The organism is Crenobacter oryzisoli (genome assembly GCF_030385785.1).
Taxonomy (GTDB): domain Bacteria; phylum Pseudomonadota; class Gammaproteobacteria; order Burkholderiales; family Chromobacteriaceae; genus Crenobacter_A; species Crenobacter_A oryzisoli.
Genome location: NZ_JAUEDK010000008.1, coordinates 1 through 114,650 on the forward strand (window position 1 = coordinate 1; position 114,650 = coordinate 114,650).

The window sequence follows — 114,650 nt, forward strand, 5'->3', positions numbered from 1 at the left end:
AATGCGGGATGACACGAGTACAGTTAACTAGTCTGCTCTTATTTTTGGCTAACCTGGCCGCCTGCCAAGGTTTTGGCCAACCACAAACTGTCGGTGCGGGTGCCAGTGTAGTGAATACGGTGCCCAATACCACCATTGTCAGTGTTTACTACAACGGTCAAGGCGTAAGCAGCGGGGGCGGTGAAGGTTGCTGCGTAAGCCTGCCTGCCAAATGGAAACCGGGCATGACTGCGACCGTTGAATGGGTAAAAGACCCTAGCCCTGGAACAAACCCAGGAGGAATCAAGGCGCCGCGGTGGAATGCAGATGGAACAACGCCTCCTGAGTGGAACAGGTGGATGAAGATTCATGAAGCAAATTACACTCGCCATTCAGTGACCATCTCCGTGCCGAGCTATGGAGAAACATGCGGTCTGGCCCTGGTTTTTTTGCCGTGCGGAGAAGTCCGTCCCGTGATTGACTGCAAGGAGCACAGTAGGGTCTTTGGTGGCAATGCTATGAAGCCGGAAATAATGCGGCGCCTGGGGGGAAAGAATACATGTCCGAAGTCATGATGATACCCACATTGCCATCGAAAGCCACTTGCCAACAAGGTGGCCCGCTTTGGTCTTATACAGAACTTATCACCATTTTGCCGCCGCAAGGAAATGCGGGATGACACGAGTACAGTTAACTAGTCTGCTCTTATTTTTGGCTAACCTGGCCGCCTGCCAAGGTTTTGGCCAACCACAAACTGTCGGTGCGGGTGCCAGTGTAGTGAATACGGTGCCCAATACCACCATTGTCAGTGTTTACTACAACGGTCAAGGCGTAAGCAGCGGGGGCGGTGAAGGTTGCTGCGTAAGCCTGCCTGCCAAATGGAAACCGGGCATGACTGCGACCGTTGAATGGGTAAAAGACCCTAGTCCGGGAGTAAATCCTGGCGGAGTGAAACCTCCAGCCAGAAATACAAACGGTTCCTCGACTCCAGAATGGGAAAAGTGGATGGATATTCACGAAGCCAATTACACTCGCCATTCAGTGACTATCCCCGTCCCTAAATATGAAAAAATCTCATCATTAGTACTAGTTTTCCTGCCATGCAATGAAGTCTACCCATTGATTGACTCGAAAGAGCACAGCAGAGTCTTTGGCGGAAATGCCATGAAACCGGAAATTATGCGACGCCTAGGAGGAAAGAATATATGTCCGAAGCCTTGATCGCTCCGCCGTTTCCGGAGAAAGGTTATTTGCCTACAAACCTGTCTGAGGTGATGGCCCAGCGCAAGCGGCAACAAGCCGAGGTCGCTGAAGAGTGCATGGCAGCCCGGGCGAAAGGCCAACCGGCCCCTTGCGCTCAAGTTCTGAATATCAGCCTGTTCTTCGATGGCACCAATAACCATGAAGAATCGGACAAAGCGGCCAGCCCGGTTTCGACCAGTAATATTGCGCGTCTTTATCATGCCACGATTCAGGACGATGCTCGCCCGAGCGGTTACTACACCTAGTATATTCAGGGGGTTGGCACCGTATTTAAAGAAATTGGAGAGCCCGAACCCGACCCCGGCGGCCTGAAATTCGCTAGCGGTGGCGAACGCCGTATCCTGTGGGGACTCACTCGGATCGTCGATGCTCTGCGTCGGGCTATCAGCGGTCAAGGCGACAAGTTAGATCTTGGCGAAGCTATGGGGCTGATCAAAAGCATGGAGTATGTGCGTTACAAGGATGAACACGACCGAGAAAAGGTTGCCCCTGCTTTAAAGGCCGATCGCAAGGCGGCCATGGCCAAAGCCATGAACAGCATTACCGCCAAGCTACCGACCTATAAACCAAAGATTCTGCGCATCAAACTGTTTGTTTATGGTTTCTCGCGTGGCGCGGCCGAGGCCCGTGCTTTCGTTGGTCGTCTGCTGGAGCTATGCGAGGAGACCCCGGGAGAATTCTATGGGGTACCAATCAGCATCGAGTTTCTGGGCCTATTCGACACCGTTGCCTCTGTAGGCCTGACCGAGCTGGCACCGGGGGCTGAGGGTCATATGGGCTGGGCCGACGGCACGATGGCTCTGCCTGCGGATCAGACTCTGCTCAAGTGCTGTGCTCACTTGGTCAGCTCGCATGAGCAAAGACTGTGCTTCCCCCTGGATTCCACGCGTCTAAAGAATGGCAACTACCCAGCCAGCAGCATCGGCGAATGGGCCTATCCCGGTGTACACAGCGATGTCGGGGGCGGCTATCCGCCGGGAGATCAAGGCAAGGCTCGTGATGGACAGGGCATGCTGCTGTCGCAATTACCATTGCTTCACATGTACAGGCTCGCGTTCGATGCAGGTGCGCCATTACGCGTTGACGCTTCTTTACTGAAGGAGACAGACCCGGAACAGTTGGCGACTCTACAGAAGAATGAGCCGTGGCGCTTCATGGATGACTCTACCCAACGTGAGTTTGGCTTCTCTCCTACCTTGCTGGAGCGATTCGAAGCTTGGCGAAAACAAGCCGGTGGCAGTGCCCCTTTGGAAGACATCATGCAAAGGCAAACCGCGCAGATTACTGCTTGGCGCATCGCCCGCTACGCAGGGGGCTTGCAAGGGAAGGGAGGCCCAGGCCAAGAGGAAGCCGAGTACTTCAAACACGCCAAGGACACGCCGGAATGGCAGATCAAACAGGAAGAGGCCGCCTGGAAACGGCAGCCGCGCGATGAGGCAAGCAAGCGCAAGCCAGTGGAACTGAAGAACCCAGACCCCAAACCAGGGGATCCAGAGAGCGTCTCGTACACGCCGAACACCGACAAGGCCTATGAGCCGACCCGTGACCAGACGCAGCTGAAGGAGGCAGCCAAGGACTTCAGCGACGATTACCTAGGGCGGACCACACTAGATGGGGGCTTTACAGGCAATCTCGTGTCCTTCTTCACCGCCTTTTCCCGTCCGTTCAGCGATGATTGCGGCATGGAGCTGCAGATGCTGCGCGAGGATGGCGAGCAATGGTATGACCAGGTATCCAACGATCCGCAATTGATGGCCTTCTACGATGAGCATGTCCATGATTCTCGCGCCTGGTTCATGCATTCGGCCCTCGGCAAACGCGAGCCCCATGGCACTTACCTGCGTTACCGCACCGTGTTCTTCACCGACGGCAACAGCAACAAGCCGCAAATCTGCAAATCGCCGCGCGCCACGTCTATTCAACGCACTTGGCAAGAAAAACACCACCAGAACCAGCCAGACTGGGCTCTTCAACGCCACTGAGAAGCTGATGGCGGCCTCTCCCATACTGGTCCAGTTTGGGATGGCGTCTTTTGCCCAAGTCCATCGCCTGCTCGGGTTTTGCGACGGCATGCCCATGGCCAGCGTGTGGCGTACCTCGGAAAGCCTGTCTGAGTTCGTGCAGCGCCTATTGCCATGGTGCGTGGTGAAGGCTGACGACCAGTACTTCAACCTGCGTTTCCCTGATACGCGCCGCTTGCTGGACATTGTCGGCGTGCTCAGCGATGAACAGCGCGCGCAATTTTTCGGGCCAGCCTCGCTATGCCTGCTGCCGCTGCGCGAAGGGGGGTGGAGCTGTCTGCCGGTTCCCGTCAGCGCAGAGCCCCCCACCGACAAGGTGGAGCTGGATCAAGCCCAAACACGGGCATTGATCCGCGCCGGAGAGGCGGACGAAACCCTGTATCAACTGCACTTTCACAGCCATATCGCACCCGCGGTGCTGGCAGATTGCTATCCGGTGGCAAAACGCGCCTTGCAGCAAGCCGATCGCGAGGGCGTGGATGCGCCAGCCGAGCGTTACATGCGCTGCATGGCCGCCTTGGGTGCGGCTGTTTGAATTCAACTAGAAGAAAAACCATGTCAAGCAAATTTCTTCAACGCGGCGCGCTGCTGCTGACCTTGCTCTGCCCTTTGCTCGCCAAGGCCGACGACTGGCTGGGGCAGTACGCGCTGGTGCCCAACGAGCGCATGCAGCAGATGTATGACGAGAACGGCGAACCGGCCGCGATGCTGACCGTGGTCAAGCTCGCCGATGGTTATGGGCTGGTCTCCAAGAATTTGGGCTGGTCCGAACCGAAGCCGGCCCAGCTGGAAAAAGATGGCCAAGCGCTGCGCGACTGGCTAGGCAGCGACGCCAAAGGTGTGAAATCCCAAGCGCTGGTCGCCCCGGGCATGGCCTTGATCCGCGTAGCCAAGGGCAGCACGCTAGAAGCGCGCAATGGCCGCAGCCACCAGATGCGCAGCGATTATCTGTTTGTGGTGCAGGCACTGGGCGTGGATCTTGAGCTGGAAAAAAATCGTCGAAACCATGATTGTCGGTTGGTACATCCGGAGGTCCCCTTTTCTGGAGATGACTCTCGGGTTGTTGCCGGTCGCTTTCTGACCTGCACCAGCTGGAATTTTACGAAGATAAATTCAAACACATTTGATTTCCCACACAAGAAGGCCGCGTATGAAGCGTCGATTTTTTATTTTGCTATTGAGCATACTACCTCTTACGGGTTGTTTTTTCCTTCCAATCGGAGGGGTATACCGAGCCAGTAATGAACCCATTCACACAAACCCTACGGAAAACTCTAAGTTGTCCTGAAACCCTTAATGCAAGTATCTAGGCAGGAAGCCTTAGCATGAAACGATCATTTCTCATTTTGCTTTTGAGCCTGCTGATGCTAAGTGCCTGCGCAGTGGTGGGCCAGAGCAATATCGGCGTGTCGCTGACTGCGGTCAACTACACCGACGAGGACTACGACGTGGTGGGGATCGCCCGCGCAGACGATCCTACGCAGTTGCAAGCAATGGACCGAGTGGCGGCCTACTCTGCCAGTGGCATCATGTGCTGCGTGTCTCTGCCGGATGTTTGGAAACCAGGGCTAAAGGTGGTTGTACTAACCCGCGCCGGTACCAAGGCCAAGACGCTGGAGGAATGGGATAAAGAAAAAATTCCTTTGATTCCGCATGAGCTGGAAGTGCCGCGTTACACGGAACCAGCCACGTTGTGGGTACAGATTCTGGATGGCGGCAAATTGGCAGTGGCGGTCAGCCGCTATGATCCGTCCAATGCGAATTGGCCGGGCGTGGTCAAGGGCTGGCCGAAGCCATCACTTTCGTTTAAGAAAAAAATCTGGCAAAGAGATTACAATATTTTAGTTGGAGATTTACACTCTCTTGAGAAAGGTATAAAAATGATCCTAGCAAAGAAATAGAATTCAGAGAAAATATTAAATACTTAAAAAATAGAATTAAAAAAATGGAGCAAAGTAAGCCATGACCAAGATGTGCAGTCCGGCACCTGCCTCATACTCCAATCCGTGTGACCGTGACAATTTCTTTTCTGCAAGCGATAAGAATAAATTAATCGACTGGGAGAAGCGAGAGCTTCGACCAATATGTAATCCCAATGCCAGCTGTGATTTCAACTTGTTTTTCGGCTTCTTTTTCGACGGGACGCGTAACAACTACAACCTGATTCAGAGCGATGAGGGTTTTACTAATGTAGCCCGGCTATATGACTGCTATCCCGGCCTTGGAGTCGATGGCGTCATCGCCAATGAACCCAAGTGGGAGAATGTAAAAAACGACTATCCTCATTTCTTCAAGGTCTACGTGCCAGGCGTGGGTACGCCGTTCAAGCAAGTGGAGGACACTGGCAAAGGCATGGACGCCACCTTTGGTGCTGGCATGGCCTTGTATGGTCACGAGCGCATCGTCTGGGGGCTGATGCAGGCGGTCAACAATCTGCACCGCTATTTCCTCGGCAGCGCCCTGGTGCCGGATGCGGAAGTGCTGCAGTTGAGCAAGCAACTGGTGATAACCGGCTGGAGCCTGAAAAATGGCGGCTGGCTCAGCGAGCGCGAGATGAGAGCGGGTCGGGAAAGCACGTTCGACGTGTTGCGCAAGGTATTGAAGAAGCTGCACGGAGCGATCAAGGATTTTCTTCCTGGTCCCGATGGAAAGCCCGCCAATATGAGCAAAGGCAAGGTCGGACACATACACCTGTCGGTTTTCGGCTTCTCGCGCGGCGCGACCAAGGCGCGCTCTTTCAGCAACTGGATGCAGCGCCTGTGCGAACTGGATGCTGAATTGACCGAGAATTACGGCCAGAAAACGCTGGGGGGCTTCCCGGTGTCGTTTGACTTTTTGGGCATCTTCGACACGGTAGCGTCAGTTGGCCTGGCTTCCTCCACCCTGTTGTTCGACGGCCATGCCGAGTGGGCGGACGCGGAGCAGTCTCTGCGGGTGCCGATGGGCATGCCCTGCCTACACTTGGTGGCTGGCCATGAAATCCGACGCAGCTTCCCGCTGGATTCCATCGAAGCACAGGGTGTCCTGCCGGCAAACAGCGAGGAGATCCTGTTTCCGGGCGTCCATTCCGATGTGGGCGGCGGATATTGCCCCAAGGATCAAGGTCGCGGCGCGACGGAAAAGGGTCATGACATGCTGTCCCGCATCCCGCTGGCGGTGATGTACCGCAAGGCTCGCCTGTCCGGCGTGCCGCTCAAGGCGGAGAAGATGCCGACGGCGGTGCAGTACCGCATGCAAGTAGACCCAAAGCTAATCGAGGACTTCAATGCCTACCTTGCCACGGTGCAGCGCAAGGAGGGCAAGTACAAATATCTACTGCGCGATCTGTACTGGCCGTATATCGCCTGGCGACTGACCTGGGTGGACAAGCTGGACAACGCTTCCTTGAAACAGCATTTCGACAATTTGCAGGGCGCAAAAAACGCGGACGTGAACGAACTGCTGGGCGCCAACAAGCGCCTCGCCGAGCACCTGAGCTATTTCCGGAGCTGGATGCGGCAGGAAAAAGTGTCGATAGGTCGATTGACGCGAGACTATTACCCGCCCCCCCCTGGACCCGAAGGTGGTGAAGGACTGGAGCGAATTCAAGCCGATCTGGAGTGACCTGGAGAAGGGCGAGGCGGGGCCATACCTGTCCCAGGCCGCCAGCCGCTTGTTCCAGTACTACGTTCACGACTCGCTTGCCGGCTTCCGGCCTACCGGCAAGGATGCCGCCGACGCCCTCAAGGAGATGAAGGCGCTGGCCGCCCGCAAGGAAGGGCTGACGGACGAACAGAAGGGCTGGGTCAAGCTATATGAGGACTCCAAAGGCACCCAGTTGCCGGAGGGTGATGTGGACGGCTACGAACCCTTCCAGCTTGGAGCGAGCTATCTGCGTTACCGCAAGGTATATGCCGGCGCGGACAATGTGCTGTTGACGCAGCTGCGTGGCGCGCAGCTGCCCGACGTCGTGCTGGCCTGATGCCGCAACTTGCCTGGCTATTCCATGAATTCCGTGTGTGACTGAATGCTTTTGAGTCTTTACTGCCTTATTACAAACGCGAACTCGGCTATCTGCGTGAGCTGTCCAGCAAATTCGCCCGGCGCTACCCGAAGATCGCCGGACGCCTCCAGTTGGAAGGCGACCTGTGCGAGGTCCCGCATACCGAGCGGCTGATCGAGTCGTTCGCGTTGCTCGCCGCACGCATCCACAAGAAACAGGACGGCGAGTGCCCGGAGATTGCCGGCAGCTTTCTCGACGTGCTGTACCCGTACTACCAGCGGCCGACAATTGCCAAGCGTTATCGCATCGACCGTGGCAGGCAGTGCATACCCAGCCGATGTAGACGAAAGGGAAAGGGAAAGCGAAAGGGAACAGATTTATTCTGGCTCTGCTCGCGTTTGTTTGCTTAGCCCATGGTATGGGGGAGCAAGGCTTCCGGGTGAGTCCCTTGTCGAGGCGTTCCATCGGCGGCGCCTGGCCGCTTGGCAGGCGCGAGGGAAGCCAAAGGCCAGCGCGGTGGGGGTCGCCTTTCTTTGCCTACATTCTTTGACGAAGCGAGACAAGAAAAGGAACTCGCCCATCGAGCGAGGCCAACAAAGCCACAGGTCTCACCAACGTTGGCCGACAAAACACCGAGCAGGCCCAGCAAAACAAAAACCCCGCCAAAGCGGGGCCCCTCCTATTCGGCCTACCGGCTCTTCAACCCAACGTCACCACACTATTCAGCAACACCCGCACCAGCGTGGTCTGGCGGGTCACGCCGGTCTTGGAGAAGATCGAGCGCAGGTGCGCCCGCGCGGTGTTGCGGCGGATGCCCATCTCGTCGGATGCCTCATCCAGCGTCATACCGTCAGCGAGCAGCGTCGCCAGCGCCGCCTCGGACGGGGTCAGGTCGAACAGGCGCATCACGATCTCGTGCGAAGGCTGGCTGCGCGATTCGGGGTCGCGCAGGAAGATCACCACCGCCGGTCGCTCGGCGCTGTCGTTCCACTCGTCCTCGGGCGCCGCGCGTACCAGTACGCCGATCTTGCCATTACCAGACGGCCGGGTCAGCGAGATCGCCTCGACCACGCTCGGGCCACCACTGCCGCGGCCGCCATTGCGCTGCTGCAGTGCCTGCTTGATCAGTCGCTGCAGCTCGCGGTGCTCCTGGCCGTATTCCGCCTGCAGATGGCCCTTCACCAGTTTCAGCCCGTCGGCTTCGGCGAGGATGTCCTGACCGTGGCGGTTGATCTTGATGATGTCGCCGCGCTCGTTGAGCACGATGGTGCCGATCAGCATGCGGTCGACCGCGCCAGCGTACATCTGCCGCTCCACTTCGAGCTGACCCAGGGTGCTGTGCATCTTCACCGCGCGCTTCAGGTGCGACAGCAGCTGCCAGCACACCGCCTTGTCGTAGGGACTGAACGGCACATCGTCGGCGCCACGGCACAACCGTAACCGGCACTCGATGCCGCCTGCCACCTTCAGGTCGGCACCGAGGATGTGCAGGATGCCGTGTGGTTCGACGAATTCGCGGTAGAAGGCATTGTCGCGCCAGGCCTGCTCGCCGAGCAGTTCGGCAGCGGTCACCACCTGGTTTTCGGGCAGGCCGATGAAGGGGTCGAGCGCGAAGAAGTGGGTGTTGTACGATGCAAGCCCTTCGGTGCTGACATGGCCGGCATTGATCATCACGCCACTCCAATTCTGCGCCGGCGGGCGCAGGATCAGCGTGGCGTGCGAGCAGTCGAGTTGCTCGCGCAGCAGCTCAAGAAAGCTGCGCCACGGCGGGTTTTCGGTGGCGCCTTCATACAGACTGTCGAGCAGAGCACTCAGTTCGGCCGGGTGAATCGTTGGGACATTGGGTATGTCAGCGGAAACGACGCAGGGTATCTCCTCCCGCGTGTGCACGGGGCGCAGCAAGGCTTGGGCCATCGGTTTTCTCCTCTGTTTCCTTTGATGGTCATGCTCTTATGGCCGTGTGTGTCCACGGCTGGTCCGGCTGTGTCGCCGGTTTGGCACTACTCCCTCCCAAGCCGGTACGGCTGCCGACCCAAGAACCTATTCACGCCCTGCTGCACTCGGGTGATCCTGCGTTGAAATGTCGCTCAACATGCTTATGGACTCCATGTCCATTCCGCTGTTTCGCGCCCTTTCGTCTTGGCTGACCATTCGTTCGCTAGATCGTGAACAGGCTCTTAACGCGGCAATCCTGTCCGGCTTGGTGAGGCGCGGGGGAAAGCCGCCGAGGCGCCGGCGGCAATCGTCCCTAGTGAAATCTGAATCAAATCTTGCTGAAAAGCCAACGACTTAATCAAAGTGGTAGAGCGACGGTTTTTTGTCGATACCCAGATCGATCTCGAACTCGCGGCGCTCGCACATATCGACCTCAATCTGCGACTTATCGACATAGAACTGCTGATACCAGCGCCGCGCTTGGTAGATCGGCCCGTCGCTTTCACACAACACCGGGTTGTCGATGCGCACCTTGTTGTCCCAGATTGCCACATCCTCCAGCAGCGCGTCCTGCGCCTGCTTCACATACTGTTCGGTGATCGCCCTGTTCTGTTCGTCGGAGAGGCCGGGGATGTGCTCCACCAGCACGCCGTAGTGCAGGCGGAAGCTGTGCTTGTCGATCGGGGTGTTGCAGGTGATCAGCATCGAACGGATGGCCAGCCCGTCGAAGGCGCCGTCCATTTCGACGAACAGGCAGCCTGGGCCGTGGTAGGTGGCGCGGCTGGTCAGGCGGCTCTCGCCGGACAGCCGGGCCGAGCTGCCGATCATCAGCTGGGTGGCCTTGTGTCCCTCGAACAGGTTGGCGAAGTACACCGGCGGGGCGCCGTGCACGAAGTCGAAGTGCGCCATGTCGGCGATGTTGTCGACCAGCTCGCGGCTATTGATATTGACCACCCACGAGGTCATCGCGATCTCGGACCAGTTGTCGGAGAAGCAGGCGCGGTAGCGCGGGATGGCCGCTTCCGGGTCGGGCGGGTTGCCCTCCGGGTCGTGCCAGACGAACAGCAGGCGGTTCTCCTCCAGCGCGTGCCAGCGGCGCACCTTGGCCTTGGGCGGCACGCGCTTGCAATACGGAATCTCGGCAGCCTTGCCGTCTGCACCGTAGCGCCAACCGTGGAACGGACAGGCCACCGTGTTGCCGTGCACCGTGCCCTGGCTCAGATCGCCACCCATATGCGGACACCAGGCGTCGAGCACCGTGAGTGCGCCATCCTCGCCCTGGAACGCCACCAGCCGGGTACCGAAGGCATCGATGCGGTGCGTCTGCCCGTCCTTGAAGTCGGCGGCCAGCCCCACACAGTGCCAGCCCCGCGCAAAGCGCTCGTCGATCGGCTTTGCTTCGATTTGGTGTGCCATCCGCAGTCTCCTTTGTTCTTATCGTAGAAATCCGATTCTTGGACGCACGCCGCGCAGCCTTCATCGTCCTATCGGACGATATCGTCAGCCTCGCAACCGTTCCGCCATGGGAAACAGCAGACCGCATATCACGACAAGCCGCCTAGTCCATGCGGACGATGTTCGGCCAGCCCCCTCCGCACAGCATCACCACAGACAACCTCACTCCCATTCCCGCAGCCACAGGCAGAGCACCATGTCCCATTCTCTCCCCACCCTCGCCGTGATCACCGGCGCCGCCCGCGGCCTCGGTCGGGCACTGGCCATCGAGCTGTCCCGCCGCGGCTACCGGCTGCTGCTGGCCGACCGAGACGCAGCGGTGCACGAGGTCGCCGAAGCGCTAAACGCCGACTCCCTGCAATGCGATGTCACCCGCGAGGCCGACCTGCTCGCGTTGCGCGATCGGGCCTTCGCCACCGGCCTGCCGGTGCTGCTGATCAACAATGCCGGCATCTTGCTGTCCGGCAACGCCTGGGACATCCCCGCCGCCGACTGGCGCCGCGTGCTCGATCTCAACCTGGTCGCCACCGTTGAAGCCTGCCGGTTGTTCGTGCCGGCGATGCAGGCGGCGGGCGGTGGCCAGATCGTCAACGTCGCCTCGATGGCCGGCCTGGCGGTCGGGCCGTGGCTGGCGCCGTACACCGTGTCGAAGTTCGGCGTGTTGGCGCTTTCCGAGTCGCTGTATCTGGAATGCCAGGCCGGCGGCCTGCCGATCGCGGTGTCGGTGGTCTGCCCCGGCCCGGTCAGCACCGAGATCGCCAACAGCCTGTCGGCCGACCCGGCCTCGCCGGCCGGGCAGATGGCGCTCGGTCTGCAGCAGCACATCGCCGCCGGTCTCACCCCGGCCGAGGCGGCGCAGCGCATCGCCGACGGCATCGCGGCACGCCGCTTCTGGATCTTCACCCACGAAGAGGTTCGCCAGGCCGCGCGCGCGCGCCTCGACCGCCTGCTGGCCGACCAGCCGCCGGCCCTGCCCCTTGCCCAGGAGTAAGCCCATGCCCCTCGACGCCCACGCCCAAGCGGTACTCGCCGCCTTCGCCGACCTGCCGCCGCTGGATGTATCCACGGTGACCATCGATCACTACCGCGCCTTTCTCGCCGCCGGTATGGCGCCGGCCGAGCCCGAAGCACTGACCGCGGTAAGCGACGTGGTCGCCGCCGGCGCGGCCGGGCCTATCGCCGCCCGCGTCTACCATCCGGACGGCGACGGGCCGCTGCCGGTGGTGGCGTTCTTCCACGGCGGCGGCTTCGTCTCGCTCGGTCTCGACTCGCACGACGCGCTATGCCGCCGGCTGGCCCGGCTGTCCGGCGCGCTCGTCGTGTCGTTCGACTACCGGCTCGCCCCCGAGCATCCGTTCCCGGCGGCCGCCCATGATGCGGTCGCCGCGCTGCGCTGGCTCCGCACCCACGCCGCCGAACTGGGGGGTGATGCGGCCCGCATCGCGGTGGCCGGCGACAGCGCCGGCGGCAATCTCGCCGCGGTGGCGAGCCAGCAGTTGCGCGGCGACGCCGCCGAGCCTTGCCATCAGCTGCTGTTCTATCCGGTGATCGACGGTGCCGCCGAGGCGGCCTCGTATCGCGAACACGTCAGCGTCGGCTTCCTGCCGGCGGAACTGATGCGCTGGTTCTGGCAGCAGTATCTCGCCGGCGCCGACGCGCATCACGCACTCGCCAGCCCGATCCGCTCGGCCAACCTCGCGGGCCTCGCCCCGGCCACCGTGTTCACCGCCGAATGCGACCCGCTGCGCGACGAGGGCGAGGCCTATGCCCGCGCGCTAGCCGCCGCCGGCAACACTGTGGAGCTGAAGCGCTGGGACGGCCAGTTCCACGGCTTCGCCAGCCTGCTCGGTGTGCTGCCCGCCGCCGACGCGGCCGTGGCAGAGGGCGCCGCCGCCTTGCGCCGCGCGTTCGCGACGGTGGCGGCATGAACGCCCCCCAGGCTTGCGCCGCGCTGCCGGTACTGGCGCTGATCGACGCGTTCCGCCGCGGCGAGCCGGTGCTGCTGCTCGACGACGATGGCCCCGAGTCCGAAGGCAGGCTGATCCAGGCCGCCTGCGCGGTCGACGAACGCTCGGTGACGCTGATGGCCAGCGAGGCGCGCGGCCTGGTCTGCCTGGCGCTCGGCGACGAACAACGGCGTCGGCTGAAGCTGCCGCTACTGGGTGAGCCCACCCGCCACGGCGAGCGCTTCGCGGTATCGATCGAGGCGGCCGAAGGTGTCACCACCGGCATCTCGGCCGCTGACCGGGCACTGACGATGCGGCTGGCCGCCGACCCGACCACCCTCCCGGAGCAACTGGTGCAGCCCGGCCATGTATTTCCGCTGATCGCCCATCCGGACGGCGTGTTGAGCGTCGCCGGCTTCGCCGAGGGCGCCTGCGACCTGGCGCGCCTCGCCGGGCTGGCGCCGGCCGCGGCACTGGTCGCGGTGCTCGACGAGGCCGGCGACGTCGCCCGAGGTGCCGAGCTGACCCGCTTCGCCACCCGCTTCGGCTTCGCCCGCGGCACCCTGGCCGAACTGATCCACTACCGCTTGCTGACCGGGGGCACGCTGTGCCGCGAGCTGGAACGCGAGGTGCCCACCCGCCACGGCCGCTTCCAGCTGATCGCCTATCGAGACGCGGCGGCCGACGCGCTGCACCTAGCGCTGGTGCTGGGCAAGCCGACGCCAGCCACCCCGACCCTGGTACGGGTTCAGGCGGCCGAGAAGCTGCGCGATGTACTGCAGCTGAGTGACGACGGCGCATCGGGCTGGAACGCCGATCGGGCCTTGGCCGCTATCGCCGCGGCCGGCGCCGGCGTACTGGTGCTGCTCGACCGGCACGAGGCGCCTGGCGACGTGCACGATGAGATCGAGCGAGTATCGAGCGGGGAACCCGCCCACGCCCCCCGTTTTGCCCATCGCATGGTTGGCGTCGGCGCACGCATCCTGCGCGACCTGAACGTTGGCCGGATGCGCTTGATGAGCCAGCCACTCGCCTACCGGGTGATCGCTGGCTTCGATCTGGACGTGAGCGAATTCGTCCCCTACCAGCCGGGCAACAACCCTGCACGATAACGACTGAGGAAATAAAGATGCCAGAACTGACAGGCAAGGTAGCACTGATCACCGGTGGCTCGACCGGCATTGGCCTGGCAACCGCCGAGCGCTTCGCTCGCGAGGGCGCCGCAGTGGTGATCGCCGACGTCAACGACCAGGCCGGCGAGGCGGCGCTCGACAAGCTGCGCGTGCTCGGTTCCGAGGCGCGCTACGTGCACACCGACGTGTCCAAGCCGGAAGACTGCGAGCGCATGGTCGCTGAGACCGTAGCCGCCCTCGGCCGGCTCGACTTCGCCTTCAACAACGCAGGCATCTCCGGCAGCGACCAACCGCTGCCCACCGCCGACTACGGCCTCGACCTGTGGCACAAGGTCATCAGCATCAACCTGTCCGGCGTCTACTACTGCCTGCGCGCGCAGATCCCCGCGATGTTGAAGAACGGCAGCGGCGCGATCGTCAATACCTCGTCGGTAGCCGGCCAGATCGCCTTCCCCGGCACCGTTGGCTACACCGCGGCCAAGCACGGCGTGGTCGGGCTGACCAAGGTGGTCGCCGCCGAGTACAGCGCGCAGGGCATCCGCTGCAACGCGATCGGCCCGGGCTTCATCGAGACGCCGATGTCGCAGAACGTGTTAGCCAGCGAACAGGCGCAGCAGTGGGTGCAGGCGATCTGCCCGGCGGCGCGCACCGGCCAGCCGGAGGAGATCGCCAATGTGGTGTACTGGCTGTGCCACCCCGGCTCATCCTACCTCACCGGCGCCTACCTGCCGGTGGACGGCGGCCTGCTCGCCAAGCGCTGAGTCGACTGTCCTGCCGCCCAAAGCCCGATGTCCACATCGGGCTTTGTCGTTTCAGCCAACGACGTTGACCGGCCCCCAAGCATCGCCGACGTACTCGCAGACAGGTATCGCGGCTTTATGCGTCGGCCACACTCCCCTACCATTGGGCACTGCCCGGACCCACCGGGCCATCAACAACAACATTCGCCAGCCGAGAAAACCCGATGAACAAACTGCTCCTGATCTCCGCCGCCGTGCTGAGCTTGGCCGGCTGCGCCGCCGCGAACAAACCGGCTGCTCCCACCCCGGCTCCGATTCCGGGCCCCGCTCCGGATACGATCGCCGGCAACGCCTGCAAGGCGGATGGCTTGGCCGACAAGACACTGGTCGGCAAGACCGAGCAGGAAGCCGGCGCGCTGCTTAACGGCTGCGCCTGGCGCCTACTCGAGCGCGACGGCCAGCGCCTGCCCGCGACGATGGACTACCGCCTGGATCGCCGCAACCTCGGCATAGCGAATGGCAGGGTGATCTGGGTGACCCGCGGCTAAGCGCCGCCCACCGCCGTTTCGCCACGGCCGGTTCACCAAGCAAAAAGCCCGACGAAACCGTCGGGCTTTTTATTCGGCCAAGCTCGGACCGTTCAGATCGACAACACCAGCCGCGTCGCGAATGCCACCAGGATCAACCCCATGAAGCGCTCGAACCAATGGCCCAGGCGGACGAAGCCGGCGCGCACCTTCGGGCTGGAGAACAGCGCGCTCACCAGCATGAACCAGCCGGCATTCACGCAGCACATCCACACGCCGTACAGCGCCTGCACCTTCAGCGGCGTGCGCGGGCTGACGATGGTGGTGAAGATGGCGAGGAAGAACAGCGTCGCCTTCGGGTTGGTGGCATTGGTCAGGAAACCGGTGCGGAACGCCTTGGACGCGGTCTGCCCGGCGCCGGCATCCTGCTCCGTCGGAGCCTGACGGCCCGGCTTGGCGCGCAAGAGCTGCACGCCCAGATACAGCACATAGGCGCCGCCGACCACCTTGGCCACTTCCACGAGCCACGGCGCGGCGTGCATCAGCGCGCCCACCCCGAGCAGCGTGTAGAGCACATGTACCGAGATGCCGGCGCCGATGCCCAGCGCGGTAAACATCCCGATGCGGCGACCATGACGCACGCTCTGGCTCACCGTCACCGCGAAATCGGGTCCCGGCGAGATCACCGCCAGCAGGTGCAAGGTGGCCAAGGCCACGAATTCGCCGAAATAAGCAGACAACATCACAACTCCAATTCAGAAAAGCGCAGGCAGGACGCACCCTGCCCGCCCCCAGGCTCAGCCGGGGTAGCAATCGAAGAAATTCAACGGGGATTTAAAGGAAGCTAGTCGCCGACGTCGTAGCTCACCGTCAACAGCCCCTTCTTCTCCCTGACGGCGCCGATGCGCACCGTGCCGATGGCCGACAGCCGAGCTACATGGGTGCCGCCGCAGGGAAAGGCCGGCAGTTGGCCGAAACCGATAGTGGGCATGGCGTCGCTAAGCGTGACGACGCGCGGCAAGTCGGTGCCGATCAGCTCGGCCAGTGCCGCCTCCAGCCAGGCCGCGTCGAACGGCGCCGCCCCAGGCTCGAGCAGGAAGGTCACCTTGCTCTCACCGGGCCGGTGATGGGCCTGCACCGGGCGATGGCCCATCGTCTGGCCCAAGTAGCCGATCAGGTGGCCGGCCGAATGCAGTCGGGTATGCAACTGCCGACGGTCGGCATCGATGCGGATCTCCGCGCTACCCGTTGCTACCGGTGCATCAATCTGGTGGCGAATCTCGTCGCCGTCCTGCAGCGTTTTCAGCACCCGGCTTGCGCCGATCCAGCCGCTGTCGCCCGGCTGGCCGCCGCCTTGCGGATGGAACAGCGTGCGGTCCAGGATGGCGAACCACTGGCCGTTTTCCTCGGCACAGCGGGTAACACAGGCTATCGCCTCGGTGTCGTCGCTGCTGAAGTAAAGGCGTTCGGTCATGGCGTTCACCACCGTGGCGTGGAAGGATGAGGCTCATTATGCCCAGCGCCGATCCGTGTGATAATCCCACTTCACCACACAATACTTGTGCATCATGGGAACAAATAACTCGCTCGCGCTGTTAACCGAAATGGCCACCTTCGTGCGCGTGGTCGAAACCGGCAGCTTCTCGGCTGCGGCGCGTCAGCTGGGCCTGACTCCGTCGGCGGTGAGCCGCCAGGTGGCGCGGCTGGAGCAGGCACTGTCCACCCGGCTGTTGGAGCGCACCACCCGCAAGCTGCGCCTGAGCGAAAGCGGCACCGAGGCGTTCAAACGCTGCCAGGAGATGGTGCAGGCGGCGCGTTCGGTGATGGACATGAGCGGCAGCTTCGGCGGCGAGGCCGAGGGGCTGGTACGGGTCAGCGTGGCCAAGGCGGTCGGCCGCTTCGTGCTGCACCCCCACATGCCGGAGTTCCTGCGCCGCTATCCCAAGGTGGACGTGCAGCTGATCCTAGAGGACCGCTACCTCGACCTGATCGACGACCAGGTCGACCTGGCGATCCGCATCACCGACCAGCCGCCACCGGGCCTGGCCGGCCGGCCGCTGATCCCGATCGAGCACCTGATCTGCGCCACTCGCGACTATCTGGAGCAGCGCGGCTGGCCTCAGCACCCGCACGACCTCGCCGAGCACAGCTGCATCTATCTGGGCGAGAACGCCAACGACCGGCGCTGGAAATTCCGCAAGGGCGCGGAAACGGTCACGGTAACGGTGCACGGCCGCTATATCGCCAACCACACCGAGGTGCGGCTGGAGGGCGTGCTGCAGCACCTTGGCATCGGCAGCCTGCCCTACTTCACCGCGCGCCGCGCGCTGGAGGCCGACCAGATCGTGCAGGTGCTGCCCGACTGGGACTTCATCGCCTCCTACTACGGCACTGCCTGGATTCTTTACTCGCCGACCCGTTACCTGTCGCCGAAGCTGCGCGTGTTCATCGACTATCTGGTCGAGTGCCTGGCCGACGAACCGAGGTTGCCGCGGCCCTGACATTCGTTCGGCCAACGTTGGCCGAACGTTTAGGGGCGTGTGCCTTAGAGCCTGTTTATGATCTCGCGAACGAAGGGTCAGCCAAGACGAAAGGGCGCGAAACAGCGGAATGTACATAGAGTACATGAGCATGTTGAGCGTCATTTCAACGCAGGATCACCCGAGTGCTGCAGATCGTAGGCTCTTAGGAACTGTTTCTGTGAATGGTGGCTTTGTCGGTCTCGCCCGACTGGCGAGTTCCTTTCTTTTGCTTCGCCAAAAGAAAGGAACCAAAGAAAAGGCGACCCCACGACGCCGGCCCGCTGACGCGGGCTGCCCTGCGGGCGCCACGGCCAACGGGCGGCTGCGCAACTCGCGCCGACTACGTCGGCACTCGAACAGTGCTCGCCGACTTCCCCCGTTGGCCGCGTCGTCCTCGGCGGCGTCGAAGGGGAAGAAGTGACCGTAGGCGACATCGGCGATATTTCACGGTAGTAAAACTGCAGGCAGTTCGGCTCAGCGACCGACTACTGGCTACCAACTTTTTAACCGTCCGAATCCACCTCCGCTGCAATCATCCTGCTTATCCCCTTTGCGCTGCCGAGCGATCGTCAAGCGGCCAGGTCTTAAGCCGCCGCATGTTCGAGTGGGCGGACGCTAGCCGCCCGCGAGTTCGGCGGCGCCTGGCCGCTTGGCAGGCGCGAGGGAAGCCGAAGGCCAGCGCATCGGGGGTCGCCTTTCTTTGCCTACTTTCTTTGGCGAAGCAAAGAAAGTAGGCCGCCCCGCCGGGCGGGACCGGCGCTGCTACATCCCCCACCAACGTTGGCTGAACAACATGCATCGCCAGCCCTTCGTCCAAAGAACCAAAAAAAAAGCCGGCCCACAAGGGCCGGCATCAAAGGGTTCTCATACAAGTACACAGGGAGAGAGGAGAAACGTACCGGCCGGCCTCCCAGACCGCCCGGCACCACACACCGGTTGATGCCGGTCATCCCGGCATCGCCCTCCCGGCCAGACGACCGGAAGCGCTTGCATTCATTGCTTATAGCAGGTGGCCCACCATCGGTGCGGCCAGCACGGTGGCCAGACCACCGAACATCATCGTCAGGCTGGCAACCACGCCTTCCTCGGCACCGATCTCGTTGGCCTTGGCAGTACCCGCCCCGTGTGCGGCGGCGCCGAACAGCGCACCCTTGGCCAACCGCGAGCGCAGCGGCAGCAGCGAAATCATCAACTCACCGATCAACATGCCGCACACACCGGTAATCACCACGAACACCGCAGTCAGGTTGGCCTCGGCGCCGAAGCTCGGCGCGGCGGCCAGCGCAAACGGGGTGCTGATCGAACGCGGCGCCAGGCTCTTCTGCAGCATGTCCGACAGGCCGAGCAGGCGGGCCAGCCACACCGAGCTGAGCATCGCCACCGGCATACCGACCGCAACGCCGGCCAGCAGCGGAAACCAGTGCTTGCGGATCAGCGCGCGCTGCTCGTAGATCGGCACCGCGAAGGCCACGGTGGCCGGACCCAGCAGCCAGCTGAGCCAGCGGGTCTCGCTGAAATAGGTGCTGTACGACACGTGCGTCGCCAGCACGCCGGCCACCAGAATCACCGGCACCGCGAACAGCGGCGACAGCCACCACACGTGGAAGCGCTTGTAGAGGCGCTTCACCACGAAATACAGCGCGACGGTAACGACAAAGCAAATAATGGCAATCAGGGTTTCCATGACTCACGCCTCACTATGCAGGTGGCGAAAACGGCGACGCACCGCGATTTCCAGCTTGTAGCAAGCATCGACCGCCAGCGAAGTCACCGTCATCACCAGCGCGGTCGACAGCACGATCACGATCATGATCTTCCAGCCCGCGTCGAGCATCAGGTCGGAATAATTGACCACCGCCACCACCGCCGGGATAAAGAACAGCAGCATTTCGGCCAGCAGCCAGCGCGCGCCGCGGCGGCACCAGTCGAGCGGCAGCCAGCCCATCGCCAGCGCGCCCAGCGTCAATACCATGCCGATCACACCGGCCGGCACGGCAGGAATCAGTTTCTGTGAAACATGACTGGCAGCCAGCCACACCACGCATAGCAGTGCAACCTGCGAAGGCATCACCAACCATTGTTTTATTGCGGGGGAACTGGCCGTCGTCATGATTTTTCACACACAACACAAGAGAGAGTGAGCAGAGTATAGCGAGCTCCAATTCATTCAATAAATGAATTAAAATTATCGAAATCATTCCAAAAAGGCATTCACCATGGACGTCCGCGCGCTGCGCTATTTCATCGAAGTGGTCCGCCAGCAAAGCTTCACCCGCGCCGCCGATGCGCTGTTCGTCACCCAGCCCACCATCAGCAAGATGGTGCGCCAGCTCGAGGACGAGCTGGGCAGCCCGCTAATCCTGCGCGAGGGGCGCTCGTTCCGGCTCACCGACGCCGGCCGTGTCACCCACGAGCGCGGTCTCGATGTGCTCGCGGCGATGAACCGGCTCAAGACCGAGCTCGCCGACCTGTCGGCGCTGGTGCAGGGCGAGCTGGTGGTGGGGGTGCCGCCGATGGCCGGTGGCGCCTTCTTCGCCCCGGTGGTGAACGCCTTCCGCCAGCGCTACCCCAAGGTCGAACTACAGCTGGTCGAGGACGGCGCGCAGGCGATCGAGAGCCGGGTACGCACCAGCCAGCTGGAGATCGGCGTCGCGGTGCTGCCGGTCGACCCGGCGGCGTTCTCGTCGATCAGCTGCATCCGCGACCGCCTCTGCCTGGTGGCACCGGCCGGCTCGCGCTGGCAGGGCCGATCCGGCGTGCGACTGAAAGAATTCGCCGACCAGCCGATGATCCTCTACCCCGAGGACTTCACCCTGTCGCACCGGGTGGCCGATGCCTACCGCAAGCTGGGCAAGCCGGTGAAGATCGCCGGCCGCAGCGCGCACTGGGACCTGATCGTCGCACTGGTCGCGGCCGGGCTGGGCCTGGCGCTGCTGCCCGAGCGAGTGATCCGCAGCGTCGATCGCAACCTGTTCGACATCGTGCCGCTCGATGACGAATCGCTGGTCTGGCACCTTGGCCTGATCTGGAAACAAGACACCTATCTGTCCCACGCCGCGCGCGCGTGGCTGGAGCTGACCCGCGAACTGCTGGGCGCCGGCCGCCCCGCCCCCCAACCTGGAGACCCCGCATGAAACGCCTACTCGCCCTTGCCGCCCTGCTCCTCGTCACTGGCTGCGCCAGCCTGTCGCTGCAGAAGCCGCAGGTCAGCGTGATCGACATCGAGCCCCAACAGGCCACGCTGCTCGAACAGAGCTTCAAGCTGACGCTGCGCCTGCAGAACCCGAACGACAGGCCGCTATCGGCCGACGGCATCGCGTTCCAGATTCGCCTGGCCGACAGCGACTTCGGCAACGGCGTCAGCAACGGCCCGATCTCGGTGCCGGCCTACGGTGATACCACCGTCGACGTGACACTGCACACCACGCTCGCCGCCTGGCTGCGCCAGGCCGGGCGCTTCCTCGACGGCCAGCACCAAAGCATGCCCTACGAGATCAGCGGCCACCTCAACGGCCTGAACGGCTGGGGCACGGTGCCGTTCAAGACCCAAGGAGAGCTGAAACTGCCCAAGGTGCTGTCCGCTCCGCAATGAACGCCCCCGACGGCATAAAAAAAGCGCCCCACGGGGCTAATGCCGTTCACTTAAGGAAAAAGCACCGCCCACCAAGGTGGAAAAACGGTGCTTTTTTGTTACTTCCAAGCGTTCTTCGAAGCTAAAACCCGGACTGAACGGCTTAAGTGAACGGCATTACCCCACGGGGCGCTTTTTCTTTGACTCTATCAGGCTCACAGCTTGAAGCGACTGAACGCAGTCTGCATGCTCTTGGCGGTGCGGTTCAGCACGTCCAGCATCTGCATCGCCGACTGCAGCGCCGCGTCCGAATCGACGATCTGGCCGTTGATCGACTCGGTGCTCTGCGCCATCGCGGAGGTGGCATTGTGCTGCTCGCCGGTCGACAGCGCGATCGCGCTAATCTTGTCGATCACCTGCTGCATGGTCACGCCGATCTGCGCCATGCGCTCGCGCGCCGACTCGGTCAGGTTGGCGCTGGTATCCACCGCGCCGACCGTGCCCTGCATATTGCTGACCGCACGGCCAGTCTCGGCGAGGATGCTCTCCACCGTGCCGCTGATTTCCACCGTCGCCTGGCCGGTGCGTTCGGCCAGCTTGCGCACCTCGTCGGCCACCACCGCAAAGCCGCGGCCCTGTTCGCCGGCGCGTGCCGCCTCGATCGCGGCGTTCAGCGCCAGCAGGTTGGTCTGGTCGGCGATGTCGCGGATCACATTGGTAATCTTGGTGATGTCCTGCGAACGCTGCTCCAGCGACTTCAGCAGCGAAGCCAGGTTGCCCACCGTCTGGCTGGTGCGCGACATTTCCTCGCTGATGCGCTGCATGTCGCCGGCGCTGGCGGTCGAGGCCTGGCCGGTTTCCTTGATCAGCTGGTCGGTCATCTGGGCGGTATCGGCGATGTGCGAGATGCTTACCGTCACCTCCTCGATCGCCGCGGCGTTCGAGCTGGAGATGTCTGCCAGACGGTGCGAATCGTGCGCCACGCGCTGCACGGTGCCGCTCACCTCGATCACACCGTTGGCCAGACTGACCGCCTCCTCGCGCAGTTCGCGGAACATGCCGTTCAGGCGCTGCACGAAGCTGTTGAACGCCTCGGCGGTCTCGGCCACCTCGTCGTTGCCGCTCACCTCGATGCGGCGGGTCAGATCACCCTCGCCCTGCGAGATCTCCTGCATCGCATCGCGCACCCGCAGCAGGCCCGCCAGCTGACGGCGCAGATACGCGCTACTCGCCACCAGCACCACGGCCAGCACCACGGCAGCCGCCAGCACGATCACCAGAATCAGATGATTGAGCGGTGCATCCACCTCGGCCTTGTCGACCGCCACGCCCAGGATCCAGTCCGCCCCCTCGATCGGGCTCAGACGCACCAGGAAGTCGTTGCCGTCATACGAAACCGTCTTCACCTCACCACTGTCGGCCAGACCCTTCACGCTGGCCGGGTCCAGCGCCGGGATCAGTTCGCTGACCGGCTTCAGGCCGAAGCCCGGCTTCGGGTGCACGATCACCTTGCCGTCGCGGGTCAGCAGGAAGGCATGGCCCTGACCGGCCAGCTTCACGCTCAGCACCGACTTTTCCAGCGCATCCAGGTAGATGTCACCACCGGCCACCTTCTCCTGGCCCGGCACCTTGCGGGCGATGGTCACCACCAACTGCCCCTTGTGTGTTTCCTGGGCATCCGGGTACGGCTCGGTCACCACCGCGTCCTGGCTGCCCTTGGCCTGGATGTACCACGGACGCGCCGCCGGGTTGTATCCAGCGTTCGGCTTGGTCATGCCCGTCACCGAGTACACCATCGATTGGTCGCTGCCATCGCCGATATAGGTGATGCTGAAACCACCTGCTTCGGCCAGCTGCGCAAGATACGCACTAGCCTGAGCAGGCTGCTCGTTGGTGTGGTGCAGCGCGGCATTCACCGCCTGCTTGCGGCTGGCGAGCCAGTTGGCGATAAAGCGGGACTCGCCCGACGCCACCTGCTCGATCTCCAGGCCGGCCTGGTGGTAGGCGTTCTGCCGCACATTGATGCAGGCAATCAGGGTGATACAGACCGTGGCAACCAGCATAGCCAGTGCCGTCAGCAGAGTGAGTTTGCTTCGTATGGATCGCATGACGAATCGGCTTTTTCTAGAGGTGGATTTGAAAGCCGATTATCACAGACTGCTTGGTTCTTTCTAAATAAATGATGACAAACGAGCATATAAATTCGACTGTATGCGGAACTTTTGCAACACCTCACGACCCGTTCCCCCGCTAAGCCCACACTAGCTCTATGCAAAACAAAAACGCCACCCGAAGGTGGCGTTTTCTCGACACGGCCAAGCTGAAGCCTGGCCGAAAACACGCTTACAGCATGCCTTTGGACTTGAGCAGTTCGACCATGGTCGAACCCAGCTCGGCCGGGCTGCGGGTGTAGGCGATGCCGGCCTTCTCGAAGGCGGCGAACTTCTCTTCGGCCGTACCCTTGCCGCCGGAGATGATCGCACCGGCGTGGCCCATGCGCTTGCCCTTCGGCGCGGTCACGCCGGCGATGTAGCCGACGATCGGCTTGGTCACATGCGCCTTGGCGTATTCGGCCGCTTCTTCCTCGGCAGTGCCGCCGATCTCGCCGATCATGATGATCGCTTCGGTCTGCGGGTCGTTCTGGAACAGTTCCAGCGCGTCGATGTGGCTGGTGCCCGGGATCGGGTCGCCGCCGATGCCGATGCAGGTCGACTGACCCAGGCCGAGCTTGGTGGTCTGCGCCACGGCTTCGTAGGTCAGGGTGCCGGAACGCGACACGATACCGATCTTGCCCGGACGGTGGATGTGGCCCGGCATGATGCCGATCTTGCACTCACCCGGGGTGATGATGCCCGGGCAGTTCGGGCCGATCAGGCGCACGCCGCCGGTGTTCTCGATGTAGCGCTTCGCCTTCAGCATGTCGAGGGTCGGCACGCCTTCGGTGATCACCACGATCAGGCCCACACCTGAATCCACGGCTTCGACGATCGAATCGAGCACGAACGGAGCCGGCACGTAGATCACCGACGCGTCGGCGCCGGTTTCACGCACGGCTTCCTTCATGGTGTTGAACACCGGCAGGCCCAGGTGCTGGCTGCCACCCTTGCCCGGGGTCACGCCGCCGACTACCTTGGTGCCGTAGGCCAGTGCCTGTTCCGAGTGGAAAGTACCGTTTTTGCCGGTGAAACCCTGCACCAGCACTTTGGTGTCTTTGTTTACCAATACGCTCATTCTTAAGACTCCTGTTCCGCTTTCCCCGCGCCCGCCCCGTTGCGCCGATGGCGCCCAGGCAGCTTGCGCGCTGAATCCGGAATCAAATAGTGGGTGGCAGGTTAGGCTTTAACAGCGGCAACGATTTTCTGCGCCGCATCAGCCAGGCCGTCGGCCGAGGTCAGTTTCAGACCCGACTCGTTCAGCAGCTTGGCACCCAGTTCGGCGTTGTTGCCTTCCAGGCGTACCACCACCGGCACGGTCACGTTCACTTCCTTCACTGCGGCGATGATCGCTTCGGCGATCATGTCGCAACGCACGATGCCGCCGAAGATGTTGATCAGCACGCCCTGCACCGACGGGTCGGCCAGGATCAGCTTGAACGCTTCGATCACGCGCTCTTTGGTCGCGCCACCGCCCACGTCCAGGAAGTTGGCCGGCTGGCCGCCGTACAGCTTGATGATGTCCATGGTGGCCATCGCCAGGCCGGCACCGTTCACCATGCAGCCGATGTTGCCTTCCAGCGCCACATAGTTCAGTTCGAACTCGGAGGCCTTCAGTTCACGCTCGTTCTCCTGCGACTTGTCGCGCTGGGCGGACAGGTCAGCGTGACGGTACAGTGCGTTGGAGTCGATACCGATCTTGGCATCGACGCAGGCCAGTTGGCCGTTCTCGCGCACGGCGAGCGGGTTGATTTCGAACAGGGCGAAATCGTTCTCGACGAAGGCGTCGTAGGCGCCCAGCATCAGGCTGGTGAACTGCTTGAGCTGCTCGCCCTTCAGGCCCAGCGCAAAGGCCACTTCGCGGGCTTGGCACGGCTGCATGCCGACCAGCGGGTCCACGGTCACTTTCAGGATCTTTTCCGGGGACTCGTGGGCAACCTGTTCGATTTCCACGCCGCCTTCGGTCGAGGCCATGAAGGTCACGCGGCGGGTGCCGCGGTCCACTACAGCGCCCAGGTACAGCTCGCGCTCTACCGGGTACATGTCTTCACACACCAGCACGCTGTTGACCGGCTGGCCGTTGGCGTCGGTCTGGTAGGTCACCAGGTTGGTGCCGATCAGGCTCTTGGCGACTTCAGCGGCTTCTTCGCGGCTCTTCACCACTTTCACGCCACCGGCCTTGCCACGGCCACCGGCGTGTACCTGGGCCTTGACGACGGCAAACTTGCCGCCCAGTTTGTCGTACGCAGCAGCGGCTTCTTCCGGCGTGGTGGCGAGAACGCCCAGTTGCACCGGCAGGCCGTACTTGGCCAGAAGCTCTTTTGCTTGGTATTCGTGCAGGTTCATCTAAATGGTTCCTCTCGGTGGAAACGATGGTCGGCTTTCGGCCAACATTTCTATTCCGTCACGGCCCCGTGGGGCCGACTGTATCGGGCAGGCCGACCGAATGGCTGGCCTGCCCGTTTCCCCACGGCGCCAAGGTTCGACCCTACTGGCGCACGCGGGGGATCTTGTCTATCAGCCGTGCAGCGCGCGCTTGTCGGCAGCCAGTGCTGCTTCGTGCACCACTTCGGACAACGACGGGTGAGCGTGGATGATGCGGCCGATGTCTTCGCTCGACGCCTTGAACTCCATCGCCACCACGCCTTCGGACACCAGTTCCGACACCATCGGGCCGATCATGTGCAGGCCGAGGATGCGGTCGGTCTTGGCGTCGGCCAGCACCTTCACGGTGCCTTGGGCATGGCCCAGGCCCAGCGCGCGACCGTTGGCGACGAAGCTCGACGTACCCTTCTTGTACTCGACGCCTTCAGCCTTCAGCTGCTCTTCGGTCTTGCCGACCCAAGCGATTTCCGGGCTGGTGTAGATCACCCACGGCACGGTGTTGAAGTCGACGTGCGGCTTCTGGCCGGCGATGCGCTCGGCCACGGCCACGCCCTCTTCCGACGCCTTGTGCGCCAGCATCGGGCCGCGCACCACATCACCGATCGCCCAGACGTTCGGCAGGTTGGCGTGGCAGTGGTCGTCGACCACCACGAAACCGCGCTCGTCCAGCTGCAGGCCCACCGCTTCGGCGCCGAGGCCAGCGGTGTTCGGCACGCGGCCGATCGACACGATCAGCTTGTCGACGACCAGCGTTTGGTTAGCGCCATCCTTTTCATAGGCCACGCTGATCTCGTCGCCAACCGTGATGTTGCCGATCTTCACGCCCATCTGGATGTCGAGACCGGTGTCCTTGGTCAGCGTCTTGAACGCTTCCTTGGCGATCTGCTGGTCGGCGGCGCCGAGGAAGGTCGGCGCGGCTTCGAGCAGGGTCACTTCGGCGCCCAGGCGCTTCCACACCGAGCCCATTTCCAGGCCGATCACGCCGGCACCGATCACGCCCAGGCGCTTCGGCACTTCGGTCATCGCCAGCGCGCCTTCGTTGTCGAGCACCTTGACGTTGTCGACGGTCACGCCCGGCAGCGGACGCGGGCTGGAGCCGGTCGCCACGATCACGTGGGTGGCTTCCAGGGTATCGACCACGGCGCCGTTGTCGGTGACTTCGATCACCCACTTCTCGCCCTGGCGGCCCTTCAGCGAGCCCAGGCCATGGATATTGGCAACCTTGTTCTTCTTGAACAGGAAGCCGATACCGTTGGCGTTCTTGCTGATGATGCCTTCCTTGCGCTTGATCATCGTGTCGATGTCAATCTTCGCATTGTCGACGGTGATGCCGTGCTTAGCGAAATCGTGCTGAACGGCGTGGAAGTTTTCCGACGATTGCAGCAGCGCCTTGGACGGGATGCAGCCGACGTTCAGGCAGGTACCGCCGAGAGACGGCTGGCCTTCCGGGTTCTTGTAGGCGTCGACGCAGGCAGTGTTGAAGCCGAGTTGTGCGGCGCGGATGGCGGCAACGTAGCCGCCGGGGCCGCCGCCGATCACGACGACGTCAAACTGTTGGCTCATGGTATTCCCCTATTTGGGCATGCCGCCCGTTTTGTAGAGCAGCACGCCGAAAGCGATCATGAACACGGCGAAGATGACCCTGCCAAACAATACATAGCTGCTGTCCTTCTTGCCTTTGGCGGCTTTGAGCGCGGTAAACGCGATCAGCACCACCCCGGCCAGAATGAACAGCGGAGCGTAGAGGGCGTCTGGAATCATCAACTCACCGGTTCAGAGAAAAGGACCGGGGGCATCGCCCCCGGCGCGGCATTACAGGTCGAGGATCAGGCGAGCCGGGTCTTCCAGCAGGTCCTTGATGGTGACCAGGGTCAGCACGGCTTCGCGGCCGTCGATGATGCGGTGGTCGTAGGACAGCGCCAGGTACATCATCGGGCGCACCACCACCTGGCCGTTTTCGACCACGGCACGGTCCTTGGTGGCGTGCATGCCAAGGATCGCCGACTGCGGCGGGTTGATGATCGGGGTCGACATCATCGAACCGAAGGTGCCGCCGTTGGTGATCGAGAAGGTACCACCGGTCAGGTCTTCCAGCGCCAGCTTGCCGTCACGGGCCTTCACGGCGAACTCGGCGATCTGCTTTTCGATCTCGGCGATCGACATCTGGTCGGCGTTGCGCAGGATCGGTACCACCAGGCCGCGCGGGCTGCCCACGGCGATGCCGATGTCGAAGAAGCCGTGGTAAACGATGTCGTTACCGTCCACCGAAGCGTTCACCACCGGGAATTTCTTCAGCGCGGCGACGGCGGCTTTGACGAAGAACGACATGAAGCCCAGCTTCACGCCGTGCTCCTTCTCGAACTTCTCCTTGTACTTGGCGCGTAGGTCCATCACCGGCTTCATGTTCACTTCGTTGAAGGTGGTGAGGATGGCGTTTTCCTGCTGCGACTGCAGCAGACGCTCGGCAACGCGCTGACGCAGACGGCTCATCGGCACGCGCTGCTCCGGACGATCGCCCTGGATCTGGCCAACGTTGACGGCCGCCGGGGTCGACTTCAGGGCGGCAGCGGTGCTCACCGGGCCGGCTTGAGCCGGTGCAGCAGCCGGCTTGGCAGCGGCAGCTTGCACGTCTTCCTTCAGCACGCGACCGTCGCGGCCCGAACCGGCCACAGTGCCGAGGTTCACGCCGGTTTCGGCGGCGAGCTTAGCGGCAGCCGGCATCGCCAGGGTTTCGCCTTCCGGACGCGCAGCAACGGCGGTGCCGAAGCCGATGGCGTTGGCCGGTACACCGACTTCAGCCGCAGCAGCCTGGACGCCCGAGTTGGCGGCCGGGGCGGCGTCACCTGCCTTGGCGGCGGTGTCGATGCGAGCGATCAGCTGGCCCGAGGTCACGGTGGTGCCGTCGGCTTCGACGATCTCGGTGATCACACCGGCTTGCGGGGCCGGCAGTTCCAGCACCACCTTGTCGGTTTCCAGGTCGATCAGGTTTTCGTCGCGGTTGACGAATTCGCCGACCTTCTTGTGCCAGCTCATCAGGGTGGCTTCGGATACCGATTCCGGCAGTTGCGGGACTTTAACTTCGATCAGCATGTTCTTCTCCGTGGGTTGGGCGGCTTACGCCGCCCTCCTCTCTTGTTGGGTCTTGGTAGGCGTGTGTTATTTGGTAAAGGTCATGGCTTCTTCGAGGAAGGCCTTCAGCTGAGCAACGTGCTTGCTCATGTAGCCGACGGCCGGCGAAGCCGACGACGGACGACCAGCGAACGCCAGCGTCTGCTTGGCCGACAGCAGGCCTTCCAGGCGGTGACGGATCTGGTACCAGGCGCCTTGGTTCTTCGGCTCTTCCTGAACCCACATCACTTCCTTGAGGTTGCTGTAGCGGGCCAGTTCAGCGGCCACCTGCTCGGTCGGGAACGGGTAGAGCTGTTCGATACGCACGATCGCGATCTCTTCGTCCATGCTGCGCTCCTTGCGGGCGTTGGCGAGGTCGTAGTAGACCTGGCCGGCGCACAGCACGACGCGCTTCACCTTCTTCGGATCGGCCACGGTGGTGTCGCCAATCACCGGGCGGAAACCGCCGTTGGTGAAGTCCTCGATCGGGCTCATCGAGTCCTTGTAGCGCAGCAGGCGCTTGGACATGAATACGATCAGCGGCTTGCGGTACGGGCGCACCAGCTGGCGGCGCAGCACGTGGAACATCTGCGAGGCCTGCGACGGCATGATCACCTGGATGTTGTGCTCGGCGCACAGCTGCAACCAGCGCTCCAGACGGGCGGACGAGTGCTCCGGACCCTGGCCGTCGTAGCCGTGCGGCATCAGGACGGTCATGCCGTTCAGGCGGCCCCACTTGGTTTCGCCGGAGGTGATGAATTGGTCGATCGCCACCTGCGCGCCGTTGGCGAAGTCGCCGAACTGGGCTTCCCAGATCACCAGCTGATCCGGGGCCGAGCAGGCGTAGCCGTATTCGTAGGCCAGCACCGCTTCTTCGTTCAGGATCGAGTCGATCACCAGGAAGTCGCCCTGGTTGTCGGCCATATTGCGCAGCGGCACGTAGGAACCCTGGTCCCAGCGCTCGCGGTTCTGGTCGTGCAGCACGGCGTGACGGTGGCTGAAGGTGCCGCGGCCGGAGTCTTCACCGGAGATGCGCACGCCGTAGCCGTTGGTCACCAGGGACGCGTAGGCCAGCGTCTCGGCCATGCCCCAGTCGACGTTCTGCTCGCCGGCAGCCATCGCCTGGCGGGCGGTCAGCACCTTCTGCACGGTCGGGTGCGGCTTGAAGCCTTCCGGCACAGCGGTGAACTTCTCGGTCAGGCGCTGGATGTCGGCCAGCGGCAGCGTGGTGTCGACCGGATGCGCCCAGTGGGTGCCCAGGAACGGGGTCCAGTCCACCGCAAACTCGCGGCGGTAGTTGGTCAGCACGGTCTGCTCGACGTGCTCGCCCTTGTCCAGCGCGTCGCGGTAAGCGCGGATCAGCCCGTCGGCCTCTTCGGCAGTCAGGATGTTCTCGGCCACCAGGCGCTCGGCGTACATCGCGCGCACGCCGGCGTGCTTGGCGATCTTCTTGTACATCATCGGCTGGGTGAGGAACGGATCGTCGCCCTCGTTGTGGCCGAGTTTGCGATAGCAGACCAGATCGATGACCACGTCCTTCTTGAAGGTCATGCGGTAGTCGAGTGCTGCCTGCATCACATAGCACACCGCTTCCGGATCGTCGCCGTTGACGTGGAAGATCGGAGCTTCGACCATCTTCGCCACGTCGGTACAGTACAGCGTCGAGCGCATGTCGCGGTTGTCCGAGGTGGTGAAGCCGACCTGGTTGTTGATCACCAGGTGGATGGTGCCGCCCGTGCCGTAGCCACGGGTCTGCGACAGGTTGAAGGTGCCCTGGTTGACACCCAGACCGGCGAAGGCCGAGTCACCGTGGATCAGCACCGGCACGACGGTCTTGCGCTCGGCGTCCTTGCGGCGCTCTTGGCGGGCGCGGACCGAGCCTTCCACCACCGGGTTAACGATCTCGAGGTGGGACGGGTTGAACGCCAGCGACACGTGAACCGGACCGTTGGCGGTCGGGATGTCGGACGAGAAGCCCATGTGGTACTTCACGTCGCCCGACGGCAGCTCGACGGTCGGCTTGCCTTCGAATTCGGCAAACAGGTCACGCGGCAGCTTGCCCAGCGTGTTCACCAGCACGTTCAGACGGCCGCGGTGGGCCATGCCGATGATCAGTTCCTGCACGCCCTGGCCGCTCGACTCCTGGATCAGCGTGTCGAGTGCGGCGATCGCCGACTCGCCACCTTCCAGCGAGAAGCGCTTCTGGCCGACGTATTTGGTATGCAGATAGCGTTCCAGCGTCTCGGCGGCGGTGATCTGCTTGAGGATGCGGCGCTTGGTCTCGGCGTTGTAGCGCGGGGTGGACAGGTCTCCCTCAAAGCGCTGCTGCACCCAGCGCTTTTCGTCGCTGCTGGTGATGTGCATGTATTCGAGGCCGATGTTGCCACCGTAGGTCTGCTTCAGGCGCGCCAGAATCTCGGACAACGGCAGCTTCTGCGGGCCGACCAGCGAACCCACATTGAACTGCACCGCCATGTCGGCGTCGGTCAGGCCGTTCTGCGCCGGGTCGAGCTCGGCGACGATGGTCTGATCCATGCGCTTGAGCGGATCGAGGTTGGCCTGGCGGGAGCCGAGCACGCGCCAGGAGGCGATCAGCTTGAGCACGGACACCTGCTTCTGCATCGATTCCCAGTCGGTGGCGGTGCTGACACGCTGGCCGTTGATCGGCTTTTTCACCAGCTGGATGAACGACTCCTGAATCGGCTGGTGTGGCACGTCGCGCTCAGCGGCGCCCGGTGCCTGGGCCAGCTTTTCGAAGTAGTCACGCCATTCACCCTCGACCGACGTCGGATCGGTCAGGAACTGTTCGTACAGCTCCTCAATGAACGGAGCATTCCCACCGAACAGGTAGGAATGGCTGACCTTGTTTTGCATCATCGTTTCGACCCTTTTGTTTCTGTACTGTCTCTGCTGCATTGCTGAACGACTTGGGCGTGGCACGGCTGTTGTACTGGCGCCGGGCGGCTAGACCCTTGGCGCGGGACGCTCCAGGCGTCGGGTTGGCATGTGTGCACGCGAAAGCGAAAAAGGTTGGCCGAAACCGCTTTCGGCCAACCTGTCTGGCGCTAGATCAGCGCTGGTCCATCCCCACGTAGTCGCGGCGTTGTTCGCCGGTGTACAGCTGACGCGGACGGCCGATCTTCTGTTGCGGATCGGAGATCATTTCGTTCCAGTGGCTGATCCAGCCCACGGTACGGGCGAGCGCGAAGATCACGGTGAACATCGATACCGGGATGCCCAGTGCCTTGAGCACGATGCCCGAGTAGAAGTCGACGTTCGGGTACAGCTTGCGCTCGACGAAGTACTGGTCTTCCAGCGCGATCTTTTCCAGACGCATCGCCAGCTTGAGCTTCGGATCGTTCTCGAGGCCCAGTTCCTTCAGCACTTCGTAGCAGGTCTCGCGCATGATGGAGGCGCGCGGGTCCAGGTTCTTGTACACGCGGTGGCCGAAGCCCATCAGGCGGTAGCGCTTGTCCTTCACACCCTGGATAAACTCTTCGATGTTCGACTCGTCGCCGATCTCGTCGAGCATCTTCAGCACGGCCTCGTTGGCACCACCGTGAGCCGGGCCCCACAGGCAGGCGATGCCGGCGGCGATACATGCGAACGGGTTGGCACCCGACGAACCGGCCAGACGCACGGTCGAGGTCGAGGCGTTCTGCTCGTGATCAGCGTGCAGGATCAGGATGCGGTCGAGGGCGCGCACCAGGATCGGGTTCGGCTCGTAGTCTTCGCACGGGGTCGCGAACATCATGTGCATGAAGTTGGCGCTGTACGACAGATTGTTCTTCGGATACATGAACGGCGCGCCGATCGAGTAGCGGAAGCACATGGCGGCGATGGTCGGGATCTTCGAGATCAGACGGTACATCGCCACCTTGCGGTGCTCCGGATTGGCGATGTCGAGGCTGTCCTGGTAGAACGCCGACAGGGCGCCAACCACGCCGACCATCATCGCCATCGGGTGCGCATCACGGCGGAAGCCGTTGAAGAAACGGGTGATCTGATCATGCACCATGGTGTGGCGCGTGATCGTGGTTTCGAATTCTTTGCGCTGCTCGGTGTTCGGCAGTTCGCCGTACATCAGCAGGTAGCAGGTTTCCAGGTAGTCGCTCTTCTCGGCGAGCTGCTCGATCGGGTAGCCGCGGTAGTACAGCTGACCGGCGTCGCCGTCGATGAAGGTGATCTTCGACTCGCAGCTGGCGGTGGCCAGGAAGCCCGGGTCGAAGGTGAACATGCCGGTCTTGGAGAAAGAACGGATGTCGACTACATCAGGACCGAGGTTGCCCCCGAGAATCGGCAGATCGATGCTTTCCTGTCCGTCCTGATAGCTGAGTGTGACTTTGCGATTAGTTTCCACAGCAATGCTCCCATCAGTATGTAATGGTGTTGTAATTGGGTGTGCGGCGTTAGCCCCTGCGCACGTTTCTACAGTGCCCGAAGTCGCTCGATCATCGTCATCAGCTCGGCATCGTCGATGTCGGCCTTGCCGTTGACCAGATCGAGGAAATCGTTGTCCGGCAGATCGAGCAGCCGCCGATAGACGGCCAGCTCGTGCTGCGAGAGTCCATCGAATTCCTGAGCCAGGAACCGAGTCAACACCAGATCCAGTTCAAGCAGACCGCGGCGCGAGCGCCAGCGGATCCGCTTGAGTTCGATCGCGTCGATGTCGCTCATACCGCGCGCTTGACCATGATTTCTTTGATCTTGCCGATCGCGCGGGTCGGATTCAGGTGTTTCGGGCACACGTCCACGCAGTTCATGATGGTGTGGCAACGGAACAGGCGGTACGGATCTTCCAGGTTATCGAGACGCTCGCTGGTGATCGTGTCGCGGGTGTCGGCGATGAAGCGATAGGCCGCCAACAGGCCGGCCGGGCCGACGAACTTGTCCGGGTTCCACCAGAACGACGGGCAGGACGTCGAACAGCAGGCGCACAGGATGCACTCGTACAGGCCGTCCAGTTCCTTGCGGTCTTCCGGCGACTGCAGGCGTTCCTTCTCCGGCGGCGCCTCGTCGTTGACCACGTACGGCTTGATCGAGTGGTACTGCTTGAAGAACTGGGTCATGTCCACGATCAGGTCGCGGATCACCGGCAGGCCCGGCAGCGGGCGCAGCATGATCGGCTGCTTCAGGCTGCGGATGTCGGTGATGCAGGCCAGACCGTTCTTGCCGTTGATGTTCATCGCGTCCGAACCGCAGATGCCTTCGCGGCAGGAGCGGCGGAACGAGATGCCGTCATCCTTGGACTTCAGCTTGACCAGTGCGTCGAGCAGTTTGACGTCGGTCGGCTCGATCTCGAGCTCGTAGTCCTGCATGTACGGCTTGGCATCGACGTCCGGGTTGTAGCGGTAGATCGAAAAGCGGACTTTTTCCATGATCGCTGCGGCTCCTTAGTACACGCGCTTCTGCGGCTTGATGTAGTCGACGGACAGCGGCTGGTTGTGTACCGGCTTGTAGGTCAGGCGGTTGGCCTCGCTGTAGAACAGGGTGTGCTTCATCCACTCGTCGTCGTGACGGTCCGGGTAGTCGTCGCGAGCGTGCGCGCCGCGCGATTCCTTACGCGCCTCGGCCGACACCAGGGTCGCCTTGGCCACTTCGATCAGGTTGTCGAGTTCCAGCGCTTCGATGCGCGCAGTGTTCCAGACCTTGCTCTTGTCCTTGATCGTGGTGCGGCCGACCTTCTTGGCCACTTCCAGGATCTGGGTCACGCCCTCGGCCAGCACGTCCTGGGTGCGGAATACGCCGGCGTGGCGCTGCACCACCTGCTGGATTTCGCGACGCACGTCATCGACCGATTCGCCATCCACTTGGTTCTCGAGACGCGCCAGGCGGGCCATCGAGAAGTCGGCGGCATTGGCCGGCAGCGGCTTCAGTTCCGGGTTCTGCTTGATGAACTCGATCATGCTGTCGCCGGCCGACTTGCCGAACACCACCAGGTCGAGCAGCGAGTTGGTGCCGAGACGGTTGGCACCGTGCACCGAGGCGCAAGCGCATTCGCCCGCCGCGTAGAAGCCTTCTACCTTGGCTTCAACGTCGTCACCCTTCGGTGCGATGACTTCGCCTTTGTAGTTGGTCGGAATGCCGCCCATCATGTAGTGGCAGGTCGGCACCACCGGGATCGGATCCTTGATCGGGTCGACGCCGGCGAACTTGATCGCGATCTCGCGGATGCCCGGCAGCTTGTCGTTGATCTTGTCCGGACCCAGGTGGTCCAGTTTCAGCAGCACGTGGTCCTTGTTCTTACCGCAACCACGACCTTCGAAGATTTCCACCGCCATCGCGCGCGATACCACGTCGCGGGACGCCAGGTCCTTGGCGGTCGGCGCGTAACGCTCCATGAAGCGCTCGCCGTTGCAGTTCAGCAGGATACCGCCCTCGCCGCGCACACCTTCGGTGATCAGCACGCCGGCACCGGCCACGCCGGTCGGGTGGAACTGCCAGAATTCCATGTCTTCCAGCGGCAGGCCAGCACGGGCCACCATGCCCAGGCCGTCACCGGTGTTGATGAAGGCGTTGGTCGACGCGGCGAAGATGCGGCCGGCACCGCCGGTGGCGAACAGCACCGCCTTGGCGTGCAGGATGAACACGTCGCCGGTTTCCATTTCCAGCGCGGTCACACCGATCACGTCGCCGTCTTCGTTGCGGATCAGGTCCAGAGCCATCCACTCGACGAAGAACTGGGTGTTGGCGCGCACGTTGCGCTGGTACAGGGTGTGCAGCATCGCGTGGCCGGTACGGTCAGCCACCGCGCAGGCACGCTGCACCGGGGTCTTGCCGAAGTCGGCCATGTGGCCGCCGAACGGACGCTGGTAGATCTTGCCGTTTTCCAGACGGTCAAACGGCATGCCGAAGTGCTCAAGCTCGATCACGGCTTCAGGCGCCTTGCGGCACATGAATTCGATGGCGTCCTGGTCACCCAGCCAGTCCGACCCCTTCACGGTGTCGTACATGTGCCAGTCCCAACGGTCCTCCTGCACGTTGCCCAGCGAAGCGGAAATGCCGCCTTGCGCCGCGACGGTGTGCGAACGGGTCGGGAACACTTTGGACAAAACAGCGGTATTCAGGCCCGCCTCGGACAGTTGCAGGGCAGCACGCAGACCGGCACCACCGCCACCAACGATGACAGCATCAAAACGACGAACAGGTACGGTCATTACAGCCCCCAAACCACTTTAACGGAGTAGACGAAACAGGACACCAGCCACAGGATGGTGAACACGTGCAGTACCAGGCGAACGCTCACCGGCTTCACATAGTCCATCCACAGGTCGCGGATACCCACCCAGGCGTGAATCAGCACCGCCAGCAGCGTGGTCTGGGTCAGCACCTGCACCCAGGTCTGATGGAAGAAGCCCTGCCAGTTCTCGTAGGAGGACGGCATGGCCAGGAGGAACAGCACGAGGGCGATGGTGTAGATCGCCATGATGACAGCGGTGGCGCGCTGCGCGATCCAGTCACGCAGGCCGTAGTGCGCCCCGACAACGACGCGATTTACCATAGAGCTACCCCCAGAATGACGGTCAGCGCGAGGCTTACGGCCAGCACGATCTTTGCCGTGGCGCGCGCGGTTTGCAGTTCGAGACCCTTGTGCATGTCAAGGAACAGGAAACGGAGCCCGGCACAGAAGTGATGCAGATACGCCCAGAGCAAGCCGATCAGGATCAGCTTGATCAGCGGGTTCGCGATCACTGCACGGTAGGCATCGAAGGTTTCGGCGGAACTGAGCGACCCGTGAAGCAGGTAGATCAGCAGGGGGAGGGAAAAGAACATCGCGACACCGCTGATCCGGTGAAGGATCGAGACGATGCCCGGCACGGGCAACCTGATCTTGGCCAGGTCTAAGTGCTTCGGTCGTTGCTTCTGCATTTGCATATGGCTTCCTTGGAGAATTAAACCAAGTTGGTAGTACCCAGGCCTTTCGTACCAAGGCCGCTCGCGTCGCACCCACCTGGGTACTTCGCAAAACCAGCCGCGACGACGGAATCGTCGCGGCGCGGGAATTCTTCCTTCATGACAGCCAAACTGCTCCCGACCCCAAGGTCAGGCACGACAGACGGTATAGGCGAGTTGTTCGGTCAGGCAGTAGCGCTGACGCCACTCGATCGGCTCCCCCTCGATCGAGGAAGAGAGCCGCAACACCGATAGCACGGGAACATCAATCGAGGTGTTCAAGAGCTGCGCCTCTTCGCGCGACAGCGTCACTGCGCGCATCTGCTCGGTCTGCAGCCGAGGCCGCACTCCGAAACGCCGCTGCAAGGCAGCGTAGACACCGCCGCACTCGCGCACCCAGCGCGCATCGAGTCCCTCGAAGCGCTCGGCCGGCAATAGCGCATCATCGAGCGCCACCGTCTGGCCGCGCAGCCGCCACACCTGGCGTACCCGCAGCAACGGCGCCGCACGGCGGATGCCGAAGCGCTGCGCGATCTCCTCGGCGGCATTCATCCGCGAACACCCCAACAATTCGCACGCGATAACGTCCGGACGCTCGTCCGGCAGCCCTGGCGTGACCAGCGAACAGTCTCCCCAGTCGCTGGCGATATCGGACACAAACGTGCCCCGCCCCTGTTGTCTGTACAGCAGTCCCTCGCCGACCAGTTCGGTCAGTGCCTTACGCACCGTTCCCTGGCTGACCGCGAGTTCACCGGCGAGCTCCCACTCGCTCGGCAGCACTTCGTTGGCCTGCCACTCACCCTCGGCGATACGTCGCATCAGCAGCGACTTGATTTGCTCGTAGAGCGGCTGGCGTCGAAGTTTATTGCTCGTCATGGCGCTCTTTTTATCATCAAATAAATCAAGCGTAAAGACGAGTCTTATATAAGACATAATTTTTATGGGGGTCATCAGCCCTTCTGATGCACGTCTGTCGACAGAAGCACTGTGCAGCCCCACTCAGCGTGATACACTCGAAGCGCTTTTATTGCAGAGCAATACACTCTAAGCAAGACCCTGCTCATCCCAAGAAATACACCCAAAGACTGAAGGAGAGTACCTGATGAAAGCCCCCGTACGCGTTGCCGTTACCGGTGCTGCCGGCCAGATCGGCTACAGCCTGCTGTTCCGTATCGCCAGCGGCGAAATGCTCGGCAAAGACCAGCCGGTGATCCTGCAACTGCTGGACCTGCCGCAGGCGCAAAACGCCGTTAAAGGCGTGATGATGGAACTGGAAGATTGTGCCTTCCCGCTGCTGGCGGGCATGATCGCGTCCGACGACCCGAAGGTGGCTTTCAAGGATGTTCAGGTCGCCCTTCTGGTCGGCGCCCGTCCGCGCAGCAAAGGCATGGAGCGTAAGGATCTGCTGACCGCCAACGCCGAGATCTTCACCGTGCAGGGCAAGGCGCTGAACGAAGTGGCCGACCGCAACGTGAAGGTGCTGGTGGTAGGCAACCCGGCCAACACCAACGCCTACATTGCGATGAAGAGCGCTCCGGACCTGGATCCGAAAAACTTCACCGCCATGTTGCGTCTTGACCACAACCGCGCCCTGTCGCAACTGGCCGCCAAGTCGGGCAAGCAAGTCTCCGACATCGAGCACATGCTGGTCTGGGGCAACCACTCGCCGACCATGTACGCCGACTACCGCTTCGCCACCGTAAACGGCGAATCGCTGAAGACCCTGATCAACGACGAAGCCTGGAACCGCGACGAGTTCCTGCCGACCGTCGGCAAGCGCGGCGCCGCCATCATCGAAGCGCGCGGCCTGTCCTCGGCTGCCTCGGCTGCCAACGCCGCCATCGACCACATCCGCGACTGGGTACTGGGCACCAATGGCAAGTGGGTGACCATGGGCATCCCGTCGGACGGCAGCTACGGCATCCCGGAAGGCGTGGTGTACGGCTACCCGGTGGTGTGCGAAAATGGCAAATATCAGATTGTGCAAGGCTTGGAAATCGACGAGTTCAGCCGCGAGCGGATGAACTTCACGCTGGCCGAACTGGAAGAAGAGCGCGCTGGCGTCGCTCACCTGCTCGGCTAATCCCCGCAGCCTTCCCGGCAAAAGCGCACCGCAAGGTGCGCTTTTTGTGTTTCATCGAACCGGCCTTGCCCGCAATAATCAATTACTTACGTTTTGGAGTGTGCACCATGATCGAAGCCGAAATCCTCAACCAGATCGAGGCCAAACTGGCGGACCTGGCGTCGCGTGGCGCCGACATTCGGGGGTATCTTTGACTACGACGGCAAAAAAGACCGTCTTGAAGAAGTCTCCCGCCTGACCGAAGACCCGGACGTCTGGAACGAGCCGAAAAAGGCGCAGGAACTGGGCCGCGAGCGCAAGCAGCTCGAGGACGTGGTACTGGTGCTCGACAGCATCGGCGCCGGCCTTGCCGACGGCAAGGACCTGCTGGAAATGGCGATCGCCGAGGAAGACGACGACACCATCCACGCCGTACAGGCCGACCTCGAAGAGATCGAGGCCAAGCTCGCCCAGCTCGAGTTCCGCCGCATGTTCAACCACCCGATGGACCCGAACCACTGCTTCCTGGACATCCAGGCCGGCGCCGGTGGCACCGAGGCGCAGGACTGGGCCGGTATGCTGTTGCGCATGTACGTGCGCTATGCCGAGCGCAAAGGGTTCAAGGTCGACGTGCTGGAAGAGTCCGACGGCGAAGTGGCCGGCATCTCCAGCGCCACTATCAAGATTGAAGGCGAATACGCGTTCGGCCTGCTGCGCACCGAAACCGGTGTGCACCGCCTGGTACGCGTGTCGCCGTACGACTCGAACGCGCGTCGCCACACCTCGTTCGCGTCGGTGTTCGTCTACCCGGAAGTGGACGACTCATTCGAGATCGACATCAACCCGGCCGACCTGCGCGTCGACACCTACCGTGCGTCGGGCGCCGGCGGCCAGCACATCAACAAGACCGACTCGGCGGTGCGGATCACCCACAACCCGACCGGCATCGTGGTGCAGTGTCAGAACGACCGTTCGCAGCACCGCAACCGCGACGAAGCAATGAACATGCTGCGCGCCAAGCTGTTCGAGCTCGAAATGAAGAAGCGCAGCGAAGCCAAGCAGGCACTGGAAGACACCAAGACCGACGTGGGCTGGGGCCACCAGATCCGCTCGTACGTGTTCGACCAGTCGCGTATCAAGGACCTGCGCACCAGCTATGAGGTCGGCAACATCAAGTCGGTGATGGACGGCGATCTCGACGGCTTCATCGAAGCCAGCCTCAAGCAAGGCGTTTAATACATTGGCCGAATCGACTGCCCGCTGCCGCCCCTGCGGCAGCGGGCTTATCAGTAGCTATTGGAGTTGAATATGTCTGAGCACGAAACCGCATCACAGCATCTGGATGAAAACCAGATCATGGCCGAGCGCCGTGCCAAGCTGAGCGCCCTGCGCGAAGCCGGCGTGGCCTACCCTAACGACTTCCGCCGCAAGGACATGGCCGGCGACCTGGCCCGCTTGCACGGTGAGAAGGACAAAGAAACGCTGGAAGCCGAACAGCGCGAAGTCGTCGTGGCCGGCCGGATGATGCTCAAACGTGTGATGGGCAAGGCCAGCTTCGCCACGCTGCAGGACGCCAGCGGCCGCATCCAGCTGTACATCAACGACCAGGGCATCGGTGCCGAAGCGCACGCCGCATTCAAGCACTGGGACCTGGGCGACATCCTCGGCGCCAAGGGCACGCTGTTCCGCACCAACAAGGGCGAACTGTCGGTGAACGTCACCGAACTGCGCCTGTTGTCGAAGTCGCTGCGTCCGCTGCCTGACAAGTTCCACGGCCTGGCCGACCAGGAACAGAAATACCGCCAGCGCTACGTCGACCTGATCATGAACGACGACAGCCGCGCCACCTTCGTGAAGCGTTCCAAGATCGTGCAGAAGATCCGCGACGTGATGGTCGGCGAGCACTACCTCGAAGTCGAAACGCCGATGATGCACCCGATTCCGGGTGGTGCTACCGCCAAGCCGTTCGTCACCCACCACAACGCGCTCGACATGCCGCTGTACCTGCGTGTCGCACCGGAGCTGTACCTGAAGCGCCTGGTGGTCGGCGGTCTGGAGCGCGTGTTCGAGATCAACCGCAACTTCCGCAACGAGGGGATGAGCACCCGCCACAACCCCGAGTTCACAATGATCGAGTTCTACGAGGCGTATGCCGACTACGAACGGATGATGGAGTTGACCGAGCAGATCATCCGCGCCTGCGCGATCGAGGCCCAGGGCAGCACCACCGTCAGCTACAACGGTAAGGAAGTCGATCTGGGCAAGCCGTTCGAGCGCCTGACCATCGTCGATGCGATCAAGAAACACAACCCACAGTACAGCGACGCACAGCTGAACGACGCCGCCTGGCTGAAGGAAGAAATCGTGCGTCTGGGCGGCAAGCCGGTTGCGAGCGACGCCATCGGCGGCCTGCAGCTGTCGCTGTTCGAAGAGTGCGCCGAAACCAAGCTGTGGAACCCGACCTTCATCGTTGACTACCCGGTGGAAGTGTCGCCGCTGGCGCGTGGCTCTGACAGCAAGCCCGGTATCACCGAGCGCTTCGAACTGTTCATCGTCGGCCGCGAACACGCCAACGGCTACTCCGAGTTGAACGACCCGGAAGACCAGGCCGCCCGCTTCCAAGCCCAGGTGGCACAGAAGGATGCCGGTGACGACGAGGCGATGCACTACGACGCCGACTACATCCGCGCGATGGAATACGGCCTGCCGCCGACCGGCGGTTGCGGCATCGGCATCGACCGCCTGGTGATGCTGCTGACCGATGCCCCGTCGATCCGCGACGTCATCCTGTTCCCGCAGATGCGTCCGGAGTAAGCTCCGACAAAATCCAAAATGTTTGTAGGTTTGCAGTGTTGGTGACTAATTTGAGCATCTAAATGAAAATTCAAACAGTCGCTTGAATCAAGAAGCCCCGACAAAGTGTCGGGGCTTTTTTCTTTTTAGCTAGGCAGTGTCGTCACGAGTCGTACCGTTGAGGCAGCCCACGTTACACATGCAAGCATGAACGACCTTGCCACGCTCACAATCATGACCCATCACCGACATGACCTCTCCGACACGGCGTGGAACCACACCTCCTCCGCCGACAAGGCTGCTGGGGAGGTGTCGCGCTCGACAACCGCCGCCTCCTCAACGCCGTGTTCTGGATTTTGCGCACCGGTGCGCCCTGGCATGACCTGCCGCCAGATGACGGCGACTGGAAAAGCACCCACCGGCGCTTTTGCCGTTGGAGTCGAGAAACGTGGTCTTCCCATGCCATGCTGATGAGTTTCCGGAATGAGGTCAGCAGAATGCATCGCTTGAGGGACCAGAAAGGAAGGCCGAGACTGGGCTTCGGGTTCACGCGATCACGACATCCCCCCGGCGGGCGCAGGCTGACCCCGGCCACACAACGCCGCACCAGGATCGCGCTTCTTTTGAAGATTGGAGAGAGTTGCCATGCAAGACACCAAGGTGCCGCGTAACGGTGGACGGATTCTGGTCGATTCACTGGTCAAGAACGGCGTTGAGGCCGTGTATTGCGTACCCGGTGAGAGCTATCTGCCGGTACTTGACGCGCTGCGTGATGAATCAGGTGTGCGCACCGTCGTAACCCGCCACGAAGGGGCGGCATCGTACATGGCCGACGCCTACGGCAAGTTGACCGGCCGTCCAGGTATCTGCTTCGTCACGCGCGGGCCGGGCGCGACCCACGCCAGCAACGGCGTGCACACCGCGATGCAGGACTCGACCCCAATGATCCTATTCATCGGCCAGGTCGAGCGCTCTTTTCTTGGTCGTGAAGCCTTCCAGGAAGTGGATTACCTCAAGATGTTCGGTGGTCTGGCCAAGTGGGTGACGCAGATCGACAGTGCCGATCGTATCCCCGAGGTAGTGGCACGCGCCTTCCACGTGGCCATGTCCGGCCGGCCTGGCCCGGTGGTGGTGGCCTTGCCGGACGACCTCCTGTTCAACCAGGCCGTGGTCGGAGCAGCCGTGCAAGCAAGGCCGGTGCAGGCATCGCCCAATCCGGCCGATCTGATCGAACTGCGCAGGCTTTTAGCCATGGCCCAGCGCCCGTTGCTGATCGTCGGTGGCAGCGGCTGGAACGCCGACGCCAGTCAGGCGCTGCGCTGCTTTGCGACGACCAACGCGCTGCCGGTGGCCACTGCCTTCCGCCGCCAGGACCTGTTCGACAACACGGACCCACACTACGCCGGCCATCTCGGCTTCGGTTTGTCACCGCACCTGGCCCAACGGGTACGCGAGGCCGATCTGATCCTGGCCGTTGGCACCCGCCTGGGCGAGATCACCAGCAACGGCTACAGCCTGCTTGAGTGCCCTTTGCCGCAACAGACACTGATCCATGTCCACGCCGATCCCGAAGAACTCGGGCGCGTTTACCACGCGTGTTTACCGATCAACGCCGGCGTGCAGGCCTTCGCCAAAGCGCTTGCCGCACTGGAACCCGTCGAGAGCACAGCATGGCATGAGTGGACGCGCGATGCTCACGCCGAGTATCTCGCCTTCAGCACACCGCCGGAGACGCTGCCCGAACTGTCCGGTGTCGATTTGGGCAAGGTAATGACCTACCTGCGGGAAGCCTTGCCGAAGGACGCCATCGTCAGCAACGGCGCCGGCAACTACGCAGTCTGGGTGCACCGTTTCTACCGCTACCGCCAGCCCGCCACCGAACTCGCACCGACCAACGGTGCGATGGGCTATGGCCTACCGGCTGCGATCGCCGCCAAGCTTCAGCACCCCGAACGCCAAGTCATCTGCTTCGCCGGCGACGGCTGCTTCATGATGTACCCACAGGAACTCGCCACCGCATTGCAATTCAATGCGGCGGTGGTGGTCATCGTCGTCAACAACGGCATGTACGGCACCATCCGCATGCATCAGGAACGCGAATACCCTGCGCGAGTCTTCGCCACCGAACTCATGAACCCCGACTTCGTCGCGCTGGCGCAAGCCTGCGGCGCCCATGCCGAGGCGGTGGAACGTAGCGAGGACTTCCCGGCAGCATTTGTGCGCGCCACCCAGGCTGGTCGCCCGGCGCTGATCGAATTGAAGGTGGACCCGCTCCAGCTCACCCCGCAGATGCGGCTGAGCTGAGCCGCCTACCTGACGGAAGGTCGCAATGCACAAAGCCCCAGCTCGGAAAGCTGGGGCTAGTTGTGTGTGGGGCTGACGGTGACCTACTTTCAGCTACACCATCATCGGTGCGGAGCGTTTCACAGCCGTGTTCGGGAGGGAAGGCCTGGCCCCACCTCGCTCTAGCCATAATCAGGAACGGTTCTGTCGCGTAAGGCAGTAAAGACGCGAGAACCCCGAAGACACCACTGGCTTATGCCGCTAGCAACTAGCATTGCTCTGCTGCGGATGGTTTGCTCCCAACGAGGCACTGCAACCTGGCCCTTTGCAATCATGAGCATGAACTCGATGCCGCCCAAGTCACGCTGATCATGCAGGGGTAGATGCTGTAACACACATTAACAAACTCCGAGTGAAAGCCGGTAGGCTCAATGCATGAGTGGGGCGTTACCCCTTGAGAGGACTTCCAATGTGCGGCACAGATACCGGATCAGGCTCCACGCAACGTCGTTACGCTGCGGCAGACGAAAACCGCTTGGCAAGCTCGCTCAGGCCATCTTCGTAGATGCCCTGACTGGAGTTGGCCCTGTTCGAGCACACCCAGCAACGCATTCGACTGACGCGGGACGGGCGTACCTTCCTGAGCGAGGCACGCGCCTTCCTGAGGCACGCCAGCCGGCTGGAATCGCTGGCGCGGCGGCTGGGCAAGGGCGATGAAGGGGGCTATGTATCGGCTATCTGGAAACCGCGATGCACTCAGGCGTATTGCCTCGTGCACTGAAGGCCCTGCGGGGGGGGGGGAGCGCTCTGCCGTGCACATTGCGTTGTACAGCTATCATTCCGCGGCGCAGCTGGAAGGCTTGCGCGAACGCAGCCTCGACGTGGCGCTGGTCAGCGAGCCGCCAACGACACGGATCTGGATTCGGCGCTGGTGTTGAACGACCCGATGCTGCTTGCCGTGCCCGAAGGCCACCCGCTTGCCGGGCAGCGGGATGTCACGGCCGACGACCTTGCGGCACAGCATTGGATCGACGTGGCGCAGAAGGAAAGCGCGTTGCGTCATGGCACCTTCGTTGCCGCATGCGCGAAGGCGGGCTTTGCTCCGGAAATTACCGTGGAGGCGACCGAGCCGCTTGCCGCATTGGGACTTGTCGCTGCCGGACTCGGCGTGACGATGATTCAGCAGAGCCTGCGACACCAGGTGCCGGAAGGCGTCGTGCTACGCGAACTCCCGTGGTTCTGCTATCGAACGCCCCTTTGGGTCGCCTGGCATAAGGTCAATCTCCGGCCATTGGTCGGCATCTTCCGCAAAATTCTAACCAGTGCGAACTCCGTCGCGTTATCGGACGAATGAGGCCTGCATAGGCGTGATGCAATCCGCTGAATAGGCATGTTGAGCGTCATTTCAACACAGGATCACCCGAGTGCAGCAGATCGTGAACAGGTTCTGAGAACTCGCCCTGCCAACGGCCCATGCATATGTCGGAATAGGATTTACTCCGCTGCCACTACCGAGCGCAGGCAGTTCGCCAGCGCCTTCACCGCCGGCCCCGTATGTTCCGAGTCGGCATACACCAGAGATAGAGCCTCCTTCCGCGACTGCCCGCATTTGAGCGGTAGTTTCTGCAACCGCCCTTCGGCCAAGCCCACCGCAACCCACTCGATCGGCAGCCAGGCGAAGCCCAGCCCCGCCTCCACCACTTCGAGCATGGTCTGGGGGTTGCCGAACGTCCAGCGCCGCTCGGCGCCAAGCCAGCCATCGTCGCGCGGATGGCGCTCTCCGGAGTCGCGCAGCAGGACCTGATTGTGCATCACCAGATCGGACAGGTTCAGCTCCCGGCTCAACTGAAACAACGGATGTTCCGCCGCGGCCACCGCCACCAGTTCCACGTCCATCAGCCAGTCGCCGATGAAGCCCTGCGGCACCCGCCGCACCACCGCCAGCTCGACCTTGCCTCCATACAGCGCCTCATCGGCGCCGGACCTCACCACCTCGTGCACCTGCACCCGGGTCTGCGTGCAGGTACCGGCGAATTCGCTCAATGTTTTCAGCAGCAGTCGGGTAGGAAACAATGCGTCGACCGCCAGTGTGACCTCCGGCTCCCAGCCCTGGTCGAGCGCCCGCGCCCGCCCTTCCAGCCGTAGTGCCGCGTCGATCAGCGGCCGCGCGTCGCGCAGCAGCGCCTCGCCCACCGCCGTCAGCTTCATGCGCCGTCCCTCGGGTTCAAGCAGCGTCACGCCGAGCGACTCCTGCAGCCGAGCCACCGCATAGCTGACCGACGACTGGCTGCGATGCATCGCCTCGGCCGCCTGCGCATAGCCGCCGTGCTCGACGATGGCCATCAACACCCGCCACTGCTCGAGTGACGAGCGGGGAAAGAGTTCGTTCATATCGAAAAATCAGATTAATTTGACCGGAAATTTACGCTTTTTCTATCACATTTTCCAGGTGTACAGTCCACTCCATCGTAGTGCGATACATAAAGACCGACCCCATTCGGCCAACCTACGCGCTGCGGCAAACCGCAAACTGACCGAAGGAGATCATGATGAAAACCGCAACCCTGATCGCTGCTTCCCTGCTGACCCTCGCCACCGGCTTGGCCTACGCCGACCACGGCGAAGAACGCATCCAGGCGCTGAACGGCCGCCAACTGCAAACGCAAGTTCAACTGCAAAAAACCGATGCCGAGCGCCAGGCCGCCAACGATTACGCCGCCAAAGCGATCGCCGCCAACCCCGACAACTACCGCAACCACTAAGCGGCTCGACGCACCGCCGACTCGACCGCGACGGGCTGCCCCATGGGTAGCCCGTTTTGTTTGTTCACCCCCGCAAACGGCCTCCTGAAAACATTCAATTATCAGCAGATTGTTTACTGGCTTTTTTTGCGCTTTTTTATCGATAAATCTGTACCAATAATGGCTTCACAGCCGAACGCCCTGCTGGCTACCGAATCGACACGAAGCCCACTCAGGACAGACTGATCGCCATCGTTTCCCGCATTCTGATGGCCCAGATATTCGTCATCTCAGGCTTTGGCAAGCTCGGCGCAGGTTTTGCCGCCCCAGGTGTCCACGGCACACATGGGCGTGACGGAAACCACATCAGCGACCTGACCGTCAGCCACCAGCCCGAGCGGCACCGTTCGTGATTCTCGACGCGGACAAGCAGGCCGCCGCGAGCGCAAATTCACTATCAACTTGCAGTTCGTCCATCTTTGTCTCTGCTGCTCACGAGATCGTGAACCGGCTCTGAGCTCAAACGTTCGAACGTCTACTTTCCAAAAGCATGAATGTCGGCTCAGGGTCGCAAGTGAGCATTTCTCGAATTAGAAAGCCAACGTTCGGCGCCGGGACAGGAAACTGCCCAGTTAAGTGGTCTTGAGGGGACGCTCAGGGTAGAAGGGGTGGCGGTCCATTTAGGACGAGGAGCGGTCACTTGGAGGACTGTGATGTCGCCTGCAAGAGAGTGATGGGAGCGCCCACGGTCCTAAGCATACCTCTGGTCCGGACCGGCTTTCGGAGACGGAATAGCCGCGCCCAGTGACTTGCTTGACGGCCTCTTGTTTGAATTCGGGCGTAAAACGCTGTGTGCTCTCGGCCCCCTCCTCTGCTCAAATCATAGGGCAGGAATGTCTACTGGAGCCGGGACAGTCCGCCACCTTAAGTTAGTGTCTGCGGAGAACGAGACAGACCATTGCAACAACGCCTTACTCCATCTCGAAGGGGAAGCCGTTGTGACCTTACACACGCCCACGTGCGATGAGGAAAGCACCCACGACGAGCAGTCCGGCCCCAAGAAAAGAAAGGGCGCTGGTCCGTGCATAGGCCGCATCTGCTTTGCAGGCATCGACGAGCAGTCCCGCGATGAGCTGGCTTGCCACGAGGACGGCAATGGTCGCGGCGGCGCCGACCTTCTGGTAGCCAATGATCCCGGCAAAGACGAAGAATGATCCCAGTACCCCCGGCAAGATGCTCCAAGGACGGAGTGCGCCGACTGCTTCGGTGACGCCGCTGAGGCCGTTGCGCAGCAACAGCACGGTGAGGAGCAGCACCAAGCCCATGCTGGAATTGATCAGCAGGGTAATGACCACCGTCGATACGCTCTCTGTGATACGCACCATTAAGAGGTTCTGCACGACGAGCGCCACACCGGCTGCGGCCAGGAGGGCAATGGTGAGATACGAGTTCATTGGGGGGATTCATGACGGAGCTGCGCCTCATCCTGTCACGTGAGCGGGTCAGAGCAAGCCCGCGTTCACGGCCTCGGCGCTCGCCGGATTAGCCATCGACCGGATGGGCAGGCGTATCCAACAGCAGCTGGTAGAAAGCCAAATCAAGCCAACGGCCAAATTTGAAGCCGACCTCAGGCAGCGTACCGACATGCTTGAAGCCAAGTTGCTCATGCAGGGCGATGCTCCCGGCGTTCGTCGCATCGATGCCGCCCATCATCGCGTGCACGTCGTTCTGTCGGGCTGCCGCGATCAGCTCCCGCATCACCGTCCGACCGAGTCCGTGGCCGCGATGGTCCTTGTGCACATACACAGAGTGTTCCACGGTGTACTTGTAAGCGGGCCATGCCCGAAACGTGCCATAGCTTCCGAACGCCAGCAGCACTCCATCGCTGTCCTCGACACCGATGACCGGAAAGCCGCCGGCTCGCTTGGCATCGAACCATCCCACCATGCTCTGCGGCGCCCGAGGCTGGTAGTCGTATAGCGCTGTTGAATTCACGATTGCGTCGTTGAAGATCTCCAAGATCGCGTCCGCATGCCGCTCGAAGGTGCAATGCACGATAGTGTGTTCGCTCATCACGGTCTCCTTGAGATAAATGAAGGGGTTGTCAGCGCCACTGCATAGCGCGCCTGGTTGCGCGTGGGGTTGCGAAAGACGATGTGCTGACCAAGCTCCATGGCAAGGCAATCCCCCGATTGGAGGTGCCATGTCTGTTCCCCCGCGGTGATTTCCATTTCACCTTCGAGCATCCATACCTGCTGGTACGTCACCACATTGCGCAACGCGTTCTCGAAGGCGACGCTCTGGCCCGGCGGGAACGTCACCTCAACCAGTTCTATCGGCGATGCATATCCGCTCGGTGACACATGTCGTCGCACATAGCCGGAAGCGGGGTCCTTCCAGACCTGTTGCTCCGAAAGGCGCGCGAGCTGTTGTTCCGGCACGCTTCGGGACTCATCCGAAAACAACGAGGCCAATGTGACGCCCAGCGCATCAGCCAGCTTGTTGAGCACAGCGGCCGTCGGACTGGTCTCTTCACGTTCGATCAGTGAAATCATTGAGCGGCTAACTCCGCTCAATTCAGCGAGTTTGTCCAGCGCGTAGCCGCGACTCTTGCGTAGCTCACGGACGCGTTTGGCAAGAAGGGTATCGACATCCATATTTCCACTATACTGGATCTTTACATCCAGTAAACAGGATTTCTAAGCGCTAGTACTGCCGGAAGGGGGACTGGCTAAGTGCTCGATCATAGGGACAGCCGTACAACTTGGCGTGAGGCAGGAGGTGGCCTATGCGCTGGTACGTGCAGGGCTCCTGCCGTCGTGATGGAGCCGCAGGACAACATACCGCGCATAGGTGATTCGCTTGGAAAAAGCCCTAATGAGGGAGGCTGACGGCGTCGAGTCGGGCGGCCAACTCCGGTAGTAGCTGGTCGCACCAGGGATAGAGAATGCGCTCTTCCTTGTGGTTGTGCTGAGCCAGCATCTCGGTGACATCGGCGAGCAACGCGAGCGCAGCAGGTGCGTCGCGTTGTTGCAGCAGCTCCGGAATGCGAGTGAGCCGGCTCTGCATCCCCTCGTGCTCGCGGCGCATCACTGCGGTGGGGCCCTGTGTCTGGCCGGTGGCCTGTTCGAAGGCTGGGAACAGCTGCTGTTCTTCCAGCGCGATGTGGGTGATCAGGTCCTGGTGCAGTTGACCGAAAGCGCTCTCGGCAGCTGGCCAGTTGCCGTCTTGCAGCGCTAGCCGGCAACGTTCGAACAGCAGGTCGCAATCGCGGTGCTGCTGACTGAGTAGGCTATGGATGGTCATAGGGAGTCCTTGTCGTTGATAGGGAAGTGGTTAACCGGGGCGGCCATCGGCGCGCGGGCGCCAGTAGCTCGATAACAGGCCACGGCCCCAAGCGGCCAAAACGAGCAACCAGCCGATGGCGACCAGCAAATAGAGCGGCGGATGCCAGACGGCAGGGATAAGGCCGGTCGCCACCCGCAATGCGGCCAGGACTTGGGTGGTCAGGTAGAGGCGCCACAGCAGCGGCGACACCACCAGTGGCCGGCCTGAATGGCCAAGCGACACGCGTGAGACGAAGGCAATCAGCATGGTCAAGAAGAAGCCGACAGTGATCGCGTGCAGCGGGGCGTAACCGAACGTGTCGATGCCTTGACCTGCCAGCAGCCCCTGCAGCGTATAGAGCGCAAAGGCAATGGGTAACCAAGCGAAGGCCAAGTGCAGCATCGCCAGCAGTTTCACGTTCAGGCTGGCAACGAGCCGCCAGCGCCAGCTGGTATAGCCCAGCAGCAGCGCAAGTGCCGCATCGATGGGCCAGAGCGGGATTTGCAGCTGGCTGGCGATGCCGTGCGCCAGCGAGCCGCCGAGCATCGCGTAGAGCAGTGTCCACGGCCGCCAGGGGCGGTAACCGGCGATGACGTTGGCCGAAAAGAACGGCAACATCCTGTGGCAGATGGTCAGGAACACCGGCAGCAGGAAACCCCACAGCGCCAGGTCGCGCATCAGCGTCCACGCGCGATAGTCGTTGTCGAGCAGCCAGATCCAGGCGGCGCCCAGCCCCGCCAGCCCCAAGAGGAAGGCGGCGGCGACCACGAATGCGTGACGGCGTTCGGCCGCCTGGCTCGACAGCAGGCAGCGGACAAAGCTAGCGATCAGCCCGGTGAAGCCGATGCTGTACAAGGCCAGCCCGCACCGTAACCAGAGCGGACCTAAAGACAGTCCAACCGTCCAGACCAGCAGCCCGCCCAACATCGCCACAGGCACGCCCAGATAGGCCCAGGGTGGTGGCGGGGCGGCATCGAGCCACTTTGGCCCGGCGGTGAAGAGGAAGCCGCACATGAAGAGCGGGAAGATGCCGTACAGCATCAGGAAGCCATGGGCGAACAGCGAGGGGATGGCCGGCGTCAGCGTGGTACCGGTGTGGCGGGCAATCAATTCGGCCGACCAACCGGCCATCAGCATCAGCGCCGCGACGAGGCCAGCCAGGAAAGCGATGCGATGTGGCGCGCGCAATAGTGCGAATGGGTGGGTGGCGTATTCCATGGCGAAGCCCCGATAATTGGACATGCCCCAGTATCCCGACGGCGTCGCCCTGTCGGGAATGATCGAAATCAAGAAATTCCGGATCGAAGCCATGGACCTTTCCGCGCTGGATTTCCTGCGTCATATACCGCTGTTTGCCCATTGTACCGACGAGGAGCGAGTCGAGCTGGCCGCCGCCGCGCGCGAACTGCGCGTAGCCAAGGGCACGCCGCTGTTTCGACGCGGCGACCCCTGCGAGGGCATGCACGTGCTGGTGTACGGGCGGGTGAGCATCGTGGTGGCGTCAAAGAACGGCACCGAGAAGGTGGTGGAGCTGATCCAGCCAGGCCAGAGCTTTGGTGAGGCGATCATGTTCCTCGGTGGGGAGCGCTATCCGGTCGGTGCGCAGACGGTCGAGGATGCGCTGGTGCTGTTCTTGCCGGCCAACGCCATCTTTGCCGTGCTCGATCGCGACCCGCGCTTCGCCCGGCGCATGCTCGCCGGGCTATCGATGCGACTGCACGGCCTGCTGCGTGACGTCGAGAGCTATACGCTCGAATCGGCCAGCGACCGAGTGGTCACCTATCTGCTACAGCAACTGGGCGAGACCACATCCGGCACGGTGACATTGCCGGTCAACAAGCAGCTGATCGCTTCGCGGCTCAACCTGACGCCAGAGACGTTCTCGCGGGTGCTGCAACGGATTGTTGAACAGTGTGACGTGGTGGTCAGTGGCCGGGAAATCTGTATTTCCGACAGGTCACGATTGGCAGAGTTATTGAAATCCGCCTGAAAGCCGGTGGGTTTCACTGGCGCGCCGTTGATTCGCTTAAGCAGTGCCGACCTTGCCTCGGCACCCACTGCATCGGTCTTTTGCTGCAGTGAAGAAATACCATGCTTCCAATGAGCACCCTCCCCCTCCTCCCCTCTTACTGATTAAGCCCCCTAGGCCATTCGGACTAGTGGGCCTAACGCCAATGACTTTCGCCAGCTAACCATCCGACCAATGGGCGGTCTGTCTGCGGCGGCGTAACGTTGGCTCTAATGCTCACAAGAATTAGGGTTGCATCATGGCGTCGCCCGCGTTCAAGTCCTATTCGGTGCTGGCGGTCAGCACCTTCTCCTTCACCGTCTGTTTCATGATCTGGATGATGTTTGCCGTGCTCGGCATTCCCATCCAGCGGCACCTCGGCCTGTCCGAGACCGAGTTCGGCATTCTCGCCGCCACGCCGGTACTGTCCGGCTCGCTAGTGCGCGTGCCACTCGGCATCTGGACCGACCGCTTCGGCGGCCGCATCGTGTTCTTCTTGCTGATGCTCGCCTGCGTGGTGCCGATCTACCTGATGCAGTTCGCCACCGAGTACTGGCAGTTCCTGGTGATCGGCCTGTTCGTCGGTCTTGCCGGTGGCTCGTTCTCGGTCGGCACGCCCTACGTGGCGCGCTGGTTCCAGAAGGACCGCCAGGGCCTGGCGATGGGCGTGTTCGGCGCCGGCAACGCCGGCTCTGCGCTGACCAAGCTGCTGGCGCCGGCGGTAATCACCGCCTGTGGCTGGCAGAGGGTGCCGACGGTGTACGCGGCAATCATGCTCGGCACCGCCGTGCTGTTCTGGCTGTTCAGCTATCACGACCCGCGCCACGTGGTGTCGAGCAAGGCCGGCATCGCCGAACAGCTGCGCCTGATGAAGAACCCGGCGGTGCTGCGCTACTGCCAGTGCTACTCGGTGGTGTTCGGCGGCTACGTGGCGCTGGCGCTGTGGATGATCCACTACTACGTCGGCGAGTACGGTTTCGACATCACTCACGCCGCCTTCCTCGCCGCCTGCTTCTCGCTACCGGGCGGAGTGCTGCGTGCGCTGGGCGGCTGGCTGTCCGACCGCTTCGGCGCCTACAAGGTGACCTGGTACGTGATGTGGGTGTGCTGGGTGGTGTTCTTCCTGCTCTCCTACCCGCAGACCCAGATGGTGATCGCCACCGTCGGCGGCCCGCTGTCGCTCGACATCGGTCTGAACCCGTGGGGGTTCACCGTGCTGTTGTTCGTCGCCGGCGTGGCGATGGCGGTCGGCAAGGCCTCGGTGTTCAAGTTCATTTCCGACGAATTCCCCGACAACATCGGCGCGGTGTCCGGCGTGGTGGGCCTGGCCGGCGGCCTAGGCGGCTTCCTGCTGCCTATCCTGTTCGGCGTGCTGCTCGACGCCACCGGCATCCGCTCCAGCGCTTTCATGCTGCTGTATGGCACGGTGTGCGTGTCGCTGATCTGGATGCATTTCTCGTTCAAACCGCTGGCCGAACGGCGCGTGCTCGACACGGCGGCGCGGTCCGCTTAACCCCCCGGGCCCGCCAGGGGGCGGGTCCTGCTACGTCGGCGGCGCGGCCGCCAGGAGGATGATCATATGGCTGCAGAACTGAAACGCTGGGAGCCGGAAGTCGCGAGCTTCTGGCAGAGCGAGGGCCGCGCGGTGGCGCGGCGCAACCTGTGGATTTCGATCCCGGCGCTATTGCTGGCGTTCGCGATCTGGCAGGTGTGGAGCGTGGCGGTGGTGAACCTGCCCAACATCGGCTTCAACTATTCGGCCAACCAGCTGTTCTGGCTGGCCGCGCTACCGGCCCTGTCCGGCGCGACGCTGCGCATTTTCTACTCGTTCGCGGTGCCGATCTTTGGCGGACGGCGATGGACCGCGCTGTCGACCGCCAGCCTGCTGATCCCGGCGCTGGGCCTCGGTTTCGCGGTACAGGACCCGACCACCAGCTACGGCACGATGATGCTGTTGGCGCTCTTGTGCGGCTTTGGCGGCGCCAACTTCAGCTCGTCGATGGCCAACATCAGCTTCTTCTATCCGAAGTCGGAAAAGGGCACCGCGCTCGGCCTCAACGCCGGCCTCGGTAACCTCGGCGTGTCGGTGGTGCAGTTCGTGGTGCCGCTGGTGATCACCGCCGGCGTATTCGGCGCCTTCGGCGGCGACGCGCAGACTTGGGCGAAGGGCAACGAGACCCGGCAGCTGTGGCTGCAGAACGCCGGCTTCGTCTGGGTGCCGTTCATCGCACTGTCGGCGCTGGCGGCCTGGTTCGGCATGAACGACATCGCCTCGATGCGCGCCTCGTTCTCCGAGCAGGCGGTGATCTTCAAGCGCAAGCACAACTGGCTGATGTGCTGGCTGTACATCGGCACCTTCGGCTCGTTCATCGGCTTTTCGGCCGGCTTCCCGCTCTTGATGAAGGGGCAGTTCCCCAGCGTCGATCCGACCCGCTACGCCTTCCTCGGCCCCCTGGTCGGTGCGCTGGCGCGCCCGCTCGGCGGCTGGATCGCCGACAAGGTCGGCGGCGCCCGCGTCACCCACTGGTCGTTCCTGTTGATGATCGTGGCGGTGCTCGGTGTGCTGCACTTCCTGCCGGAGCACAGCATCGGCGGCAGCTTCACCGGCTTCTTCGCGTGCTTCCTGGCGCTGTTCGCGCTGACCGGCCTCGGCAACGGCTCGACCTTCATGCAGGTGCCGATCATCTTCGCCAAGCTACACCAGCGCTGGGCGGCCGGCCAGGGCGCGGCGGCGCAGCAGGCCGCGGCGGTCGAGGCGACCCGCGAGGCGGCGGCGGTGCTCGGTTTCATCGGCGCGATCGGCGCCTACGGCGGCTTCTTCATCCCGAAGAGCTATGGCACCTCAATCGCGCTGACCGGCGGGGTGGCGGCAGCACTGATCACCTTCATCGCCTACTACGCGAGCTGCCTGCTGCTGAACTGGTGGTACTACGCCCGCAAGGGCGCAGAGGTGCGCTGCTAGGCACCGCGGCGCCCTGCCCGCCCGTTCCGGCCCCCGCTTACGGGGGCCGTTTGTTCCCCCCACCCCGTCCAGCGACTGTTGCGCTTTTGCTCCGCCGCCACCCGGCTTGGCCGCCTCACCATGGCCTCCGGTTGAGGCAGATCAAGCAAGTTTGAAAATATATAAAAAATACATTTTTAACACCACCGACCGCGCTACAGTGTGCTGCGCGACCGAAACCAACTACGAGCCAAGGAGTAATCGATGTACTGCATCCAATGCGAACAGACCATGCAGACCCCGACCAGCAAGGGCTGTAGCCAAAGCCAGGGCATGTGCGGCAAGACCGCGGAAACCTCCGACCAGCAGGATCTGCTGATCGCCGTACTGCAGGGCCTGTCGGCCTGGGCGGTACGGGCACGCGAGCTGGGCATCGTCGATGCGGCCATCGACGCCTTCGTGCCCAAAGCGTTCTTCGCCACGCTGACCAACGTCAACTTCGACACCCAGCGCATCGTCAACTATGCGCGTGAGGCTGCCGCAATGCGCGACGAGCTTGCCCAGCGCTGCCGCCGCATCGATCCCAACGCCGACGTGGCGCTGCCGCAGGCCGCGCTAGTGCTGGCCGACTCCGCCCAGGGCCTGCACGCGCAGGCGCTCGCCTGGGCGCTGAACCGCGACCGGAACGAAGTCGGCGACGAAGTGCACGGGCTGCGCCTTCTTGGCCTGTATGGTCTGAAAGGTGCCGCAGCCTATATGGAGCACGCGCACGTACTGGGCCAGCAGGACGCCGACATCGCCGCCGAATTCCACCGCAAGATGGCCTGGTTCGGCAGCCAGCCGCGTGACCTCGAGACCCTGCTCGAGGAATCGATGAACATCGGCCGGCTCAACTACAGCATCATGGCGATGCTGGACCACGGTGAGACCAGCCTGTATGGCAACCCGGTGCCGAGCCAAGTCAACGTCAACCCGGTGGCGGGCAAGGCCATTCTGATCTCCGGCCACGACCTGAAGGACCTCAAGCAGCTGCTCGAGCAAACCGAGGGTACCGGTATCAACGTCTACACCCACGGCGAGATGCTGCCTGCGCACGGCTACCCGGAACTGAAGCGCTACCCCCACCTGGTCGGCAACTACGGCAGCGCCTGGCAGAACCAGCAGAAGGAATTCGCCGCCTTCCCCGGGCCGGTGATCATGACCTCCAACTGCATCATCAACCCGAACGTGGGCCGCTACACCGATCGCATCTACACCCGCAGCATCGTCGGCTGGCCGGGGGTGAAGCACCTGACCGGCGACGACTTCTCCGCGGTGATCGCCCACGCCCAGGCGCTGCCGGGCTTCACCGAGAGCGCCGAGCCGCACTACATCACCGTCGGCTTCGGCCGCGAGACTCTGCTCGGTGCCGCTGACACGGTGATCGAGATGGTGGCCGCCAAACAGCTTCGCCATGTGTTCCTGGTCGGCGGCTGCGACGGCAGCCGCAACGAGCGCAGCTATTACACCGACTTCGCCCAGCAGGTGCCGGAGGACTGCGCGGTGATGACGCTCGCCTGCGGCAAGTTCCGCTTCAACAAGCACGACTTCGGCCAGATCGGCGCACTGCCACGGCTGCTCGATGTCGGCCAGTGCAACGACTCGTACTCAGCGATCCAGCTGGCGCTGAAACTGGCTGAAAAGCTCGGCTGCGGCGTCAACGACCTCCCGCTGACGCTGGTGGTGTCCTGGTTCGAGCAGAAGGCGATCGTGGTGCTCTTGACGCTGCTCTCGCTCGGCGTGCGCGGCATCTATACCGGCCCGACCGCGCCGGCCTTCCTCAACGAGCAGCTGATGGGCATCCTGCAGCAGCGCTTCGGCCTGCGCCAGATCGGCACGGTGGAAGCGGACATGGCCGCGATGCTGGCCGCCTGATCTTGCCTATTCGGCCCGCCCTGCCCGGCGGGCCTTTTCATTTTCGAGGTCCCTATGGTCGAACTTGCCACCCTCTGCCCGCACCCGATGCCGGTTCGGGCCATCCGCCGGGAGACCCCGGACGTCTGGACGCTGGAGCTGTCTCCCCCGCCCGATTACCGCTACCTGCCCGGCCAGTACGCGCTGGTCGGCATCGACGGCGGCCGCGCGCTGCGCGCCTACACGCTGTCGTCCTCGCCGGCGCTCAACGACTTCCTGAGCATCACCGTGCGCCGTCTGTCCGGCGGGCTCGGCTCCGGCTGGCTGACCGGCGAAGTGCAGGTCGGCGACACACTGTGGCTGTCCACGGCGCAAGGCAATTTCACCCCCGAGCACGCGCCGGACAGCGACTACCTGTTCCTCGCCGGCGGCTGCGGCGTCACCCCGGTGATGGCGATCACCCGCTGGCTGCTGGCGCACCGTCCCGACGCCACGCTGGTGGTGCTCTACCACGCGCAGACGCCGGCCGACCTGATCTTCGCCGCCGAATGGACCCGGCTGGAACAGCGCTATCCGAAGCGGCTGCGCCTCCACCGGCTGGTGGACCGCGCCCCCGACGCTGCCTGCCGCCAGGCGCCGCTGAGCCGCGAACTGTTGGCCGAGCTGGTGCCGGACATCGCGCGGCGCACCGTGATGTGCTGCGGCCCAGCCGGCTACATGGCGCTGGCCGCCGAACTGGCCGAAAGCCTGGGCGTGCCGGCCGAGCGCTTCCACCACGAGGCGTTCCAGGCCGCCGCGGTGGCAGCGCTCGACGAGGCTGCCGACGACGGCGTGCGTCACCGCGTGCTGCTGCAGCCATGGGGCGACGAGGCCGAGGTCGCCCACGGTGGCAACCTGCTCGCCGCGCTAGAGGCGCAGCAGATCCCGGTGACGGCGGCCTGCCGCAGCGGGCAGTGCGGCAGCTGCAAGGTCAAGGTGCTGGAGGGCGACTTCGAGCTGGGCGAGCAGAGCGCGCTGTCCGAGGCGGAGCTGGCCGATGGCTATGCGCTGGCCTGCTGCTGCTCGGTGCACGGCGACCTGGTGATCGAGGGGGCGTGAGCGACCGGCCGCGGGGGGGGGGGGGGGGGGGGGGGGGGGGGCCGGGCGCGCGCCCACAGCGCGCCCCCCCGCCACACCGCCCCCCCGCCGCGGGGGCCGGGCGACGTGGTGCTCGGGGGGGGGTGTGCCCCCGGCCGGGGGTCGGCCACCCTGGGCCGCCGCGCGCCTACTACCAAAGTACTAGCCGACCTAGTCCCATCGCGCCGCCCTGGCTCGTCTTCCGGCGAATTTTGCCAGCCCACCGCGCGGCGTAGCCTTGGCTACATGACAATAGGTCCACCGTGGCATGCCCGGCGGACCACCGTTTGGAGGCAAGATGAGCCACTTTCTGGACCGCCTGAACTTCCTCAGCAATGTGAAGAGCACCTTCGCCGACGGCCATGGCGCTGTCGTCAACGAAGACCGCCGCTGGGAAAACAGCTACAGGCAGCGCTGGCAACACGACAAGATCGTCCGTTCCACTCACGGGGTGAACTGCACCGGCTCCTGTAGCTGGAAGGTGTATGTGAAGAACGGCCTGATCACCTGGGAAACCCAGCAGACCGACTACCCGCGCACCCGTCCCGACCTGCCCAACCACGAGCCGCGCGGCTGCCCGCGCGGCGCCTCATACAGCTGGTACGTGTATTCGGCGCAGCGGGTCAAATACCCGATGCTGCGTGGCCGCCTGGCCCGGCTGTGGCGCGAGGCGCGCCAGACGCTCGGCCCGATCGAGGCCTGGGAAAAGATCAGCCAGAACCCCGACACCGCCAAGGAATACAAGCAGCAGCGCGGCCTGGGCGGCTTTGTGCGCTCCACCTGGGAAGAAAGCAACGAGATCATCGCCGCCGCCAACGCCTACACGGTGAAGCGCTTCGGCCCGGACCGGGTGATCGGCTTCTCGCCGATCCCGGCGATGTCGATGGTGTCGTACGCGGCCGGCAGCCGCTACCTGAGCCTGCTCGGCGGCGTGCCGCTGTCATTCTACGACTGGTACTGCGACCTGCCGCCGGCCAGCCCGCAGGTCTGGGGCGAACAGACCGACGTGGCCGAATCGGCCGACTGGTACAACTCCACCTACCTGATGGTGTGGGGTTCCAACGTACCGATGACCCGCACCCCGGATGCCCACTTCTACACCGAGGTGCGCTACAAGGGCACCAAGACGGTGGCGGTGTCGAGCGACTTCGGCGAGATGGCCAAGTTCGGCGACATCTGGCTCGCGCCCAAGCAGGGCACCGACGCCGCGCTGGCGATGGCGATGGGCCACGTGATCCTGAAGGAATTCCACCTCAACAACCCGTCCGCCTATTTCACCGACTACTGCCGCCAGTACACCGACATGCCGATGCTGGTGACGCTGAAGCCGCAGGGCGACACCCTGGTGCCGGACTACTTCCTGCGCGCCAGCCACCTGTCGGCCAACCTCGGCGAAACCAACAACCCGGACTGGAAGACCCTGGTGATCGACGAGGCCAGCGGCGAGATCGTCGCACCGAACGGCTCGATCGGTTTCCGCTGGGGCCAGCCCGACGGCCAGACCGGCAAATGGAACCTGGAAGAGAAAGACGCCGCCAGCGGCCATGAGGTCAAGGCGCGACTCAGCCTGATCGAGCAGCGCGACGACGTGGTCGGCGTCGGCTTCCCCTACTTCGGCAGCGAACATGAAGAGCTGTTGACCCGCAACGTGCCGGCCAAGCGCATCACCCTGGCCGACGGCAGTGAAGCCTGGGTCGCTACCGTGTTCGACCTGCTCGTCGCCAACTACGGCATCGACCGAGGCCTCGGTGGCGGCAATGTCGCCGCCGACTATCTGGACGACGTGCCCTACACCCCGGCCTGGCAGCAGAAGCACACCGGCGTGAAGCCGGAGATGGTGATCCAGGTGGCGCGCGAGTTCGCGCAGAACGCCGACCAGACCCGCGGCAAGTCGATGGTGATCGTCGGCGCGGCGCTGAACCACTGGTACCACATGGACATGACCTACCGCGGCATCATCAATATGCTGATGATGACCGGCTGCATCGGTCAGAGCGGTGGCGGCTGGTGTCACTACGTGGGCCAGGAAAAGCTGCGTCCGCAGACCGGCTGGGCGCCGCTGGCGTTCGCCGCCGACTGGGTGCGCCCATCGCGCCAGATGAACGGCACCTCGTTCTTCTACGCCCATACCAGCCAGTGGCGCCACGAGAAGCTCGGCGTCGACGAGATCCTCGCCCCCACCGCCGACGGCGACATGGGCAAGCTCGCGCTGATCGACTACAACGCCAAGGCCGAACGGATGGGCTGGCTGCCATCGGCGCCGCAGCTGTCGGCCAACCCGCTCGACGTCACCGACGCGGCCGCTGCCGCAGGGCAGGACCCGGTCGCCTACGCGGTCGAGCGCCTCAAGGCCGGCAGTCTCGACATGGCCTGCAACGACCCGGACAACCCGCAGAACTTCCCACGGAACATGTTCGTGTGGCGCTCGAATATTCTCGGCAGTTCCGGCAAGGGCCACGAGTACTTCCTGAAGTACCTGCTCGGCACCCAGAACGCGGTGATGAACACCGAGGACGACTGCATCAAGCCGTCCGAGATCACCGTGCGCCCAGCCGCCGAGGGCAAGCTCGACCTCTTGGTGGTGCTGGACTTCCGCATGTCGACCACCTGTCTCTACGCCGACATCGTGCTGCCGACCGCCACCTGGTACGAGAAGGACGACCTCAACACTTCGGACATGCACCCGTTCATCCACCCGTTGTCCGAAGCGGTGCAGCCGCTATGGCAGAGCCGCACCGACTGGGAGATCTACAAGGGCATCGCCAAGAAGTTCTCGGAGCTGGCCGGCGACTACCTCGGCACCCGCCGCGACCTGGTGCTGACCCCGCTGATGCACGATACCCCGCAGGAGCTCGGCCAGGCCTTCGACCCGAAAGACTGGAAGAAGGGCGAATGCGAGCCGATTCCGGGCAAGACCATGCCGGCAATGACGGTGGTGGAGCGCGACTACGGCGCGCTGTATGACAAGTTCACCGCAATCGGCCCGCTGCTCGAGAAGGTCGGCAACGGCGGCAAGGGCATCGCCTGGCAAACCGGCCACGAGGTCGACACGCTGCGCGGCCTGAACAAGACCGTCGCCCACGGCGTGGCCCAGGGCCAGCCGAAGCTCGACACCGCGATCGACGCGGCCGAGATGATACTGACGCTGGCGCCGGAAACCAACGGCCACGTGGCGGTGAAGGCCTGGGACGCGCTGTCCAGGATCACCGGCCGCGACCACACCCATCTGGCCAAGCCACGCGAGCATGACAGCATCCGCTTCCGCGATGTGCAGGCGCAGCCGCGCAAGATCATCTCGTCACCGACCTGGTCGGGGCTGGAATCGGAAGAGGTCAGCTACAACGCCGGTTACACCAATGTGCACGAGTACATCCCGTGGCGCACCCTGACCGGCCGCCAGCAGTTCTACCAGGATCACCAGTGGATGCGCGCCTTCGGCGAAGGCCTGTGCGTGTACAAGCCGGCGGTCGACCTGAAGACCACCGCGGCGGTGCTCGGCGCCAAGCCCAACGGCAACAAGGAAGTGGTGCTTAACTTCATCACCCCGCACCAGAAATGGGGCATCCATAGCACCTATTCGGACAACCTGCGCCTGTTGACGCTATCGCGTGGCGGCCCGCACGTGTGGTTGTCGGAGATCGACGCCAAGAAGGCCGGCATCGAGGACAACGACTGGATCGAGGCCTTCAACGTCAACGGCACGCTGACCGCCCGCGCGGTGGTGTCGCAGCGGGTGCCGGAAGGCATGACGCTGATGTACCACGCCCAGGAAAAGATCGTGAACGTGCCTGGCGCCGAAATGAGCGGCAAGCGCGGCGGCATCCACAACTCGGTGACCCGCGCGGTGACCAAGCCCACCCACATGATCGGCGGCTACGCGCAGCTGGCCTGGGGCTTCAACTACTACGGCACCGTCGGCGCCAACCGCGACGAATTCGTGATCGTGCGCAAGATGAACAAGGTGGACTGGCTGGAACAGCCGGCGTCGAACCAAGGAGCAAAGCAATGAAGATCCGTGCGCAAATCGGCATGGTGCTGAATCTCGACAAGTGCATCGGCTGCCATACCTGTTCGGTCACCTGCAAGAACGTCTGGACCAGCCGCGACGGCGTCGAATACGCCTGGTTCAACAACGTCGAGACCAAGCCCGGCATCGGCTTCCCGAAGGACTGGGAAAACCAGGACAAGTGGCAGGGCGGATGGGTGCGCAAGCCCGACGGCAAGCTCGAACCGCGCCAGGGCGGCAAGCTCAAGATCCTGGCCAACATCTTCGCCAACCCCAATCTGCCGGCGATCGACGACTACTACGAGCCGTTCACCTACGACTACGAGCGACTGCAGAACGCGCCCGAGGTGGCGACCCCACCCACCGCGCGGCCGGTGTCGGTGCTGACCGGCCAGAAGATGGACAAGATCGAGTGGGGCCCGAACTGGGAGGACGACCTGGGCGGCGAGTTCGCCAAGCGCGCCAAAGATGCGCTGTTCGAAGGCATCCAAAAGGAGATGTACTCGGCGTTCGAGAACACCTTCATGATGTATCTGCCGCGTCTGTGCGAACACTGCCTGAACCCGGCCTGCGTGGCGTCCTGCCCATCCGGCTCGATCTACAAGCGCGAAGACGACGGCATCGTGCTGATCGACCAGGACAAGTGCCGCGGCTGGCGGATGTGCGTGTCCGGCTGTCCGTACAAGAAGATCTATTACAACTGGCAGAGCGGCAAGGCCGAGAAGTGCATCTTCTGCTACCCGCGCATCGAAGCCGGCCAGCCGACCGTGTGCTCGGAAACCTGCGTGGGCCGCATCCGCTATCTGGGCGTGCTGCTGTACGACGCCGACAAGATCGCCGAGGCCGCCGCAGTGGAAGACGAGCAGAGCCTGTATGAGGCACAGCTGGGCTGCTTCCTCGACCCGAACTCGGCAGACGTGATCGCCGAAGCGCGTCGCCAGGGCATTCCGGAATCGTGGCTGACCGCCGCGAAGGCGTCGCCGGTGTACAAGATGGCGATGGAGTGGAAGGTGGCGTTCCCGCTGCACCCGGAATACCGCACCCTGCCGATGGTCTGGTACATCCCGCCGCTGTCGCCGATCCAGTCGGCGCTGGAAAACGGCCTGATCGGCGAGAACGGCATCATCCCCGACGTGAAGGACCTGCGCATCCCGATCCGCTACCTCGCCAACCTACTCACCGCCGGCCGCGAAGAACCGATCGTCAAGGCGCTGGAAACCATGGTGGCGATGCGCCGCTACATGCGCAGCAAGAGCGTAGCGGGCGTCGTCGATCCGGCCACGCTGGCCAGCACCCACCTGTCCGCCGCCGAGGTGGAACGGATGTATCAGGTGATGGCGATCGCCAACTACGAGGACCGCTTCGTGGTGCCGTCGAGCCACAAGGAAATGGTCGAGGAGGCCTTCGAGGACAAGGCCGGTTGCGGCTTCTCGTTCGGCAACGGCTGCTCGGGCGGCGTATCCGAGGGCAGCCTGTTCGGCAAGAAGCAGGCGCCGATCGTGTTCCACGACCTGCGTCGCGACCGCGCCGCCAACCGCCGCCAGTAAAGGAGCGCCCGATGAGATCGAGTTACAAGGCCCTGTCCGCGCTGCTCTGCTACCCCGAAGCCGAGCTGATCGCCGCGCTGCCGGAGCTGCGCGCCGCCCTGGTCGAATGGCCGTCGCTGGCGGCCCGGGTGGCGCCGCTGATCGACCACCTGGTCGCGCACGACCTGATCGCGCTGCAGGAAGGCTATGTCGCCACCTTCGACCGCACCCCGGCGCACGCGCTGCACCTGTTCGAGCACATCCACGGCGAGGACCGCGACCGAGGCCAGGCGATGGTCGACCTGATCGAGGAATTCCGCCGCCACGGCCTGGAGCCGGTGGCCAACGAGCTGCCCGACTACCTGCCACTGTTCCTGGAGTTCCTGGCGGCGATCGAGCCGGACGAGGCGGCGCGGCTGCTCAGCGACGCGGTACACGTGATCGGCCATGTCGGCGGCCGGCTGGCTGCCGCCGGCTCGCCCTACGCCGGCGTGTTCGCGGCGCTCGAGGCGCTGTCGCCGGTGCCGGCCGAACCGCTGACTGCACCGCCGGTGCGCGACATGGACGAGGCGCTAGAGACCTTCGGCCCGGGCGTGGACGGCGTCGAGCCGCTGCTGCGCCGCCCGAGCGTCGCGCCGGTCAATTTCTACCCCAGCCGGCCGCAGGCCTGAGCCGGCACTGGCCGCCCGGCCCCGCGCCGGGCGGCGGAGGACCACAGAGATGAATACCCTGCATCAATTCGTATTCGGGATCTACCCGTACATCGCGCTGGCGATCTTCCTGTTCGGCAGCCTGGCGCGCTTCGAGCGCGAGCAGTACGGCTGGAAATCCGATTCCAGCCAGCTCTTGCACCGCGGCAACCTGCGCACCGCCAACATCCTGTTCCACGTCGGCGTGCTCGGGGTGTTCTTCGGCCACCTGGTCGGCCTGCTCACCCCGGTGGCGGTGTGGGACGCGCTCGGCGTCTCCCACAGCTTCAAGCAGATGCTGGCGATGGTCGCCGGCGGCCTCTTCGGCGGCATCGGCTTGATCGGCCTCGTGATGCTGATCGCGCGCCGCTTCGGCAACGCCCGGCTGGCGGCCAACTCGAGCTGGCGCGACAAGCTGCTGCTGATCTGGCTCCTGATCACGCTGGCGCTCGGCCTGTCGACCATCCTCGTGTCGGCCCACCACACCGATGGCCACCAGATGATCAAGCTAATGACCTGGGCGCAGCACATCGTCACCCTCCGGGGCGATGCGGCCGGCTACATCGCCAATGCGGCGCCGATCTTCAAGGCGCACATCTTCATGGGCATGACCTTCTTCCTGATCTTCCCGTTCACCCGGATGGTGCACGTGTGGAGCGGCTTCGCCTCGGTCGGCTACGTCGGCCGCACCTGGCAGCTGGTGCGGGCGCGCCGCTGAGCCGGTGAATGGGTAGACAGGTGGATGGATAGAGGAGAAAGGGATAAACGGCATTTGGCTGGTTGCCATTTTGCACCAGGACTCACCCAGACCCCGTTCGGTCAACGTTGGATAGGCCGAACGGAGCCTGGGGGTTCGGGCAATGCCGTCAAAGCAGCAGTTCAACCTTACGTTATCTCGACACCATGAAAAAGTTTCCCATCCTTCCCAGCCACCCCGAGCGAATCTGTTGGGGCTGCGATCAGTACTGTGCCGCCAATGCCCTGCGCTGCGGCAATGGCTCGGAGCGCACCCCGCACCCAGCCGAGCTATTCGGAGACGACTGGTTCGACTGGCAGAACGGGGGGCCGGCCGACACAACACCGGGCCAACCCACGACCGGGGCCGATACGGGGCAAGACGACTAAGAACCGCTCCCTCTTGGCGTTATTGTGCTGCCTTGCCGTACTACTTGTATTGCCTGCGGCAGCACGCCTAGCCAAGGCCAGCTACGCCGGGTTTTAGCTTCGCAGCAACTTCGTTGTGTGAGCGACTCTTACCCCCTGACCTACCGACACAGCGCGTCAGTATGCCCCCTCTTCACCCGCGGCGACGGCTACGCGCCAGACTGGCTCTCACCGCCATCTAGTACTTTCGACCTATCCCCTCTGCTACCTCTGCCCGACTGTGCGTTGGCGGCACTCGCGCTACCATCGTCGCTGACCCAAAATCCCCGGAGGATCAGCATGCTGCAGGACCGCTTTGGCCGAACCATCGACTATCTGCGCCTGTCGGTGACCGATCGCTGCGACCTGCGTTGCAGCTATTGCCTGCCCAAGGGTTTCAAGGGCTTCGAGGAGCCGACCAACTGGCTGAGCTTCGACGAGATCGAGCGGCTGATCAGCGCCTTCGTGCACCTGGGCGTGCGGCGGGTGCGACTGACCGGCGGCGAGCCGCTGCTGCGGCGCGGCCTGCCCGAACTGTGCGCGCGGCTGACCGCGCTCGACCCGGCGCTTGACCTGTCACTGACCACCAACGGCACCCAGCTGGAGCGCCATGCCGAGGCGCTGGCGGCCGCCGGGGTGCGCCGGCTCAACGTCAGCCTCGACTCGCTGCGCCGCGACTGCCTGCGCGCGATTACCGGCAGTGACAGCCTGCCGAAGATCATGGCCGGGCTGCGCGCCGCCAAGGCGGCCGGCTTCGCGCCGATCAAGCTGAATATGGTGCCGCTCGCCGGCGTCAATGACGGCGACATCGAGTCGATGGTGGCATTCTGTATCGAGCAGGGCTTCGTGCTGCGGCTGATCGAGGCGATGCCAATGGGCGCCACCGGACAGGCAGCCCGGCCGCTGCCACTGGCGCCGGTGCTGGCCAGGCTGGCCGAACGCTTCGCGCTCAGCCCGCTGACGGTACCGCTGGGTGGTGGGCCGGCCAGCTACTGGGGCAGCGCCGACGGCCGTTTCACCCTGGGGCTGATCACGCCGATCTCGCAGCACTTCTGCGCCAGCTGCAACCGGGTGCGGGTAGCGGTGGACGGCACCCTACATCTCTGTCTCGGTGACGAGGCCAGCGTGCCGCTCAGGCCGCTATTGCGCGCCGGCGTCGGCGAGGCCGAGTTGGCCGAACGGCTGCGCGCGGCGATCGAGCTCAAGCCCGAGCGTCACCATTTCAACGAGGCGCCACAGCGGGTGATACGCTTCATGTCGATGACCGGGGGCTGAGCGATGCGTCACGACCTCCTGTGGGGGTATGATCCGACACAACGCCGTTTCATCCCGATGGTCTGTCCACTCGAGAACTGAATATGTCTGGATACCGCTGGGCCGTCCCGGACGGCCCCCTGGGCTTGAAACTGTCGACCAAGATCGTCGGGGCCCTACTCGGCTTTCTGCTGCTGGCACTACTGGCGATCGGCTCGACGCTGCTGCTGTCCTGGCAACTGGAAGGCACCGGCGCCGCGATCAACGACGCCGGCAGCCTGCGCATGCGTACAACCCAGGTCGCGCTGGATTTGACCCACCACGTCGACGGCCAGTTGCAAGCGGCAACGGTGCAGACCGATCTGCGCAACTACGACACCATCCTGGCGCGCTTGCGCCACGGCGACCCGGCCCGGCCACTGTCGCTGCCGGAGCAGCGCCAGGTGTATGCCGCGCTGTCGGCCGTCGAACAGGGCTGGCAGTTGCGCTTGAAGCCACAGGCCGATGCGCTGCTGGTAGCCCCCTCTTCTGAGCAGCCGCTACTCCTGTCGCGCTACCAGGTCGACGCATCCGCCTTCCTGCCCACCATCGACCATTTCGTACAGCTGCTCGAAGAAAACAACGCCCACAAGACCGAATACCTGCGCATCTGCCAGGTGCTGCTGGCCACGATGGCGATCCTTGGCACTGTGGCGCTGATCTACCTGATGGTGCTGATCGTGCTGCGGCCGCTTGACCACATCCACCAAGCGATCCGCCGCCTCGCCGCCGGCGACTACAGTGCCACCGTGCCGGTGGAGACCAACGACGAGTTCGGCCAGGTCGGCGCCGGCTTCAACCAGATGGCCAAAAGGTTGGCCGAAGTGCACGCCACGCTGGAGGAGCGGGTGCAGGAAAAGACCGCCTCGCTCGAACAGAAGAACCGCGAACTGGCGCTGCTGCTGGAGATCGCCACCTTCCTCAACCAAGCGCAGACGCTTGAGGAGCTGTGCCGCGGCTTCCTGACCCGGGTGGTCGACAACCTCGGTGCGGCTGGCGGCGCGGTGCGGCTGCTCGACGGCGAGCACGAGCTGGTCTACCTGGTGGCCGACGCCGGCCTGCCCGAGACGCTCCTGGGCGGCGAGCAGTGCCTGAGCTACGGCGACTGCTTCTGCAGCCTGAACCCCGAATCGCTGCACGGCAGGCAGATGACGCTGCCGGACGACTCGGCGCTGCCGTGCAAGTGGGAGGGTTTCAAGGTGGTGTCGTCGTTCCCGATCGCGCTGCAGCAGCGCTCCATCGGCCTGTTCAACCTGCATTTTCGCGAAGCCACCGTGTTCACCCCACAGAAGACCCGGCTGATGGAAACGCTCGGCCAGCACTTGGCCAGCGCCATCGAGAACCAGCGGCTGGTAGACAAGGAGCGCGAGCTGGCCATCCTGGAAGAACGCAACCTGATGGCGCAGGGCCTGCACGACAGCATCGCCCAGGGCCTGTCGTTCCTGAACCTACAGGTGCAGGTGCTCGAGCAGGCGGTCGCCGCCGACGACGGCCTGCTGCGCGACGATACCATCGCCCTGTTGCGCACCGGGGTGCAGGAGAGCTACGACGATGTGCGCGAGTTGCTCAACAACTTCCGCTCGCGGCTGTCGGCGCGGCTGCCGCAGGCGGTGGAAACGGTGCTCGACAAGTTCCGCCGCCAGACCGGACTGAAGGTCGAACTGCAGAGCGAGGGGCTAAGCCGGCCGCTCTTGCCCGAGCAACAGTTGCAGCTCTTGTTCATCCTACAGGAGGCGCTGTCGAACGTGCGCAAGCACGCCCAGGCAAGCCAGGTGCTGGTGCGGTTGGACGACAGCGGCGAGGCGCTGACGCTGACTATAATGGACGACGGCATCGGCTTCGATGCCGAGCGGATGTGCGAGCGCGACGACACCCACTACGGCCTGGCGATCATGGCCGAGCGCGCCACGCGCGCCGGGGTGACGATGCGCATCGACAGCGAGCCGGGCGAAGGCTGTTGCATCCGCTTGTCCATTGCACGCGCGCAGCGTCAGGCGGCTTAGCCCCCTGCTTCATGACCGCGCCGAACGGTTCGGCCAACCTGGTGGCCCGTCGGCAAGAGCCCGAGCCCATCGTCCGAGTCACTACCGCGACGGTGCCGCCGAACAAGGAATACATACTGCGAATGAGCGAGCAACCCACCATGAGCGAAATCGTCAACGTGCTGCTGGTCGACGACCACACCCTGTTCCGCAGCGGCATCAAGGCACTACTGGCGCGTCAGCAGGCGATCCAGGTGATTGGCGAGGCCGCCGACGGCGCCGAGGGCGTCAAACTCGCCGCCCAGCTCAAACCCGACGTGGTACTGCTCGACCTGAACATGCCGGGCATCTCCGGCGTCGAGGCACTGACCCTGATGCTACAGGACAAGCCTTCTCTCGCGGTCGTGATGTTGACGGTATCTGAAGATGCCGACGACCTGGGAGCAGCGCTGCGAGCCGGGGCCTGCGGCTACCTGAACAAAAACATCGATGCCGATTTCTTGACCCAGTCCATTCTAAAGGCCGCCCATGGCGAATCGGTAATCAGTGAAGGCATGACCGCCAAGTTAGTCGCTCAACTGCGCAGTCCCGCCCCCCAGCCTGCCAGCGTTGACACTTTTGACAAGTTGACAGGGCGCGAGCAGGAAATACTGCAATTGGTCGCACGTGGCATGAGCAACAAGGAGATCGGCCGAGAATTGGACTTGGCCGAGAGCACGGTGAAAATCCATGTGCAGAACATTCTTCGTAAGCTTGGCTGCAGCAGCCGGGTGCAGGCAGCCGTACTGACCGTTGAGAAAAAGTTTGGCTAAAACACGACCATGCTCTGCCAGTTTGACTGATCTGTTTCGATAATTCTGAATCGTGAAGCTCGGTGGTCTGTCTACCGCTGCCAGGATAGTCCACCTGCCGCTGTAGTTGGTGGGGGGCAATCACGGTCGGACGCCCCTTGTAATGACCTGGGTGCCGCCGCTAGCCCGTCTGCAAGCGCAGACCTTCCTGCTTCATCCGTCGCGCCACGCCTTGTTTACCACATGTCTCCCCTGTGCCTTCAGCTCGTCATGCATCCTGCGATAGCCGCCCTACTATGAACAACAAGTTCACTAATATTGGACAATGCGCTACCGACTCGACGATATCGAAGCCTTCCTGCTGGTGATGGAGACTGGAAGCTTTACGGCAGCCGCCTTACGCCTCGACCTCTCCAAGTCGGCTATCAGCAAACGGATCAATGACCTGGAACAGGCGCTAGGTACTCAGCTGCTACACCGATCCACCCGAGGAGTGGTCGCCACCGACCGTGGGCAAGTTTTCTATCAGAAGGCACGGGAGCTGGTACTGCAGCTCGACGATGCGGCCACGGCGACGATCGAGGAGGAGGGAAATCTGTGTGGCCAGGTTCGTATCGCCGCGCCGATGACCTTTGGTCGGAAATACCTGGGGCCGATGCTGTTCGAGCTGATGCAGCAGCACCCCAACCTGGACTTGATCATCGACCTCGATGACCGCATGGTGGATGTGGACGGGGGCGGCTATGATTTGGCGATCCGGATTACCCAGCCGCTCAAGGACATGTCGCTGATCGCGCGCAAACTGGCCGTCAGTCGCCGCATCGTCTGCTGTAGCCCGGACTATGCGATGCGCCATGGCTTGCCCAAGTCACTCGACGACTTGGCGGCCCATCGCTGCATCGGCTACGCCTACGTCCATTCCGGGCAACTGTGGCAATTCGAGCCGGCCGGGCAGGATAGCCGCATACGAACGGCAGTGGTGAAGTCGACCTTGGTATTCAACAACGGCGAAGTGATGTGCGATGCCGCCATCGCCGGCCTTGGCATCTGCTTGCTTCCGCTGTTCATCGCCGCCGAGGCGCTGCGCGACGGGCGCCTAATCGAGGCGCTGCCCGACACCCCCATTCCTGACACCATCTACGCGCTCTACCCCAGCCGCCGGTTCCAGAGCCACAAGGTCCGTGCCGTGCTCGACTACCTGCGCAACCAATTTTCCCGGCCGTTACCTTGGGAAATCATGCCTTAGAACCGCTAACAAAACTCAGCGAAGCGGCCTTGGCTAGGCGTGCGGCCGCAGACAGTACAAGTAGTACGGGCAAGGCCGCATAACAACGCCAAGGGGTTTTTGTTAGCAGCGCTTAGTCACATGACACACGGTGTTCTGTTTCACTGAACACCGTGTGCAGTGATCGGTACCTTCTGCTTCTTGAGTGGATTCCTACACTGTGGGCAGTGCTTCAACGCACTTACCCCAGTCAACTCAGGTTGGAGGAGAAACTCGATGGCTAGTGAAGTTATCCGTGATCCAAAAAGTGATCATCTACTCACCCCTCAGAATGCAGCTTTCATCATCATCGATTATCAGCCGGTGCAGGTGAACTCTATCGCCTCGATGGATCGGCAACTCTTGATCAACAACATCGTAGGCTCCTCCAAGGCCGCTGTCGTTTACGGGCTACCCATCATCCACTCCACAGTCAATGTGAAGACCGGCTTGAATAAGCCTCCAATTCCACAACTCCAAAAAGTGCTCGGTCATTTGCCCACCTACGATCGCACGTCGATCAACTCCTGGGAGGATGTGGAGTTCAAGCAAGCGGTCGAGTCGACGGGGCGAAAGAAACTGATCATGACCGCCCTGTGGACCGAGGCATGCCTGACCTTTCCGGCACTGGACGCCCTCAACGAGGGCTATGAGGTGTATGTCGTGACTGATGCGGTGGGAGGCACCTCCGTAACCGCCCACGAGGCCGCGCTGCGTCGCATTGAGCAGGCCGGTGGCAAGATGATCAGTGTGGCGCAGCTGTTCTGCGAGCTGCAGCGCGACTGGGCCCGCAGCGAGACCGTGCCGTCCTTCATCAACTTGTTTATCGAAACGGGCGGGACGGCAGGCATCCAGTTCTCTTACGACAGGACGTAGCAGCCACCAATCTTCCAAGGGGCGATTTGAATCGCCCCTCTAATCAGGGGAGTTCTCCCATCCACGTTTCAAATCAACACTAATAGCTCAAACTCTTAGAGCCTGTTCACGATCTCGCGAACGAAGGGGCAGCCAAGACGAAATGACACGAAAAAGCGGAATGTACATGGAGTACATGAGCGTGTTGAGCGTCATTTCAATGCAGGATCGCCCGAGTGCAGCAGATCGTGAACAGGTTCTAAGACCCGTTTTCTCACCGAGGTTGGCCGATATTCGACCACCCTCGCGGGAACGAGGGTGCCAATCCATATCGAAAAGGCACAGACCAAAGCCGATGGATTCGCTCACTGCCTTCCGGCGCTCCGGCCCGGTTTGAGACACCATGAAACAAAGCCGGCCCAAAGGCCGTAATGCCGTTCACTTAAGGAAAAAGCACCGCCCACCAAGGTGGAAAAACGGTGCTTTTTTGTTACTTCCAAGCGTTCTTCGAAGCTAAAATCCGGACTGAACGGCTTAAGTGAACTGCATTAGCCCAAAGGCCGGCTTTGTTGTCCGATGAGAATGCTGCTTCAAGCCGCAATATGAACCAGGCCTTGAATGCCCATGACCGCCCCTACCACCATCATCAGCACGCTGGACAGGTAAGGCATCTTGCGGGCGAGGTTGCCCAGATTACCGAAGCGCTGACTAACATGGCGCGTGCCCCACGCAGCGATGACACCAACACTGACCAGCGAGATCGCCAAACCGATACTGAACGAGGCCACCATGGCAGCGCCGAGCGTAAAACGCTTCAAGTGCAAGCAGATCATCAGGATGGTGACCGAGGCGGGACACGGCATCAGGCCACCGGTCAGGCCGAACATCGCGATCTGCGGAGTAGTTACCTTCCGTCCAGCAAAACGGCGCTGAATATCCTCGGCGTGGGCCCGCTCGTGGGCATCCTGATACTCGCCGCTCGACTCGAATGCGTGCGAATGATCATGACCATGATGATGGCCGTGATCATGGTCATGATCGTGATGATGGAGACCGTGACCATGATGTCCATGGCCATGGCCGTCTTCGCTGAAGGTCACCTCAAAGCGGTGAGCATGGTCGCCATGGCCAATGCTGAGCAGCACCTCGAACTCATGAGGTTCCGGAATGACCTCCCGCGACTCCAGATACTCCCCCCTGGCATCCAGGGTGAAAGCCTGCCGCGTGCCGTCCGCACGGATCGTTTCCAGCTCGATCGTGTCATGTGACTTGAACGGCGTGGGGTGCATGTGATGGTCGTAACCGTAGAGGCGGAAGCGCGGCGGGACACCTTCTTCAAAGACTTGCAGCTCGACCACGCCATGGCCGGTATTGATGATCCGGCCGCCATGCGGGGCATGGGTTTGTGCCCGCGCCGCCAGATCATCCCAGCGGGTGCGCATGAACATCCAGACGGCGACCCCGATCACGACCGCCCCGGACAGCAGCATGAAATAGGGCTCGGCCTGTTCAGCAATGAACTGATTGCCGAACTTCAAGGCAATGGCCGCCAAGGCCCAGACAATCAGCGAATGGGACAGTGCGGCACAAAGCCCGAGCAAGATGGCCTGGCCGATGGTGCCGCGAATGGCAATGATGAACGAAGCCATCATGGTCTTGGAGTGGCCAGGCTCGAGACCATGTAGCGCCCCGAGCAAGATGGCGGAGGGAATGAACAGCCACAGGTTGGTCGATCCCTGCTGGATCAAGTCGGCAATGGGCGGCATGAAGCACCTTCGATAGAATGAGTAAGAGCACTCGGGCAACGTTGCATTGCCACGATCAGATATACTATACCCCACTATACTAGCTAAGTGTCACTCAGGAAAAGCACATGGCGCATACCGTCAAAGGCAAGAGACAGCTACTTACTCGGATTCGCCGCATCAAGGGGCAGGCAGAGGGACTGGAAAGGGCCCTGGAAGCAGAGACCGACTGTGCGGCCATCCTGCAACAGATCGCCGCGATACGTGGCGCGGTCAATGGGCTGATGGCCGAGGTGTTGGAAGGCCACCTGCGCGAACATCTGGGGCCGGACGTCATCGACCCGAAACAGCGCAGTGACGATCTGGAGCAGATCGCAGGCATCCTGCGCTCCTACTTGAAATGAACCGCGACAGGCCACGGGATCACTTGTAGCACGCACCGGAAAAAGGCAATGAACTGGAAAGAAGGACTCCGCCACACCGGCGTTCCGGCGGCGTTGGGCGCGGCCCTCCTCTTCGGAGGGGGTACACCACTCGCCAAGCTGCTGCTCCACACGGTCAGCCCCTGGCTGTTGGCAGGCCTGCTCTATCTGGGCTCCGGGATCGGCCTCACGCTGTACCGCTTCCTGAGTCGGGCCGAAGGGGTTCGCCTTCTGCATCATGAAGCACCGTGGTTTGCCGGCGCCATCCTCTCCGGGGGAATCGTCGGCCCGGTCTTGCTGATGCTCGGCCTGACCAGCATGCCGGCTTCCGGTGCCTCGCTGCTGCTCAACGCCGAGGGGGTGTTTACCGCCTTACTTGCCTGGTTCGCGTTCAAGGAAAACTTCGATCGCCGCATCGCGGCGGGCATGCTGGCCATTGTCGCAGGCGCCATGGTCCTGAGTTGGCCTGGAGAGGCCCGCTTCGCCGGCTTGTGGCCTGCGCTGGCGGTGCTGGGGGCCTGCTTCGCCTGGGGCATCGACAACAATCTGACCCGAAAGGTATCGCTGACCGATGCGACCTGGATCGCGTCGGTCAAAGGGCTGGTAGCCGGTTCGGTCAATCTGCTCTTGGCCATCCTCTTGGGCGCCTCGCTGCCTCCGTTAGCCAACCTGGCAGGGGCGATGGTGGTGGGCTTCCTCGCCTATGGGGTCAGTCTGGCCTTGTTTGTGGTGGCCTTGCGCCACCTCGGGACCGCCCGGACCGGCGCCTACTTCTCCGTCGCGCCCTTCTTCGGGGCGATGCTGGCCCTGACGATGGGAGAGCCGATCACGCTGCCACTGCTAATCGCCGGTGGGTTGATGGCGATCGGCATCTGGCTACACCTGACCGAGCGCCACGAACACGAGCATACGCACGAAGCGATGGAGCACGAACACGAACACTTCCATGACGAACACCACCAGCATGAGCACGGCTACCCCGTCGAGCCGGGCACCAAACACAGCCACCGGCATCGACATGATGTGTTGACGCATACCCATGCCCATTTCCCGGATGCGCATCATCGCCACAAGCATTGATGGCGCGATGCCCGGAGCCATCAGCTGGCACTGACCAGCCCTCCCAGTATATTGGCGGCATTAAGAATGGGAGTAATTCAAATTCCCATCTGCAAGCAGCATACGCCTCCTTAACCTTGTAATTAAAAACCAACTAATACGAATAATTATTAATAAAATTCTTGTTTGGCATTGCATGAAAAGCAGCCAGTAATGACGAGGCTTGAGGCGTTAAGGTTGGATTAAGCTTGGGCATCTATCCTCAGCCAAACTCAACAAGTGGGAGGTATCCATGGTCGCTCTTCATCGTACTCGTAACCGCCAATTCAAAGCTCTCGCCGCCACGGCAGCCCTGGTACTGTTATCCTTGTCCCCAATGGCTGGGGCTGGCGAAATTAAAAATCTGATGAAAGACATGAAGGTTTCGGTGCGCGGTGCAATGGCCAGCAACTCAATGCCGGAGTTCTCCAAATATTTCGCCAGACTGCAGAATGACGTGCAACAGGCCAGCAAGCAACAATATCGCAGCGACCCCGCCACTTATCATGAAGGGATGCAGCAGCTGCAGAAAGAGCTCGTCGTCGTAGAGCAGGCCGTCAAAACCAACAATTTGCAGGCAGCCAAAGACGCCCTGCAAAAAACCAATCAAACCAAGAAACATTATCACGACTTACTGAACTGATTTCAAAAGAGGAACCCTGCTAAATCCAAAAGGATAACGAAATGAAAAACGCCAAGCGCTACCCCTTATCAGTATGCCTAATTCACTGGATAGTCGCCATTGTTATCGTTGGCAATTTGGTAATTGGCTGGATGCTGGATGACAACATGGACCTTATGGACCTGCATAAATCCATTGGCGTCCTCGTTTTGGCTTTAGCAGGCGTTCGCCTCATTAATATTTTCAGGAAAAAGAAAAAGCTGCCGCCTTCTGTCAACCCTAAAGGGTCGCTGCAGTACACGGCTGAAAAAACCGTTCATGGGCTGCTTTACCTCTGCATGCTTTCCATCCCGTTGCTTGGATGGTTAAAAACCAACGCTGCAGGTCATGCAGTTCATTTCTTTAGCCTCTACTCACTACCCGTCCTGATTGATAAAAACCGGGCGCTGTCACACTTACTGGGTGATCTGCACTCGGGTGCAGCGCTTATCCTGGCTGCTATCTTGGGCCTGCATGTATTAGGCGCCTTGGTTCATATGGTAGGTAAATCAGAGAATGTGTTACTTAGGATAATGCCTTTCAAAACCCGTAGCACTTTGTCCTAAATTTATTAAATAACCAGATCATGGCCAGCCCCCTGCTGGCCATGGTAATAACTATCGGCGCTGTTTTATAAATCCTGTGGAGCAGCTGCACCGCGGGATAAAGGGGAGTTCCAAGGGGAAAGGGATTATTCCACGCTAGCCATAGCCAAGGGGCGATAGTACGTTTAGTGTAAAGAGGGATTTTCTCTTATAAAATCAGCATGAGCGACAAGGTGTAAACAAGATGAACGCTGCTGAGATGTTCGATGAAAGCGATGACAATCTAGATCGGCAACAGGCCGCCCGCCGAAGTACTTGGGTAAGCGTGGTGGTCAACCTGCTTTTGACTCTGCTGCAGGTCGCCGCAGGCCTGATCTCCGGCTCTCAGGGCCTCGTGGCAGACGGCATCCATTCGCTGTCGGACCTGATGGCCGATTTCGTGGTGCTGCTGGCCAGCCACCACAGCAGGAAGGAGCCGGATGCTGACCACCATTATGGCCATCACCGTTATGAGAACGCCGCCTCTCTGGTGCTTGGCGTCTTATTGCTGGTGGTAGGTATAGGGATGCTTGGCAACGCCATCAGCAAGATCGAACAGCCTTCCTCACAACCGGTACAGTTAGCTGCCTTGTGGGTGGCACTAGGTGCACTGCTGGCCAAGGAGCTGCTCTTTCGCTACATGCTGGCCATCGCCAAGCGAGTACGCTCAAGCATGCTGATCGCCAACGCTTGGCATGCCCGCTCGGACGCAGCGTCTTCGCTGATCGTTGCGGTCGGCATTGTCGGCAACCTGTTGGGCTACCATCTGCTGGACCCAGTCGCCGCACTGGTAGTCGGCCTCATGGTGACGAAAATGGGATGGAGCTTTGCTTGGGATGCATTGCATGATCTGATGGATCGTTCCGCAGACGAAGAGAGCGTAGCCGCCATCCATACGGCTCTGATCGGCACGCCGGGTGTGATGGGCGTACATGACCTGAAGACGCGCAAGGTTGGCGACTTGATCCTTGTGGATGTGCATCTCGAAGTGGATGCCGATAGGTCCGTTGAGCAGGGGCATGACATCGCATTGGAAGCACGCCGCCGCGCGATGGAGGACCGCACCGTGCTGAACGTGATGACCCATGTCGACCCATACAGAGCTTAGAGCCTGTTCACGATCTCCTGAGCAGCAGAACCAAAAAGGTCAGATGGACGAACTGCAAGCTGGTATTGAGTTTGCGCTCGCAGTTCTTTCACAGACTTCTGAGCACCTCGCCCCCCCCGTTTTCAGCAAAAAATGCTTCGTAAATGATTGATTTTTTATTCCGAGTTTGTGAAGAATAGGATTTTTCTAGGAACCACATATTCTAACGCGGATAAAACTGCATATTAGAAACAAAAAATGCCCCACGTTGTGGGGCATTTCTCATTACGAATTTATGCGCGGATCAATCACACGCTGTTTGTAATAGGGTTGAGAGTTTTTTCAGCACTAGGACGAGCTTTGCAAAGCAATTTTGACCGCAACCAAACCGACAGCTTTTGTTCGACGTATTTGTGGGTAAGCATTGAAACCAGCACTGAGATGGCAATTGCCACAATTAATAAAGTCCACCCAGAAAGCTCGCTCTCTAGGCCAGCTCGGCTAATAATCTTTGAAATGAAATTATGAACCTTCTCGTGCATGAGGTAGAGTGAATATGAAATAGTACCAAGATAAATAAGGAATTTCGGCCAACGAATAGATACTTGCTGTTCAAACATAACAAGCGTCAGGACTAATGCCGCATTGATAAGGCCCCATCCGGTGAGATCATGCCCGCTGTGACGGCCAGAAAAATAGTTACCCACAAAATAAGGAAGAAGTACACACAGAATAGCGCCCCAAAACCAAGCCTCTAGCTTGGGCTGAGCACGGTGAATCAACCCAATCACAACCCCAGTTGCAAACTGCAGCAGAATCGGATTAGTGATCATTTTTAAGTACACATTACCGAATGGATAGCCAGCTGCCGTGCTCAAGCCATTCCAACCAAAAAATAGTGAAGGTGCTAACGAGAGCATAGCAATGCTTGACAACAGCACATACCATTTCCAGCGGCCACAAAGCATGATGCATAGCGATGTCAGCAAATAGAAAAATATTTCATAATTCAAAGTCCAGCCTACAATTATTCTTGCATATCCATAAGATGGGCCTACAGCCGATCCATCGAGCGGAATAAACAGCATCGAGCGCCCTGTTTCATACAGCGTATCAAGAGAGGAGCCGGCAGCACCCAAAGTAACCAAGTAGTAAAGGGGTATTACTCGGCAGACACGCTTAATAATAAATTCGACACCACTGGTTAGACCTTCAGCCTGGTCGTCCGTTATATACACAACGATAAAACCGCTGATCGTAAAAAACAAGGTGACACCGATAGAACCATAAATAAACAGATAATCTGCCACAGTTTGGTTAGCCGATCCTGGAATTGTTCGAAAATGGAACAATACAACAAGGATTGCTGCCAATCCTCTTAGGGCCTGAATGGATTGAATGGTTTGTTTTTCTTGGTTCATTTTTATTCCGTACGCTCTTTATTGAATATACCTATTGAAAATAGTTTTGATAACTATTTGGCATTATACAGGAAACGGACGGCATGGCATTCACTCTTGATCCGGCCGTCTAAAGTTTGAATTTTGCGATCAGCTACGGTCTACACGATATGGATCTACACGCCCACAGCGCAATTATTGAAAGCTTTCTTGGTGCAGGAAGGTGGATTCTGCTTTCATAAACAAAACCTTTGTGCAACCACGAACGGGTTGACGTGGTTGCCCGCTCTCTCATTCGTCAACCCAGCAAAGGACAGCGAACCATGAATGTCAGAAAGGCTTGTATGTTGGCCGTGTTGGCCAGTGCAGCCGGGCTGTATGCCGGTTCAACCCTAGCGGACGACACGTCCCCCAAGACCAAGAAGCAGGAGCAAGTCTATGGCCGAGAGTTGATGACGCCGAAGGAGCGCACCGAGTATCACAACCGCATGCATTCGGCCAAGACTGAAAAGGAGCGCGAAAAAATCCGCAAGGAACACCACGAAGAGATGCAGAAGCGGGCAAAGGAGCGTGGAGTCAAGTTGCCCGACATGCCGCCGGGCAAGGGCATGGGCCCAGGCGGCGGCATGGGGCCTGGTGGTGGGATGGGGCCAGGAGGGGGCATGGGTCCCGGCGGGGGCAAGGGCTATGGAGGCGGCAAAGGCGAGTAACCTCTAACTACCACAACACTCGTGCCCGGCAGAGTGGCGAACGTGCTCTGCCGCGCACGTGACCTTTCAAAAAATGCCCCCTCGCTAACTGTTAAGCCGTCTCCAACCTGATTTTTTGAGCGGCTGGCTCACGCCCTGGCTGTCGACCCCGCTCCATTTGGCAAAGTACGAATGCGCCGAACGCCGCCAGGGAAAGTCACTGGGCGACGCCCGCCCCTGCCAGCCTGTATGCAACAGATACAGCACTGCGCAACATACGTCATACAAATTCACCATCCAGGGCTTGGTCTTCCTACTGCCCTTCTTCAGCAAGGGCGGGATCCACGGCTAGCGTGGAATGCTCACATCTTCCTCAGCAAACACCCCTTTATCTGCGGCATGATGGCAAGCCATACAGTTTGCAGCACTTCCGACACCTTGGCGGCGGAACACGCTGCTCGGTACTTCACTGTGGGCACGACGGAACCATGCAGTCTCGGTGATTCGCGGTGTCGGCGTTGGTTTCGCGGTAGCCGGTAGTGGCCGTACGTCGTGGTCGGCCGAGTTATAAACCAAGAATTGGCGGATCTCGGCCTCCGTCACCTTGTCCAAGCTGGCGTTGTTGCCAAAATGGTTAGACAAGCCATTCATGATGGCCTGCCAACTCCGGCCCGGCAACAGGCCGGGCGGGTAGGCCATATGACAGCTGCCACATTCACTTTTCCATGCCTTGCTGATCTTGGCTGGCATCGGTACCCGCAGACCCTCACCCTCCTCTGCATAGAGAATCGAGCTGACCAGCATCATGCCGACAAACACGGTCGCACGTTTCATCGCTTTCCCCTACTAGCGAATGGAACTCAAAAAGGTCAGGTAGTCGCCTTTTTCCTGCGGCGTGCACTGGCGTGACAGTACATCATCGCAATTGCGCCGGAACCATTTCTCAGTCTTTTGCGGGTCGGTGAAACGCTTGGGATTGACTGCCGTGGCCATCGGCCCAATCGGACGGAAGGCCGGCGTTTGGCCCGGTTGGCGCGGATCTTGCGAATGACAGCTTGCGCAGCTCACCATCTTGCCGTTTTTCATCACCTTGCGGTAGTAGAGCTCTCTTCCGCGCTCGGCGGAAAAATCCTTGAACGAGGGGTCTGCCGCTTGTGCGGCACTGCGGTAGCCGGCAATCTGTTCAGCCGGTCCAGCCTGAGCGGCGGTGGCCAACAAGAGTAGCATGGTCAAGCAAGTGGCTTTCATCCCTGGCTCCTGAGCGGTGAAGGGCTCGGTTGTCACCCAAGCTAGTGTTTGCAGCTTAGCGGAAGATCAGGGCCAAAGCGGCACCTCTTGTCTGGCTTCTTAATTTTGGGTTAAGGGAACTGCTCTACCTTATCAAAAAGCCATTGGCTTTCATGGTCTTGTGTGGAGCCTGGAAAATGAACCCATTCAATCGTTTTAGAAGCTGGCATTGGCTATTCGTCGGGGTGCTGCTGACCGCCTATCTGACCGGGAGTGATGGTGGTTTGTTACATATCTGGCTTGGCTATGTCCTCATCCCTCTGTTTGTAATTCGCTTCGTCATCAGTCTATTTCGCTTACGAGGCTTCCCTCGATTGTTGCCTACGCTACAGCAATGGCGTGAAGCAAGCTCGTCGTTGCTTGGAAAACTAATATCGATCGGGCTACTTCTCTGCTGCCTACTGACATGTGTGTCCGGCTTGGCGATGGTGGACAATGGCAAGATACTGGGCCTTTCCAACACTCAGACCACTCCCATTGTGCAGCAAATGAATTGGGGTGAAGAGAACGCGGAAAACTGGGGGGCTATGGGCATCTTCAGTGCGGATGAGGCAGGCGGCTTTCACGCGGGAGCGGCCAACGCGACCCTACTGCTGGCCGGACTGCATGTGCTCTGGGTGTTTATTTACCGGCGTACAATGATATTGAATATGACCTTTGGCTCCCTTGGCCAGCATAAGCGTACCCGCCCCCTGGCCGATGAGCGTAAGGCGAACTGATTTGCGTGTTTTTACAGGACGACCCGACAAAAGTAGCTGAACCACCCCCGGCTTTCTCGGCCACCTGTTGATCCAGGAACCGAAGATGGTCGACGAATCTGGCGACTGGCTCCCGCATCATCCCCGGTAGACCAGTGTCGCTATCTTCCAGCACCATCGGCAGGCGCTGACGCAGCGACGCCAACCCCATAGGGATAACGATCCCGAGCTCAGCTGACGAACCATGCAGCTGATTGGCTAAGCCGCTAACAAAACCCAATTAGCGCGGGGAGCCGGGATCGCTTCGCGGAATTCTAGCTTTGCAGAAACTTCGTTTCATTAGCGACTCTTATCCTGATCAAGCCAGATTTTGGTAAATCTCCTCTTCCTGCGCGAAATGTAAGCGCAAAATAGCATCCAGGCTGTATAGCAACCGCTGTAGCTCTCCTAATGCTTGGCCTTTCGGACCATCGGGTGGCATCGTCTTCACCATGCGCTGCAGTCGGCGCCCCAGATCAAAAATCTCCCTGTGCGTCCTGCTCATGGCTGCCATGGGGTCGTCGCCGCCAAGGAGTTGGGCGAGTAAGGGGTAAACATCGCTGTCGTCTGATCGCTCATGAGGCAGCAACCTTTCTTGCAGTAGCACATTCAGTCGCTCCACGGCCTCCTTGGCCTCATAGGGCGACAAGGTGGCGAGCCGGTCAGCAAGGGACGTCAGATGGTCAAGCACCACCGCGAGTGACTCGTGGTCACTACGCAGGCTCTGTAGCTGGGAGACAGACAAAGCGTGCCGATTGACACGCAGTGGCTTGATTCGCAATGCCCGCAGCGCGTTCAGGATCACAGCCACGTCGATCGCTTCCTGCAGGACTGCCCCGTACAACGGCGGCAAATAGCCGAACGCGGCAAACAGCATCGCGATCAACGACAACCCCATCCCAACGGCGACGCTCTCCACAGCAATCAGGTGTGTATGGCGCGCCGTTTGAAGTGCTTCAGCAAGTCGATCGAGGCGGTCCACCAATAGCACGACGTCTGCCGCTTCAGACGATGCGGCCGCTCCACGCGCCCCCATGGCAACCCCCACGTCGGCGGTGGCTAAGGCAGGCGCATCGTTCACGCCGTCGCCCACCATCATGGTGACGCCCAGCGAGCGTCCGGCCACGATCGCCGCCTGTTTCCCCGCAGGTGTCTGTTCCGCGAATACGTCATCCACTCCCACTGCAGCACCGATGGCGTCAGCCACTTCCCGGTGATCGCCAGTGAGCATCGCGATACGCTGAATGCCAGCCCGGCGCAACAAGCGCAGCGCTCGCGGCGTCTCCAACCGAATCTGATCCGCCAGATGAAGGGCCCCGACGACAACCCCGTCGAGCGCAACGAACACGGCGGCCCCCCCCTCTTGGGCGACGGTTTCCAGAAAGCTCGCCGCCCATTCTCCGCCTGTCGCAATGGCCGACACAAACTCATAGGAACCAACCGCCACGTGTCTGCCATCGAGCATCCCCACAACCCCGGAACCGCCCTGCTCCTGAACTGTCGTTGGTACCGTCAAGGTGAGCCCTCGCTCACGAGCGGCCGCCACGACTGAAGCGGCAATGACGTGCCCTGACATCTGGTCAAGCGAGGCAGCCAAGCGCAGTACTTCCCGGGAGTCAGGATAGGCGTCGGTTTTGATTGAAGTCAGCCGAGCATGACCACCGGTCAGCGTACCGGTCTTGTCGAAAAACAGCACCTTGGCCTGAGCGAGCTGTTCAAGAGCGCCGCCATCCTTGATCAGCACGCCCCGCTTGGCGCAACTCGACATACCCGACACGATGGCCACGGGCACAGCAAGAATAAGAGGACAAGGCGTGGCGACGACCAGCACGGCCAGTGCGCGCAGCGGGTCGCCGGAAGCGAGCCAGGCCAATACTGCCAGCCCCAATGAAAGGGGCACAAACCAGAGCGCATACCGGTCCGCCAGTCGTGACGCTGGCGCCTTCGAACTTTGCGCAGCGGAGACCAGCCGGACAATGGCGGCAAAGGTGCTATCGGTCGCGTTAGCGGTGGCACGCATCTCAAAGGGCGTTCCGGCGTTCAGTGCGCCACTGCGCAGCAGGTCACCCTCGCGTCGCTCAACCGGCGTCGACTCCCCTGTCAAGCTCGATTCGTCCAGAATAGCCTGACTCGATGTCAGCCGCCCATCCACCGGTACCGTGTCACCGCTACGAACGAGCAAACGGTCATCCGGAACGACCGCTTCCAATAGAACCTGGCGCACTGTGCCGTTCTCAATGCGATTGGCACTTCGAGGCGCTCGGGCTAGCAAGGCTGACATCTCGCGCCCCGCGCGTTGCTGCGCGAAACTCTCCAGGGCCCGCCCGCTCGTGAGCATCACCGCTATTACGGCACCTGTCAGATATTCATCCAAGACAACAGCACCCGCGATGGCGAGCAGGGCCAGCAGATCGACCCCAGCCTCCCGACGCATGAGCGCGCGTATCGTGTCCCGCATCAATAAGGCCAATGCGGGCAAGGAACCGGCCAGCCAGACCCAATGAGCCAGGTGGGGATAACCGAGCCATGCAAGACAGAGGCCGAGCACGAGCGCGGTTCCCGAGACAATCAGGAGAAGGAGGTCGGTGGTCCAAACCGATTTCATGGCGCGGCAACCCTGCTTGGTTTCCGAACGAACAATTCTGCTATATAGCTTTCGCGTGCTCGTTGCGCTGAATCAGTACAAACCTGCAAAACAGACGTTCTGCACGTTGGCTGACCTTGATAGGCAGAGGGTCGTGCACCTTCGCTTGTGCCGGCTTGAACAAGAACACGCCGACCACCACTGCTCTCCCACTGCCCACCTGAACAGATCAGTCCTGCAAAGGTCTGGCGGTTCTGTCCTCGCCGGCATTAGCCATTAGGTCCAACGCCAACGGGGCCCGGTAGCGCAGCAGCCAGCCGAACAGCACCGTCGCAGCGCCGGCCCCGACCAGTTGCGCGGCGATGAAGCTCGGCACGTCGCTCGGTCTGATGCCAGCGAAGGTGTCAGTGGCGGCGCGAGCCAATGTCACCGCAGGGTTGGCGAATGAGGTCGAAGCGGTGAACCAGTAGGCGCTGACGATGTAGGATGCCACCGCATAAGGCACGGCTTCAGGGCGGCTGCGGGAACAGCCGAAGATCACGGCCAAGAGGCCGAAAGTGGCGATGAACTCGCTCCACCACTGCGATGGGCCGGTTCGGATGTGATGAGAGGCAAAGAACAGCGGCTCGCCGAACATGCCGTGAGCCGCCGCTACACCGCAGAAAGCGCCGAGGACCTGCACCAGCATATAAAGGCCCGCCTCGTAGCCGGACAGCTCCCGCCGCAATAACGCTGCCAGCGATACCGCCGGGTTGAAGTGGGCACCGGACACACCACCGAAGGTCAGGATCAGCGCGATCAATCCCCCGCCGGTAGCGATGGCATTGGCCAGCAGTGCCAGGCCGATGTTACCGCCGCACAAGCGCTCGGCCATGATGCCGGAGCCGACCACCGTGGCCAGCAGCAAAGCGGTGCCAAGCCATTCTGCGCACAAACGTCGACGTAAATCCATTGTCTCGTCCTTTCGGGAAATACAAAGCCCGCCCCTATGGAGCGGGCCGGTCGGGCTCGTGCTTCAGTCCACCTTGGTGTCGCCAATGTCCTGAATCGCCGTCTTGAGGCTAAGCTGCTCCAGCTTGTCGTCTGGGAGGCTGACCAGCAGCTCGATGCGATGTTTGATCTGCATGAAAATCTTGCGGAACGACGCACGTTTCTCCTCGTCCGTATCGCCGTGCGGGTCCTCGTAGCCCCAATGCGCGGTCAGTGGATGGCCCGGCCAAATCGGGCAGACTTCGCCCTTGGCGTTGTCGCATACCGTGATGATGATATCCATGTGCGGTGCCTCGGGCCCCTCGAATACCTCCCAGGACTTGGACTGCAGTGAGCTGGTGTCATAGCCGATGTCCTCCAGCAGTTCGATCGCGAATGGGCTGACCCGACCGCTCGGGTGGCTGCCGGCGCTGAACGCCTGGAAGCGACCTTTGCCCAGCACGTTCAGCCAACCTTCGGACATCACGCTACGCGCCGAGTTGGCGGTGCAAAGAAACAGGACGTTGAAAACTTTGTGGCTCATGAAACGTTCTCGGAGGTGGGTGATAGGTACCGCTCAGCAGCATCCGCTACCGGGTGTGCAGGTGTTCTTGGGCGTAATCTTGACCGTGGCAACCGGTGGGGCACAGCAGGCACTGTCGGCGACCGTGGCGGTGGACTCGCTGCCGTTGAAAGTCGGGATCGACGCCAGAGTGTGATAGCTTTCCCAGGCAATCCCCGAGGGGTCGGTGGTCCAGTGTTTGTTGGACTCGGCGTAGCAGCAGGCCGTGCCGGTTTGGGTGAGCAGGCTGATACCGGCGGCCTGTAGTTGGCCCTGCAACTGAGTCAACTCCTCGTCGCTGTCGACCTGGAACCCCAGATGATCGAGCCCAGGCTCAACCCCACGGCTGGAAATCGCGAAATTGATGCGCGGGTCGTCCAGCATCCACTTGGCGTAATCGTCCTTCTGGACGGTTGGCTGGGCATTGAACAGTGCCGAGTAGAAACGGATGCTCTCGTCGAGATTGGCGACAGCGATATGGACGTGGAAGCGTTTCATGGTCGAACTCCAGAAGTGGGGAAAGTGTTACCGGCAGGTGCCGTCACATGAGATGCTGCTGGAGGCCGGCTCGCACGGCTCGCCACGGCAACAGTTCTCAGTCAGGAAGCCCAGCAAGGCGTTCATCTCGGCATAGTTGGCCGCGTAGTAGATAAAGCGCCCCTCCTGACGCGACAGAACCAGCCCTGCATGAGACAGTTCTTTCAGGTGGAAGGACAGCGTGGCACCGACGACACCGAGGGCCTCACTGATCTGGCCCACCGACATGCCAGTGGGCCCTTGTTGGACCAGCAAACGGTAGATAGCTAGGCGAGTGTCCTGCGCCAGAGCAGCAAGAAGTGTCACAGCAGTTTTCGATTCCATGTTTTTATATTTATAGAAATAATAAACCTAGTCAAGATACTTCGATAGTCATCGAAATATTGCAGGAGTCTCAACGCTATTTCTGGCACGGTGAGCTCTAACGTGAAGAGCATCGTTACCGCAGATCCCCGACGGACAGTGGCGGAGCTTTTGTTTATTTTCTCCGCACGTTGGTTCTGAAACGGCTTTGGAACAGGTGCCTTGCAATGCAAAACCGCCCAGTGGTTTCCTCCACTGGGCGGTAAGGGGCTGAGCGAGATCGATCCCCTTGCTCAGCCAGGGCTCATGCCTTCACTACGCATAGTGGTGCGTTAGTCGGCATGATGATCGGAACGTTTACACGCGCCCTTCGGCCAGATCCACCTCGGCCAGCGACACCACACGGGTACGGTGGAACCACTTGTAGCCCAGCCAGAACGCCAGGAACAGCGGGATGCCGAAGTAGGTGGCGACAACGCCCTTCCAGTCGATGTGCGAGCTGGTGAAGGCAGCATAGTTCTGCCCCAGCATCACCACCATGCAGATGCCGAAGGCCAGCAGCGGGCCGAGCGGGAACCAGCGCGCACGGTACGGCAACTCGTGTAGCTGACCGCCCTGATGCAGGTAGGCGCGGCGGAAGCGGTAGTGACAGACGGCGATACCCAGCCAGACGATGAAGCCGCTCATGCCCGAGGCGTTCAACAGCCACAGGTAGACGCTGTTGTTGTTGGACAGCGAGGTCAGGAAGCACAGCGAGGCGATCAGCGAGGTGGCGACCAGCGCACGGCGCGGCACGCCGTTGGCCGACAGCTTGCCGAGCCAGCGCGGCGCCATGCCGCTGACCGCCATGTTGTGCAACATACGGGTCGAAGCGTAGAGGCCCGAGTTGCCTGCAGACAGGATGGCGGTGAGGATCACCGTGTTCATCAGGCCGGCCGCCATGGCGAAGCCGGCGCGCTTGAACACCAGCGTGAACGGGCTGGCGCCGATGTCTTCCATGCCGTTCTTCAACAGCGACGGGTCGTTGTACGGCAGGATCAGGCCGATGACCAGGATGGCCAGCACGTAGAACATCAGGATGCGCCAGAACACCTGCTTGACTGCGCGCGGGATGGTGGTCGCCGGATCGGCGGATTCGCCGGCGGCCACGCCGATCAGTTCGGTGCCCATGAAGGAGAAGCCCACCACCATGGCGGCGGCAATGAAGGCTGGCAGACCGCCGACAAACGGTGCGTCGCCGGTCTCGAACACGCGCAGACCCGGTTCCAGCGCGGCGGGATGGTCGCCGTGCATGATGCCGAAGATCATCAACGTGCCGGTGACGATAAAGGCGATGATGGTGATCACCTTGAGCAGCGAGAACCAGTATTCCGACTCGCCGAAGCCCTTCACCGAGATGTAGTTGAACAGGAATACGATGGCGAGGAAGATGCCGCTCCACACCACGCCGGGCACGCCGGGGAACCAGTAGCCCATCACAATGGACGCCGCGGCCAGTTCGACCGCCACGGTCACTGCCCAGCTGAACCAGTAGTTCCAGCCCAGCGCGAAGCCGAAGGCCGGGTCGACAAAACGCGTGCCGTAGACCTGGAAGGCGCCGGAGATCGGCAGGTAGGCGGCCATCTCGCCCAGGCTGGTCATCAGGAAATACACCATGATGCCGATGACGCCGTAGGCCAGTAGGGCCGTGCCGGGGCCGGCGGTGGCCACCGTCGCGCCGGAGGCCAGGAACAGGCCGGTGCCGATCGACCCGCCGATGGCGATCATCGACAGGTGACGGGCCTTCAGCTCCCGTCTCAGCCCCGTTTCGCTGTGCTGGTTATTCATTGTTTTCTCCATAGTATTTCCTCTATCACCACCCGCGGTGCGGGGGTGCAACACCTTGGCGATATCTGTGGAGAAAGTCGATACGAAAAAGCGACAGGGAATGTTGCGTCGCCCGTCGCGGCTAATTTTTATTCATATGGCAACGTCAATGGCATTGAATTGTCGAAGGCGCTCGCCCCGTGCGAACTCCGGAGGAAGGGTTCCCTGGTGTTGGCCGAGGCGTCCTCCCCCGTCGCCGGCGTAGTCCGCTAGAGCCGGAACCCGGCAACAATCGCGGCGAGGCTGGTCGCGCGTTGCTCCAGCTGGTGGACGGCATTGTCGACGACATGGGCGATGGCTTCGTTCTCCTGCGCCATAGCGTCAATCCGCTCCACATGCCGGGCAATCTGCGCGCTGGCGGAAGACTGCTCGCGCATCTCGCCGGAGATATCGATGATGTTCGCCACCAAGGTGTTGCTCTCTTCATGCGCGCTGCGCATCGCGGTGGACGCCTCCTGCGACAAGGACAGGCAGGCGTCGATCTGCGCCGACGTGCTCGCCATCTTCGCGCCCGCCAGCTTCATGTCACTGCGGATCGCGTCGACGATTTGGGCAATATCCTGCGTGGCCTCGCCGCTACGGTGCGCCAGCTTGCGGACCTCGTCGGCCACGACCGCGAAGCCGCGCCCCTGCTCGCCGGCGCGCGCCGCCTCGATCGCCGCGTTCAGCGCCAGGAGGTTGGTCTGCTCGGCGACGTCCTTGATCACCTGCACGATGCGGGTCACGTCGTCCGAACGCCGGTCGAGGGTGGACAGGGTGCTGCCCAGTTCGCCGACGGTCGCGGTGATGCTGTGGATCTCCTCAGCCGCCGCATGGATCCGGTGCAGGCTGTGCTCCGACTGCCGCCCGGCCATGCCGGCTTTTTCGGCGGCCTCCGCTGCGGTGCACGCGGACTGTTGCACGCTGGCCGACACCTGCTCGACCGCGGCCGACGTCGATCGCGTCGTTTCAGCCTGCCGTAGCGCGTTCTGCGCCACTTGTGCCGCCGAATGGGTCAGTTGCGCGGTCGCGCCGCGGACCGCGATGCTCTCTTCCTGCACTCTCAGCATCAGCGAGCGCAGGTGTTCGGTGAAGTCGTTGAAGGCCGCCGCGGTCTTGCCGACCTCGTCGCCCGCGTTGACCGCGATGCGCCGGGTCAGGTCGCCCGAACCGGTGGCGAGGTTTGCCATGGCCTGCTGCAGCTCTCGCAGCGGTCGGGTGAGGAGGGTCAACACGGCGGCCAGCACCGCCACGATCACCGCCACCGACAGGAGCGCAAGCAGCGAGATCCGGACCTTCAGGCTTTGCGCATCGGCCATCACCGCCTCGAGCGGCACCGACACCCCGACCGCCCAGTACTGCCCCGTCTTGTCGATCTCGATCGGCTGATAGAAGTGGACGAAGCCATCCGCCTCGTAGCGGTAGAGCTTGCCCGCCTTCAGCGCCTCGAACAGCCGGGACGGGATATGGTCGGCCACTGTCTTGCCGAGCCACTCCTTATGCGGCCCGGCCACATAGTGCGCATCCTGCGAAACCAAGGTCACATAGCCCGTGCCGTAGGGCTTGAACCTGGCCAGCTCCTTCTGCAGCGCTTCCATCCAGATGTCCAGCGCCGCCACACCGATGAAGCGACCATTGTCGTGGATCGGGCTGACCAGGGAGGTCATCAATACGTTCCGGCCCTGGACGGTGAAATTGTAGGGGCCGATGACGGTATCGCGGTTGCGGCGGCGAGGTACCACGTAATAGTCGCCATCTCCTTCTTTCTCATAGATGGGCACGTAGGCGTCGGGATGCCGGCGAAACTGCGCCATGTCGGCATCGACCGCGGCGGTATCCTGCCTGACGGCCCCGCCCGCGCTACGGGTGAAGTAAGGTAGGTAGCGACCAGTGGCGTCATGCTTGGGCGCTTGCTTGTACCGCTCGTCCCGACCGTCGAGTCCGTTCGGCTCCCACAAGGTCCAGAGGCCGGACGCAAAGGTGGCGCCCTCCAGCAGTTCCTTGTGCACCCGGTCCAACGTGTCGCGATCCGGCACCTTGCCGTGCCTGAGGCCCTGCATCGCGTCCCCCAACGATCTGGCGACCGCAAAGCCTTTATTGAAGCTCTCACCCACCTGCACGGCTAGGCGCTGCGCCTGAGCCTCGGCCAACGCGAAGCCCTGCTGCTCGGCCTGAGCGGTCGTCTCCCGGATGATCAGGGCGGTCATGACCCCAAAGCCGACGAGCACAGCAATCGCGGTGGTGGCGAGCACTTTCGCGCCCAGAGAGAGATTCCTGATTCTTATCATTATGTATGTGAACTCCGTAGCCCGGATGGCAGGAACACGAGAAGCGATCTGGCCGTCCGATCGTCGAGGTGCCAGCGCTGGAGAAGGCGCTGGTTTCGGACTCGCAGTATCCCGGCAGCCACGCCTCCCTGGCATGCAACGGCCCGGCAAAGTGACTTTGCCGGGCCGTTAGTGGCGTCACGTCAAGCCGCGACGTTTCGCATCGGCGCGCGGGTGCGCTGGCGCGACTCCCACCCCTCGGCGAGACCGACCGACGCCTCCGACGGTGCTAGCATCGGACGGCCGCGCACCAGGTCGGCGGCGCGTTCGGCCAACATGATGGTCGGCGCGTTGAGGTTGCCGTTCGGCTCGGTCGGGAACACCGAGGAATCGATCACGCGCAGCCCCTCCAGGCCGCGCACGCGCAGCTCCGAATCGACCACCGCCATGTCGTCCTCGCCCATCCGGCACGAGCCGCACGGATGCATGGTGCTCTCCATATTGGCGCGCACGAAGGCATCGATCTCATCATCGGTCTGCACGTTGGGACCCGGCGCCAGCTCGACGCCGCGATAACGGTCCATCGCCGGCTGGGCGAGGATCTCGCGGGTCAGCCGCACGCAGCGGCGGAAGCCCTCGCGATCCTCCTCGCTCTCCAGATAGTTGAAGCGGATCTCCGGATGGGCGAACGGGTCGGCGGACAGCGCGTGCACATGGCCGCGGCTCTTGGGCTTGTTCGGCCCGGTCAGCACCATGAAGCCGTGGCCCTTGAACGGCTTGTCGCCGTCATAGCGCATCGCGGCCGGCAGGAAGTGGAACTGGATGTCAGGCCAGCGCAGCCCCGCCTCGGAGCGGATAAAGCCGCCCGCCTCGAAGTGGTTGGAGGCGCCGAGCCCGTCCTTGAACAACAGCCAACGCAGGCCGATCATCGCCTTGCCCCAGAGGCCCATCTTGCCGTTGAGCGTGATCGGCTCCTTGCAGGTGTACTGGATGTAGATCTCCGAGTGGTCCTGCAGGTTCTCGCCGACGCCGGGCAGCGCGTGCTTGACCGCAATACCGGCCTTTTTCAGTACCTCGGCCGGGCCGATGCCGGAGCGCTGCAACAGATGCGGCGAGCCGATCGGGCCGGACGACACCAGCACCTCGCGGCGGCAACGCACCGTGTGAGTGACGCCATCCTGATCGTAGGTGACACCGACGGCGCGCTTGCCCTCGAGCAAAATCTGCCGCGTCATCGCGTGGGTAATCACGGTCAGGTTCGGCCGCTGCATGGCCGGGCGCAGATAGGCGTTGGCGGTGGACCAGCGCACGCCGTTCTTCACCGTCATATGCATCGCGCCGAAGCCCTCCTGCATATGGCCGTTACAGTCCTCGGTCTTGATGTAGCCTGCCTGGGCGCCGGCCTCGACCCAGGCGCCGTACAGCGGGTTCTGCATATTGTTGCCGTTGTTGGTGGACAGCGGCCCGGCATCGCCGCGGTAGTCGTCGCCGCCGAACTTGTAGCTCTCGGCGCGCTTGAAGTAGGGCAGGCAGTGGCGATAGCCCCAGTTCTTGGCGCCGAGCGATTCCCACTCGTCGAAGTCGAAGGCATGGCCACGGATGTAGACCAGGCCGTTGATCGACGAGGAGCCACCCAGTACCTTGCCACGCGGGCAGTGCAGGCGCCGGTTGTTGAGATGCGGCTCGGGCGCGGTCTCGAAGTGCCAGTTGAAACGCTTGGTGTTCATCGGCAGCGAGAAGGCGCTCGGCATCTGAATGATGACGCTCTTGTCACTGCCACCGTATTCCAGCACCAGCACGGTGACGTTCGGGTCCTCGGTCAGCCGGTTGGCCAGCACGCAGCCGGCCGATCCGGCGCCGACGATGATGTAGTCGAATACGCGAGTCATGATAGTTATCTCTCGAATTGAGGGGCCGGATGCTTACCAGCTATCGCCAGTGGTGTACTGCGGCGCGGTCTTCTCGATATGGCGGATGACCGCCTCTTCCTTGTCCAGGTCCAGCGACAGGCACAGCAGGTAGTAGGCCACGCCGGAGACGATCAGCCCGACCAGCCAGGCCATGTCGACGCTGCCGATCATCTTGGCCAGCGGCCCGACGTACACCTCCTCGGTGCCGTTGAAGATGCTGAAGAACGGGATCATCGCGACGAAGCCGATCAGGTAGGCGATCAGGCCGCGGCTGCCCCAGTGGCCGTAGATGTTGTTGTGCGGCAGGAAGAAGTGCGGGATCGCGTAGCGGCCCTTGCGCACGAAGAAGTAGTCGGTCAGGTTGACCGCGGTCCACGGCACCAGGAAATACAGCATCACCACCAGGTAGATGTTCAGCACCGACAGGCCCGATCCCGAAGCATAGATGCCCATCGCCACACCCAGCTGCAGGAACACCACGAACAGGATGGCCCAGACGCGCACCTTGGCCGTGGGGGTGATTTTCAGGAACGAGTCGACGCCGGTGATCGCCGTCAGCTTGGCACTGTAGATGTTCATCGCGATCACCGGCAGGAAGGCGAGGATGGTGATCGCCACCACCACGGTGCCCAACTGCGGTGCGACGCTGGCGCCGACGCTATTAAGCGCGACCAGCACATCGGTAGCGTGCAGGTGCTCGCCCAGCCAGCCACCCACCGCGATCATCCATGCGCCCGACAACGAGGCGCCGAGGAACACCGCCGCGATCAGCTTGCCACTCGAGGTGTTCTTCGGCAGATAGCGCGAGTAGTCCGACACATACGGTGCGTAGGCGATGTTGTAGCTAGCGCCGGCGGCGAACTGGGCGATGAACCCGATCCAGTTGAAGCCCAGCGGCGCGGCCGGCGCGGTGCCGGCAACAGCAGGTGCGTCGTGGATCCAGCCCATCAGCACTGCCAGCGTCACGATGCCGTACAGCGGCAGCGACAGGAACAGCGACCATTTGAACGACTTGTGCATCCAGTCGTGGCCGAGGATGGCCAGGATGGTCGCCGGCACCGTCACCGCCAGGCCCACCTGCATCGGACCCCACGAGAACAGCGTCTTCAGACCCTGCATCATCAGCACCAGGTTGACGATGTTGAAGCCGGCGAACACGAACAGCGTCGCCAACAGCACCAACACTACGCCGCGGTAGCCGAACTGGGCACGCGACTGGATCATCTGCGGCAGGCCCAAATGCGGCCCCTGCGAGCCGTGGAAGGCCATAAACAGGGTGCCGAACATGATGCCCAGCGTGCCGGCAATCGTGGTCCACAGCGAGCTGAGTCCCACACTCGGACCGACGAAGCCGATCGTCATCGTGAAAAAGGTGAAATTGCCGACAAACCAGAACGGTCCTTGCGTGGACAGTTTGTCGGTGCGCTCGTGCTCCGGAATGAAGTCGATCGAATGGCCTTCGATCTCCAGCCCGCCTTGCCCTTGGGACACGCTGGCTTGTTGCTTGCCCGATTTCATCAGGTTTCTCCTCCATAGCTTGTCGCCGTCGCGGCAGCGCTCGGAGCGCCGCCCGCGACAGTCCCGCCGACCGGGTTCACCCGGCCGGCAGTCGTCCGCGATTGATGTCACTGCGCCGAGGGCGGTGTGCCCGCCTCTTGTCAGGGCAGCGTGATCCAGACTGCTTTGGTTTCCATCAGGTGATCGAGCTGTTCCGGGCCCAAGTCCTTGCCGAAGCCGGACTCCTTGTAGCCGCCGAACGGCATCGACGGGTCGAGCGTGCCGTGGGCGTTCACGTAGACCGACCCGGCCGACAGGCGCGGGATCAGGCTGTGCACGCGGCCGATATCGCGGGAGTAGATCGCCGCGGCGAGGCCGAACGGCGAATCGTTGGCCATCCGCACTGCATCGTCGAGGTCGTCGAACGGCGCGGTCGTCAGTACCGGGCCGAAGATCTCCTCACGCACGATGCGCATGTCGTTGCGGCAGTGAGCGAAGATGGTCGGCTCGACGAAGAAGCCCGGGCCGGACAGCGTGCCGCCGCCGTACACTAACTCGGCACCCTCGTGCCGACCAGCATCGATGTAGTCGGTGACGCGGTCCAACTGCTTGGCCGACACCAGCGGGCCGAGGAAGCAGTCAGGGTCGAGGCCGGGGGCGATCTTCAGCGTGCTGGTATAGGCGATCAGCTCCTGCAAGAAGGCGTCGTAGACGCTGCGGTGCACATAGGCGCGGGTACCGGCGTCGCAGACCTGGCCGGAGTTGAAGAACACCCCGTTGGCCACCGCCTGCGCGGCGGCGGCGATGTCGGCATCGTCGAGCACCAGCACCGGCGACTTACCACCCAGCTCCAGCGTGACGTGCTTGAGGTGATCGACCGCGCTGCGGCCCACGTTGCGGCCCACCGGGGTCGAGCCGGTGAAGGTCAGCTTGTCGATGCCCGGGTGTTCGGCCATCGCGGCGCCGACCACGCTGCCGCGCCCGGTGACGATGTTGACCACACCGTCAGGGATGCCGGCTTCTTGCACCAGTTCGGCAAAGCGCAGCGTCGACAGCGAGGTCAGCTCGGCCGGCTTGACCACGGTGGTGCAGCCGACCGCCAGCGCGGCGGCGAGCTTCCAGGCCATGGTCTGCAGCGGGAAGTTCCACGGCACGATGGCGCCGACCACGCCGATCGGCTCCTTACGGGTGTAGGCGAGGTAGTTGCCCGGCAGCGACGGTTCGACGGTGCGGCCGTGCAGCTTGGATGCCCAGCCGGCGAAATAGCGGAAGGTGTCGACGGTGCCCTGCACGTCGACGGCGCGGGCATTGGCCACCGACTTGCCCATGTCGATCGATTCGAGTTCGGCCAGCTCGGTGGCGTTGGCCTCGATCAGATCGGCGAGACGGTGCAGCAGGCGCTCGCGCTCCAGCGGCTTGAGGCGGCGCCACTCGCCGCCATCGAACTGGCGGCGCGCGGCGGCGACGGCTCGGTCGAGATCGGTGGCGTGGCCGGCCGGCACGTGAGTGATCAGGCCACCGGTTGACGGTTCGATCACCTCGAAGGTCTGGCCGTCGCGGCTGTCGAGCCAGGCACCGTCGATGAACATCTTCTGCGGCTTGGCGAGGAAGCGACGCGTCGCCTCCGAGACGCCGAATCGTTCCAGGTATTGCTGTACAACTGCATCCATCGTGTTTCTCCTCAGTAGTTCTCTGCTTTCCCGCATCTTGGTGGCGGGTTGTGTGGGGATTCGATCGGCTAGCGCTTACTTCCTGTGCGCCTTGTCAGTAGCGCGGTCGTGGAAGATGAAACCGAGACTGTTCATTAGCAACTGCGCGGCGAGGATCGAAGTCACCCCGGCCGGGTCGTAGGCGGGAGCCACCTCGACCAGGTCCATGCCGATAATGTTGCCTGCGCAGCGCCTTGACAATGCTTGAATGATTTCCAACACCTCGTAATAGGTGAAGCCGCCGTGGCTGGGGGTACCGGTACCTGGCGCGATCGACGGATCGAAGCCGTCGATATCGATGGTGATGTAGTAGGCGGCGCCGGCCGGAATCTGCTCTAGCACCCCCTCGGCGCCGAGACGGCGCACATCACGCACCGACAGGATCTGCGAACCGGCGGCGCGTGCAGCATCGTAATCGTCGCGGTTGGACGAGGAGACGTTGCGGATGCCCAGCTGCGTCATGCCGACAATGTGATCCATCTCCGAGGCACGGCGCAGCGGGTTGCCGTGGCCGTAGCGCACGCCGTGGCGCTCGTCGACGAAGTCCAGATGGGCGTCGAAGTGGATGATGTGGATCGGCCCGCGGCCCTCGTAGGCCTTGATGACCGGAGCGTGGATCGAGTGGTCGCCGCCGAGCACCACCGGCATCGCGCCCGCGGCAAGGATCTTGCGCACCGCGTGCTCGATGTTGGCGTTGCTGCTGGCCATATCGGTGTGGACGATGTCCGCGTCGCCGACGTCGACCATGCGCACCTGCTCGCGGGTCAGATAGAGCTTGTCGTCCTCGTGGTCGTAAGCGCCGGAATGGCCGAAGGAAAACAGCGTCGAGGCCTCGCGAATGGCGCGCGGGCCGAAACGGGCGCCGGAACGCCACTGGGTGCCCATGTCGTTCGGCGCGCCGAGAATCGCCACATCGGCATCGATGGCTTCCCAGTCGAGGCAGACCGGCGATTTGGCAAAGGTGCAATGGCCCACGAACGGCAGGTTCAAACGCCCCGTTTCATAGCCGTTTTTCTGCATTTCCATTTCTCCTCCTTGGTTTGAATCAGCAAGGCTTGAAGGCGCACTTGCTTTTCAGTGACTATGAGGAGAGATGTGCGCCAGAAAAATAACCAACATCAGATACTCAAATCGGAATTTCCGATGTGACTAGGCGGGGGAGAAATAGCCGTGAAGCAGCTGCAGGATGTCGATTTGAAACTGCTTAGGGTGTTCATGACGATCGTGAAGTGCGGCGGGTTTTCCGCCGCCCAGGCTGCGCTGAACAGCAGCCAGTCCACGATCAGCGAACAGATGAACAATCTGGAAACTCGTCTGGGCTGCACGCTGTGCGAGCGGGGCCGCGGCGGCTTCCGGCTGACCGAGCACGGAATGGCCGCCTACGAGGCCGCGCAACGGCTGATGCTGGCGGTAGACACCTTCTGCACGGACACCAGCGCGCTGACGCAGCGCATTGCCGGCAAGCTCTACCTCGGCATCATCGACAACACCGTCACCGACGACGAATCCCCGCTGCCTCCGGCACTGCACCGCTTCGTGTCGCGGGGCCACGACGTGCAGCTCGACGTCTACATCGGCACCCCGGCGGAGCTGGAGGAACGCGTGCTCGACGGCCGTCTGCACGTCGCGATCGGCCACTTTCCGCTGCGCGTCCCCGGCCTGTCCTATCTGCACCTGTACGAGGAGCCCGACGGCCTGTATTGCGGTCGCCACAGCCCGCTTTACCAGCGGGCACCGAGCGAACAGGCGCTGTTCGAGCGGATCGCCGAGAGCCATATCGTGGCCCGCGGCTATCTGCAGCAGCGCGATCTGGAACTGCTACAGGCGAGCAAGGCGACGGCCACCGTCGACAACATCGAGGCCCAGGCCCTGCTGATCCTCTCCGGCGCCTACATCGGCTTTCTGCCGACCCACTATGCCGCCCAGTGGGTGGCGAGCGGCAGGATGCGCCAGATCGACCCCGAGCGCTTCAGCTCGGCATGGCCGTTTACCGCCGTCACCCGGCGCGGCACCGCCCAACCGCTGATCCTGCGGGCCTTCATGGAAGACCTGCAGGCCTGTGGACGACCGGTCTGAGTGCAGCCCAGCATTTCCCAGCACATTGAGAGGCCGTATTCTCCACATCGCCCCTATTCCTCCGGAACTTCATACGCCACATGCAGCCCCCAGCCCCCTTCCCTCCGCCAGACGCTGACGGCAAGCACACTGCGATTCAGGCAGCAGACGCTCTCCTGAGTCCCTGGGTGCAGCAAGCCGACCTCAGCCTCCCCGCCGGCTGTTGCGGGCCATCCCCCTGGCAAGGGAAGCTGCACCAGCTCCCGTCGCACCTTGAACGGCCTCCATTGCCGCTGGTGCTGTTCCTGCACGGCTCATCCGGCCTGAACGAACAGACCCGCCGCTATCAGCGCTGGCTCAACGAGGCGTTGGGCGTGGCCACCTTGGCGCCCGACAGCTTCGCCATCCCGAACCGTCCTCGTTACCGCAGCCCCGCCACCATCGCAGAGTACGAAACGGTGCACCGGCTCAGGCAGGCGGAAATCCAGACCGCTCTCGCTGCGCTGCCGCTGCTGGAGTGGGTGGATCGGCAGCGACTCGTGTTGGCCGGCAGCAGCGAAGGCGCCGTTGCCGTGGCGCGCTGGCGTGGAGACGAATTTCTCGGCCGCATCATTTACTCCTGGACCTGCGAGGACAACTACTTTGTCGACAAGGCCGACAATGGCTTCGCCGAGGATTGCCCGATACTGAACATCCTTTCCGACAGCGACCCCTTTTTCGGCGCATCCAGCGAATTCAACCGCGGGCTCGCCGTTCTCGGCGACAGCCGCGCTGCCTTGCGTGAGATGGCAAACGCCCGGATGGTGATTCTGCCCAATGCCCCCCATACCCTGTACAACTTGCCTGCGGCGCGCACCCATACCCGTGATTTCCTGCTCGAACTGTTGGCATGACGCAGATAGCCCCAGCCGGGTGAAGTCGGCGGGGGCATTACCCGACAGCACGATTGTCGAGGGCGGCTTGCCCGTGGCTTGAAACAAGCACTGCGCCCCTGAATCGCCCTCTTCCCATTTCATCAGCCCATCGACAGAGCGGTAAGCAGACACCGGGTCGAGACGGCTTCGTAGCGTGGCTCGTCGGCATATAACGCCGTTGCGGCCCTATCTCGCAACAGATCCCGATTGCCCGTATATGCTCAAGTACGGGGGAAAATTGGATGCCGGGAACGAGCGGTGGCCTGCTCCTGCCCAGCGGCCAGCCAACACTCGCGAACCTTGCAACAGATGGGTGCAAATCCTTATGGGCTCTCGTCTTGCATTTGTGCGTCGCTACGGCCGCTGGCTGATCGCGCTGGCGCTGCTGCCCCTATTGGGGCTGCTGATAGCGGTGGTCCTCGCTTACGAGCAGGGCATCCGAGTCGAGAGCCTCGGCTGGCACGACGGGCTGGAGTTGACGCAGTGGCAGAGGCTGCAGAGCGGCTGCGTCAGCGCCATGGGCAGCCGCCTGCGGATCACCGGCTGGTACCCGCTGACGATCGCCATGACCGATATGCATCTGCCCAAGTGCCCTACCGCCCCCAAGGAGCTGTCCCCGCCACCGTGGACGCCCCCCTTCGACCTCTCCATCGCTGCCCTCACCGTTCCCGGCCTGCCGCCGATCGCGGTGGTTATCCACCAGCGCGAACAGCGCTGGCACGCCCAAGCAAGGCACCGGCACAGCCAGGCCACGGCGGTCTACGACCGCCCTTCGGGGCGCTGGAGCGCGCAAGGCCAATTGCAGGCGGCGGACATCGCTCCCCAGCTTCTGGGCGCGCTGAACGTGACCGGCAAGGGGGGGTGGCTGCCCCATCGCCTGGAGGGCGCCTTGCAGGCGGAGGGACAGCAACTGGGTTATGCGGGGCAGCCCCAGCGGGGCAGTGTGAGGCTCGAGGCCGCACTCGCCGCCAAGCAATGGCGGGTGAACGCCGCACTGGGAGCACCGCTGGCAGTCGGTGGCGGCTGGCGCCTGGAGGCCGGGCATGCGCTCCGAGCCAGCGGCAGCCTGGACGGGGTGCAGTCCCTCAACCTCAACATGCTGGCGACCGGTCCGCAGGGCAATGTGCGACTGGCCCTGAATACCGAAGGCGGAAACGTGGCGCGCGGCCAGGGCAGTCTGGCACTGGCCGGAGCCGAGCTGGCCGGCACGGTGCCAATACGCTGGAATCGGCAAGAACTGACATTGTTACCGGCGGCAGTACAGCTGCCCGCTGGACTACGGCTTCGCTGGCCCCGCCCGCTGGTGCTGCCGCTGGCTCTGGCCGGCAGCAGCTCGATTTCCGCCGAACTTCAGTACCAGGAACTCCGCTTCGACACCGTCGACAGTCGCTTGTCCTGGCAGCAAGCCCGGTGGAGCTGGCAAGGGCGACTCGAGCTGGCGGGCCGGGCCGGCGGCCATGAACTGACCGGAACCTGGCAGGGCCATATCGATGCCGCAGGCCTCAGCGGCGATCCGGCCAGCCTGACGATCAAGGGGCCGGAACTGATGGTGACGCTGCGCTTGCCGGTGGCCGACCTTCACCCACCGCGCTGGAGCACGCAGGCGCAGTTCAATGGCCGCTACCGCCACTTCCCGGTCAGCGGGGTGCTCAGTGCCGGCTATGCAGCGGGACGTTGGGCTGGGGTCGTGGATGGCCGCTCCAAGCTTCCGTTCTATACCCAGGGCGGAGAGCTGGCGGTGGCCTCCCCCTGGTACGGCAAGGAGGGACAGTGGTTTCTGGACAGCGGTAGCCGCATCACGATTGCCAAAGGCCTGATCGCCACCACCCTGCTCAAGCCGATGAGCGTGACCGCCGCCACGCCACTGCGCATCGGCCCCAAAGGCGTATTCGGCACCTTGCAAATCAGCGCGGACGGTGCCGTGGGTTCACGCTGGATCCTGCCCAACGTGGCCGGGCAATTGACCGTCGCCGGGCGGCAAGGCAAAGCCCGCTTGAGTCTGCCAGCATGGCAATCCGAGCTGACGATGACGGCAACGATGGCACGCAGCTCACAGCGGACCGGTGCGCAAGGCACGGTGACCCTCACCGCTCCGCTGTCGGCCACGATGAGCCGTGGCCTCGGCGTTACCTTGCAGAAGGGCATGCTCAACGGCCAGGGTCGCTGGCAGTGGCAGGACCACTGGCGGCTGCAGGGCGATATCGCCGTGTCCGGACTGACACTGAACTGGGGTAGCGTGCTGGCTTCGGACGGCAACGGGGCCGCGCATATCGAACTGGACCAGAACGGCGTGACGCTCACCAGTATCGGGCCCATCACGCTGGCCGAGCTGGGGATCGGCACGCAGGTGCGCAATGCCCACATGACAGTGCAGTCCGACCTGAGCACCTGGCACTTCACCGATGTTTACGCCGAGGTGCTGGGAGGCATTATGAGCGCCGCGAGCCTGCAATGGCCCTCCCAGCAGTATCAGACGGTCGCGGTCAGCCATCTGGACCTGGCGCAGGTGGCCGCCCTGCAAAACGATCCGAACCCGACGGTACAGCTCGCCGGCCGCGTGGGCGGAAATCTGCCGCTCCAGTTGATGAAGGATGACCTCGCTCTGCGGGATGGGTTCATCAGCAACGAAGGCCCCGTATCGCTGAAGATCCTGCCCTCGGCCGGGATCAGCTCGATGGGCCAATCCAACCAGGCGGTGCAATTGGCGCTGGACACCCTGAGCAACCTGGCGATCCACGACTTTCACGCCCGTCTGAACATGAAGCCGGATGGCTGGCTGGATGCCGCAGTGACCATCAAGGGCCGGAACCCGCAGCAAAACAGCCTGCCGGTCGTACTAAACTACAGCCACCGGGAAAATGTGCTGGAACTGTTGCGCAGCCTGCGCATTGGGGATGAACTGGCCCGGCGGGCAATGCATCGGAAGCCTGCGGAAGGCTTGCGCTGACAGGATGCGGAGGACGCTCATGAAACCCGTTTGGCTGGTGGCCTTACTGCCTCTGGTAGCCTGTACCCCACGGGTCGCGCTTGAGGCTCCGAAGGAGCCGATCACCATCAATCTGAACGTGAAAATCGACCATGAGATCCGCCTCAAGGTGGAAAAAGACGTCGATACGCTCAGTCAAGACAAATCCTTGTTCTAAGGGCGAGCGATGAAAACGACGATGCAATTGTTGGCGGCGCTGCTGCTGACCTGCAGTGCGCTGACCATGGCGCTTGATCTCGGGAGCGCCAAGTCGCAGGGGCTGGTGGGGGAACAACCCGACGGTTATCTGGGCGTCGTCCAGCCAACGCCGGATGCCGTGGGACTGGCCGCCGACATCAATGCCAAGCGCCGCGCAGCTTACGAAGCCATTGCTCAAAAGAACGGCGCCACCCTGGATCAAGTGGCCGCGCTGGCGGGGCAGAAAGCGATAGAGAAGACCCCGCCGGGCACCTATATCAAGACGCCGAATGGTCAGTGGGTCAAAAAATAGCGCCGTGCGATGATGCCAAGGCCACGAGATGCGGCAGGGCGTTGTTCATGGCCTCGTCCAACCAGTGACCGTGGCCGCAGCCCATTCAACGGCTGTCCAGCCAGCACGGACAAGGAGGGATTGGCAACACGGGGGCTTGGACAAGGCAATGACGAAGACGCCGCTGTGGCCTGGAGCGACGAAACCCTGGTATCGCAATAATTGTCTGGGCAGAGGAAAGAGGCCTCTCAACCTTATGGCAAGTGCGGGTTGAAGCATTGTTTGGTGATATCGCCCCGCTTCGCGACGATGGCCATCCTCTCCGGCACTTCCTCCCACACCCCGGGCAGGTCGCTGAGCGGTTCCGACAGCACGAGGAAGGCGTCCTCCCCTACGGCGGTGATACGCGGATTGTCCGGGTACAGTTTGCGCAGACAGCGGAACGAGGTGCTGTGAAACAACGAGCGCGACTGCGCTTCGCTGGAATAACGCACTGCGACCAGTTGCTCGCCGTCGGTCGCGCAGACCGTCATATTGACCGGCTGCTCTACCCCATGGCGCCGTCCGGTTTCCTCGACCACCGCGACCATCCGCTCCAGTGCCGCCACCGGGTCGGTCTCAAGCCCGTATGTCAGCGCAAGGAAGAACATCAACTCCGAGTCGGTCGACCCCTCGATCGATGTAAACAGCTCCGCGCCGACCGCCAGCATCAAGTCGCGGCGGACGAGGTGATAGTCGCGGATCAGCCCGTTGTGTACAAACAGCCAGCGACCATGCCGGAACGGATGGCAGTTGGTCTCCTGCACCGGGGTGTCGGTGGCCGAGCGCACGTGGGCGAGAAACAGCGGTGCATGAATGGCACGAGCCGCCTCGCGCAGGTTCCGGTCGCTCCATGCCGGGTTTACGCAGCGGTAGAGGTAGGGAATCTCGTCATGTCGGCCGTACCAGCCGATGCCGAAACCGTCACCATTGGTGGTGGTGGCGCCAAGATGAGAATACACACTCTGATCGATCAGGGAATGCTTAGTCTGAAACAGCAACATCTCAAGCGGAACGGGATTACCCGAGTACGCAACCCAGCGGCACATGGTCTGCCTCCTGATAGACGGTCTTATCCAAGAAGACCTGTGCAGTGGAACACAATGCCCCCGACGGGATTGGCAATGCCACTGCGCACGGATGATGTGAATACCGCACTAGAATCAGGCGCTTGCGTCTAGATATCGGCCCACGCCAAGCTGTGATCAGGCCAGACGATAGGACAGCCCAGGCGAAACGCGTCCCAAGAAAACGTGAACGGTGGCACCGGATCGATACGCTGGCCGTGCCATCCAGCATCACCGTTTCCGTTGCTAAAACGTCCGCGCTTTGTTCATGTTAGTCAGTCTATCGGCACCATCGCTCTCTTGCCGCTTGGCATGGCTTTTTGCCACACTGGCCCCAATCCAACCGCCCGCCTCGCTTATGCCATACCCCGTCTATTTCCTCCCCGGCACTCAGTGCGACGAGCGTCTGTGGCAACGCTTGGCTCCGCTGCTGCCCAACATCGAACCTACCTACGTGCCGCTCCAGCATGCCCGTAACCATACCGGCATGATGGCCTGCATCTCCGATGCCACCTCGGCTCGCGCCGATCTGGTGGCGTTCTCGATGGGAGGGTATCTTGCCTTGCAGCACGTGCTGGCTCATCCGGAACGCGTGCGTTCGCTGGTATTGATCGCCTGCACGGCAGCGGGGTTGAGCGCTACGGAACAGACGACCCGCAAGCAAGCATTGTCCTGGCTGCAGCGCCATCCGTATCAGGGCATGTCGTCGCAGAGGCTGGCGCAGTTCGTCCACCCTAGCCGTCGGCACGACCCTGCCGTGGTCGACGTAGTGCGTCAGATGGACAGGGAGTTGGGCAAGGACACGCTGATCACGCAGCTGCGGGAGACCAGCGAGCGAGCATCGCTGATCGAGCGGTTACCTGCCCTGCCCTGCCCGGTGCTGCTGGTGGGCGGTCAAGATGACGCGATGGTGCCGGTCTCGGCGCTGCAGACGATGCATGCGGCTCTACCAGACAGCCAGCTTGCGCTGTTGCCGGAGACAGGTCATATGGTGCCGCTGGAGCAGCCCGAGCGACTCGCCGCCTTGCTGGCCGATTTCTACCAGCGGGTGTTCCCCACCTGAGCCTGCACAAAAAAAGTTGGCCGAATCGCTTCGGCCAACTTTGGTCTTGCCCACTCTGAATGACACCTTAAGGCAGCGCCATCTCACTCGGCAACATCGCTCCATCTCGCAGCACCGCCTCGAAGCGTTCGGCCGGCAGCGGCGGTGACACCAGATAGCCCTGCACCTGGTCACAGCCTTCGTCTGCCAGGAAGCGCCATTGCTGTGCGGTCTCCACCCCTTCGGCCAGCACCTGCATATTCAGCGTTTTGGCCATCGCGATGATCGCGCGGGTGATCGCGCTGTCGTCCAGGTCCTGCGGGATGTCGCGCACGAAGCTGCGGTCGATCTTCAACGTGTCGGCCTTGAAGCGCTTCAGGTAGGACAGGCTGGAGTAACCGGTACCAAAGTCATCGATCGCCAGCGACACGCCGAGCGCACGCAATGCCTCGACCGCCTGCAGCGTGCCCTCAACGTCGTCCATCAGCACGCTCTCAGTCAGCTCGATTTCCAGGCAGGCGCCATCGAGATCGTACGCTACCAGCTGTCCCTCGATGACGCTCAACAGCTCCGGATCGCGGAACTGCAGCGCAGAGAGGTTGAGCGCCAGTTTTGGCAGAATGCAGCCGGCCGCCTTCCATTCGGCCAACTGGCGACACGCCTCTCGGATCACCCAGTTGCCGATCGCCACGATGAAGCCGCGCTCCTCGGCCACCGGGATAAAGCGCAGCGGCCCGATCAACCCCTGCTCCGGGTGGTTCCAGCGGATCAGCGCTTCGGCACCAAGCAGGCGGCCGTCGGTCATGTCGACCTGCGGCTGGTAGTGCAGCACGAACTCGTTGCGCTCCAAGGCGCCCCGGAACTGGCTCTCGATCGCCAACACCTCGCTGGCACGCACGTTGAGGTCGGCGGTGTAGAACTTGTAGTTGTTGCGGCCTGCCGACTTGGCCGCGTACATCGCGGCGTCGGCGTTGCGCACCAGCGTCTCGACATCGCTCCCGTCATCCGGATACATCGCGATGCCGATCGACGGGCTGACCGACAGCATATGACCATGCAGCTCGACCGGCTGCGCAAAACAATCGAGGATACGCTCCGCAGCACGCACCACTTCGCTCGGGCCGGCAGGCAGTGCCGGCAAGAGCACGATGAACTCGTCCCCCCCCTGGCGGGCGAGCATTTCGCCCGGGCCAAGTCTGCCGCGCAGCCGCTCGGCAACGACCTGCAACAGCATGTCGCCAGCCGAGTGGCCGAGCGACTCGTTGATCAGCTTGAAGCGGTCCAGGTCAAGCAGCAGCACCGCCATCTGGGTGTCGTCTCGTTCCGCCGCCTGCAGCGCCAGCTCGGCGCGCTCCTGCAGGTGTACCCGGTTCGGCAGATTGGTCAGCACATCGAAATGGGCGAGGAAGCGGATGCGCTCGTCGGCGGCCTTGCGCTCGGACAGGTCGCTGGCAATGCCGATGTAATGAGTCACCTCGCCGGTCGTGTTCTTTACCGCGTTGATCGCGATCCACTGCGGGTACACCGCCCCGCTCTTCTTGCGGTCCCACAGCTCGCCCTGCCAGGCGCCGGTCAGACGGATCTGCTGCCACATCGCCCGGTAGAACGCTGCATCGTGCAACTGCGACTTGAGGATGTTCGGCTTGGCACCGACCACCTCTTCCGGGCGATAGCCGGTGATCTCGGTGAATGCCTTGTTGACGCTCTGAATGCTCAAGTTGGCATCGGTGATCATGATCGCCTCGACGGTGTTGTCGAACACCTTGGCGGTCAATTCGATGTGCTCCTGGGCGGCGCGCTGCTCGGACACATCGCGCACCATCCGCCACACGGCATAGATGCGGCCGTAAGCATCGCGCATCGCCACGGTCTTGACGTTGACCGGCACGGTATTGCCGAAACGAGTGATATAGGTCGAGTCGATGTCGTCGCAGAAGCCGAAGCGCAACACCTCTTGGTCGATCTTCAGGCGCTCGGAGGTTTCGCTCTCCGGGGTCAGCAATGTCCAGAAGTTTTGCAGCTTGAGCTGTTCGGCGCTGTAACCGAGCAAGTTCAGGAACGCCGGGTTGGCGTCGAGGATCTGGCCATCCAGCGTGCTGATCACAATGCCGTCGAGGTTGGACCAGAACAGCTCTCGGTACTTGGTCTCGGAGCGGCGCAGCGCGTCCTCTACCTCGCGACGGCGGCTGATGTCGGCCTCGAGCGCCAGCGTCTTGGCCTCGGTCTCGTCGACCAGGCGCTTGAGTTCGGCGCGGGTCGCCTCAAGCTTGCGGCCAAGCTGGCTGACTTCGTCGTTGTCCGGCCACTCGAAATGGCCATCAAGCCGCAAGCCCGCCAAGGCGGCGATCTGTTCGGCCAATCTTTGCATCGGTTTCAGGAAGCGATGATGCAGGATCAGCATGATCAGCAGCGTGGCGCACACCAGCTGGATCAACAGCAGCAAGGCGGAGTTCAGCAGCAGGTGGTTCTGCTCGGTGATGATGTGCTGCCGGTCGAATTCGATCGCTACCTCGCCGATCTCCTCCCCCCGGTAAACCACCGGCTTTTTTAACACCTCCACCTCACCGAGGCGACGTTCGCTGCGTACTGCTGACATGAAAATGGTATTGGACAGATTGTCGGTGACCTGTACCGAGATCACGCGAGAATCCTCCATCAGCGAAGCGATCAGCGGCGCACCGCTCGGTCGCGACAGGTTCCACAACGGCTCCTGCATGCCGAGCGCGACGACCTCAAGCAGGCGACGCTGGTCAGTGACGAAGCGGCTGGTCAGCTCTTGGCGCTGCATGGTGAAACCGATCGCCGAACTAAGGATCGCCGGAATCAACAGGCCCAGCGCCACTGCCATCAGGAACAGTTGACGCAATGACAGTCGCCGGCCAAAGACAGTGTGGCCGGCCGGCGGTGGTGTTGCGGAGGATGACTGCGGGCCTAGGTCGTCTGAGCGGCGCATCCTGTTGAAAAATCCTTGTAAACGCATCGTAATGAGAAGCAAATACACAATGTCCACGCCAGCCAGCGGTTTGCCTTGGCAGAAGCAGACGCCTACAATCGCCGGCATTCTAGACTCGTGGAGGCCCTATGTCCCAGGCCCAGTTTGACAGCCTTATCTTTGCTCGCTGGATGATTACCGTCGAAACGGATGGAGAAATACTGGAAAATCATGCCATCGCGCTTAAGGATGGCAGAATTGCCGTCATCCTGCCAGCGGCAGAGGCACGCCAACTAGTTGCCGACGAGGTCATCGAGCTGGATCGCCATGTGCTGATGCCGGGCCTGATCAACCTCCACGGCCACTCGGCGATGACGCTGCTGCGCGGCTTGGCCGACGACAAGGCACTGATGGACTGGCTGAACAACCACATCTGGCCGGCCGAAGGCCGCCATGTGCGCGACGAATTCGTCTTCGACGGTTCGCTGATCGCGATGGCCGAAATGTTGCGTGGCGGCACCACCACAATCAACGACATGTACTTCTACCACGGCGCGGTCGCCCGCGCCGGCCTGTCGTCGGGCATGCGCACCTTTGTCGGCTGCTCCATCCTGGAGTTCCCGACCAACTACGGCGTCAACGCCGACGACTACATCGCCAAGGGAATGGCCGAGCGCCGCGAATTCCTCGGCGAGGAGCGCATCACCTTCACGCTGGCCCCGCACGCCCCGTACACCGTCTCGGACGACACCTTCCGCAAGGTGGTGACCCTGGCCGAACAGGAAGACATGCTGATCCACTGCCACATCCACGAGACCGCGGACGAGGTGGCCGGCAGCATCGAACAGCACCACCAGCGCCCACTCGCCCGCCTGCAGCAACTGGGCATGCTGTCGCCTCGCCTGGTGGCGGCGCACATGGTGCACCTGAACGACGAGGAGATCGAACTGGTCGCCCGTCATGGCGTGTCCATCGCGCATAACCCGACCTCGAACATGAAGCTCGCCTCCGGCATCGCGCCGGTACAGAAGCTCTTGGCCGCCGGCGTCAACGTCGGCGTCGGCACCGACGGCGCCGCTTCCAACAACAAACTCGACATGTTGGCCGAAACCCGCATGAGTGCCCTGCTGGCCAAGGTCGGCACGCTCGACCCGACTGCCGTACCGGCTGCCACTGCGATCCGCATGGCAACGCTGAACGGTGCCAAGGCGCTCGGCATCGACGACCAGGTCGGCTCCATCAAGGCCGGCAAGCAGGCCGACCTGATCGCGGTGGATCTTGCCACGATCGAGACCGCGCCGACCTTCGACCCGGTCTCGCACATCGTCTATGCGGCAGGCCGCGAACAAGTCACCCACACCTGGGTGGCTGGCGAATGCCTGCTGAAGGATCGCGTGCTGACCCGACTGAACCTCGCCGACCTGCTTGCCAAGGGCGAAGACTGGCGCGGCCGCATCCTGGCCAAAGGGGAGTAAGGGATGAGCGACAACGTCGATCAACTCGAACTGGACAAATTCAGCCAGCTCGCACACAAGTGGTGGGACAAGGAGAGCGAGTTCAAACCGCTGCACGAGATCAACCCGCTACGCCTCGGCTACATCGACCGCTTCGCCGACATCGCCGGCAAGACCGTGCTCGACGTCGGATGCGGCGGCGGCATCTTGGCGGAGAGCATGGCCGAGAAGGGTGCCACCGTGACCGGCATCGACCTTGCCAAGAAATCGCTGAAGGTCGCGCAGCTGCACAGCATGGAATCGGGCGTGCCGGTCGAGTACCGCTGCGTGCCCGTAGAGACGCTGGCCGACGAGCGACCCGCCGGCTTCGACGTAGTCACCTGCATGGAAATGCTCGAACACGTGCCATCGCCCGAAAGCGTAGTGCGTGCCTGCGCCGCGCTGGTCAAGCCGGGTGGCTGGGTGTTCTTCTCGACGCTGAATCGCAACACCAAGGCTTATCTGATGGCGATCCTCGGCGCCGAATACGTGCTGGGCCTCCTGCCACGCGGCACCCACGAATATTCCCGCTTCATCAAGCCGTCCGAACTGATCAGGATGACGCGAGGCGCCGGCCTGGAACTCGCCGACATCAGCGGCATGAGCTACAACCCGATCGCGCGCGACTACCATCTGTCACGCGATAGCGACGTTAACTACCTGATCGCAGTACGCCGTCCTCTTTAACAAAGAGCGCTGTCTGATTCGCGTCAACATCGGCCGGCTTTGTCCGGCCGATTCGCATTGTGTCCCTCGCTTGTACTTGGCGACAATTGATGACCCGCGTTACAATTTGGCCAATTGAAGGATTGCCGGACAAGTGACACCCACCGTCCGGCGTTTTTGTTTCTCGCCCCAGCTACCCGCGGGGCTGCATTTCCGGAGTATTCGCATGAGTTTCAAGGCCAACGATTCGCTCACCGAACAGATCGCCCAGTATCTGGGCAAGCAGGTCATCGAGGGGGCAATGAAGCCAGGCGAACGGATCCAAGAACTGCGCATCGCCGCCGAACTGTCCGTCAGTCGCGGCTCGGTCCGCGAGGCCCTGCTGATCCTTCAGCGCCGCCACCTGGTCGAGATCTACCCGCGCCGCGGCGCGGTGGTCGCGAGCATCTCGGCCGCCGACGTCGGCGACTTCTTCGATATCTGGTTCCTGATGCTCGACAAGGTGGTGCGCAACCTCGCCAGCAGCTGGAAGAACGACGATCTGGCCCGCTTCTTCGAGCTGATGACCGAGCTGTCCGAGTGTCAGCGTCGCGACGACCGCCAGGGTTTCTACGAGCACGGCATCGAGTTCCTGCACAATCTCTACCGCTACGCCAACAACCGTTACGTCGAACAGACACTGGAAGACCTGCTGCCACTGACCCAGCGCTGCCTGTATGCAATCTTGCGCGCCGGCAAGAGCCAGCTCGACCGCACCCACGCCTTCCTCGAGGAAGTGCTGAAAACCATCATCGCACGTGACACCCAGCGCCTGAGCGTGATGCTGGACGAGTTCAGCGTCGGCTACAGCCAGCTTGCGCAGGAGTCGGCCGAAGCGCTGGCTGGCAACGCCTGATCACCAAGTTGCACCAATGAAAAACGGGCTGCCCAGGCAGCCCGTTTTGATTCGGCCAACGTCGATTACAAGCGCCGGTATTCTACGAAAGCGTAGACGAGTCCGTCCTCGCGCTGATGCGACTCGCGTCCCGTCTCCTGCCAACGGCTGCGGTCGATCACCGGGAAGAATGCATCGCCCGCCACCGTCAGCCCAACCTCGGTGACCAGCAAGCGGTCTGCACTCTCGATCGCCTGGCCGTACAGCTCGGCCCCGCCGATCACGCAGATTTCCTCCGCATCGCCGGCCAGCGCCAGCGCGGCCCCCAGCGAATGCGCCGGCTCGGCGCCGTCGGCCGCCCAATCGGCATTGCGGGTCACCACAATATTGCGGCGCCCTGGTAGTGGCCGGCCTATCGAGTCCCAGGTCTTGCGCCCCATCACCACCGGCTTGCCCAGTGTCACCGCCTTGAAGTGCTTCAGGTCTTCCGGCAGGTGCCAGGGCAGCGTGTTGTTAATGCCGATGGCACGGTTTTCCGCCATTGCCACCACCAACGTGATCATCGCCTTCGTCATACTGCCACCGCCGCCTTGATATGAGGATGCGGGTCGTACCCTTCCAGCGCGAAGTCGTCGTAGGTGAACGCGAACAGGTCGGTCACAGAGGGGTTCAACTTCATCGTCGGCAGCGGGCGCGGCTCGCGAGACAGCTGTTCACGTGCCTGTGCCAAGTGGTTGCTATACAGGTGGGCATCGCCCAAGGTATGGACGAACTCACCGGGCTTCAGGCCGCACACCTGCGCCACCATCAGGGTCAGCAAGGCGTAGCTGGCGATATTGAACGGCACGCCGAGGAAGATGTCGGCCGAACGCTGGTAGAGCTGACAGGACAGTCTGCCGTCGGCGACATAGAACTGGAACAGCGCATGACACGGTGGCAGCGCCATCTCGTCGACCAGCGCCGGGTTCCACGCCGACACGATCAGGCGGCGGCTGTCCGGGTTCTTCTTGATCATATCGACCACATTGGCAATCTGGTCGATATGGCGACCATCCGGTGCTGGCCAGCTGCGCCACTGGTAGCCGTACACCGGGCCAAGCTCGCCGTTCTCGTCGGCCCACTCGTCCCAGATCGACACGCCGTTTTCCTTCAGGTAGCGGATATTGGTGTCGCCCTTCAAGAACCAGAGCAGCTCGTGAACGATCGATTTGAGATGCAGCTTCTTGGTGGTCACCAATGGAAATCCTGCGGACAGGTCGAAACGCATCTGGTAGCCGAATACCGAACGGGTGCCGGTGCCGGTGCGATCGGACTTGTCATGGCCGTGCTCGAGCACATGCCGCATCAGGTCGAGATAGGGTTTCATTGGCCTCTGTCTTCCGTTCGTCAAACCCGGCGATTGTACCACCCCGGACCTTACCGTCGGCGCCTCACACCCAAGACCCCCAATACACGAATGCCATTAAAAAGAATCGAGCCGAACGTGACCACACAGTCCTGAAGAGCTGCGGCGCCCGCAGCATGTGCAAGCCTCCAACCGCTTACGGCAAGTCCCGAGGACGTCCACGTCCCAACCGAAGCCTCCGGCAATGCAATGTAGATAAAAAGGTATAATCAGTGATTTTACTCAATTTTGATATTTACCCGGTCTCAGCCCTGGGTATTTGATAGATAATGCATTCTTGGTGACTTTGTCGTGAAACAGCGACAAGTCATCATAGTGGCCCCGGCGACGAGGAAAGCCCGGCCACACTTAGGTATGGTGGGCCTTGCAGCCTAGCTTGGCGAATTAAGCAGTACAAGAAACAGCTTCAAGCGCTAGTAGATTTCTCTCGCATAAGATACGATCCGCTTAAAAATAATGGCGCTATTTTTCATTGTTTCATCATGGCGAGCGATTCGGATTTAGAACGGACAGAAGCGGCGTCAGCCAGACGACTGCAACAGGCTCGCGAAGACGGCAACGTGCCGCGCTCACGCGAGCTCTCGACGTTTGCCGTGACGATGACCGGCGTGGCACTGCTGATATTGCTCGGTGGCCGCTTGGCCGACTTCTTGCAACAGCTCGCTCAGCACGCCTTCACCTTCGACCAGGCAACGGTGCGCGACACCGCCACGGCACTTGAACGCTTCAAGGAGGCGATGTTCCAGACGCTCTGGCAAATACTGCCGATCTTCGTCGGTCTTTTGCTGGTAGCGGCGCTGGTGCCTATCCTGATCGGCGGCTGGAACTACTCGCTCAAGCCGGTAATGCCGAAGTTCTCCAAGATCAATCCGTTTACCGGCATCAAGCGGCTGTTTTCGATCAACGCCGCAACCGAGGGTCTGAAGGCGATCCTGAAGAGCATGCTGATCGGCGGTGTGGCCTGCTGGGTGATCTGGAACGAAAGGATGGAACTTGTCGGTCTGGTCAACATGCCGCTGAAAAGTGCACTGGCGAAGCTGATCGACCTGATGAGCCACACCTTTCTGATCGTGTCCGGCGCGATGATCCTGCTGGTGGTGCTGGATGTGCCCTACCAGCTCTGGCAGTACTACAAACAGCTGCGCATGACCAAGGAAGAGGTCAAGCGCGAATACAAGGAGCAGGAAGGCTCGCCCGAAGTAAAGGGCCGCATCCGCCAGTTGCAGCGCGAAGCGGCACGCCGCCGGATGATGCAGGAAGTGCCCAACGCCAACGTGATCGTCACCAACCCGACCCACTATGCCGTCGCCATAAAATATACTGAAGATATGCGTGCGCCCCGGGTTCTCGCCAAGGGCTCACTTAAGGTGGCCGAACGCATCATCGAGATCGGCCGCGAGCATAAGGTCACCGTGATGCGCGTACCCAGCTTCACCCGGGCGCTGTACTTCAACGCCGAGATCGGAGACGAAGTGCCATCGCGGCTGTACTCGGCCGCGGCACAGGTGCTGGCCTACGTTTACCAGCTCAACGTTTACCAGAGCAGCGGCGGCATCGCGCCGGTGTTCCCCGATCAGCTCGACGTACCGACCGATCTCGACCCACAACATAACCAGCCGCCCGAGGCGGACAGCGCAACACGACACTAAGCCGGCATGGACACTATTCTTCTGCAACTGAAACGCTTCAACGTCACCAGCCTGGCCGGCCCAGTCCTGATCATCCTCATCCTGATGATGATGGTACTGCCGCTGCCGCCGATCATGCTCGACATGTTCTTCACCTTCAACATCGCGATGTCGATCATCGTGCTGTTGGTAGGCATCGGCGTGCGTCGTCCTCTCGAGTTCTCGGCCTTCCCGGCGGTGCTCCTGGTCACCACTCTGCTGCGCCTGTCGCTGAACGTGGCGAGCTCGCGGGTAATCCTGCTGGAGGGCCACAGCGGCCCGGACGCGGCCGGCCACGTGATCGAGGCGTTCGCCACCTTCCTGGTCGGCGGCAATATCGCCATCGGCGTGGTAGTGTTCGTGATCCTCACCATCATCAACTTCGTGGTGATCACCAAGGGTGCCGGCCGGATCGCCGAAGTGTCCGCCCGCTTCACCCTCGATGCGATGCCCGGCAAGCAGATGGCGATCGACGCCGACCTGAACGCCGGCCTGATCGGCGAGGACGAGGCGCGCAAGCGCCGCGCCACCATCACCGAAGAAGCCAACTTCTTCGGTGCGATGGACGGTGCGTCCAAGTTCGTCCGTGGCGACGCGATGGCCGGCATCCTGATCATCCTGATCAACATCGTCGGTGGTCTGATCGTCGGCGTGGTCCAGCACGACCTGGGAGTGGCCGACGCGGCACATGCCTACACCCTGCTCACCATCGGTGACGGCCTGGTTGCGCAGATCCCGGCACTGATCATCTCCACCGCCGCCGGCATCGTGGTGTCGCGCGTCGGCACCGAGAAGGACATGTCCGAGCAGCTGGTCGGCCAGCTGTTCATGAACTCGCAGGTGCTTTATATCACCGCCGGCGTGCTCGGCCTGATCGGCCTGATCCCGAGCATGCCGCACGTCGCCTTCCTGACCATCTCGACGCTGCTGGTGGTACTCGGCTACTGGCATTCCAAGCGCAGCCAGCGCCTGGCCTTTGCCGAGCAGACCACCGTCAAGCCGGCATCGATCGAGACGCCAGCCACCGAGGTCAGCTGGAACGACGTGCAGGGGGTTGATGCACTCGGCCTGGAGGTTGGTTACCGGATGATTCCGCTGGTCGACCGCAACCAGGACGGCGAACTGCTGCGCCGCATCCGCGGCATCCGCAAGAAGATTGCTCAGGAACTCGGCTTCCTGGTGCCGCCGGTGCATATCCGCGACAACCTGGAAATCAAGCCGAACGCCTACCGCATCCTGCTCAAGGGTGTGGAGATCGGCACCGGCGAGGCCTTCATCGGCCAGTACCTCGCGATCAACCCAGGCCGCGTCAACGGCGACATCCAAGGCACACCGACCACCGACCCAGCGTTCGGCCTGCCGGCGGTATGGATCGACGCCAGCCGCCGTGACGAAGCACAGATGCTTGGCTACACCGTGGTCGACGCATCGACCGTGGTCGCCACCCACCTTTCCAACCTGTTGCAGCAGCACGCGTCGGAACTCCTGGGCCGCGAAGAGGTGCAGCAGCTGATCGAGCACCAGGCCAAGGAATCGCCGAAGCTGATGGAAGACCTGGTGCCGAAGGTAGTGCCGGTTGGCGTGCTGCAGAAGGTGCTGCAGCGTCTGTTGGCCGACGGTATCCACATCCGGGACGTGCGCAGCATCATCGAGACGCTGGCCGATCATATCGCCGTCACCCAGGACGCCGACGAGTTGACCAGTGCGGTGCGCACCGCGCTGTCGCGCGCCATCGTTCAGCAGCTGTTCCCGGGTGAAACCGAACTGGCGCTGATCACGCTGGAACCGACGCTGGAAAACGTCTTGACGCAGGCGGTGCAAT

At 62.2% G+C, this 114,650-nt stretch carries 103 protein-coding genes and 3 pseudogenes (1 of these 106 running past the window's edge); 59 read left to right on the forward strand and 47 right to left on the reverse strand.

Annotated features, from left to right (window positions below):
• From QU481_RS06240 to QU481_RS06285, 10 genes are all read left to right on the forward strand, one after another.
• A partial coding sequence (locus QU481_RS06240; RefSeq protein ID WP_346432423.1) for a DUF3304 domain-containing protein occupies positions 1-554 on the forward strand: 554 nt, incomplete at its 5' end.
• A gap of 100 nt (positions 555-654) precedes the next feature.
• Positions 655-1,200 carry a DUF3304 domain-containing protein gene (locus QU481_RS06245; protein WP_289829068.1) on the forward strand — a complete coding sequence of 182 codons (546 nt, stop codon included), beginning with the start codon at positions 655-657 and terminating at the stop codon, positions 1,198-1,200.
• Positions 1,185-1,487 (forward strand): hypothetical protein, encoded by a 303-nt coding sequence (locus QU481_RS06250; RefSeq protein ID WP_289829069.1) that lies wholly within the window; start codon positions 1,185-1,187, stop codon positions 1,485-1,487. The genes QU481_RS06245 and QU481_RS06250 overlap by 16 nt, the downstream gene beginning before the upstream one ends.
• A 177-nt stretch (positions 1,488-1,664) precedes the next feature.
• Positions 1,665-3,224 carry a T6SS phospholipase effector Tle1-like catalytic domain-containing protein gene (locus QU481_RS23980; RefSeq protein ID WP_289829070.1) on the forward strand — a complete coding sequence of 520 codons (1,560 nt, stop codon included), beginning with the start codon at positions 1,665-1,667 and terminating at the stop codon, positions 3,222-3,224.
• 7 nt (positions 3,225-3,231) lie between these two features.
• Positions 3,232-3,798 carry a DUF4123 domain-containing protein gene (locus tag QU481_RS06260; RefSeq protein ID WP_289829071.1) on the forward strand — a complete coding sequence of 189 codons (567 nt, stop codon included), beginning with the start codon at positions 3,232-3,234 and terminating at the stop codon, positions 3,796-3,798.
• A gap of 20 nt (positions 3,799-3,818) precedes the next feature.
• Complete coding sequence (locus QU481_RS06265) at positions 3,819-4,505, forward strand: hypothetical protein (protein WP_289829072.1); 687 nt, start codon at positions 3,819-3,821, stop codon at positions 4,503-4,505.
• 83 nt (positions 4,506-4,588) lie between these two features.
• Complete coding sequence (locus tag QU481_RS06270) at positions 4,589-5,164, forward strand: DUF3304 domain-containing protein (RefSeq protein ID WP_289829073.1); 576 nt, start codon at positions 4,589-4,591, stop codon at positions 5,162-5,164.
• Between the two features lie 61 nt (positions 5,165-5,225).
• Positions 5,226-6,866: a T6SS phospholipase effector Tle1-like catalytic domain-containing protein gene (locus tag QU481_RS06275; RefSeq protein WP_289829074.1), complete on the forward strand. Its 1,641-nt coding sequence runs from the start codon at positions 5,226-5,228 to the stop codon at positions 6,864-6,866.
• Positions 6,826-7,224, forward strand: coding sequence for a hypothetical protein (locus QU481_RS06280; protein ID WP_289829075.1), 399 nt, complete (start codon positions 6,826-6,828; stop codon positions 7,222-7,224). The genes QU481_RS06275 and QU481_RS06280 overlap by 41 nt, the downstream gene beginning before the upstream one ends.
• 101 nt (positions 7,225-7,325) lie before the next feature.
• On the forward strand, positions 7,326-7,655 hold the full coding sequence (locus QU481_RS06285) for a type VI secretion system baseplate subunit TssF (protein ID WP_289829189.1): 330 nt from the start codon (positions 7,326-7,328) through the stop codon (positions 7,653-7,655).
• A gap of 289 nt (positions 7,656-7,944) precedes the next feature.
• Here the strand turns inward: QU481_RS06285 and QU481_RS06290 are convergent, their stop codons facing one another.
• Both QU481_RS06290 and QU481_RS06295 read right to left on the reverse strand, forming a co-directional pair.
• Positions 7,945-9,159 (reverse strand): helix-turn-helix transcriptional regulator, encoded by a 1,215-nt coding sequence (locus tag QU481_RS06290; RefSeq protein ID WP_289829076.1) that lies wholly within the window; start codon positions 9,157-9,159, stop codon positions 7,945-7,947.
• A gap of 375 nt (positions 9,160-9,534) precedes the next feature.
• Positions 9,535-10,596: a 3-ketosteroid-9-alpha-monooxygenase, oxygenase component gene (locus tag QU481_RS06295; RefSeq protein WP_289829077.1), complete on the reverse strand. Its 1,062-nt coding sequence runs from the start codon at positions 10,594-10,596 to the stop codon at positions 9,535-9,537.
• A 235-nt stretch (positions 10,597-10,831) separates the two neighbouring features.
• Here QU481_RS06295 and QU481_RS06300 point away from each other — a divergent pair, with 235 nt between their 5' ends.
• The 5 genes from QU481_RS06300 (at position 10,832) to QU481_RS06320 (ending at position 15,002) form a co-directional block, all read left to right on the forward strand.
• Positions 10,832-11,626 (forward strand): SDR family NAD(P)-dependent oxidoreductase, encoded by a 795-nt coding sequence (locus QU481_RS06300; RefSeq protein WP_289829078.1) that lies wholly within the window; start codon positions 10,832-10,834, stop codon positions 11,624-11,626.
• A 4-nt stretch (positions 11,627-11,630) separates the two neighbouring features.
• Positions 11,631-12,563 (forward strand): alpha/beta hydrolase, encoded by a 933-nt coding sequence (locus QU481_RS06305; RefSeq protein ID WP_289829079.1) that lies wholly within the window; start codon positions 11,631-11,633, stop codon positions 12,561-12,563.
• Positions 12,560-13,693, forward strand: a complete 1,134-nt coding sequence (locus QU481_RS06310; protein WP_289829080.1) for a 3,4-dihydroxy-2-butanone-4-phosphate synthase — start codon at positions 12,560-12,562, stop codon at positions 13,691-13,693. Before QU481_RS06305 ends, QU481_RS06310 begins: the two co-directional genes overlap by 4 nt.
• A gap of 17 nt (positions 13,694-13,710) precedes the next feature.
• A complete protein-coding gene (locus tag QU481_RS06315) occupies positions 13,711-14,475 on the forward strand; it encodes an SDR family NAD(P)-dependent oxidoreductase (RefSeq protein ID WP_289829081.1) in 765 nt (254 codons plus the stop codon).
• Positions 14,476-14,678: 203 nt separating this feature from the next.
• Positions 14,679-15,002, forward strand: a complete 324-nt coding sequence (locus QU481_RS06320; protein ID WP_289829082.1) for a hypothetical protein — start codon at positions 14,679-14,681, stop codon at positions 15,000-15,002.
• A gap of 92 nt (positions 15,003-15,094) precedes the next feature.
• Here QU481_RS06320 and QU481_RS06325 read toward each other — a convergent pair whose 3' ends face one another.
• Both QU481_RS06325 and QU481_RS06330 read right to left on the reverse strand, forming a co-directional pair.
• Positions 15,095-15,724 (reverse strand): LysE family translocator, encoded by a 630-nt coding sequence (locus tag QU481_RS06325; protein ID WP_289829083.1) that lies wholly within the window; start codon positions 15,722-15,724, stop codon positions 15,095-15,097.
• 101 nt (positions 15,725-15,825) lie between these two features.
• The gene (locus QU481_RS06330) at positions 15,826-16,455 is read right to left on the reverse strand and encodes an alanyl-tRNA editing protein (protein WP_289829084.1); all 630 of its coding nucleotides are present in this window, start codon (positions 16,453-16,455) and stop codon (positions 15,826-15,828) included.
• Positions 16,456-16,549: 94 nt separating this feature from the next.
• Here QU481_RS06330 and QU481_RS06335 point away from each other — a divergent pair, with 94 nt between their 5' ends.
• Positions 16,550-17,482, forward strand: coding sequence for a LysR family transcriptional regulator (locus QU481_RS06335; protein WP_289829085.1), 933 nt, complete (start codon positions 16,550-16,552; stop codon positions 17,480-17,482).
• Between the two features lie 1,021 nt (positions 17,483-18,503).
• Here QU481_RS06335 and QU481_RS06340 read toward each other — a convergent pair.
• Together QU481_RS06340 and QU481_RS06345 are read right to left on the reverse strand one after the other, a co-directional pair.
• Positions 18,504-19,187 (reverse strand): LrgB family protein, encoded by a 684-nt coding sequence (locus QU481_RS06340; RefSeq protein ID WP_289829086.1) that lies wholly within the window; start codon positions 19,185-19,187, stop codon positions 18,504-18,506.
• 3 nt (positions 19,188-19,190) lie between these two features.
• Positions 19,191-19,571: a CidA/LrgA family protein gene (locus QU481_RS06345; RefSeq protein WP_289829087.1), complete on the reverse strand. Its 381-nt coding sequence runs from the start codon at positions 19,569-19,571 to the stop codon at positions 19,191-19,193.
• Between the two features lie 148 nt (positions 19,572-19,719).
• Between QU481_RS06345 and QU481_RS06350 the strand changes: the two genes are divergently transcribed.
• Together QU481_RS06350 and QU481_RS06355 are read left to right on the forward strand one after the other, a co-directional pair.
• Positions 19,720-20,637, forward strand: a complete 918-nt coding sequence (locus QU481_RS06350; RefSeq protein ID WP_289829088.1) for a LysR family transcriptional regulator — start codon at positions 19,720-19,722, stop codon at positions 20,635-20,637.
• The gene (locus QU481_RS06355; protein ID WP_289829089.1) at positions 20,634-21,095 is read left to right on the forward strand and encodes an LEA/WHy family protein; all 462 of its coding nucleotides are present in this window, start codon (positions 20,634-20,636) and stop codon (positions 21,093-21,095) included. Before QU481_RS06350 ends, QU481_RS06355 begins: the two co-directional genes overlap by 4 nt.
• 194 nt (positions 21,096-21,289) lie before the next feature.
• On the opposite strand, the gene QU481_RS06360 is transcribed toward QU481_RS06355, so the two are convergent.
• From QU481_RS06360 to QU481_RS06425, 14 genes are all read right to left on the reverse strand, one after another.
• Complete coding sequence (locus QU481_RS06360) at positions 21,290-23,182, reverse strand: methyl-accepting chemotaxis protein (protein ID WP_289829090.1); 1,893 nt, start codon at positions 23,180-23,182, stop codon at positions 21,290-21,292.
• A gap of 235 nt (positions 23,183-23,417) precedes the next feature.
• The gene (sucD, locus tag QU481_RS06365) at positions 23,418-24,305 is read right to left on the reverse strand and encodes a succinate--CoA ligase subunit alpha (RefSeq protein ID WP_289829091.1); all 888 of its coding nucleotides are present in this window, start codon (positions 24,303-24,305) and stop codon (positions 23,418-23,420) included.
• 101 nt (positions 24,306-24,406) lie between these two features.
• Positions 24,407-25,573, reverse strand: coding sequence for an ADP-forming succinate--CoA ligase subunit beta (sucC, locus tag QU481_RS06370; protein ID WP_289829092.1), 1,167 nt, complete (start codon positions 25,571-25,573; stop codon positions 24,407-24,409).
• A 171-nt stretch (positions 25,574-25,744) separates the two neighbouring features.
• Positions 25,745-27,175, reverse strand: a complete 1,431-nt coding sequence (gene lpdA / locus QU481_RS06375) for a dihydrolipoyl dehydrogenase (protein WP_289829093.1) — start codon at positions 27,173-27,175, stop codon at positions 25,745-25,747.
• Positions 27,176-27,184: 9 nt separating this feature from the next.
• Entirely contained in the window at positions 27,185-27,373 is a 189-nt protein-coding gene (locus QU481_RS06380) for a hypothetical protein (protein ID WP_289829094.1), read from the reverse strand.
• A 51-nt stretch (positions 27,374-27,424) separates the two neighbouring features.
• Positions 27,425-28,702: a 2-oxoglutarate dehydrogenase complex dihydrolipoyllysine-residue succinyltransferase gene (gene odhB / locus QU481_RS06385; protein ID WP_289829095.1), complete on the reverse strand. Its 1,278-nt coding sequence runs from the start codon at positions 28,700-28,702 to the stop codon at positions 27,425-27,427.
• A 66-nt stretch (positions 28,703-28,768) separates the two neighbouring features.
• A complete protein-coding gene (locus tag QU481_RS06390; protein WP_289829096.1) occupies positions 28,769-31,597 on the reverse strand; it encodes a 2-oxoglutarate dehydrogenase E1 component in 2,829 nt (942 codons plus the stop codon).
• A gap of 193 nt (positions 31,598-31,790) precedes the next feature.
• Entirely contained in the window at positions 31,791-33,080 is a 1,290-nt protein-coding gene (gltA, locus tag QU481_RS06395) for a citrate synthase (protein WP_289829097.1), read from the reverse strand.
• Between the two features lie 68 nt (positions 33,081-33,148).
• Positions 33,149-33,397, reverse strand: coding sequence for an FAD assembly factor SdhE (locus tag QU481_RS06400; RefSeq protein ID WP_289829098.1), 249 nt, complete (start codon positions 33,395-33,397; stop codon positions 33,149-33,151).
• A complete protein-coding gene (locus QU481_RS06405; RefSeq protein ID WP_289829099.1) occupies positions 33,394-34,098 on the reverse strand; it encodes a succinate dehydrogenase iron-sulfur subunit in 705 nt (234 codons plus the stop codon). Before QU481_RS06405 ends, QU481_RS06400 begins: the two co-directional genes overlap by 4 nt.
• Before the next feature lie 15 nt (positions 34,099-34,113).
• Positions 34,114-35,877 carry a succinate dehydrogenase flavoprotein subunit gene (gene sdhA, locus QU481_RS06410; RefSeq protein WP_289829100.1) on the reverse strand — a complete coding sequence of 588 codons (1,764 nt, stop codon included), beginning with the start codon at positions 35,875-35,877 and terminating at the stop codon, positions 34,114-34,116.
• Positions 35,877-36,221: a succinate dehydrogenase, hydrophobic membrane anchor protein gene (sdhD, locus tag QU481_RS06415; protein WP_289829101.1), complete on the reverse strand. Its 345-nt coding sequence runs from the start codon at positions 36,219-36,221 to the stop codon at positions 35,877-35,879. Before sdhD ends, sdhA begins: the two co-directional genes overlap by 1 nt.
• Positions 36,215-36,589, reverse strand: a complete 375-nt coding sequence (gene sdhC, locus QU481_RS06420; RefSeq protein ID WP_289829102.1) for a succinate dehydrogenase, cytochrome b556 subunit — start codon at positions 36,587-36,589, stop codon at positions 36,215-36,217. Before sdhC ends, sdhD begins: the two co-directional genes overlap by 7 nt.
• 174 nt (positions 36,590-36,763) lie before the next feature.
• Positions 36,764-37,489 (reverse strand): GntR family transcriptional regulator, encoded by a 726-nt coding sequence (locus QU481_RS06425; RefSeq protein WP_289829103.1) that lies wholly within the window; start codon positions 37,487-37,489, stop codon positions 36,764-36,766.
• Between the two features lie 226 nt (positions 37,490-37,715).
• Here QU481_RS06425 and QU481_RS06430 point away from each other — a divergent pair, with 226 nt between their 5' ends.
• From QU481_RS06430 to QU481_RS06460, 7 genes and pseudogenes are all read left to right on the forward strand, one after another.
• Complete coding sequence (locus QU481_RS06430; protein ID WP_289829104.1) at positions 37,716-38,696, forward strand: malate dehydrogenase; 981 nt, start codon at positions 37,716-37,718, stop codon at positions 38,694-38,696.
• Between the two features lie 165 nt (positions 38,697-38,861).
• Entirely contained in the window at positions 38,862-39,911 is a 1,050-nt protein-coding gene (gene prfB, locus QU481_RS06435; protein ID WP_435381919.1) for a peptide chain release factor 2, read from the forward strand.
• A gap of 72 nt (positions 39,912-39,983) precedes the next feature.
• Positions 39,984-41,489 (forward strand): lysine--tRNA ligase, encoded by a 1,506-nt coding sequence (gene lysS / locus QU481_RS06440; protein ID WP_289829106.1) that lies wholly within the window; start codon positions 39,984-39,986, stop codon positions 41,487-41,489.
• Positions 41,490-41,702: 213 nt separating this feature from the next.
• Positions 41,703-41,905, forward strand: a pseudogene (locus tag QU481_RS06445) (transposase); the annotation flags it as partial.
• Between the two features lie 208 nt (positions 41,906-42,113).
• Positions 42,114-43,772 carry a thiamine pyrophosphate-binding protein gene (locus QU481_RS06450; RefSeq protein WP_289829107.1) on the forward strand — a complete coding sequence of 553 codons (1,659 nt, stop codon included), beginning with the start codon at positions 42,114-42,116 and terminating at the stop codon, positions 43,770-43,772.
• A 791-nt stretch (positions 43,773-44,563) separates the two neighbouring features.
• Positions 44,564-44,689, forward strand: a complete 126-nt coding sequence (locus QU481_RS06455; protein ID WP_289829108.1) for a hypothetical protein — start codon at positions 44,564-44,566, stop codon at positions 44,687-44,689.
• Complete coding sequence (locus QU481_RS06460; RefSeq protein WP_289829109.1) at positions 44,683-45,105, forward strand: LysR family substrate-binding domain-containing protein; 423 nt, start codon at positions 44,683-44,685, stop codon at positions 45,103-45,105. Before QU481_RS06455 ends, QU481_RS06460 begins: the two co-directional genes overlap by 7 nt.
• Positions 45,106-45,245: 140 nt before the next feature.
• Here the strand turns inward: QU481_RS06460 and QU481_RS06465 are convergent, their stop codons facing one another.
• Positions 45,246-46,142, reverse strand: coding sequence for a LysR family transcriptional regulator (locus QU481_RS06465; protein ID WP_289829110.1), 897 nt, complete (start codon positions 46,140-46,142; stop codon positions 45,246-45,248).
• Between the two features lie 158 nt (positions 46,143-46,300).
• Between QU481_RS06465 and QU481_RS06470 the strand changes: the two genes are divergently transcribed.
• Entirely contained in the window at positions 46,301-46,513 is a 213-nt protein-coding gene (locus QU481_RS06470) for a hypothetical protein (RefSeq protein WP_289829111.1), read from the forward strand.
• 983 nt (positions 46,514-47,496) lie between these two features.
• Here the strand turns inward: QU481_RS06470 and QU481_RS06475 are convergent.
• From QU481_RS06475 to QU481_RS06495, 5 genes are all read right to left on the reverse strand, one after another.
• Positions 47,497-47,946 carry a DMT family transporter gene (locus QU481_RS06475; protein ID WP_289829112.1) on the reverse strand — a complete coding sequence of 150 codons (450 nt, stop codon included), beginning with the start codon at positions 47,944-47,946 and terminating at the stop codon, positions 47,497-47,499.
• Between the two features lie 88 nt (positions 47,947-48,034).
• Positions 48,035-48,565 carry a GNAT family N-acetyltransferase gene (locus tag QU481_RS06480; RefSeq protein WP_289829113.1) on the reverse strand — a complete coding sequence of 177 codons (531 nt, stop codon included), beginning with the start codon at positions 48,563-48,565 and terminating at the stop codon, positions 48,035-48,037.
• Positions 48,565-49,149, reverse strand: coding sequence for a helix-turn-helix domain-containing protein (locus QU481_RS06485; protein WP_289829114.1), 585 nt, complete (start codon positions 49,147-49,149; stop codon positions 48,565-48,567). Before QU481_RS06485 ends, QU481_RS06480 begins: the two co-directional genes overlap by 1 nt.
• A 217-nt stretch (positions 49,150-49,366) precedes the next feature.
• Positions 49,367-49,798: a hemerythrin domain-containing protein gene (locus QU481_RS06490; protein WP_289829115.1), complete on the reverse strand. Its 432-nt coding sequence runs from the start codon at positions 49,796-49,798 to the stop codon at positions 49,367-49,369.
• Between the two features lie 30 nt (positions 49,799-49,828).
• Positions 49,829-51,061: an NnrS family protein gene (locus tag QU481_RS06495; RefSeq protein WP_289829116.1), complete on the reverse strand. Its 1,233-nt coding sequence runs from the start codon at positions 51,059-51,061 to the stop codon at positions 49,829-49,831.
• Between QU481_RS06495 and QU481_RS06500 the strand changes: the two genes are divergently transcribed.
• The 13 genes from QU481_RS06500 (at position 51,060) to QU481_RS06560 (ending at position 69,228) form a co-directional block, all read left to right on the forward strand.
• Complete coding sequence (locus tag QU481_RS06500; protein ID WP_289829117.1) at positions 51,060-51,809, forward strand: Crp/Fnr family transcriptional regulator; 750 nt, start codon at positions 51,060-51,062, stop codon at positions 51,807-51,809. The two genes, QU481_RS06495 and QU481_RS06500, sit on opposite strands and share 2 nt — an antisense overlap.
• Before the next feature lie 277 nt (positions 51,810-52,086).
• Complete coding sequence (locus QU481_RS06505) at positions 52,087-53,340, forward strand: MFS transporter (RefSeq protein ID WP_289829119.1); 1,254 nt, start codon at positions 52,087-52,089, stop codon at positions 53,338-53,340.
• 66 nt (positions 53,341-53,406) lie between these two features.
• Entirely contained in the window at positions 53,407-54,789 is a 1,383-nt protein-coding gene (locus QU481_RS06510; protein WP_289829120.1) for a NarK family nitrate/nitrite MFS transporter, read from the forward strand.
• A 243-nt stretch (positions 54,790-55,032) separates the two neighbouring features.
• Positions 55,033-56,682 (forward strand): hydroxylamine reductase, encoded by a 1,650-nt coding sequence (gene hcp / locus QU481_RS06515; protein WP_289829121.1) that lies wholly within the window; start codon positions 55,033-55,035, stop codon positions 56,680-56,682.
• Positions 56,683-56,736: 54 nt separating this feature from the next.
• A complete protein-coding gene (locus tag QU481_RS06520; RefSeq protein ID WP_289829123.1) occupies positions 56,737-57,759 on the forward strand; it encodes a 2Fe-2S iron-sulfur cluster-binding protein in 1,023 nt (340 codons plus the stop codon).
• A gap of 316 nt (positions 57,760-58,075) precedes the next feature.
• A complete protein-coding gene (locus QU481_RS06525) occupies positions 58,076-61,786 on the forward strand; it encodes a nitrate reductase subunit alpha (protein WP_289829124.1) in 3,711 nt (1,236 codons plus the stop codon).
• Positions 61,783-63,330 carry a nitrate reductase subunit beta gene (gene narH, locus QU481_RS06530; protein WP_289829125.1) on the forward strand — a complete coding sequence of 516 codons (1,548 nt, stop codon included), beginning with the start codon at positions 61,783-61,785 and terminating at the stop codon, positions 63,328-63,330. Before QU481_RS06525 ends, narH begins: the two co-directional genes overlap by 4 nt.
• 11 nt (positions 63,331-63,341) lie before the next feature.
• Positions 63,342-63,980 (forward strand): nitrate reductase molybdenum cofactor assembly chaperone, encoded by a 639-nt coding sequence (narJ, locus tag QU481_RS06535; RefSeq protein ID WP_289829126.1) that lies wholly within the window; start codon positions 63,342-63,344, stop codon positions 63,978-63,980.
• A gap of 49 nt (positions 63,981-64,029) precedes the next feature.
• The gene (narI, locus tag QU481_RS06540) at positions 64,030-64,716 is read left to right on the forward strand and encodes a respiratory nitrate reductase subunit gamma (protein WP_289829127.1); all 687 of its coding nucleotides are present in this window, start codon (positions 64,030-64,032) and stop codon (positions 64,714-64,716) included.
• 185 nt (positions 64,717-64,901) lie between these two features.
• Positions 64,902-65,123 carry a DUF3079 domain-containing protein gene (locus QU481_RS06545; RefSeq protein WP_289829128.1) on the forward strand — a complete coding sequence of 74 codons (222 nt, stop codon included), beginning with the start codon at positions 64,902-64,904 and terminating at the stop codon, positions 65,121-65,123.
• A gap of 318 nt (positions 65,124-65,441) precedes the next feature.
• A complete protein-coding gene (gene moaA, locus QU481_RS06550) occupies positions 65,442-66,416 on the forward strand; it encodes a GTP 3',8-cyclase MoaA (protein ID WP_289829129.1) in 975 nt (324 codons plus the stop codon).
• An 83-nt stretch (positions 66,417-66,499) separates the two neighbouring features.
• On the forward strand, positions 66,500-68,437 hold the full coding sequence (locus QU481_RS06555) for a type IV pili methyl-accepting chemotaxis transducer N-terminal domain-containing protein (RefSeq protein WP_289829130.1): 1,938 nt from the start codon (positions 66,500-66,502) through the stop codon (positions 68,435-68,437).
• A gap of 140 nt (positions 68,438-68,577) precedes the next feature.
• Positions 68,578-69,228: a response regulator gene (locus QU481_RS06560; protein ID WP_289829190.1), complete on the forward strand. Its 651-nt coding sequence runs from the start codon at positions 68,578-68,580 to the stop codon at positions 69,226-69,228.
• A gap of 88 nt (positions 69,229-69,316) precedes the next feature.
• On the opposite strand, the pseudogene QU481_RS06565 reads toward QU481_RS06560, so the two are convergent.
• Positions 69,317-69,495 (reverse strand): annotated as a pseudogene (locus tag QU481_RS06565) (IS3 family transposase); the annotation flags it as partial.
• A gap of 37 nt (positions 69,496-69,532) precedes the next feature.
• Between QU481_RS06565 and QU481_RS06570 the strand changes: the two are divergent.
• The gene (locus tag QU481_RS06570) at positions 69,533-70,453 is read left to right on the forward strand and encodes a LysR family transcriptional regulator (protein ID WP_289829131.1); all 921 of its coding nucleotides are present in this window, start codon (positions 69,533-69,535) and stop codon (positions 70,451-70,453) included.
• A 255-nt stretch (positions 70,454-70,708) separates the two neighbouring features.
• Positions 70,709-71,347 carry a hydrolase gene (locus QU481_RS06575; protein WP_289829132.1) on the forward strand — a complete coding sequence of 213 codons (639 nt, stop codon included), beginning with the start codon at positions 70,709-70,711 and terminating at the stop codon, positions 71,345-71,347.
• Between the two features lie 569 nt (positions 71,348-71,916).
• Here QU481_RS06575 and QU481_RS06580 read toward each other — a convergent pair.
• Positions 71,917-73,092 (reverse strand): nickel/cobalt efflux transporter, encoded by a 1,176-nt coding sequence (locus tag QU481_RS06580; protein ID WP_289829133.1) that lies wholly within the window; start codon positions 73,090-73,092, stop codon positions 71,917-71,919.
• Between the two features lie 107 nt (positions 73,093-73,199).
• Here QU481_RS06580 and QU481_RS06585 point away from each other — a divergent pair, with 107 nt between their 5' ends.
• The 5 genes from QU481_RS06585 (at position 73,200) to QU481_RS06605 (ending at position 76,944) form a co-directional block, all read left to right on the forward strand.
• Entirely contained in the window at positions 73,200-73,475 is a 276-nt protein-coding gene (locus QU481_RS06585; protein WP_289829134.1) for a metal/formaldehyde-sensitive transcriptional repressor, read from the forward strand.
• Positions 73,476-73,523: 48 nt separating this feature from the next.
• Complete coding sequence (locus QU481_RS06590) at positions 73,524-74,573, forward strand: DMT family transporter (protein WP_289829135.1); 1,050 nt, start codon at positions 73,524-73,526, stop codon at positions 74,571-74,573.
• 271 nt (positions 74,574-74,844) lie between these two features.
• Entirely contained in the window at positions 74,845-75,234 is a 390-nt protein-coding gene (locus QU481_RS06595) for a cytochrome b562 (RefSeq protein ID WP_289829136.1), read from the forward strand.
• 41 nt (positions 75,235-75,275) lie between these two features.
• On the forward strand, positions 75,276-75,818 hold the full coding sequence (locus QU481_RS06600; RefSeq protein WP_289829137.1) for a cytochrome b: 543 nt from the start codon (positions 75,276-75,278) through the stop codon (positions 75,816-75,818).
• Positions 75,819-76,041: 223 nt separating this feature from the next.
• Entirely contained in the window at positions 76,042-76,944 is a 903-nt protein-coding gene (locus tag QU481_RS06605; RefSeq protein WP_289829138.1) for a cation diffusion facilitator family transporter, read from the forward strand.
• Between the two features lie 287 nt (positions 76,945-77,231).
• Here QU481_RS06605 and QU481_RS06615 read toward each other — a convergent pair whose 3' ends face one another.
• Positions 77,232-78,344 (reverse strand): acyltransferase family protein, encoded by a 1,113-nt coding sequence (locus tag QU481_RS06615; RefSeq protein ID WP_289829139.1) that lies wholly within the window; start codon positions 78,342-78,344, stop codon positions 77,232-77,234.
• A 302-nt stretch (positions 78,345-78,646) separates the two neighbouring features.
• On the opposite strand from QU481_RS06615, the gene QU481_RS06620 reads away from it, so the two are divergent.
• The gene (locus QU481_RS06620; RefSeq protein ID WP_289829140.1) at positions 78,647-79,033 is read left to right on the forward strand and encodes a hypothetical protein; all 387 of its coding nucleotides are present in this window, start codon (positions 78,647-78,649) and stop codon (positions 79,031-79,033) included.
• Between the two features lie 99 nt (positions 79,034-79,132).
• Here QU481_RS06620 and QU481_RS06625 read toward each other — a convergent pair.
• The 3 genes and pseudogenes from QU481_RS06625 to QU481_RS06635 form a co-directional block, all read right to left on the reverse strand.
• A pseudogene (locus tag QU481_RS06625) lies at positions 79,133-79,354 on the reverse strand (transposase); the annotation flags it as partial.
• A gap of 6 nt (positions 79,355-79,360) precedes the next feature.
• Positions 79,361-79,846, reverse strand: a complete 486-nt coding sequence (locus tag QU481_RS06630; RefSeq protein ID WP_289829141.1) for a diheme cytochrome c — start codon at positions 79,844-79,846, stop codon at positions 79,361-79,363.
• A 12-nt stretch (positions 79,847-79,858) separates the two neighbouring features.
• Entirely contained in the window at positions 79,859-80,239 is a 381-nt protein-coding gene (locus QU481_RS06635; RefSeq protein WP_289829191.1) for a DUF1924 domain-containing protein, read from the reverse strand.
• A gap of 197 nt (positions 80,240-80,436) precedes the next feature.
• Here QU481_RS06635 and QU481_RS06640 point away from each other — a divergent pair, with 197 nt between their 5' ends.
• Positions 80,437-81,018 (forward strand): cytochrome b/b6 domain-containing protein, encoded by a 582-nt coding sequence (locus tag QU481_RS06640; protein ID WP_289829142.1) that lies wholly within the window; start codon positions 80,437-80,439, stop codon positions 81,016-81,018.
• A gap of 337 nt (positions 81,019-81,355) precedes the next feature.
• Here the strand turns inward: QU481_RS06640 and QU481_RS06645 are convergent, their stop codons facing one another.
• The 11 genes from QU481_RS06645 to speB all read right to left on the reverse strand — a co-directional run bounded on the left by QU481_RS06645 (position 81,356) and on the right by speB (position 96,245).
• Positions 81,356-83,641 (reverse strand): heavy metal translocating P-type ATPase, encoded by a 2,286-nt coding sequence (locus QU481_RS06645; RefSeq protein ID WP_289829143.1) that lies wholly within the window; start codon positions 83,639-83,641, stop codon positions 81,356-81,358.
• Positions 83,642-83,849: 208 nt separating this feature from the next.
• A complete protein-coding gene (locus QU481_RS06650; protein WP_289829144.1) occupies positions 83,850-84,572 on the reverse strand; it encodes an aquaporin in 723 nt (240 codons plus the stop codon).
• A gap of 63 nt (positions 84,573-84,635) precedes the next feature.
• Positions 84,636-85,133: an arsenate reductase ArsC gene (locus tag QU481_RS06655; protein WP_289829145.1), complete on the reverse strand. Its 498-nt coding sequence runs from the start codon at positions 85,131-85,133 to the stop codon at positions 84,636-84,638.
• 33 nt (positions 85,134-85,166) lie between these two features.
• Positions 85,167-85,649 carry an ArsI/CadI family heavy metal resistance metalloenzyme gene (locus QU481_RS06660; RefSeq protein WP_289829146.1) on the reverse strand — a complete coding sequence of 161 codons (483 nt, stop codon included), beginning with the start codon at positions 85,647-85,649 and terminating at the stop codon, positions 85,167-85,169.
• A 27-nt stretch (positions 85,650-85,676) separates the two neighbouring features.
• Positions 85,677-86,012 (reverse strand): ArsR/SmtB family transcription factor, encoded by a 336-nt coding sequence (locus QU481_RS06665; RefSeq protein ID WP_289829147.1) that lies wholly within the window; start codon positions 86,010-86,012, stop codon positions 85,677-85,679.
• 336 nt (positions 86,013-86,348) lie between these two features.
• Positions 86,349-87,818, reverse strand: coding sequence for an amino acid permease (locus QU481_RS06670; RefSeq protein ID WP_289829148.1), 1,470 nt, complete (start codon positions 87,816-87,818; stop codon positions 86,349-86,351).
• 248 nt (positions 87,819-88,066) lie between these two features.
• Positions 88,067-90,124, reverse strand: a complete 2,058-nt coding sequence (locus tag QU481_RS06675; RefSeq protein WP_289829149.1) for a methyl-accepting chemotaxis protein — start codon at positions 90,122-90,124, stop codon at positions 88,067-88,069.
• A gap of 182 nt (positions 90,125-90,306) precedes the next feature.
• The gene (betA, locus tag QU481_RS06680; protein WP_289829150.1) at positions 90,307-91,992 is read right to left on the reverse strand and encodes a choline dehydrogenase; all 1,686 of its coding nucleotides are present in this window, start codon (positions 91,990-91,992) and stop codon (positions 90,307-90,309) included.
• 33 nt (positions 91,993-92,025) lie between these two features.
• Positions 92,026-93,531 (reverse strand): purine-cytosine permease family protein, encoded by a 1,506-nt coding sequence (locus tag QU481_RS06685; protein WP_289829151.1) that lies wholly within the window; start codon positions 93,529-93,531, stop codon positions 92,026-92,028.
• Between the two features lie 140 nt (positions 93,532-93,671).
• Complete coding sequence (locus tag QU481_RS06690; RefSeq protein WP_289829152.1) at positions 93,672-95,180, reverse strand: aldehyde dehydrogenase family protein; 1,509 nt, start codon at positions 95,178-95,180, stop codon at positions 93,672-93,674.
• A 75-nt stretch (positions 95,181-95,255) separates the two neighbouring features.
• Positions 95,256-96,245, reverse strand: coding sequence for an agmatinase (speB, locus tag QU481_RS06695; RefSeq protein ID WP_289829153.1), 990 nt, complete (start codon positions 96,243-96,245; stop codon positions 95,256-95,258).
• Between the two features lie 144 nt (positions 96,246-96,389).
• Between speB and QU481_RS06700 the strand changes: the two genes are divergently transcribed.
• The 5 genes from QU481_RS06700 to QU481_RS06720 all read left to right on the forward strand — a co-directional run bounded on the left by QU481_RS06700 (position 96,390) and on the right by QU481_RS06720 (position 101,664).
• A complete protein-coding gene (locus QU481_RS06700) occupies positions 96,390-97,295 on the forward strand; it encodes a LysR family transcriptional regulator (protein WP_289829154.1) in 906 nt (301 codons plus the stop codon).
• 266 nt (positions 97,296-97,561) lie between these two features.
• Complete coding sequence (locus QU481_RS06705; RefSeq protein WP_289829155.1) at positions 97,562-98,167, forward strand: dienelactone hydrolase family protein; 606 nt, start codon at positions 97,562-97,564, stop codon at positions 98,165-98,167.
• A 346-nt stretch (positions 98,168-98,513) separates the two neighbouring features.
• The gene (locus tag QU481_RS06710; RefSeq protein WP_289829156.1) at positions 98,514-101,135 is read left to right on the forward strand and encodes an intermembrane phospholipid transport YdbH family protein; all 2,622 of its coding nucleotides are present in this window, start codon (positions 98,514-98,516) and stop codon (positions 101,133-101,135) included.
• Positions 101,136-101,154: 19 nt separating this feature from the next.
• Entirely contained in the window at positions 101,155-101,331 is a 177-nt protein-coding gene (locus QU481_RS06715; protein WP_289829157.1) for a YnbE family lipoprotein, read from the forward strand.
• Positions 101,332-101,340: 9 nt separating this feature from the next.
• Positions 101,341-101,664, forward strand: a complete 324-nt coding sequence (locus QU481_RS06720) for a YdbL family probable chaperone protein (RefSeq protein ID WP_289829158.1) — start codon at positions 101,341-101,343, stop codon at positions 101,662-101,664.
• Positions 101,665-101,897: 233 nt separating this feature from the next.
• Here the strand turns inward: QU481_RS06720 and QU481_RS06725 are convergent, their stop codons facing one another.
• Complete coding sequence (locus QU481_RS06725; protein ID WP_289829159.1) at positions 101,898-102,731, reverse strand: class II glutamine amidotransferase; 834 nt, start codon at positions 102,729-102,731, stop codon at positions 101,898-101,900.
• 376 nt (positions 102,732-103,107) lie between these two features.
• Between QU481_RS06725 and QU481_RS06730 the strand changes: the two genes are divergently transcribed.
• Complete coding sequence (locus tag QU481_RS06730; protein WP_289829161.1) at positions 103,108-103,812, forward strand: alpha/beta fold hydrolase; 705 nt, start codon at positions 103,108-103,110, stop codon at positions 103,810-103,812.
• 67 nt (positions 103,813-103,879) lie between these two features.
• Here QU481_RS06730 and QU481_RS06735 read toward each other — a convergent pair whose 3' ends face one another.
• Positions 103,880-106,657, reverse strand: coding sequence for an EAL domain-containing protein (locus QU481_RS06735; protein WP_289829163.1), 2,778 nt, complete (start codon positions 106,655-106,657; stop codon positions 103,880-103,882).
• A 215-nt stretch (positions 106,658-106,872) separates the two neighbouring features.
• Here QU481_RS06735 and QU481_RS06740 point away from each other — a divergent pair, with 215 nt between their 5' ends.
• The 3 genes from QU481_RS06740 (at position 106,873) to QU481_RS06750 (ending at position 109,777) form a co-directional block, all read left to right on the forward strand.
• Positions 106,873-108,198 carry a TRZ/ATZ family hydrolase gene (locus QU481_RS06740; RefSeq protein ID WP_289829164.1) on the forward strand — a complete coding sequence of 442 codons (1,326 nt, stop codon included), beginning with the start codon at positions 106,873-106,875 and terminating at the stop codon, positions 108,196-108,198.
• Positions 108,199-108,201: 3 nt separating this feature from the next.
• The gene (ubiG, locus tag QU481_RS06745) at positions 108,202-108,903 is read left to right on the forward strand and encodes a bifunctional 2-polyprenyl-6-hydroxyphenol methylase/3-demethylubiquinol 3-O-methyltransferase UbiG (protein WP_289829165.1); all 702 of its coding nucleotides are present in this window, start codon (positions 108,202-108,204) and stop codon (positions 108,901-108,903) included.
• Positions 108,904-109,108: 205 nt separating this feature from the next.
• A complete protein-coding gene (locus QU481_RS06750; protein ID WP_289829166.1) occupies positions 109,109-109,777 on the forward strand; it encodes a GntR family transcriptional regulator in 669 nt (222 codons plus the stop codon).
• Positions 109,778-109,842: 65 nt separating this feature from the next.
• On the opposite strand, the gene QU481_RS06755 is transcribed toward QU481_RS06750, so the two are convergent.
• Entirely contained in the window at positions 109,843-110,331 is a 489-nt protein-coding gene (locus tag QU481_RS06755) for a dihydrofolate reductase (protein ID WP_289829167.1), read from the reverse strand.
• Positions 110,328-111,122: a thymidylate synthase gene (locus tag QU481_RS06760; RefSeq protein WP_289829168.1), complete on the reverse strand. Its 795-nt coding sequence runs from the start codon at positions 111,120-111,122 to the stop codon at positions 110,328-110,330. The genes QU481_RS06755 and QU481_RS06760 overlap by 4 nt, the downstream gene beginning before the upstream one ends.
• A 521-nt stretch (positions 111,123-111,643) precedes the next feature.
• Between QU481_RS06760 and flhB the strand changes: the two genes are divergently transcribed.
• Positions 111,644-112,810, forward strand: coding sequence for a flagellar biosynthesis protein FlhB (flhB, locus tag QU481_RS06765; protein WP_289829169.1), 1,167 nt, complete (start codon positions 111,644-111,646; stop codon positions 112,808-112,810).
• A gap of 6 nt (positions 112,811-112,816) precedes the next feature.
• Positions 112,817-114,650 carry the 5' portion of a flagellar biosynthesis protein FlhA gene (gene flhA / locus QU481_RS06770; RefSeq protein WP_289829170.1) on the forward strand. 245 nt of this gene lie beyond the right edge of the window, so 1,834 of the gene's 2,079 nt are visible here — the first part of the coding sequence; the start codon lies at positions 112,817-112,819; its stop codon lies off the right edge, out of view.

Bases quoted from the DNA above. Each gene is read 5' to 3' on its own strand.
- QU481_RS06270 (WP_289829073.1), top strand. From the start codon at position 4,589: ATGAAACGATCATTTCTCATTTTGCTTTTGAGCCTGCTGATGCTAAGT.
- narH (WP_289829125.1), top strand. From the start codon at position 61,783: ATGAAGATCCGTGCGCAAATCGGCATGGTGCTGAATCTCGACAAGTGC.
- QU481_RS06650 (WP_289829144.1), bottom strand. From the start codon at position 84,572: ATGGATTTACGTCGACGTTTGTGCGCAGAATGGCTTGGCACCGCTTTG.
- QU481_RS06290 (WP_289829076.1), bottom strand. From the start codon at position 9,159: ATGGCCCAAGCCTTGCTGCGCCCCGTGCACACGCGGGAGGAGATACCC.
- QU481_RS06380 (WP_289829094.1), bottom strand. From the start codon at position 27,373: ATGATTCCAGACGCCCTCTACGCTCCGCTGTTCATTCTGGCCGGGGTG.
- QU481_RS06490 (WP_289829115.1), bottom strand. From the start codon at position 49,798: ATGACCATCCATAGCCTACTCAGTCAGCAGCACCGCGATTGCGACCTG.
- sdhD (WP_289829101.1), bottom strand. From the start codon at position 36,221: ATGGTAAATCGCGTCGTTGTCGGGGCGCACTACGGCCTGCGTGACTGG.
- QU481_RS06350 (WP_289829088.1), top strand. From the start codon at position 19,720: ATGGACGTCCGCGCGCTGCGCTATTTCATCGAAGTGGTCCGCCAGCAA.
- QU481_RS06755 (WP_289829167.1), bottom strand. From the start codon at position 110,331: ATGACGAAGGCGATGATCACGTTGGTGGTGGCAATGGCGGAAAACCGT.
- QU481_RS06320 (WP_289829082.1), top strand. From the start codon at position 14,679: ATGAACAAACTGCTCCTGATCTCCGCCGCCGTGCTGAGCTTGGCCGGC.
- QU481_RS06310 (WP_289829080.1), top strand. From the start codon at position 12,560: ATGAACGCCCCCCAGGCTTGCGCCGCGCTGCCGGTACTGGCGCTGATC.
- QU481_RS06585 (WP_289829134.1), top strand. From the start codon at position 73,200: ATGGCGCATACCGTCAAAGGCAAGAGACAGCTACTTACTCGGATTCGC.
- QU481_RS06425 (WP_289829103.1), bottom strand. From the start codon at position 37,489: ATGACGAGCAATAAACTTCGACGCCAGCCGCTCTACGAGCAAATCAAG.
- QU481_RS06595 (WP_289829136.1), top strand. From the start codon at position 74,845: ATGGTCGCTCTTCATCGTACTCGTAACCGCCAATTCAAAGCTCTCGCC.
- QU481_RS06575 (WP_289829132.1), top strand. From the start codon at position 70,709: ATGGCTAGTGAAGTTATCCGTGATCCAAAAAGTGATCATCTACTCACC.
- QU481_RS06645 (WP_289829143.1), bottom strand. From the start codon at position 83,641: ATGAAATCGGTTTGGACCACCGACCTCCTTCTCCTGATTGTCTCGGGA.
- QU481_RS06560 (WP_289829190.1), top strand. From the start codon at position 68,578: ATGAGCGAAATCGTCAACGTGCTGCTGGTCGACGACCACACCCTGTTC.
- QU481_RS06660 (WP_289829146.1), bottom strand. From the start codon at position 85,649: ATGAAACGCTTCCACGTCCATATCGCTGTCGCCAATCTCGACGAGAGC.
- QU481_RS06340 (WP_289829086.1), bottom strand. From the start codon at position 19,187: ATGGAAACCCTGATTGCCATTATTTGCTTTGTCGTTACCGTCGCGCTG.
- lysS (WP_289829106.1), top strand. From the start codon at position 39,984: ATGTCTGAGCACGAAACCGCATCACAGCATCTGGATGAAAACCAGATC.
- QU481_RS06480 (WP_289829113.1), bottom strand. From the start codon at position 48,565: ATGAGCGAACACACTATCGTGCATTGCACCTTCGAGCGGCATGCGGAC.
- sdhA (WP_289829100.1), bottom strand. From the start codon at position 35,877: ATGACCGTACCTGTTCGTCGTTTTGATGCTGTCATCGTTGGTGGCGGT.
- QU481_RS06750 (WP_289829166.1), top strand. From the start codon at position 109,109: ATGAGTTTCAAGGCCAACGATTCGCTCACCGAACAGATCGCCCAGTAT.
- QU481_RS06760 (WP_289829168.1), bottom strand. From the start codon at position 111,122: ATGAAACCCTATCTCGACCTGATGCGGCATGTGCTCGAGCACGGCCAT.
- QU481_RS06555 (WP_289829130.1), top strand. From the start codon at position 66,500: ATGTCTGGATACCGCTGGGCCGTCCCGGACGGCCCCCTGGGCTTGAAA.
- QU481_RS06730 (WP_289829161.1), top strand. From the start codon at position 103,108: ATGCCATACCCCGTCTATTTCCTCCCCGGCACTCAGTGCGACGAGCGT.
- QU481_RS06715 (WP_289829157.1), top strand. From the start codon at position 101,155: ATGAAACCCGTTTGGCTGGTGGCCTTACTGCCTCTGGTAGCCTGTACC.
- QU481_RS23980 (WP_289829070.1), top strand. From the start codon at position 1,665: ATGGGGCTGATCAAAAGCATGGAGTATGTGCGTTACAAGGATGAACAC.
- QU481_RS06495 (WP_289829116.1), bottom strand. From the start codon at position 51,061: ATGTCCAATTATCGGGGCTTCGCCATGGAATACGCCACCCACCCATTC.
- QU481_RS06405 (WP_289829099.1), bottom strand. From the start codon at position 34,098: ATGGAAAAAGTCCGCTTTTCGATCTACCGCTACAACCCGGACGTCGAT.
- QU481_RS06640 (WP_289829142.1), top strand. From the start codon at position 80,437: ATGAACCCATTCAATCGTTTTAGAAGCTGGCATTGGCTATTCGTCGGG.
- sdhC (WP_289829102.1), bottom strand. From the start codon at position 36,589: ATGCAGAAGCAACGACCGAAGCACTTAGACCTGGCCAAGATCAGGTTG.
- QU481_RS06635 (WP_289829191.1), bottom strand. From the start codon at position 80,239: ATGCTACTCTTGTTGGCCACCGCCGCTCAGGCTGGACCGGCTGAACAG.
- hcp (WP_289829121.1), top strand. From the start codon at position 55,033: ATGTACTGCATCCAATGCGAACAGACCATGCAGACCCCGACCAGCAAG.
- QU481_RS06690 (WP_289829152.1), bottom strand. From the start codon at position 95,180: ATGGATGCAGTTGTACAGCAATACCTGGAACGATTCGGCGTCTCGGAG.
- QU481_RS06360 (WP_289829090.1), bottom strand. From the start codon at position 23,182: ATGCGATCCATACGAAGCAAACTCACTCTGCTGACGGCACTGGCTATG.
- QU481_RS06605 (WP_289829138.1), top strand. From the start codon at position 76,042: ATGAACGCTGCTGAGATGTTCGATGAAAGCGATGACAATCTAGATCGG.
- QU481_RS06710 (WP_289829156.1), top strand. From the start codon at position 98,514: ATGGGCTCTCGTCTTGCATTTGTGCGTCGCTACGGCCGCTGGCTGATC.
- QU481_RS06630 (WP_289829141.1), bottom strand. From the start codon at position 79,846: ATGAAACGTGCGACCGTGTTTGTCGGCATGATGCTGGTCAGCTCGATT.
- QU481_RS06600 (WP_289829137.1), top strand. From the start codon at position 75,276: ATGAAAAACGCCAAGCGCTACCCCTTATCAGTATGCCTAATTCACTGG.
- QU481_RS06265 (WP_289829072.1), top strand. From the start codon at position 3,819: ATGTCAAGCAAATTTCTTCAACGCGGCGCGCTGCTGCTGACCTTGCTC.
- QU481_RS06620 (WP_289829140.1), top strand. From the start codon at position 78,647: ATGAATGTCAGAAAGGCTTGTATGTTGGCCGTGTTGGCCAGTGCAGCC.
- QU481_RS06475 (WP_289829112.1), bottom strand. From the start codon at position 47,946: ATGAACTCGTATCTCACCATTGCCCTCCTGGCCGCAGCCGGTGTGGCG.
- QU481_RS06245 (WP_289829068.1), top strand. From the start codon at position 655: ATGACACGAGTACAGTTAACTAGTCTGCTCTTATTTTTGGCTAACCTG.
- QU481_RS06545 (WP_289829128.1), top strand. From the start codon at position 64,902: ATGAAAAAGTTTCCCATCCTTCCCAGCCACCCCGAGCGAATCTGTTGG.
- QU481_RS06590 (WP_289829135.1), top strand. From the start codon at position 73,524: ATGAACTGGAAAGAAGGACTCCGCCACACCGGCGTTCCGGCGGCGTTG.
- QU481_RS06655 (WP_289829145.1), bottom strand. From the start codon at position 85,133: ATGAGCCACAAAGTTTTCAACGTCCTGTTTCTTTGCACCGCCAACTCG.
- QU481_RS06725 (WP_289829159.1), bottom strand. From the start codon at position 102,731: ATGTGCCGCTGGGTTGCGTACTCGGGTAATCCCGTTCCGCTTGAGATG.
- QU481_RS06250 (WP_289829069.1), top strand. From the start codon at position 1,185: ATGTCCGAAGCCTTGATCGCTCCGCCGTTTCCGGAGAAAGGTTATTTG.
- QU481_RS06450 (WP_289829107.1), top strand. From the start codon at position 42,114: ATGCAAGACACCAAGGTGCCGCGTAACGGTGGACGGATTCTGGTCGAT.
- sucC (WP_289829092.1), bottom strand. From the start codon at position 25,573: ATGAACCTGCACGAATACCAAGCAAAAGAGCTTCTGGCCAAGTACGGC.
- QU481_RS06355 (WP_289829089.1), top strand. From the start codon at position 20,634: ATGAAACGCCTACTCGCCCTTGCCGCCCTGCTCCTCGTCACTGGCTGC.
- QU481_RS06400 (WP_289829098.1), bottom strand. From the start codon at position 33,397: ATGAGCGACATCGACGCGATCGAACTCAAGCGGATCCGCTGGCGCTCG.
- QU481_RS06580 (WP_289829133.1), bottom strand. From the start codon at position 73,092: ATGCCGCCCATTGCCGACTTGATCCAGCAGGGATCGACCAACCTGTGG.
- QU481_RS06675 (WP_289829149.1), bottom strand. From the start codon at position 90,124: ATGATAAGAATCAGGAATCTCTCTCTGGGCGCGAAAGTGCTCGCCACC.
- QU481_RS06720 (WP_289829158.1), top strand. From the start codon at position 101,341: ATGAAAACGACGATGCAATTGTTGGCGGCGCTGCTGCTGACCTGCAGT.
- QU481_RS06615 (WP_289829139.1), bottom strand. From the start codon at position 78,344: ATGAACCAAGAAAAACAAACCATTCAATCCATTCAGGCCCTAAGAGGA.
- QU481_RS06510 (WP_289829120.1), top strand. From the start codon at position 53,407: ATGGCTGCAGAACTGAAACGCTGGGAGCCGGAAGTCGCGAGCTTCTGG.
- speB (WP_289829153.1), bottom strand. From the start codon at position 96,245: ATGGAAATGCAGAAAAACGGCTATGAAACGGGGCGTTTGAACCTGCCG.
- QU481_RS06500 (WP_289829117.1), top strand. From the start codon at position 51,060: ATGCCCCAGTATCCCGACGGCGTCGCCCTGTCGGGAATGATCGAAATC.
- QU481_RS06325 (WP_289829083.1), bottom strand. From the start codon at position 15,724: ATGTTGTCTGCTTATTTCGGCGAATTCGTGGCCTTGGCCACCTTGCAC.
- QU481_RS06470 (WP_289829111.1), top strand. From the start codon at position 46,301: ATGAAAACCGCAACCCTGATCGCTGCTTCCCTGCTGACCCTCGCCACC.
- QU481_RS06345 (WP_289829087.1), bottom strand. From the start codon at position 19,571: ATGCCTTCGCAGGTTGCACTGCTATGCGTGGTGTGGCTGGCTGCCAGT.
- QU481_RS06430 (WP_289829104.1), top strand. From the start codon at position 37,716: ATGAAAGCCCCCGTACGCGTTGCCGTTACCGGTGCTGCCGGCCAGATC.
- odhB (WP_289829095.1), bottom strand. From the start codon at position 28,702: ATGCTGATCGAAGTTAAAGTCCCGCAACTGCCGGAATCGGTATCCGAA.
- QU481_RS06260 (WP_289829071.1), top strand. From the start codon at position 3,232: ATGGCGGCCTCTCCCATACTGGTCCAGTTTGGGATGGCGTCTTTTGCC.
- QU481_RS06335 (WP_289829085.1), top strand. From the start codon at position 16,550: ATGGGAACAAATAACTCGCTCGCGCTGTTAACCGAAATGGCCACCTTC.
- QU481_RS06665 (WP_289829147.1), bottom strand. From the start codon at position 86,012: ATGGAATCGAAAACTGCTGTGACACTTCTTGCTGCTCTGGCGCAGGAC.
- QU481_RS06295 (WP_289829077.1), bottom strand. From the start codon at position 10,596: ATGGCACACCAAATCGAAGCAAAGCCGATCGACGAGCGCTTTGCGCGG.
- lpdA (WP_289829093.1), bottom strand. From the start codon at position 27,175: ATGAGCCAACAGTTTGACGTCGTCGTGATCGGCGGCGGCCCCGGCGGC.
- QU481_RS06465 (WP_289829110.1), bottom strand. From the start codon at position 46,142: ATGAACGAACTCTTTCCCCGCTCGTCACTCGAGCAGTGGCGGGTGTTG.
- QU481_RS06305 (WP_289829079.1), top strand. From the start codon at position 11,631: ATGCCCCTCGACGCCCACGCCCAAGCGGTACTCGCCGCCTTCGCCGAC.
- QU481_RS06485 (WP_289829114.1), bottom strand. From the start codon at position 49,149: ATGGATGTCGATACCCTTCTTGCCAAACGCGTCCGTGAGCTACGCAAG.
- QU481_RS06740 (WP_289829164.1), top strand. From the start codon at position 106,873: ATGTCCCAGGCCCAGTTTGACAGCCTTATCTTTGCTCGCTGGATGATT.
- QU481_RS06300 (WP_289829078.1), top strand. From the start codon at position 10,832: ATGTCCCATTCTCTCCCCACCCTCGCCGTGATCACCGGCGCCGCCCGC.
- QU481_RS06390 (WP_289829096.1), bottom strand. From the start codon at position 31,597: ATGATGCAAAACAAGGTCAGCCATTCCTACCTGTTCGGTGGGAATGCT.
- QU481_RS06685 (WP_289829151.1), bottom strand. From the start codon at position 93,531: ATGAAATCGGGCAAGCAACAAGCCAGCGTGTCCCAAGGGCAAGGCGGG.
- QU481_RS06520 (WP_289829123.1), top strand. From the start codon at position 56,737: ATGGTCGAACTTGCCACCCTCTGCCCGCACCCGATGCCGGTTCGGGCC.
- sucD (WP_289829091.1), bottom strand. From the start codon at position 24,305: ATGAGCGTATTGGTAAACAAAGACACCAAAGTGCTGGTGCAGGGTTTC.
- ubiG (WP_289829165.1), top strand. From the start codon at position 108,202: ATGAGCGACAACGTCGATCAACTCGAACTGGACAAATTCAGCCAGCTC.
- flhB (WP_289829169.1), top strand. From the start codon at position 111,644: ATGGCGAGCGATTCGGATTTAGAACGGACAGAAGCGGCGTCAGCCAGA.
- QU481_RS06670 (WP_289829148.1), bottom strand. From the start codon at position 87,818: ATGAATAACCAGCACAGCGAAACGGGGCTGAGACGGGAGCTGAAGGCC.
- QU481_RS06505 (WP_289829119.1), top strand. From the start codon at position 52,087: ATGGCGTCGCCCGCGTTCAAGTCCTATTCGGTGCTGGCGGTCAGCACC.
- QU481_RS06275 (WP_289829074.1), top strand. From the start codon at position 5,226: ATGACCAAGATGTGCAGTCCGGCACCTGCCTCATACTCCAATCCGTGT.
- QU481_RS06570 (WP_289829131.1), top strand. From the start codon at position 69,533: ATGCGCTACCGACTCGACGATATCGAAGCCTTCCTGCTGGTGATGGAG.
- QU481_RS06330 (WP_289829084.1), bottom strand. From the start codon at position 16,455: ATGACCGAACGCCTTTACTTCAGCAGCGACGACACCGAGGCGATAGCC.
- narI (WP_289829127.1), top strand. From the start codon at position 64,030: ATGAATACCCTGCATCAATTCGTATTCGGGATCTACCCGTACATCGCG.
- narJ (WP_289829126.1), top strand. From the start codon at position 63,342: ATGAGATCGAGTTACAAGGCCCTGTCCGCGCTGCTCTGCTACCCCGAA.
- moaA (WP_289829129.1), top strand. From the start codon at position 65,442: ATGCTGCAGGACCGCTTTGGCCGAACCATCGACTATCTGCGCCTGTCG.
- betA (WP_289829150.1), bottom strand. From the start codon at position 91,992: ATGACTCGCGTATTCGACTACATCATCGTCGGCGCCGGATCGGCCGGC.
- QU481_RS06315 (WP_289829081.1), top strand. From the start codon at position 13,711: ATGCCAGAACTGACAGGCAAGGTAGCACTGATCACCGGTGGCTCGACC.
- QU481_RS06525 (WP_289829124.1), top strand. From the start codon at position 58,076: ATGAGCCACTTTCTGGACCGCCTGAACTTCCTCAGCAATGTGAAGAGC.